100 protein-coding genes (2 of these 100 only partly in view) are annotated in these 115,343 nt (G+C 55.2%); 54 read left to right on the forward strand and 46 right to left on the reverse strand.

Annotated elements, in window-relative coordinates:
- The 5 genes in view from sctR to sctN are tightly spaced (at most 21 nt apart) and all read right to left on the reverse strand, a layout consistent with a single transcriptional unit that may run on beyond the window.
- Positions 1–90, reverse strand: partial view of a type III secretion system export apparatus subunit SctR gene (gene sctR / locus ONV78_RS11680; RefSeq protein ID WP_216734900.1) — the 5' portion only. Its footprint begins 558 nt before the window's first position; 90 of the gene's 648 nt are visible here — the first part of the coding sequence; the start codon lies at positions 88–90; the stop codon falls past the left edge of the window.
- Positions 83–1,078, reverse strand: coding sequence for a FliM/FliN family flagellar motor switch protein (locus ONV78_RS11685; protein ID WP_279503258.1), 996 nt, complete (start codon positions 1,076–1,078; stop codon positions 83–85). The genes sctR and ONV78_RS11685 overlap by 8 nt, the downstream gene beginning before the upstream one ends.
- Positions 1,075–5,265 carry a hypothetical protein gene (locus ONV78_RS11690; protein ID WP_279503259.1) on the reverse strand — a complete coding sequence of 1,397 codons (4,191 nt, stop codon included), beginning with the start codon at positions 5,263–5,265 and terminating at the stop codon, positions 1,075–1,077. Before ONV78_RS11690 ends, ONV78_RS11685 begins: the two co-directional genes overlap by 4 nt.
- Before the next feature lie 21 nt (positions 5,266–5,286).
- Positions 5,287–5,760, reverse strand: coding sequence for a type III secretion protein (locus tag ONV78_RS11695; protein WP_279503260.1), 474 nt, complete (start codon positions 5,758–5,760; stop codon positions 5,287–5,289).
- A 3-nt stretch (positions 5,761–5,763) separates the two neighbouring features.
- Complete coding sequence (gene sctN, locus ONV78_RS11700; RefSeq protein WP_279503261.1) at positions 5,764–7,083, reverse strand: type III secretion system ATPase SctN; 1,320 nt, start codon at positions 7,081–7,083, stop codon at positions 5,764–5,766.
- 159 nt (positions 7,084–7,242) lie between these two features.
- On the opposite strand from sctN, the gene sctW reads away from it, so the two are divergent.
- The 11 genes from sctW (at position 7,243) to ONV78_RS11755 (ending at position 15,411) form a co-directional block, all read left to right on the forward strand.
- On the forward strand, positions 7,243–8,319 hold the full coding sequence (sctW, locus tag ONV78_RS11705; protein ID WP_279503262.1) for a type III secretion system gatekeeper subunit SctW: 1,077 nt from the start codon (positions 7,243–7,245) through the stop codon (positions 8,317–8,319).
- 43 nt (positions 8,320–8,362) lie between these two features.
- Positions 8,363–8,740 carry a hypothetical protein gene (locus ONV78_RS11710; protein WP_279503264.1) on the forward strand — a complete coding sequence of 126 codons (378 nt, stop codon included), beginning with the start codon at positions 8,363–8,365 and terminating at the stop codon, positions 8,738–8,740.
- Positions 8,740–9,036 carry a hypothetical protein gene (locus ONV78_RS11715; RefSeq protein ID WP_127969163.1) on the forward strand — a complete coding sequence of 99 codons (297 nt, stop codon included), beginning with the start codon at positions 8,740–8,742 and terminating at the stop codon, positions 9,034–9,036. Before ONV78_RS11710 ends, ONV78_RS11715 begins: the two co-directional genes overlap by 1 nt.
- The gene (locus tag ONV78_RS11720) at positions 9,033–9,410 is read left to right on the forward strand and encodes a hypothetical protein (protein ID WP_127969164.1); all 378 of its coding nucleotides are present in this window, start codon (positions 9,033–9,035) and stop codon (positions 9,408–9,410) included. The genes ONV78_RS11715 and ONV78_RS11720 overlap by 4 nt, the downstream gene beginning before the upstream one ends.
- 4 nt (positions 9,411–9,414) lie before the next feature.
- Complete coding sequence (locus tag ONV78_RS11725; RefSeq protein ID WP_127969165.1) at positions 9,415–9,771, forward strand: hypothetical protein; 357 nt, start codon at positions 9,415–9,417, stop codon at positions 9,769–9,771.
- Positions 9,768–11,840: a type III secretion system export apparatus subunit SctV gene (gene sctV, locus ONV78_RS11730; protein WP_216734892.1), complete on the forward strand. Its 2,073-nt coding sequence runs from the start codon at positions 9,768–9,770 to the stop codon at positions 11,838–11,840. The genes ONV78_RS11725 and sctV overlap by 4 nt, the downstream gene beginning before the upstream one ends.
- Before the next feature lie 277 nt (positions 11,841–12,117).
- Positions 12,118–12,417, forward strand: a complete 300-nt coding sequence (locus tag ONV78_RS11735; protein ID WP_279503269.1) for a hypothetical protein — start codon at positions 12,118–12,120, stop codon at positions 12,415–12,417.
- 45 nt (positions 12,418–12,462) lie between these two features.
- Positions 12,463–13,011: a hypothetical protein gene (locus ONV78_RS11740; RefSeq protein WP_279503270.1), complete on the forward strand. Its 549-nt coding sequence runs from the start codon at positions 12,463–12,465 to the stop codon at positions 13,009–13,011.
- 53 nt (positions 13,012–13,064) lie between these two features.
- Complete coding sequence (locus ONV78_RS11745) at positions 13,065–13,583, forward strand: SycD/LcrH family type III secretion system chaperone (RefSeq protein ID WP_279503271.1); 519 nt, start codon at positions 13,065–13,067, stop codon at positions 13,581–13,583.
- Positions 13,567–14,589: a type III secretion system translocon subunit SctE gene (gene sctE / locus ONV78_RS11750; protein ID WP_279503273.1), complete on the forward strand. Its 1,023-nt coding sequence runs from the start codon at positions 13,567–13,569 to the stop codon at positions 14,587–14,589. The genes ONV78_RS11745 and sctE overlap by 17 nt, the downstream gene beginning before the upstream one ends.
- 9 nt (positions 14,590–14,598) lie before the next feature.
- Positions 14,599–15,411, forward strand: a complete 813-nt coding sequence (locus tag ONV78_RS11755; protein ID WP_127969171.1) for a hypothetical protein — start codon at positions 14,599–14,601, stop codon at positions 15,409–15,411.
- Between the two features lie 92 nt (positions 15,412–15,503).
- Here the strand turns inward: ONV78_RS11755 and ONV78_RS11760 are convergent, their stop codons facing one another.
- From ONV78_RS11760 to ONV78_RS11780, 5 genes are all read right to left on the reverse strand, one after another.
- Positions 15,504–16,094 (reverse strand): PEP-CTERM sorting domain-containing protein, encoded by a 591-nt coding sequence (locus ONV78_RS11760; RefSeq protein WP_279503275.1) that lies wholly within the window; start codon positions 16,092–16,094, stop codon positions 15,504–15,506.
- Between the two features lie 355 nt (positions 16,095–16,449).
- Positions 16,450–18,078, reverse strand: a complete 1,629-nt coding sequence (locus tag ONV78_RS11765; RefSeq protein ID WP_279503276.1) for a hypothetical protein — start codon at positions 18,076–18,078, stop codon at positions 16,450–16,452.
- 225 nt (positions 18,079–18,303) lie between these two features.
- Positions 18,304–19,332, reverse strand: a complete 1,029-nt coding sequence (locus tag ONV78_RS11770) for a hypothetical protein (protein WP_279503278.1) — start codon at positions 19,330–19,332, stop codon at positions 18,304–18,306.
- Positions 19,333–19,344: 12 nt separating this feature from the next.
- The gene (locus ONV78_RS11775; RefSeq protein WP_279503279.1) at positions 19,345–19,761 is read right to left on the reverse strand and encodes a hypothetical protein; all 417 of its coding nucleotides are present in this window, start codon (positions 19,759–19,761) and stop codon (positions 19,345–19,347) included.
- Between the two features lie 175 nt (positions 19,762–19,936).
- The gene (locus tag ONV78_RS11780; RefSeq protein ID WP_216734883.1) at positions 19,937–20,368 is read right to left on the reverse strand and encodes a GFA family protein; all 432 of its coding nucleotides are present in this window, start codon (positions 20,366–20,368) and stop codon (positions 19,937–19,939) included.
- A 212-nt stretch (positions 20,369–20,580) separates the two neighbouring features.
- Here ONV78_RS11780 and ONV78_RS11785 point away from each other — a divergent pair, with 212 nt between their 5' ends.
- Positions 20,581–21,855, forward strand: coding sequence for a hypothetical protein (locus ONV78_RS11785; protein WP_279503280.1), 1,275 nt, complete (start codon positions 20,581–20,583; stop codon positions 21,853–21,855).
- Positions 21,856–21,876: 21 nt separating this feature from the next.
- Here ONV78_RS11785 and ONV78_RS11790 read toward each other — a convergent pair whose 3' ends face one another.
- On the reverse strand, positions 21,877–22,578 hold the full coding sequence (locus ONV78_RS11790) for an SOS response-associated peptidase (RefSeq protein ID WP_279503281.1): 702 nt from the start codon (positions 22,576–22,578) through the stop codon (positions 21,877–21,879).
- 254 nt (positions 22,579–22,832) lie between these two features.
- On the opposite strand from ONV78_RS11790, the gene ptsP reads away from it, so the two are divergent.
- The 3 genes from ptsP to ONV78_RS11805 all read left to right on the forward strand — a co-directional run bounded on the left by ptsP (position 22,833) and on the right by ONV78_RS11805 (position 27,433).
- A complete protein-coding gene (gene ptsP / locus ONV78_RS11795) occupies positions 22,833–25,118 on the forward strand; it encodes a phosphoenolpyruvate--protein phosphotransferase (protein ID WP_216734881.1) in 2,286 nt (761 codons plus the stop codon).
- 277 nt (positions 25,119–25,395) lie between these two features.
- Positions 25,396–25,599, forward strand: coding sequence for a hypothetical protein (locus ONV78_RS11800; RefSeq protein ID WP_216734880.1), 204 nt, complete (start codon positions 25,396–25,398; stop codon positions 25,597–25,599).
- Between the two features lie 55 nt (positions 25,600–25,654).
- A complete protein-coding gene (locus tag ONV78_RS11805; protein ID WP_279503287.1) occupies positions 25,655–27,433 on the forward strand; it encodes a hybrid sensor histidine kinase/response regulator in 1,779 nt (592 codons plus the stop codon).
- A gap of 6 nt (positions 27,434–27,439) precedes the next feature.
- Here the strand turns inward: ONV78_RS11805 and ONV78_RS11810 are convergent, their stop codons facing one another.
- A complete protein-coding gene (locus ONV78_RS11810) occupies positions 27,440–28,111 on the reverse strand; it encodes a response regulator transcription factor (RefSeq protein ID WP_216734878.1) in 672 nt (223 codons plus the stop codon).
- Positions 28,112–28,351: 240 nt separating this feature from the next.
- Positions 28,352–30,829 carry a glycerol-3-phosphate 1-O-acyltransferase PlsB gene (plsB, locus tag ONV78_RS11815; RefSeq protein ID WP_279503289.1) on the reverse strand — a complete coding sequence of 826 codons (2,478 nt, stop codon included), beginning with the start codon at positions 30,827–30,829 and terminating at the stop codon, positions 28,352–28,354.
- 361 nt (positions 30,830–31,190) lie between these two features.
- Between plsB and ONV78_RS11820 the strand changes: the two genes are divergently transcribed.
- Genes ONV78_RS11820 through murI form a run of 5 tightly spaced genes read left to right on the forward strand, consistent with a single transcriptional unit; the run spans position 31,191 to position 36,478 of the window.
- Positions 31,191–32,111 carry an ATP-binding cassette domain-containing protein gene (locus ONV78_RS11820; protein ID WP_279503291.1) on the forward strand — a complete coding sequence of 307 codons (921 nt, stop codon included), beginning with the start codon at positions 31,191–31,193 and terminating at the stop codon, positions 32,109–32,111.
- Positions 32,108–32,842: an ABC transporter permease gene (locus ONV78_RS11825; RefSeq protein WP_216734875.1), complete on the forward strand. Its 735-nt coding sequence runs from the start codon at positions 32,108–32,110 to the stop codon at positions 32,840–32,842. The genes ONV78_RS11820 and ONV78_RS11825 overlap by 4 nt, the downstream gene beginning before the upstream one ends.
- Positions 32,843–32,851: 9 nt before the next feature.
- Entirely contained in the window at positions 32,852–34,798 is a 1,947-nt protein-coding gene (locus ONV78_RS11830) for a Gldg family protein (RefSeq protein WP_279503294.1), read from the forward strand.
- Positions 34,799–34,828: 30 nt separating this feature from the next.
- Complete coding sequence (gene nudC / locus ONV78_RS11835) at positions 34,829–35,638, forward strand: NAD(+) diphosphatase (RefSeq protein ID WP_279503295.1); 810 nt, start codon at positions 34,829–34,831, stop codon at positions 35,636–35,638.
- A gap of 9 nt (positions 35,639–35,647) precedes the next feature.
- Positions 35,648–36,478 carry a glutamate racemase gene (gene murI / locus ONV78_RS11840; RefSeq protein WP_279503296.1) on the forward strand — a complete coding sequence of 277 codons (831 nt, stop codon included), beginning with the start codon at positions 35,648–35,650 and terminating at the stop codon, positions 36,476–36,478.
- Positions 36,479–36,537: 59 nt separating this feature from the next.
- On the opposite strand, the gene ONV78_RS11845 is transcribed toward murI, so the two are convergent.
- Both ONV78_RS11845 and ONV78_RS11850 read right to left on the reverse strand, forming a co-directional pair.
- On the reverse strand, positions 36,538–37,545 hold the full coding sequence (locus tag ONV78_RS11845) for a DUF2156 domain-containing protein (RefSeq protein ID WP_279503298.1): 1,008 nt from the start codon (positions 37,543–37,545) through the stop codon (positions 36,538–36,540).
- A gap of 66 nt (positions 37,546–37,611) precedes the next feature.
- Entirely contained in the window at positions 37,612–38,298 is a 687-nt protein-coding gene (locus ONV78_RS11850; RefSeq protein WP_279503300.1) for a class I SAM-dependent methyltransferase, read from the reverse strand.
- 498 nt (positions 38,299–38,796) lie between these two features.
- On the opposite strand from ONV78_RS11850, the gene ONV78_RS11855 reads away from it, so the two are divergent.
- The 4 genes from ONV78_RS11855 to ONV78_RS11870 all read left to right on the forward strand — a co-directional run bounded on the left by ONV78_RS11855 (position 38,797) and on the right by ONV78_RS11870 (position 44,445).
- A complete protein-coding gene (locus ONV78_RS11855; RefSeq protein WP_279503301.1) occupies positions 38,797–39,675 on the forward strand; it encodes an alpha/beta fold hydrolase in 879 nt (292 codons plus the stop codon).
- Positions 39,676–39,881: 206 nt separating this feature from the next.
- Entirely contained in the window at positions 39,882–41,399 is a 1,518-nt protein-coding gene (locus ONV78_RS11860; RefSeq protein ID WP_279503302.1) for a fatty acyl-CoA reductase, read from the forward strand.
- 319 nt (positions 41,400–41,718) lie between these two features.
- The gene (gene acs / locus ONV78_RS11865; protein WP_279503304.1) at positions 41,719–43,668 is read left to right on the forward strand and encodes an acetate--CoA ligase; all 1,950 of its coding nucleotides are present in this window, start codon (positions 41,719–41,721) and stop codon (positions 43,666–43,668) included.
- Positions 43,669–43,773: 105 nt separating this feature from the next.
- Positions 43,774–44,445 (forward strand): response regulator transcription factor, encoded by a 672-nt coding sequence (locus ONV78_RS11870; protein WP_216734866.1) that lies wholly within the window; start codon positions 43,774–43,776, stop codon positions 44,443–44,445.
- A gap of 31 nt (positions 44,446–44,476) precedes the next feature.
- Here the strand turns inward: ONV78_RS11870 and ONV78_RS11875 are convergent, their stop codons facing one another.
- Positions 44,477–47,986, reverse strand: coding sequence for a NahK/ErcS family hybrid sensor histidine kinase/response regulator (locus tag ONV78_RS11875; RefSeq protein WP_279503306.1), 3,510 nt, complete (start codon positions 47,984–47,986; stop codon positions 44,477–44,479).
- 347 nt (positions 47,987–48,333) lie between these two features.
- On the opposite strand from ONV78_RS11875, the gene ONV78_RS11880 reads away from it, so the two are divergent.
- Both ONV78_RS11880 and ONV78_RS11885 read left to right on the forward strand, forming a co-directional pair.
- Complete coding sequence (locus tag ONV78_RS11880; RefSeq protein WP_127969193.1) at positions 48,334–48,600, forward strand: DUF4212 domain-containing protein; 267 nt, start codon at positions 48,334–48,336, stop codon at positions 48,598–48,600.
- Between the two features lie 18 nt (positions 48,601–48,618).
- Positions 48,619–50,394, forward strand: a complete 1,776-nt coding sequence (locus ONV78_RS11885) for a cation acetate symporter (RefSeq protein ID WP_279503309.1) — start codon at positions 48,619–48,621, stop codon at positions 50,392–50,394.
- Positions 50,395–50,474: 80 nt separating this feature from the next.
- Here ONV78_RS11885 and ONV78_RS11890 read toward each other — a convergent pair whose 3' ends face one another.
- Both ONV78_RS11890 and ONV78_RS11895 read right to left on the reverse strand, forming a co-directional pair.
- The gene (locus ONV78_RS11890; RefSeq protein WP_216734863.1) at positions 50,475–50,858 is read right to left on the reverse strand and encodes a hypothetical protein; all 384 of its coding nucleotides are present in this window, start codon (positions 50,856–50,858) and stop codon (positions 50,475–50,477) included.
- 174 nt (positions 50,859–51,032) lie between these two features.
- Positions 51,033–51,314, reverse strand: coding sequence for a pyrimidine/purine nucleoside phosphorylase (locus ONV78_RS11895; protein ID WP_127969196.1), 282 nt, complete (start codon positions 51,312–51,314; stop codon positions 51,033–51,035).
- 171 nt (positions 51,315–51,485) lie between these two features.
- Between ONV78_RS11895 and ONV78_RS11900 the strand changes: the two genes are divergently transcribed.
- Complete coding sequence (locus tag ONV78_RS11900; protein ID WP_253938077.1) at positions 51,486–51,974, forward strand: hypothetical protein; 489 nt, start codon at positions 51,486–51,488, stop codon at positions 51,972–51,974.
- Positions 51,975–52,000: 26 nt separating this feature from the next.
- Here ONV78_RS11900 and ONV78_RS11905 read toward each other — a convergent pair whose 3' ends face one another.
- The gene (locus ONV78_RS11905; protein ID WP_127969197.1) at positions 52,001–52,204 is read right to left on the reverse strand and encodes a hypothetical protein; all 204 of its coding nucleotides are present in this window, start codon (positions 52,202–52,204) and stop codon (positions 52,001–52,003) included.
- A 182-nt stretch (positions 52,205–52,386) separates the two neighbouring features.
- Positions 52,387–52,662 (reverse strand): hypothetical protein, encoded by a 276-nt coding sequence (locus tag ONV78_RS11910; protein ID WP_279503314.1) that lies wholly within the window; start codon positions 52,660–52,662, stop codon positions 52,387–52,389.
- A gap of 518 nt (positions 52,663–53,180) precedes the next feature.
- On the opposite strand from ONV78_RS11910, the gene ONV78_RS11915 reads away from it, so the two are divergent.
- From ONV78_RS11915 to ONV78_RS11940, 6 genes are all read left to right on the forward strand, one after another.
- A complete protein-coding gene (locus ONV78_RS11915; RefSeq protein WP_279503315.1) occupies positions 53,181–54,389 on the forward strand; it encodes an RtcB family protein in 1,209 nt (402 codons plus the stop codon).
- Positions 54,390–54,435: 46 nt separating this feature from the next.
- Positions 54,436–54,594 carry a hypothetical protein gene (locus ONV78_RS11920; protein ID WP_216734861.1) on the forward strand — a complete coding sequence of 53 codons (159 nt, stop codon included), beginning with the start codon at positions 54,436–54,438 and terminating at the stop codon, positions 54,592–54,594.
- A 266-nt stretch (positions 54,595–54,860) separates the two neighbouring features.
- Positions 54,861–55,190: a DUF2288 domain-containing protein gene (locus tag ONV78_RS11925; RefSeq protein WP_279503317.1), complete on the forward strand. Its 330-nt coding sequence runs from the start codon at positions 54,861–54,863 to the stop codon at positions 55,188–55,190.
- Positions 55,191–55,261: 71 nt separating this feature from the next.
- Positions 55,262–55,972 carry an alanyl-tRNA editing protein gene (locus tag ONV78_RS11930; protein ID WP_279503321.1) on the forward strand — a complete coding sequence of 237 codons (711 nt, stop codon included), beginning with the start codon at positions 55,262–55,264 and terminating at the stop codon, positions 55,970–55,972.
- Between the two features lie 2 nt (positions 55,973–55,974).
- Positions 55,975–56,943: a WG repeat-containing protein gene (locus ONV78_RS11935; protein WP_279503322.1), complete on the forward strand. Its 969-nt coding sequence runs from the start codon at positions 55,975–55,977 to the stop codon at positions 56,941–56,943.
- Between the two features lie 143 nt (positions 56,944–57,086).
- A complete protein-coding gene (locus ONV78_RS11940; RefSeq protein ID WP_279503323.1) occupies positions 57,087–57,518 on the forward strand; it encodes a hypothetical protein in 432 nt (143 codons plus the stop codon).
- Positions 57,519–57,675: 157 nt separating this feature from the next.
- On the opposite strand, the gene ONV78_RS11945 is transcribed toward ONV78_RS11940, so the two are convergent.
- A complete protein-coding gene (locus tag ONV78_RS11945; RefSeq protein ID WP_279503324.1) occupies positions 57,676–58,089 on the reverse strand; it encodes a hypothetical protein in 414 nt (137 codons plus the stop codon).
- Positions 58,090–58,258: 169 nt separating this feature from the next.
- On the opposite strand from ONV78_RS11945, the gene ONV78_RS11950 reads away from it, so the two are divergent.
- The 3 genes from ONV78_RS11950 (at position 58,259) to ONV78_RS11960 (ending at position 60,974) form a co-directional block, all read left to right on the forward strand.
- Positions 58,259–59,056 (forward strand): helix-turn-helix transcriptional regulator, encoded by a 798-nt coding sequence (locus ONV78_RS11950; RefSeq protein WP_279503326.1) that lies wholly within the window; start codon positions 58,259–58,261, stop codon positions 59,054–59,056.
- 173 nt (positions 59,057–59,229) lie between these two features.
- Positions 59,230–59,778: an SCP2 sterol-binding domain-containing protein gene (locus ONV78_RS11955; protein ID WP_216734855.1), complete on the forward strand. Its 549-nt coding sequence runs from the start codon at positions 59,230–59,232 to the stop codon at positions 59,776–59,778.
- A complete protein-coding gene (locus ONV78_RS11960) occupies positions 59,775–60,974 on the forward strand; it encodes an iron-containing alcohol dehydrogenase (RefSeq protein WP_216734854.1) in 1,200 nt (399 codons plus the stop codon). Before ONV78_RS11955 ends, ONV78_RS11960 begins: the two co-directional genes overlap by 4 nt.
- 64 nt (positions 60,975–61,038) lie before the next feature.
- Here the strand turns inward: ONV78_RS11960 and rapA are convergent, their stop codons facing one another.
- The 3 genes from rapA to ONV78_RS11975 form a co-directional block, all read right to left on the reverse strand.
- On the reverse strand, positions 61,039–63,942 hold the full coding sequence (rapA, locus tag ONV78_RS11965) for an RNA polymerase-associated protein RapA (RefSeq protein WP_279503329.1): 2,904 nt from the start codon (positions 63,940–63,942) through the stop codon (positions 61,039–61,041).
- 169 nt (positions 63,943–64,111) lie between these two features.
- Positions 64,112–64,804 (reverse strand): exonuclease domain-containing protein, encoded by a 693-nt coding sequence (locus ONV78_RS11970; RefSeq protein ID WP_279503331.1) that lies wholly within the window; start codon positions 64,802–64,804, stop codon positions 64,112–64,114.
- Positions 64,801–66,771: a putative nucleotidyltransferase substrate binding domain-containing protein gene (locus ONV78_RS11975; protein WP_279503332.1), complete on the reverse strand. Its 1,971-nt coding sequence runs from the start codon at positions 66,769–66,771 to the stop codon at positions 64,801–64,803. The genes ONV78_RS11970 and ONV78_RS11975 overlap by 4 nt, the downstream gene beginning before the upstream one ends.
- A gap of 544 nt (positions 66,772–67,315) precedes the next feature.
- On the opposite strand from ONV78_RS11975, the gene ONV78_RS11980 reads away from it, so the two are divergent.
- A complete protein-coding gene (locus ONV78_RS11980) occupies positions 67,316–67,705 on the forward strand; it encodes a hypothetical protein (protein ID WP_216734850.1) in 390 nt (129 codons plus the stop codon).
- Between the two features lie 16 nt (positions 67,706–67,721).
- On the opposite strand, the gene ONV78_RS11985 is transcribed toward ONV78_RS11980, so the two are convergent.
- The 4 genes from ONV78_RS11985 to ONV78_RS12000 all read right to left on the reverse strand — a co-directional run bounded on the left by ONV78_RS11985 (position 67,722) and on the right by ONV78_RS12000 (position 71,783).
- Complete coding sequence (locus ONV78_RS11985; protein ID WP_216734849.1) at positions 67,722–67,994, reverse strand: PilZ domain-containing protein; 273 nt, start codon at positions 67,992–67,994, stop codon at positions 67,722–67,724.
- A 173-nt stretch (positions 67,995–68,167) separates the two neighbouring features.
- Positions 68,168–68,953: an enoyl-CoA hydratase-related protein gene (locus ONV78_RS11990; protein ID WP_279503336.1), complete on the reverse strand. Its 786-nt coding sequence runs from the start codon at positions 68,951–68,953 to the stop codon at positions 68,168–68,170.
- An 11-nt stretch (positions 68,954–68,964) separates the two neighbouring features.
- Entirely contained in the window at positions 68,965–70,344 is a 1,380-nt protein-coding gene (locus ONV78_RS11995) for a hypothetical protein (RefSeq protein WP_279503337.1), read from the reverse strand.
- A complete protein-coding gene (locus ONV78_RS12000; protein WP_279503338.1) occupies positions 70,341–71,783 on the reverse strand; it encodes an AMP-binding protein in 1,443 nt (480 codons plus the stop codon). Before ONV78_RS12000 ends, ONV78_RS11995 begins: the two co-directional genes overlap by 4 nt.
- A gap of 723 nt (positions 71,784–72,506) precedes the next feature.
- Between ONV78_RS12000 and ONV78_RS12005 the strand changes: the two genes are divergently transcribed.
- Complete coding sequence (locus ONV78_RS12005) at positions 72,507–73,982, forward strand: methyl-accepting chemotaxis protein (RefSeq protein ID WP_279503341.1); 1,476 nt, start codon at positions 72,507–72,509, stop codon at positions 73,980–73,982.
- A gap of 43 nt (positions 73,983–74,025) precedes the next feature.
- On the opposite strand, the gene ONV78_RS12010 is transcribed toward ONV78_RS12005, so the two are convergent.
- On the reverse strand, positions 74,026–74,763 hold the full coding sequence (locus ONV78_RS12010; RefSeq protein ID WP_279503346.1) for a SprT family zinc-dependent metalloprotease: 738 nt from the start codon (positions 74,761–74,763) through the stop codon (positions 74,026–74,028).
- 192 nt (positions 74,764–74,955) lie between these two features.
- Here ONV78_RS12010 and ONV78_RS12015 point away from each other — a divergent pair, with 192 nt between their 5' ends.
- Both ONV78_RS12015 and smrA read left to right on the forward strand, forming a co-directional pair.
- Positions 74,956–75,345 carry a TM2 domain-containing protein gene (locus ONV78_RS12015; protein ID WP_279503348.1) on the forward strand — a complete coding sequence of 130 codons (390 nt, stop codon included), beginning with the start codon at positions 74,956–74,958 and terminating at the stop codon, positions 75,343–75,345.
- A gap of 167 nt (positions 75,346–75,512) precedes the next feature.
- Positions 75,513–76,094: a DNA endonuclease SmrA gene (gene smrA, locus ONV78_RS12020; protein ID WP_216734842.1), complete on the forward strand. Its 582-nt coding sequence runs from the start codon at positions 75,513–75,515 to the stop codon at positions 76,092–76,094.
- A 73-nt stretch (positions 76,095–76,167) separates the two neighbouring features.
- Here the strand turns inward: smrA and ONV78_RS12025 are convergent, their stop codons facing one another.
- A complete protein-coding gene (locus ONV78_RS12025) occupies positions 76,168–77,193 on the reverse strand; it encodes a DUF2804 domain-containing protein (protein ID WP_216734841.1) in 1,026 nt (341 codons plus the stop codon).
- A 192-nt stretch (positions 77,194–77,385) separates the two neighbouring features.
- On the opposite strand from ONV78_RS12025, the gene ONV78_RS12030 reads away from it, so the two are divergent.
- Complete coding sequence (locus ONV78_RS12030; RefSeq protein ID WP_279503352.1) at positions 77,386–78,723, forward strand: sphingomyelin phosphodiesterase; 1,338 nt, start codon at positions 77,386–77,388, stop codon at positions 78,721–78,723.
- 13 nt (positions 78,724–78,736) lie between these two features.
- On the opposite strand, the gene ONV78_RS12035 is transcribed toward ONV78_RS12030, so the two are convergent.
- Complete coding sequence (locus ONV78_RS12035) at positions 78,737–79,867, reverse strand: hypothetical protein (protein ID WP_279503353.1); 1,131 nt, start codon at positions 79,865–79,867, stop codon at positions 78,737–78,739.
- A gap of 226 nt (positions 79,868–80,093) precedes the next feature.
- Here ONV78_RS12035 and ONV78_RS12040 point away from each other — a divergent pair, with 226 nt between their 5' ends.
- The 3 genes from ONV78_RS12040 to ONV78_RS12050 are packed head-to-tail and all read left to right on the forward strand — an operon-like array spanning position 80,094 to position 83,396.
- Entirely contained in the window at positions 80,094–80,567 is a 474-nt protein-coding gene (locus tag ONV78_RS12040; RefSeq protein ID WP_216734838.1) for a (2Fe-2S)-binding protein, read from the forward strand.
- Between the two features lie 14 nt (positions 80,568–80,581).
- A complete protein-coding gene (locus ONV78_RS12045) occupies positions 80,582–82,780 on the forward strand; it encodes a xanthine dehydrogenase family protein molybdopterin-binding subunit (RefSeq protein ID WP_279503356.1) in 2,199 nt (732 codons plus the stop codon).
- Between the two features lie 25 nt (positions 82,781–82,805).
- Positions 82,806–83,396 carry a nucleotidyltransferase family protein gene (locus ONV78_RS12050; RefSeq protein ID WP_127969222.1) on the forward strand — a complete coding sequence of 197 codons (591 nt, stop codon included), beginning with the start codon at positions 82,806–82,808 and terminating at the stop codon, positions 83,394–83,396.
- A gap of 94 nt (positions 83,397–83,490) precedes the next feature.
- Here ONV78_RS12050 and ONV78_RS12055 read toward each other — a convergent pair whose 3' ends face one another.
- Positions 83,491–84,153: an SDR family oxidoreductase gene (locus ONV78_RS12055; RefSeq protein ID WP_216734836.1), complete on the reverse strand. Its 663-nt coding sequence runs from the start codon at positions 84,151–84,153 to the stop codon at positions 83,491–83,493.
- An 83-nt stretch (positions 84,154–84,236) separates the two neighbouring features.
- Positions 84,237–84,806 carry an NAD(P)H-dependent oxidoreductase gene (locus ONV78_RS12060; RefSeq protein WP_279503360.1) on the reverse strand — a complete coding sequence of 190 codons (570 nt, stop codon included), beginning with the start codon at positions 84,804–84,806 and terminating at the stop codon, positions 84,237–84,239.
- Between the two features lie 347 nt (positions 84,807–85,153).
- Here ONV78_RS12060 and ONV78_RS12065 point away from each other — a divergent pair, with 347 nt between their 5' ends.
- Positions 85,154–85,750: a DUF938 domain-containing protein gene (locus ONV78_RS12065; protein ID WP_279503362.1), complete on the forward strand. Its 597-nt coding sequence runs from the start codon at positions 85,154–85,156 to the stop codon at positions 85,748–85,750.
- Positions 85,751–85,844: 94 nt separating this feature from the next.
- On the opposite strand, the gene ONV78_RS12070 is transcribed toward ONV78_RS12065, so the two are convergent.
- From ONV78_RS12070 to ONV78_RS12080, 3 genes are all read right to left on the reverse strand, one after another.
- Entirely contained in the window at positions 85,845–86,498 is a 654-nt protein-coding gene (locus ONV78_RS12070) for a DUF4291 domain-containing protein (RefSeq protein ID WP_279503364.1), read from the reverse strand.
- 121 nt (positions 86,499–86,619) lie between these two features.
- Positions 86,620–87,996 carry a wax ester/triacylglycerol synthase family O-acyltransferase gene (locus ONV78_RS12075; RefSeq protein ID WP_279503366.1) on the reverse strand — a complete coding sequence of 459 codons (1,377 nt, stop codon included), beginning with the start codon at positions 87,994–87,996 and terminating at the stop codon, positions 86,620–86,622.
- 233 nt (positions 87,997–88,229) lie between these two features.
- Positions 88,230–89,444 (reverse strand): PilT/PilU family type 4a pilus ATPase, encoded by a 1,215-nt coding sequence (locus tag ONV78_RS12080; protein ID WP_216734831.1) that lies wholly within the window; start codon positions 89,442–89,444, stop codon positions 88,230–88,232.
- A gap of 288 nt (positions 89,445–89,732) precedes the next feature.
- Between ONV78_RS12080 and ONV78_RS12085 the strand changes: the two genes are divergently transcribed.
- Positions 89,733–92,279, forward strand: coding sequence for an EAL domain-containing protein (locus ONV78_RS12085; protein WP_279503368.1), 2,547 nt, complete (start codon positions 89,733–89,735; stop codon positions 92,277–92,279).
- 53 nt (positions 92,280–92,332) lie between these two features.
- On the opposite strand, the gene ONV78_RS12090 is transcribed toward ONV78_RS12085, so the two are convergent.
- From ONV78_RS12090 to ONV78_RS12100, 3 genes are all read right to left on the reverse strand, one after another.
- Positions 92,333–93,157 carry an OmpA family protein gene (locus tag ONV78_RS12090; protein ID WP_216734829.1) on the reverse strand — a complete coding sequence of 275 codons (825 nt, stop codon included), beginning with the start codon at positions 93,155–93,157 and terminating at the stop codon, positions 92,333–92,335.
- Positions 93,158–93,279: 122 nt separating this feature from the next.
- On the reverse strand, positions 93,280–94,098 hold the full coding sequence (locus tag ONV78_RS12095; RefSeq protein WP_279503372.1) for an alpha/beta hydrolase: 819 nt from the start codon (positions 94,096–94,098) through the stop codon (positions 93,280–93,282).
- Positions 94,099–94,100: 2 nt separating this feature from the next.
- Positions 94,101–95,123, reverse strand: a complete 1,023-nt coding sequence (locus ONV78_RS12100) for a M14 family zinc carboxypeptidase (protein ID WP_279503373.1) — start codon at positions 95,121–95,123, stop codon at positions 94,101–94,103.
- A gap of 223 nt (positions 95,124–95,346) precedes the next feature.
- Between ONV78_RS12100 and ONV78_RS12105 the strand changes: the two genes are divergently transcribed.
- Positions 95,347–96,165, forward strand: coding sequence for a tetratricopeptide repeat protein (locus ONV78_RS12105; RefSeq protein WP_216734826.1), 819 nt, complete (start codon positions 95,347–95,349; stop codon positions 96,163–96,165).
- A gap of 41 nt (positions 96,166–96,206) precedes the next feature.
- Here ONV78_RS12105 and ONV78_RS12110 read toward each other — a convergent pair whose 3' ends face one another.
- The 4 genes from ONV78_RS12110 to ONV78_RS12125 all read right to left on the reverse strand — a co-directional run bounded on the left by ONV78_RS12110 (position 96,207) and on the right by ONV78_RS12125 (position 101,677).
- Complete coding sequence (locus ONV78_RS12110) at positions 96,207–96,422, reverse strand: hypothetical protein (RefSeq protein WP_279503375.1); 216 nt, start codon at positions 96,420–96,422, stop codon at positions 96,207–96,209.
- Between the two features lie 196 nt (positions 96,423–96,618).
- A complete protein-coding gene (locus ONV78_RS12115) occupies positions 96,619–99,225 on the reverse strand; it encodes a CHASE2 domain-containing protein (protein ID WP_279503376.1) in 2,607 nt (868 codons plus the stop codon).
- 123 nt (positions 99,226–99,348) lie between these two features.
- Positions 99,349–100,929, reverse strand: a complete 1,581-nt coding sequence (locus tag ONV78_RS12120) for a FecR domain-containing protein (RefSeq protein ID WP_279503377.1) — start codon at positions 100,927–100,929, stop codon at positions 99,349–99,351.
- Between the two features lie 61 nt (positions 100,930–100,990).
- Positions 100,991–101,677 (reverse strand): response regulator transcription factor, encoded by a 687-nt coding sequence (locus ONV78_RS12125; protein ID WP_279503379.1) that lies wholly within the window; start codon positions 101,675–101,677, stop codon positions 100,991–100,993.
- A 607-nt stretch (positions 101,678–102,284) separates the two neighbouring features.
- Between ONV78_RS12125 and ONV78_RS12130 the strand changes: the two genes are divergently transcribed.
- From ONV78_RS12130 to ONV78_RS12140, 3 genes are all read left to right on the forward strand, one after another.
- Positions 102,285–104,414 (forward strand): hypothetical protein, encoded by a 2,130-nt coding sequence (locus ONV78_RS12130; protein ID WP_279503381.1) that lies wholly within the window; start codon positions 102,285–102,287, stop codon positions 104,412–104,414.
- A 117-nt stretch (positions 104,415–104,531) separates the two neighbouring features.
- Positions 104,532–104,855, forward strand: coding sequence for a BolA/IbaG family iron-sulfur metabolism protein (locus ONV78_RS12135; protein ID WP_011398756.1), 324 nt, complete (start codon positions 104,532–104,534; stop codon positions 104,853–104,855).
- An 8-nt stretch (positions 104,856–104,863) separates the two neighbouring features.
- Positions 104,864–105,481 carry an L-threonylcarbamoyladenylate synthase gene (locus ONV78_RS12140; protein WP_279503385.1) on the forward strand — a complete coding sequence of 206 codons (618 nt, stop codon included), beginning with the start codon at positions 104,864–104,866 and terminating at the stop codon, positions 105,479–105,481.
- Between the two features lie 36 nt (positions 105,482–105,517).
- Here the strand turns inward: ONV78_RS12140 and ONV78_RS12145 are convergent, their stop codons facing one another.
- Entirely contained in the window at positions 105,518–106,132 is a 615-nt protein-coding gene (locus ONV78_RS12145) for a hypothetical protein (RefSeq protein ID WP_216737305.1), read from the reverse strand.
- Between the two features lie 173 nt (positions 106,133–106,305).
- Between ONV78_RS12145 and sbcB the strand changes: the two genes are divergently transcribed.
- Positions 106,306–107,757, forward strand: coding sequence for an exodeoxyribonuclease I (sbcB, locus tag ONV78_RS12150; RefSeq protein ID WP_279503386.1), 1,452 nt, complete (start codon positions 106,306–106,308; stop codon positions 107,755–107,757).
- Between the two features lie 107 nt (positions 107,758–107,864).
- On the opposite strand, the gene ONV78_RS12155 is transcribed toward sbcB, so the two are convergent.
- On the reverse strand, positions 107,865–110,663 hold the full coding sequence (locus tag ONV78_RS12155) for an insulinase family protein (RefSeq protein ID WP_279503387.1): 2,799 nt from the start codon (positions 110,661–110,663) through the stop codon (positions 107,865–107,867).
- A gap of 221 nt (positions 110,664–110,884) precedes the next feature.
- The gene (locus ONV78_RS12160; RefSeq protein ID WP_011398751.1) at positions 110,885–111,181 is read right to left on the reverse strand and encodes a hypothetical protein; all 297 of its coding nucleotides are present in this window, start codon (positions 111,179–111,181) and stop codon (positions 110,885–110,887) included.
- 338 nt (positions 111,182–111,519) lie between these two features.
- On the opposite strand from ONV78_RS12160, the gene phbB reads away from it, so the two are divergent.
- From phbB to ONV78_RS12175, 3 genes are all read left to right on the forward strand, one after another.
- Positions 111,520–112,266 carry an acetoacetyl-CoA reductase gene (gene phbB / locus ONV78_RS12165; protein WP_279503390.1) on the forward strand — a complete coding sequence of 249 codons (747 nt, stop codon included), beginning with the start codon at positions 111,520–111,522 and terminating at the stop codon, positions 112,264–112,266.
- Between the two features lie 431 nt (positions 112,267–112,697).
- The gene (locus ONV78_RS12170; protein ID WP_279503392.1) at positions 112,698–114,683 is read left to right on the forward strand and encodes an SDR family oxidoreductase; all 1,986 of its coding nucleotides are present in this window, start codon (positions 112,698–112,700) and stop codon (positions 114,681–114,683) included.
- Between the two features lie 404 nt (positions 114,684–115,087).
- A protein-coding gene (locus ONV78_RS12175; protein ID WP_011398748.1) for a peroxiredoxin crosses the window boundary here: on the forward strand, positions 115,088–115,343 show its 5' portion. The gene runs 347 nt beyond the window's last position; 256 of the gene's 603 nt are visible here — the first part of the coding sequence; it begins with the start codon at positions 115,088–115,090; its stop codon lies beyond the right edge, outside the window.

Here is a 115,343-nt window from a genome sequence, read left to right on the forward strand (position 1 = left end):
GATAAAGGAAGTGGTCATGATGGCGATGAACGGGATCAGCGACAGCAGGACCAGTGTCCCGATAAGAGGAATCGCCTGTATATCAGTCATGCCCGCCGACCTCGCTGTCGCCGGTCAACCGTACTACGCGCGCCCCCAGACGCCCATCGATTTCCACCAGCTCGCAGCGGGCTACGGTTTGTCCGTTCACTTTCATCGCCACCGGCGCTTCCAGGCTCAGGCCGAGATCAAAGGCGGCGCCTTCGGTCATTTGCGACAGCTCGGCCAGAGTCAGATTGAGAGAGCCGAGATGAAACTCCAGCTTCAATTCCAGGTTGCCCAGGTCGGATGGGGCGTCGAGAGGTTCGGAAATGTGTTGTGTTTCTGAAGTCATGGGCGTCACCAGTACTAATTTGTGATCATCTAAGCGGGCGCGGCAGGCGCCGTATCCAGGCAGGCGCAGCGTCACCAGATCTGCGGACGCGCCTGGCGGCAGCATCAGCACGTCTCCGGGCTCCAGGCCTTTGAAGTCATTGAGAGACATCCGACGTTCCGCCAGCAGCAATTGCGCCGACGCCGTTGGCGTGATCGGCGCTGGCGCTGGTTCAGCGGGCAGGGTGGCGAGCAATGCGGCGATGCGCTCGGCAAGATGCGGTGGCGGCGTCAGCAGCCCCAGTCCGGTATTGCCGGCGGCGCTTATTTGCATGCCGATGCGGACGCCAGCCAGAACCATGGTGCTGTCCTGGCTGATCTCATCCAGTTCCAGCTCAGTCTGTAAGACAGAGGAAAGCGCCTGCAGAGGGCCATTCAGTTGCGCCGCCAGTAAGGCTGATAGAAGGGCCTCCGGATAGATGGCGGCGTCCTGATGCTCACCCAGCAGCGCGCTGATGGCGCGGATGTCCAAATGCAGATGACCGCGACGCCCCTCGGCGTAAAAGGCGATGCTGGCGTAAGTCTCCAGCATCTCCAGTCGGCGCAGATTGAACTGGGCGGTATGCTCAGGCAATTGCGCCGCAAACGGGCGGCGGCGGGCGCAGATCAGGTTATCCAGATTCACCTGCGTTCGCCCCAGCCGGGGTAGCTTCAGCGACTTAATCATTGCTGCTGGCCTTTGGCGCGGCGCACTGGCGCCTTACCGTACGGGCTGGCTTTTTTGCTTTCTTGAATCCTGACCTCGAATCGTTCATTGGGCAGCTTGCTCCTCAGGGATGTGCTCATCTCTCCTTTTAGTGACACCAGGAAGGCCTGAGTTTCAGGATTAGGAGTATTAAAGCTCAGCTGAATGTCGCCATGTTTGCGCATAATGGCGATCTCCGTGCCTTTCAGCGGTCCGGAACTCAGCATCAAACGCAACTCTTCCGGCTGTCCAGAGCCTGGTTTGCTGACCAGAACGCGACTCACGATCTGATCGACGATCTTCTGCATTTCCGCCACTTTCTCCTGCGTGGAGACCTTGCTGGTCTCCGTTGCGCTGGTGTTGGCGACGGGGTCGCGGGATTGGTTCTGTTGCGCCGGCTGCACCTGGAAGCTTTCCACCTGCCCTTCGCGACGCTCCTGTGGTTGCTCCGTTTTCTCTTTGTTTTTCTGCGGCGTCGAGGGCTTCTCGCGGCGCTCCTGATGATCGGAGGAGGCGGAGCCCTTGCTCGTCACTTTGTTGGCGAGAGGGCTGCCTGGACGCTGAAACTCGCCGGCGTGCAGCTCAGGTTTGCCTGTTTCCACTTTGCTGTTAACGCCGCCTTCCTGTCTCTTCGGCCCCGTTTTGCCATCCGCCTGAAGCGCATTGACGTCGATGGGGGGGGGCTTGGAGTAGGGCGTCGGTTGAGTCTTGCTGGCGTGCTCAGTGGTAAGTCCGGGCTGATCCGTTTTCTGACTTACCTGAGGAGGATCGGACGCTGTCGCTTTATGAGATATAGCGCCCTCTGCGCCCGGGACTGCCGTTTTTATAACGGATGACTGGCGCTCGGATGAATTGGGATCGCCCTGTTGAGCCCCCGACTTCGCGGTGGGTTCAAGCGCTTGGCCTGCTTTATCCACCTTCTTCGGCGTTGACGTCGAGTGCTCAGAGGGACCGTTTACAGGCTGGCGTGTTGAGCTTTTGTTTTGCGGCAGCTCGGATTTGTCATGGGATTGAGGCTTGCTTTGCCCATCCGGATTGGCCTGTGATGACGCCTGTTGTGGACGGATATGATCGACCTTGTCTTGAGTTTCAGCTTTAGATTGAAGATCGCCTTTTGCCGGCGTATCAGTCTTGTTCTCTGACTTCGGTTGAGCAGGCTCTGACTTATTCGTTACTTCTGGCTTGGGCTGGGTATCCGCTTTGTTTTCCGGCTTTGGTTGAGCGGGATCGCGATTAGGCTGTATTGGGTCAGTTTTAGCCTGTGGATCGATTTTAGGCGATGTGTTCTCGGGCTTTGTCTGAGCCGGCTCCGACTTGTTCGTCACTTCAGGCTTAGGCTGAGTGTCTGCTTTGTTTTCCTGCTTCGGTTGAGCAGGATCGCGGTTAGGTTGAGTGGGCTCAGTTTTAGCCTGGACATCCGTTTTAGGCGACGTGTTCTCAGGCTTGGATTGAGCAGGCTCTGACTTATTCGTCACTTCAGGCTTAGGCTGAGTGTCTGCTTTGTTTTCCGGCTTTGGTTGAGCGGGCTCAGTTTTAGCTTGGCCGTCCGTTTTAAGAGGCGTGTTCTCGGGCTTGGTTTGAGACGGCTCTGACTTATTCGTTACTTCTGGCTTGGGCTGGGTATCCGCCTTGTTTTCCTGCTTCGGTTGCGCAGGATCGCGATTAGGCTGTGTTGGGTCAGTTTTAGCCTGTGGATCGGTTTTAGGCGATGTGTTCTCGGGCTTTGTCTGAGCCGGCTCCGACTTGCTCGTCACTTCAGGCTTAGGCTGAGTGTCTGCTTTGTTTTCTGGCTTCGGTTGAGCGGAATCGCGATTAGGCTGAGTAGGCTCTGTTTTAGCTTGGACATCCGTTTTAGGCGACGTGTTCTCAGGTTTTGTATGAGCAGGTTCGGACTTGTTCGTCACCTCAGGTTTGGTCTGGGTGTCTGCTTTGTTTTCCGGCTTCGGTTGAGCTGGATCGCGGTTTGGCTGAGTGGGTTCAGTTTTAGCTTGGACATCCGGTTTTGGTGGCGTGTTCTCAGTCTTGGATTGGGCTGGTTCTGACTTGTTGGTCCCTTCAGGTTTGGGCTGGGTATCCCCTTTGTTTTCCGGCTTCGGTTGAGCAGGATCGCGGTTAGGTTGAGTCGGCTCTGTTTTGGCTTGGCCGTCTGTTCTAGGTGGCGTGTTCTCATTCTTGGGTTGAGCTTGCTCTGACTTGTTCGTCACCTCAGGTTTGGGCTGAGTGTCTGCCTTGTTTTCCGGCTTTGGTTGAGCGGGATCGCGATTAGGTTGAGTGGGCTCAGTTTTAGCCTGGATATCCGATTTAGGTGGCGTGTTTTCAGGCTTGGTTTGAGCTGGCTCCGACTTGTTCGTCACTTCAGGCTTAGGCTGAGTGTCGGCTTTACTTTCCTGCTTCGGTTGAGCGGAATCGCGGTTAGGCTGAGTAGGCTCTGTTTTAGCCTGGACATCCGTTTTTGGTGGCGTGTTCTCAGGTTTGGTTTGAGCAGGTTCGGACTTGTTCGTTACCTCAGGTTTGGGCTGGGTGTCTGCTTTGTTCTCCGGCTTCGGTTGGGCAGGATCGCGATTAGGTTGAGTGGGCTCTGTTTTGGCTTGGCCGTCTGTTTTAGGTGGCGTGTTCTCAGTCTTGGATTGAGCTGGCTCTGACTTGTTCGTCCCTTCAGGTTTGGGCTGAGTATCCGCTTTGTTTTCCTGCTTAGGTTGAGCGGGATCGCGGTTAGGTTGAGTGGGCTCAGTTTTAGCCTGTACATCCGTTTTAGGCGATGTGTTCTCGGGCTTTGTCTGAGCAGGCTCTGACTTATTCGTCACCTCAGTCTTGGGCTGGGTATCCGCTTTGTTTTCAGGCTTTGGTTGAGCGGGATCGCGATTAGGTTGAGTGGGCTCAGTTTTAGCCTGGCCGTCTGTTTTAGGTGGCGTGTTCTCAGTCTTGGATTGAGCTGGCTCTGACTTGTTCGTCACTTCAGGCTTAGGCTGAGTGTCGGCTTTACTTTCCTGCTTCGGTTGAGCGGAATCGCGATTAGGCTGAGTAGGCTCTGTTTTAGCTTGGACATCCGTTTTAGGCGACGTGTTCTCAGGTTTTGTATGAGCAGGTTCGGACTTGTTCGTCACCTCAGGTTTGGTCTGGGTGTCTGCTTTGTTTTCCGGCTTCGGTTGAGCTGGATCGCGGTTTGGCTGAGTGGGTTCAGTTTTAGCTTGGACATCCGGTTTTGGTGGCGTGTTCTCAGTCTTGGATTGGGCTGGTTCTGACTTGTTGGTCGTCTCAGGTTTGGGCTGAGTATCCGCCTTATTGTCCAGTCTGGTTTGTAATGGCTCCTTGGCGATTGGCTTTTGTTCGACCTTGGCGTCCAGTTTGGCTTGTGCGGACTCTGACTTAACAGGCTCTTCCTGCTTGGACTGTGTTTCTGTTTTCGGCTGTAGTTTATCAGTGGCGACTTTGGGGTCTTTGATGGTCTCAAACTTGGCTTGAGACTGATCGTCTTTGAGCTGAACGGGTTTGCGACCGGATGAGTCGGGCTTAGCTTCTTGCAATGGATTTTTCGGGTCCCCTGAGGTTTCCGATGTGGTTTTATCCGGGTTATTTAGAAGGGAGGAGGGTTGTGCGCCAGGGTTCGACTTGGCGTACTCCGGGACGGTGGTTTCCGTCTTGAGCTGACCGAACTGTTCATCGTTTTTGGGTGGAGAAAGCTCCGGCTTGTCTCCGGGCAGCGGCAGCTTGCTCTGTAGCGTGTCGAGCTGGCTGAGTTCAGCGCCGTTGTTGTCTTGGGAGGCGAAAAGGCTGAGTTCCCGCGGCGTTTGCTCTTGTGGCAGTGATTGCTTGGGTTGCGCCAGCTCTGGTTTATCCAGAAGTCCGCCTTTCTCTCCTGCCGGAGATTTTTGGGCGAAAGTCTGCGTCAAAGACGGGATGGAGGTCTTGGGGTCCATCTGGCCGGGCTTGGAGGGCTGCGCCAGGTTTTCCGTCGCTTTGAACGCATTTTTCACCATTTCAATCATGGCGTTGCGAACTTTATCCGGCACCGGTTTTTCCTGTGACTGCTCTTCCGTTTGCCGGAACTTATCCGGGTTGACGGACTTGGTCTCCATTAATTTGCTGAACTGTTGCAGGGAGCTTTCCGAGACCGCTTCCGACTCTTTTTCCCTGTCCGAGGAACCTGATGTGCGATTGGATATTCTCATAATGATTCTGGATTTCTGTGTTTAGTTTTGGGGGCGTGAAAAATTGGTTTCGCTGGCTTCCTCAAGCTCGAGATCTTCGAGTCGCTGGGCCTCCGCGTTGGCTTCGGCAGTCACCTGCGCAATAAGCATCTGACACTTTTCTACGGCTTTGCCGGCTTCCGCCAGGGCCTGTTCCGCCTGACGCAACGCCGCTTCTGCTTGTTTTTGTTCTTGTTTTGCGTTCTCTACCTGCTCCGCCAGTGAGACTTCCTTCAGGCGCAGCATGCCGATCTGATGTTTGACTTTGTCGATTTCCTTGAGGCCGACCTCCGACCCCATGATGCCGTCGTAGAGACGGTGCTCTTCCTGTACTCGCCATATCTCAAACTGTTGCAGGTCGCGTTTGGCTTCCTCGACCTGCGCCTGCTTCTGCGCCAGTACCTGGCGCTTTTTGAGCGCCTCCGCCTGTGCGTTGCGCTCGCGCAGCTTTTTAATGTCGGCCAGTGCGGAGAGCATGGTTTACACCGTCTGCGCCAAAGCGCTCAGCGTGGTTTGGAAGTCGCACTTCTCATCCGTCGGCTGTTTCAGAAAGCCGCGGATACGATCGATCTTGGCGATGGCCTCGTCCGCCAGCGGATCGCTGCCGCGCTGGTATTCACCGATCTTCACCAGCAGCTCCACATCCACGTACTTGGCCATCAGCTCGCGCATCTTGCCCGCCGCCTGACGGTGCTCCGGGCTGGTGATGGCGGTCATTACCCGGCTGGTGCTGGCGAGCACGTCGATAGCGGGATAGTGGTTGGCGGCGGCCAGTTTGCGCGAGAGCACAATGTGACCGTCGAGAATGGAGCGCACCTCGTCGGCGATGGGTTCGGACATGTCATCCCCTTCCACCAGCACGGTGTAGAGCGCGGTAATGGAGCCTTTGTCGTTAAAGCCCACACGTTCCAGGAGCTTGGGCAGGGTGGCGAAGACGGAAGGCGGAAAGCCGCGACGGGTGGGCGGTTCGCCCGCCGCGAGACCTATTTCCCGTTGCGCCCGGGCGAAACGCGTGACTGAATCCATCAGCAACAACACTCTCTGGCCCTGGTCGCGGAAATATTCGGCGATGGTAGTGGCTACATACGCGGCTTTGGCGCGCTCCATGGACGGGCGGTCCGACGTGGAGATCACCAACACTGAACGGGCCAGGCCCTCCGGACCTAGGTTATGCTCGATGAATTCCCGCACCTCGCGGCCCCGTTCCCCGATCAGGGCGATAACGATGACGTCCACGTCCGCCCCCATGACCAGCATGGACAGCAACGTACTCTTACCGCCGCCGGCGGCGGCGAATACGCCCATCCGCTGGCCTTCGCCGCAGGTGAGCAAGCCGTCCAGGGCGCGCACGCCGAGACTGAGCGGTTCGCTGATCATGCGGCGCATCATGGGGGAGGGCGCATCGGCGTAGACCGGATAATGCTGCAGGTCTGACGGAAAATCCGCGTTTTTACCGTCCATCGGATTGCCCATGCCGTCCAGCACGCGTCCCAGCAGATGAGGGCCGACAGCGATGTGATGGGATTGTCCTGTGGTGATCACCTCTGTAGCGGTGGATATGCCCAGCATGTCCCCCATAGGCGTCAGCAGCGCTTCTTTTTCCTGAAACCCCACCACTTCGGCGAGCAATCTCGGGGCGCCTTCGGATTCCAGATAGCAAAGCTCGCCAATTTGTGCGCCGGGAACGATCGCCCGGATGATGGTGCCGACCACGTTGGTCACCCGGCCGCGCAGGCCGACCGGTTGCACCTCGGCGATGGCCGAGCGCAGGTCTGATAACACATGGCTCAACTGGCTCACGTTTGACTCCTTTAAGCGGAAATTAACTTTCGCAGAAAAACTTTCTTCTTATGGGTGTTACCAACAGGGAGAAAGTTGCATGTTCAATTGCCGGAGATCGCAAACTTGAGTGAGCAAATCGTCAACCGGACCAGCGCTCCTGTCCTGCAGAGCGGGTCGATGTCCACGAATGAAGCGGTTACCCGACAGGGCAAGCTGCACGGGGAAAATGTGCAGGTGAAACAGAGCGCGTCCTCTTTATTGGAAGACGCCAAAGAGGAAGTGTCCCTTCTGTTCAAGGAGCGAGCGGAGAAAACGTTGGCGCGGCGGGAAATGTCCACCGGCAAGAAAGAGAACACTCAGCAGATCCTGATCGAGAAAATTCGGGAGATGATGGATCAGGTTCCCGACTTGCTGAAGAACGTCAAAATGAAAGTGCTCATTGAGCGCATGGCCAGTAACTTTCCTTCCACCCCTCAGCAATTGATGCGACGGTTGGAGGAATTCTCCAAAGACCCGACATTGCAGTTCGTGGCCTTGCAGGTGCTGGAGAAAGAGGCCAAGGCCGGCGGCGCGGATAAAGCGGAGCAGTTGAAGCTGATTCAAAACGCCGCCACGGAACTGATGAACACCAAAGGCGAATCGGTGCGGGCGGGACTGAACGTATCGCTGACCGCTTCTGAATTCGCCGATCGTTTGAAGACGGACGTCCAGATGTTGCGGGACGCCTATCGCGATGCAGTGCTGAACTACGGCGGCATTACCCAGACCTATCGCACCATTGTCGAGCGCCATAAAGGGCGTCCTTTTGAAACCGTGCGCAAGTTCCTGATGAAAGCCCTGGGCGCCGATTACAACGCGCAGGGGCCGTCCATTGAACCGTCGCGCCTCAAGGCCATCATGGACGACATGTATGCGCTCAAGCTGCTGGGCGGGGTGCATGAGCAATGCTGCGATATCATGGGAACCATGCGCGATATCTACGAGCAGCGTGACTGCAAAGACGGCCAGGACCTGATGGGCAAAGTGCTGGATATCAAGGACATGGACTGGGTGCAGCCGTCCCAGATCGCTTCCATTCCGATGGAAATGAATGTGCAGGGCATTGAAAACCAGATCTACCTGTTACGGGAAGTGGACACGGTGTTTCGCGAAATTCCCGAAAAAACCTACAACGACCCCGCCGACCGGGAACGCCTGCTGGGCGTTTCCAGAGAAGCCCTTGAGCAGCTGTTTATCAAGGAGCAGGAAGAATGAGAGTGGGGCGACGATCAATTCAGAACAGGAGTAAGTCGACATAATGAATGCGATTCACAACATGTTGAACGCCTATGGTCGCAGCATGGGCGTCAATGGCGTGGGAGAAGGCGTCACCGCACTGAGCTACGAAACCGGCGAGCGCATCACCCTGGACCAGCGCGACGACTGCCTGGCGGTGTCGCTCAGTTATGAATTACCGGAGTTTGAGGTGGACGAAGTCGCCGAAAAACTGCTGCAACTGACCCACTATCAAACCTCCACGGATTATCAGATCCAGCCTGGCCTGATGGGGGAAAGACGTCTGGTAATGACGATTTGCATGAACGTCTCCGAGGCGTCCATTGACTTCCTGGACGGCGCTATCCGCCGACTGCGTTATCGCTATCAGGAACTGACCGGCAAACTGGGTAATCTCTGATGGATGTCATTCTGAGCATGCCCTGGCCCCTGCGCCCAGAAGCGGAGAAAGCGTTTCTGATGCGCTGCCGCGAGTTGGCGGAGCAGGGCGAAGAGCGGGTGCTTATCCGCTGTGATGAGACGCCGCATCCTTCCACCCGGGTGCTGACGCTGCTGCTGAACATCGCCCACCTGGCGCCCTACGGGCCGCCTCAATGGAGGGTGATCGACGCGCAGGAAAATCTGCTGGAGGCGCTCAGACTGACCGGGCTCGACCACTGGTTTAAAAACGGGACGGACGAGGAGGCTGTCGCATGACCAACATCTCTTTGCGCTCCAATATTGAAGGGCTTTCCCTTTATAACGCAGCGGACGAACGTCAGCTGCCGTCGCATAAGAAATTCACCCCCGCCGGTGGTCAGGTGGTGTCGCATCTGCGCCAGTTGTACAGCAAAGGGGAAGAATCCTCTTTACTGGACTCATTCATCCGCCCCCGGGTCAGCTCGGAAAGCCTTTTGTCCCCAGTGGACTTTGAACGTCAGTACGGGGAGGTGCGTGGGCTGTTCCAAAAACTGGCGCAGCAGTCCCCGGAGGATCGTGAATTGTTCAGCAAGGCGGAGAAGATCTTGCGGGATAATCAGGACGATATCCGTTACCTCAACCAGTATCGCAATGCATTAATCGAGGCCTAGACGGATGAGCGAGCCACTCTCCCTCAGTCCCGCCAACCGTGAATGGTTGCTGGCGCTGGCGTTCGTGTATCTCCAGCAGAATCATCACAAAAAGGCGCTGACCCTGTTGCAGGCCACCGCCAAACTTTGTCCTGAGGACGCCTATGTGACGCGCGGACTTGCTTTCGCCTGCCTGAAGGCGGCGCGTTACAAGGATGCGCTGACTCTGAGCGACCGCAGCCTGCGGGAGCTGGGTGTGAAACAGGAGACCGCGCCGTTTCTATTGATACGCAGTCACGCGCTGTGGGCGCTGGAGCGTCCTGAGGAAGCGCGTAAAAGCCTGAAGAAATATCATCAACTAACAAGGAACTCTGTCGTATGAGTAGAGGAGCTTCTGTCCTGAGCGCGCTCAGCCAGCGCAACGACGTGGTGCTGGCGATTTTCCTGGTGGGCATCATCTTTATGATGATCTTGCCCATGCCTACCATGCTGGTGGATGTGATGATCGCCCTCAACATGGGGGTATCGGTGATACTTCTGATGCTGGCGCTGTATATCAAATCGCCGCTGGATTTCTCTGTTTTTCCTTCCATGTTGCTGATCACGACCATGTTCCGGCTGGCGCTGTCGATCACCACCACACGCTTGATTCTGCTGCAGGCGGATGCGGGGCAGATCGTTTACACCTTCGGTAACTTTGTCGTTGGCGGCAACCTGGTAGTGGGCGGCGTTATCTTCCTTATCTTGACCATCGTACAGTTCCTGGTTATCACCAAGGGGTCCGAGCGGGTGGCGGAAGTCAGCGCGCGTTTCTCTCTGGACTCCATGCCGGGTAAACAAATGAGTATCGACGGCGACATGCGCGCCGGGGTTATCGATATGGACGAGGCGCGCATCAGACGCGCTAAAGTGGAGAAGGAAAGCCAGCTATACGGTTCCATGGACGGCGCCATGAAATTCGTTAAAGGCGACGCGATTGCGGGCTTGATCATCACCGCAGTTAACATTCTCGGCGGTATCCTGGTTGGGGTGACGCAAAACGGCCTGAGCGCCGGCGACGCCGCCGCCATCTATTCGGTGTTGACCATCGGCGATGGTCTGGTGGCGCAGATTCCTGCTCTGTTTATCTCGATCACCGCCGGCTTTATCGTCACCCGCGTCTCTACGGATGAGTCGGAAAACCTGGGTCGCGATATCGGTGGACAGATCGGCGCGCAACCGAAGGCGTTATTTATCGGCGGCGCCTTGCTGCTGGGCTTCGCCATGATCCCCGGCTTCCCCACCATGACGTTCCTGGTGCTGGCGGGGCTGATCAGCTCCGTGGGGTTCATCATGAGCCGCAAATCCAAACGCTCCGAGACAGACGATGACGATATCCCAGCCATGGCCGCGGCGGGGCAGACCCGAACTCAGAGCAAGACGCCAGAGAAAGATGACTTTTCTCCGACGGTGCCCTTGTTGCTGGACGTCGCGGCGTCCTGCCAGCAAATGCTGAAACCCTCTGAGCTGAACGCTGAGCTATACCGAGTGAGGCGCGCCCTCTATCTGGATCTTGGCGTCCCGTTTCCTGGCATTCACTTGCGCTTCAACGAGAGCATGAAAGATGGCGATTACACTATTCTGATGCATGAAGTGCCAGTGGCGCAGGGACGTTTGCCGGCGGATAAAGTCGTGGTGCTGCAGGACCAGGAACAGTTGGACATCCTTGGCATCCCTCATCAACAGGGCGAGCTGGCGATGTCCGCCAACCCTTATTGGGTGGAGAAGACTCATGCGCCCGCCATGGAAAACGCCGGCATTGAATACCTGGATGCGCCGCGACTGTTAATTTACCACCTGTCTTTTATTCTGAAGCGCTACGCCAGCGAGTTTATCGGTTTGCAGGAGTGCCGTTATCTGTTGGATCAGATGGAAGGGCAGTATGGCGATTTGGTGAAGGAAGTGCAGCGCGTCGTGCCGATTCAGCGCATTGCGGAGATCCTGCAGCGGTTGGTGTCCGAAGATATCTCCATTCGTAACTTGCGCGCCATCATGGAAGCGCTGGTGGAGTGGGGCCAAAAGGAAAAAGACACGGTGCTGCTGACGGAATACGTACGCAAGAGTCTGAGCCGTTATATCAGCTATAAATTCTGCAATGGCCAGAATGTCTTGCCTGCCTATATGCTGGATCAGGATCTGGAAGAGTCTATTCGCGGCGGCATCAGGCAGACCTCTTCCGGCGCTTATCTGGCCCTCGACCCGGACACCACGCAGAATTTCATCAATGAGCTGCATCGGGAAGTCGGGGACCTGGACGCATTGCCGCATAAACCGGTGTTGCTGGTGTCCATGGATATCCGCCGTTATGTCAGAAAGATGATCGAGCGCGATTTCTTCGAGCTGTGCGTGCTTTCCTATCAAGAACTCACCCAGGACATCACGGTGCAGCCGATCAGCCGTATTTGTCTGTAATCCTCATCGAGCTAATTACCGAGAGCGGTGGAACTCCTCCAGCGCTCTTTTTTCCGCTTTTGTCCCTCTCTCCAAAACCTTTTTCCAAATCCTCTCTCCCCCAACTCGCCCAAACAGCGCCGCAATTCCCAAATTAGACGCAAATATTCCCAAAAACAGCGACTTTTTGCGTCTTTCCGTTACTCAACTAATGATCCTTTCCGTTAGTCGCGACGGTGATCCCCAAGCGGCGTGGCGAGAGGGTTATTCATGACTAAATAAAAGTGAGGTTAAAGCTATGAGCCAGACATTTACGGATGTAGAGGTGGAGAAAACGCTGGCGGAGTCCGAAGCGTTGATCCGTAAAGCGGAAAATATGCGTGAGCAGGGAGACAAGTTGTTTCAATCCCTGGGAATTCCCCGAGGCAGCGCTCAGAAGATATTGAGTCACCCATTGGCTTCCGAAGGGTTCAAGCAGCAGGGAATGGAGCAACTACAGGAATGGCGGGATGAAATTACCGAGATCATGAAGACCGGTAGCCGTACCACGACTCCCATCAAACGCAAAAAGTCCAACCGTAATTATCTGGCGATTTAGCCCTCAGCTTTTTCGGTCTTACAAATTTAATACGAGGAAATTGAGATGAGTACAGTCCCTGTAACCAACAACCAACCCGTCAATCCATACGAGTCTACTTCGGAAACCACGCCTACTGGCGATCCTAAGAATGCGTCCAAATTCGACGACGCCAATATGGACCCGTTTACACGAATCATGCTGCTGCAGGAAGAGCGCGTTGGTTTGCTGGATGGCCAGGTTAAATCCCAAAGCGAACGGATGCAGAGCATCAACACGGAAATCAAGGACTACGGCAAAACCATTTCCATGGTGAATGACAAGGCCGCCGGACTGAAGAAGGGCGAAGACAAGCTCAAGCTGACCGATGCTGAAGTCAACGAGCTGAAGTCCAAGGGCGTTGATGTCAAAGGCAACGAAGTCAGCAAAGACCAGCTCAACTCTTTTGCAGAAACTCTGAAGCAAAAGCGCGACGGCCTCAACAACGACTCTCAGATGGAAATGATTCGCCTGCAGGGCCTGATCAATAAACAGCAGCAGGCTTATCAGTTGATGACCAACATCCAGAAGAAAGAGCACGACACCATCATGGCGACCATCAACAAGATCAACTGATGGCCTGAGTGTGTTCTGAACTCACAGAACTTAATCAGTAAAGGAGACATTCCGTGGCTGAATCAGCACAAACAATACAGCCGGACGCCGAGGCCCGTTTTGAAGCCCTGGTGGAGTCGGTGGTGCATGGTCACGCAACCTTGGGCGAGATCAAGGGGATCACCGACAATGAATTGGAGGCGGTCTACACGGTGGCGTACAACCTGTATCGACAGAATCGCAATGGGGAGTCGGAGAAGCTGTTCCGTTTCCTGTGCCTGTATGGGCATTTAGACAAGCGGTTCTGGATGGGGCTGGGCGCCTGTCTGCAACAACAGCAGAAGTATGAGGAAGCTGTGCAGGCGTATTCATACATGGCCATTCTGGATGTAGAGAATCCTCATCCCCCTATGCATGCGGCGTTTTGCTATCTGGCTCTGAACGACCTGGAGAAGGCGGAAAGCGGTATTGAAGCAGCGTTGCATTGGGCGGGCGATAAGGAGCAATACTCCCAGGTGCGCGCCAAGGCTGAGCTTTTACGCTCGGTACTGCAACAGAAAAAGGAGGGCCTGGCCAATGGTAACGGCGGTTGAAAATCAACATTTCAGTTATCCGATAGGCAGCTCAGAAGATCAGGAGATTCAGGGGCCTGGTCAGAAAAAGGTCGGTTCCCCGCAGGTCTCGTTTAACCTGCAGGACCCGCAGTCCGGCCCAGCGCAAAATACATCGGGCAAGTCTTTTGCTCCCGACCTGGAGCGGCCGCAACCCCGCTCATCCGATGAATTAGTGGCGTTGTTATTAACGATAAAGTCCAAATCCAGCAATGAGCAGATTGAATCCTCCCAGCAGGACATTCAGCTCAACCGGACCAAGCAGAACCAAAAGCATGATGAAATGCTGGATCAAATACAGAAGTCCATCGAAGCCGGTGACAAAGCCAAAAAAGGCGGTTTATTCGGCAAGATTTTCGGATGGATAGCCAACATCGCGACGGCGATCGCCGGCGCGGTCATGATCGCAACTGGGGTGGGAGCCATTGCGGGCGCAGCCATGTTGGCGTTGGCGGTGGATTCAATGGTGGGTGCGGCCACCGGTCACAGCCTGATGGGCGAGATGACCAAAGGTATAGCCAAGGGGTTACAGGCCATGGGAATGGACGAGAGTGTCGCCAACATTGTTGCTGGCGTCGTCACCGCGGCCGTAACGATCGCTGTCTGCGTGGGCGCCAGTATGGCGTCCGCCGCCAAAGCGGGTTCAGGGTTGATCACCAGACTGGCGTCATCGCCGGAGCACATGCAGAAGATTCAAGTGGCTGGGGCTCAGGTGAAGAACATCGCCTCGGCCACCGCTGGAACTTCTGCAATCGGCGGCGGCGCGTCCCAGATAACCACTGGCGTATACAAGAAGCAGGCGACCGATGCGCGAGCCAATCAAATGGACATGAAGAAGGAGCTCGCCAAACTGCAGGCCGCCATGGAGGCGGAGCAGGATCGCTTGAAGGAAGTCATCTCCAAGCTGAATGAGGGAGTCAGTCGCATCCTGCAGATCATGGGGAACGACCACAGCACCCGCATGCAGATCAGCAGGAATATGGTATAGGAGACTTTTATGAGTGTTAACCCGATAAACGAAGCGAATAATACATTCGCTTTTTCTATTGATATGGAGGGCTCCGCTCCGGTCAAAGGCCCCAAGCAGGAAGCTTCTCTGGTGCTCAGCGACGGCAAGCATGATGTGCCGTTGATACGTTTCAGTCGCGAGACCTATCAACCGCAACTGGAGAGTCCTGACAGCAAAGCAGGAACGCCAGGCAAGCAGTTTGACGGGAAGTTGTCGGAAGCCAAAGCGACCCTGGAAGTGGATATTTTCGCCATCATGAGCTTGATCCACGAACTGGCGCAGACGCAGAAGAAAGGCGCCCGCGACATTCGTCACGGCGAGTATCAGCAAAAATGGCAGTCGTTGGAAAGCGCTGGCAAGGAACTGCGTGACTCCGCCGGTAAAGAACTGGCTGCGTCGCTGGTGCAGGGCGCATTGCAGATCGCAGGCGGCGCTGTTTCTGTAAAACTGACGATTAAGTCGACGCAGCAGACGAGTGCGCTGATGAAAGACACCAAGCTTGATTCTGCGCAGTTACAGTTGAAACTGCAGGTGCCACAGAACCTGACTAACCTGGGACAGACCTTCACCCAGATGGCGGGTGGCGCCGGCACGCTCATTTCGGCGCCGTTGACCTATGAGTCCAAGCTGGATCTGGAACAGCAGAAGCAGTACGAAGCTGAATCCGAGAAGCATTCGGCGAATATCGACGAAGCCAAGGATTTTATTCAGACCATGAAAGAAATCATGGACGACGTGAGATCCAAGCTGTCCGCTATCGAGCAATCCAAGCACGAAACGCGGCAGAAGATATTCTCGTAATGTTGGTTGTGATGCAGTAACAAAAACGGCTGATCTTGATGATCAGCCGTTTTTGTCAGGGCGTAATGAAGAAAGCGCTGGAAGGTAAAAGACTAAGATTTGCGTCGCGCTCTTCCTGCGAGTCCCAAGAGGCCCGCGCCGAACAGGGCTAAGGTTGCTGGCTCGGGAACATTCTTAATTTTGATGCTGGAAATATCAAACTTTACTGTGGCATTGACGTCAAGCGTCAAACTGCCTGAGTCAAATAACGCAACTGGGAGTTGGGTCAAGGCAGGCGAGAGCGGCTCTTTGAAATTGAGTTCAAATTCAGCGACATCAAAATAGAAATAAGGAATGTTATCGGAGGGGACCTCGTCAGTGAAACTAAAGGTATTTTTATTTGTGCGCGCCTTCATTTCAAAGGGAGGCATCGTGCTTTCCCCTGAGCTGCCAAAAGAGTAATCGCCGACTCTTGCGCTCCAGGAGCTGATCACAATCTCTCGATCATCCGGCGATCCGACGATATCGTAAGTGAGGCTTCCAAACATTGAGGTTCCAATATTGGGAAAATCCCTTTCAGGAAAGTAGGGGTCAAACACATTACTGACTTCTTTCAGACTTCCTGAAAACTGATAGGTAATGGGAGTAGCGCGAACCGCGGAGGAAAGCGTTAGGACAGTTAAGAAAAATAAAACTTTCTTCATGAGAATTCCTTGTTAAAAGTACCCTTTAATTCAACGTGTTACGCATAATGCGTGCCATCTTCCATAATCCCTGTCGGTATCGGCTTTATCTGTGAGGTCAATCTACATTAGCTTATATTTTTGTAAACTTTGCTGACGTTTGGAGCAGCTCCACGGCGTTTGCGGTTGCCTTTGCTATTTGAACCCATACCGCCGTAGTACATTTTGTCCCGACACTCAAGTAAGCGAACGTCAATTATAAATAAAAGACGCCGCATTATGTATGGATTCGTTGTGGCCTTTCTTGCTTTGAGTTTTGCCTTTGTAAATATTACCGACGTAACGGGAGACTCTCTCCTAAGTTACAAACGCTCAGCTACATCGGAATCCGCTCCACATTGCCTAAACGGCCGTCTTTGAACTCCAGTTGGTAAAATATGTCGCTCCAGTCGCCCGGTACGGTAAATCGGTATGCGCTGAGAATATTTCGCGGGTTTTTCTCAAAGATCTGTTTCCCGTTAATGCTCACGGGCAGGCTGTTTTCGAGCTGGTCGCTGCTGGCGCTATAGCGAATTGTTTGCACGTTCGCCCAAATCACCAGTGGGTCATGGTCTGGCAAGGCGCAGCCGATGACGTCGGCGTTGCGCTGGCAATTCAATTGCGGGCGCCCCAGGTTGGCGGCAGTTTGACGTATGATCTGCTCCAGATCAAAGGTGTAGCTGAACTCCCTGGATTCGCCGTTATGGCTGACTCGCACTTTAATCGCGTCGCCCTGGGGTGGAACGATGGGAAAGACATTTTGCGCCTGTCCTCCCTGGGAGGTATTGATGAAGCCTTTTCCATCGGAATCGTAGGCGATCTCCAGACTGGGCCTGGCGCCATAACAATGGGCGGCGGACGCTCCCAGAAATAGCTGAAACGATCTTCTATATGCTTCGAACTTAAGCGCGGCGAATGGCGCTTTGGCGGCGTCTGCGCCTCGGGCGCGCAGCGGCGTCCAGCTGGGGTCTTGGTGATCGTAACTGTCTGCGTTGTAGCTGACTTTGATATTGAAGGGAATAGGCGCAGCGTCTGCAAAGAGGATATCGCCATACAATTCGGCGCCGGGTTGCAGTCCGATTATGTCAAAAGGCGGTGTGAGACAAAGCTCGCTGGCGCCGCCCGCTTCCACATCACGACAGTCAAGCGAGGTTTGAAATAAGCGCTCCCCCGGAGTGGGCCCAAAAGCCAGCCCGGCCGCCTGGGCATCGCAGAGTTCTCGCGCATCCACCTTGCAGCCGCCAGGGGAACATTCGAATACTCTATCCGGCCTGTGCTCCAGTTTGCTGGCAAGCCCATTGCGGCGCACGTCGGTCTGAAACTGTTGCAGCCTGTCCGTAAACTTCATGGCGTCAGTCTGCGCGCTGTTCACCGTATCGCCGGCCTCGTCGAACATTTTGGTCATATTTTCTCGCAGCGACGCCTGCTGCTGCTCAATGTACTGGCTGGAATTCGGGTCTGGCCTGATCATTAGTTCGTTAACGGCGCTGTAGCGTTTACCGCTGGAACTGGTGGCTTCCACCACAATGCTGACCCGACTGAAGTCGGTCGCTTCACTGATTGATACAAGGGTCAGCTCCATCTGGCAATTATCCGGCGCCTGCTTCAACACAGCGCCTTCTTTGCCGAGCACCTGCCAGTGGCAGGTCATGCCGCTCAGATGCTGTCGGCGCTCTGCGTCCAGTTTCACCAAGACTTTTTCGCCGGGCTTGATCATCTTTTCGCCGATGATGTCGACACGATAGGAAGGCGAGTCCTCCTGGCGGATGCTGATATCTCCTCCTACATTGCCGCCGACCATGACGTTATTGTCGCCGCTGTTGTGCTGACTGGCGGTCGGGTCGCGGCTGATGCTGTAGATGATCGTCACAACGCCGGCGAGGATAGAGACGACGGTGGCGAACAATTTGATGGTTTTTGATCCAGAGAGAAACGAATGTGGTTCCGTGGGCGAGGGCTTCGACATAATCACTCCTTCCTTTTTTAGGTGAGTCGCCAGTCCTGAGTGGGGTTGCAAACGTGATTACAGCGATGAGATCAGAGTTCGATTATAAGGGAAGTGATAGACTGTTTTGTATGCGCAACGACTAAGCTTTGGTTTAGGCTGAGGGTTTAGAAAGGAGCTTATCGTTTAGTTATGCGGCCGACCGCAAAGAGGCGGTCGGCCTGCTTGAAGGGAAAAGGTGGGCGGCTATAGTTGTTGCACGTAACGGATGGCTTCCCGTTCGTTGGAGGTGGTCCAGCCGTCTTCCAATATCGCCGTTAGCAAGTTGCGCAGTGGCGTATGCGCTTTCAGGCTGCTTTTGATGATGGGCGTCGACCGGCGCACTCGGTTGACGTAAAGCAACGCTACGTCGTCCGCATCCGAGTTATACGCCCAGTCCAGTTCTTTGAAGACGCTGTAGACTTTATCCATTTCGTAGCTGCATTTTTCCACCAGATCGCGGGCGATGGCTTCCTCGTCGGTGTTGAACATCTGTGTATGCTTGTCCAGAAAGGTTTTCACGAACGGATCGTTGGAGGCGGCGACTTCAATGTAGGCTTCGTCTGCAACAATGGAACCCAGCACGCCGCCCACCACTGCGCCAATGGCGACGCCCACCGGGCCCGCCCACAATCCCGCCACCGCGCCTCCCGCTGCGCCGCCGGCGAATCCGCCGCCAAGATTGGCTGCTTCTCTGCCTGTCGCGCGGGCTTTGTCCTCGGCGGAGGCGATGTTGTAGATGGCGATGCCGGCGCTTAACAACCAGAGGGCGCGACCGGCTTTACCCAGGCGAATGGCTTTCGCCGAAACCTTGGGGTTCGCTCTGCCGGAACTTTCCACAATCTGTAGAAAGACGTGGTCCTGGTCCGCTTTGCTCAGTTGCGAGAAGGATTTGCTGAACAGACGCTTGGCGTACTTGTCGCACAACACATCTAAATCCAGGCCTTTCGCTTTGAGGGCGCGGGCTTTGGCGCGTCCGATATCGCTGGACTTGGTTCTGGCCCACTCCATGATTTCATTACGCATCTGGTTGGCGGCTTGCGCCGCTTCGCTGGGACTCATCTGACGACTGTTGACGAGGTCTTTCAACGATTCCGCGTAGGCTTTGGTTTTCTCCATGTACATCCGGCGGACGTTGCTGTCTTGAATAAAGCGTTGCCCGAAATTGACCGCCTGGATTTCAAACTGCCTGATGGCTTCATGCGTGCTGTTATAGTTGGATTGATTGTCCGGCATACTAGGTTCCTTTTAGTCGCTTTTAGTAATGATTATCTGCGTGCGTCGGAAAAACTTATCGGAGCGCTGAACTCCAGGAACCGCCTCGGCTTTCCACATAAAACGCGGCTCCAGCAACCATTCCGCCCGGATCTTGAGGCCCGGCCAGAAGATGAAATCGATGTGATTGGCGCGTGCGTCAATAAATTGAAATACGCCCCCAGTGTATTCGGCGGAGAGCGTGACCTCTTCTTTCACCTGACCGCTACCATCGAGGTGTTGTATATGCAGCGTTTCTTCGTAGGGGCAGTCTTCGCTGAAGAAGGCCAGATAGTCCTGGTCCCGGGTGAAATGCGCTTCGTAGACGAGGCCCTCCGGCGTCGGAAAGGGAAAAGTCGCCTTGTCTGCAAGGGCGAGGGCGTTGGTTTCTTCTCTGATTGGGGCAGTCATACGCTTTATGCTCGTGATGTGAGTTCAGTCCTTTAGCTCTTTGCAAAGCGTTCGCCGCTCCACCATAGCGTGGCGGGGAAGTGTTAGGCAAGTTTTTGATGACGCCCATGGGCCCGGCGTTGAAGAGGTATTGAGCGCACGATGAAAACAGGCGGCCATCGTGCGCGAAGGGCGGCTATTTCATGCCAATGGACTTCAAGAACTCGTCTTCCGTCATTCTTGGATGATCCCCCACGAAGGCATAGCCCGCGGGTTTGTGGTCAATATAAATCTCGCCCGCCATTTTGAACTGCGACTGATCATCGAACAGTCCGCTCCAGAGATATTTTTCGCCTGTTGGCTTCAGGTGGTAGTACAGGTTGGTTCCGCAGTGCTTACAGAACGCCCGCTGCGCCCATTCCGATGAATCGTAAGCGGTGATGCTGTCTTCGCCTTCGAATACGGCTTCCTGCGCGGAGATCGCCATGGAAGGTCCGCCATTCCAGCGCCGGCACATGCCGCAGTGGCAGGCATGGTATTCAGGATTGACGTTCTTCGCGGCCACTTTCACTGCGCCACACAGGCATTGGCCGGTTAATGGCCCGGCGATAGTCTTGCTTTCGCTCATGTAGTATCCCTCTGACTTTTTACTTGGTTTTATCGTATGTTTCGCAACGGCTATAGTTTCGTCACAGCTTTAATCTCGACACGACAATACTACCTGTCTGCTACTGACAGCATTGTGTCAGGAGCTGGCGGCCAGATTACAATTTTCCGCCGTGAAGAACAAAAGCGAGCCGCAATCCCTTTTTTAAATCAACCGTAATAAGAGTCCCAGTCATGACTGAGCGTGTGAAATGTCAAAACCTGTCGTGCGACCATATGATCCTGCCCGGCACCGCTGAGCGCACAGGTGGTTTGTGCATGCCCTGCGCCTTAGAGCAGGAGCGGGAAGTGAAGAGAGAGTACATACGCAAACACAGCAAAGTTATTGACCCCTACGCAGGTCTGACTGACAGGATTGATATCATAAAGGCGTATCACCTCCCTGCGCCTGGGGACCCCTTAATTACTTACACCCCATTCCCAGGGGCTATCGATAAGGTTTATCAGGCGTTGACGGGAGATGAAGCGCAACGCTTGGCGGAATATGCCGCCGAGCAGCTTGAGACCGATGAAGACGATAGCGCAATAGAAATCGGCATAACGCTGGCGGCGTTCACGGATGCGGACCTGGCGGCTGTGCAGAAATGTCTCCTGTCTAGCGAGTGTTATGAGCCTGCCATATTATTTCGCGGCGCGAGCGAAGAGGTGGTCAATCTCTTGGTAGAACGCTTGGGAGCGGACCCTGATCTGGACGGCCGTATTCTTGAAGCCCTTGCGTGGAGTGAGGACAGAAGGGGTGCGACCTATATTGCGCAATGGACGCAACAGCCGCCGGATTGGGCGCAGCGTCTGAATGTACCGGTGATTAGTTATATGGCTGAAGCGGGCTGGACATTGGATCGTCATCATCAGTCGCGAAAACTCTATTTGGATGCCTGCTACGCGCTGGGGCCCACGGATACTGAAACGAGCGAAGCCATTCGCGTAGGCGGTATTGATGCGTCAATCTGCCCTTGGTGCGAAGGCGAACTCACGCGTTTATTTGATTTCAATCTTCAAGACCTGAGGTTGGCGCTTTTCCCCTGGCGGGGAAACCGCTTGATCCTGTCGACCTGCCTGCTTTGCGCCTGTTTTGCTGAGGAGATCTACATGCATCATGACCAAGAGGGAGAGCCTGTTTGGTCGTCGCACAGCAAAAAGTCAATCTATTCTCCTGACTACTCTGAGATAGTGGAACCGCTCGCCACGCTCAATTGGAAGCTGTCCTACCAGCCGAGGAAAGCCCGCTTCGCCGCCGTTCCCTTCGTCCCCACAACATTCTCGCAGATCGGCGGTATGCCCACCTGGGAACAACGCGCGGCCTATCCTGACTGTCCCGAATGTCACGAAGTCATGACGTTTATCGGACAGTTGAACATGGCGGAGGTGGCGGAGTTTGGAGAGGGAACCTACTACGCCTTTCTCTGCCCAGGCTGCCGTATCTCGGCGACAAACTATCAGCAGACGTGAGGTAGAGAGGGAAAGGTCTGGTTATTTATCCGCTAGCGTCTTGGGCGAGTCAGTGGGTTCCACTGCCTGGCGAGACTTGTTTCTAACGTTATTAACCGCCGTACTCAACGGATAATACACCCAGTTAGTCAGCTCTCGCGGCGCCAGCATCGGGCGGATATCAACTAATGGCGTGTTCGCATTCAGCCAGGCGTTAAATTGATCTGGCGTCAGTAGCACGGGCATGCGGTGGTGTAATGCTTGTAACGAGGGGGAGGCCTCGGTAGTGATGATGGCGCAGGATTCGAGATAGGCGTCGCCTTTGCTCCAGATATCCCAAATGCCGCCGAAAAAGCAGCGCCCTGACTCTGGCTTGATGTAATAAGGCTGTTTGACTCCGTTTTCCAGCTTCCACTCGATAAAGCCGCTGGCGGGAATAATGGCGCGGCGGCGCTGGAATGAAGTTTTGAAGGCCTTGCTGGTTTCAATGGTCTCCGCTTTGGCGTTGAACATGTTGTACTTGGCGGTTGGCTCCGGCGCCCAGCTTGGCGTCAGCCACCAGCGCATGCCCCTGAAAAAATTCTTCAGCTCTTCCTGCACCGCCACCATCACTTCTTCCGTGGGGGCGATATTGAACAAATCATCCTGGTAAAAATGCGACTTCAATCCGGTGGTGTCGAATCCGAGCGAATCCATCAGGGCGATCACGACAGGGGAGTCGGTGACATTGAATCTTCCACACATAGCAGCCTCGGCGTAATGGCGGAGCCTATGGCAAGTGTAGACTGTAATTCTGTGATGATTGCGTAAGTCTGGATGGAGATGACGTGATCGTAACAAACAACATGCAGGATATAAGCCGATTTATGTCAAATATGCGAAAACAGTGGAAATTCCCTCTTGGTAATATGACGGGCTGGCGCTTATAGTTATCCCTGCCTGTTTACCACTGGTGAGCTAGTTAAGTTTGCCGTAGCTTGATTCTCCAGAGTATTGCCATGCTTGAGCCATTAAAAATTCTTAGGGAAATATTTCAGGAGGCTGCTGATTTACACGCCGCCAAAGACCTGTCTGAACTGATTGTCGACCGTGTGCAGTCCGCCATGAGGGCGGATGTATGCAGTATTTATTTGTTGGATGAAACCTCCCAGGAATTGGTGTTGATGGCGACTCGGGGGTTGGACCCTGAATCCGTGGGGCGCGTGCGTCTGCCTGTCGGGCAGGGGCTGGTTGGTTATATCGCGCAGCATCAGTCATTGATGAACGTGGACAGCGCGGAAAAGCACCCTAACTTCAAATATTTCCCGGAAACCCGCGAAGAACGCTTCTCAGCTTTTCTGGGCGCGCCGATTATCAACTTCCGCAAGAATATCGGCGTGATCGCGGTGCAAAAGAAAGAAGCCGCCTACTTCAGCGATGAGCAGGAAGCGTTCGTCGTGACGATCGCCGCCCAGTTGGCCGGCCCATTGAGTCAATGGGTGCAGCAGGACGGCGTGTTTGACCGCGAAGTATGCCGGGATAAATTCAAGGCGAATCTGAAATTCCGTGGCGTCAAAGGCGCTGCGGGAATGGCGATTGGGCGCGTGCATTGGATCGGCAAAGGTCATGACCTGGCCTCGGCGCCAGATCGGGAGGGCAAAGACGCGGAGCTGGAAATCGCCCGTTTCAGCAAGGCTTTGGAGCTGGCGAAAGAGGAACTGAACGCCAGCGGCGAGCGTATGGCGGGCACGTTGCCAAAAGATGTGCTGGCGCTGTTTGGCGTGTATCGCATGATCCTGGAAGATCAGGAACTGACTACCGAAACCGTCAATCACATCCACTCTGGGTTATGCGCATCTTCCGCTTTGCGTAAGACCGTTGAAGCGCACGCCCGTGTATTCGAGAAAATGGATGACGCCTATTTGCGCGCCAAGGCGGACGATATCCGTCATATCGGCAATCGCATTTACGCTAACCTGCGTGGCGTCGACAGCCCAGACGTCATCGCTGTCAGCGAGCCCACTATCATCGTCGGAAACAACCTCAGCATTACTGATGTCGCCCAGTTTCCGCCGGAATATCTGGCGGGGCTGGTGTGCACCAGCGGCTCCTCCTTGTCGCACATCGCCATATTGGCGAATGCGCTGGGGATTCCCGCCGTCATGGGGATCGGCGACATCAAACCCGCACTGATCGAAAACGCGGAGGCAGTGGTGGACGGCTACCGGGCCGTGGTGGTGTTCAACCCGGTGGATGCCCTGCGTAAAGAATTCAAACGTCTGGCCAAGCAAGAGAAGAAGCTGATCAAAGGGCTGGACGAGCTGCGCGATCTGCCGGCGCAAACCCCCGATGGCTTCCGCGTCAAACTGTTCGCCAATACAGGATTGCTGGCGGATATTTCACCAGGACTGTTACGCGGCGCGGAAGGCGTGGGCCTGTATCGCTCGGAAATACCATTTATGGTGCACGAGTCCTTCCCCTCGGAAGAAGAACAGGTGCAGATCTACCGCAAAGTGTTGGAAGCCTACGCGCCGAGACCTGTGTACATGCGTACCCTGGATATCGGCGGCGATAAAAATCTGCCTTATTTCAGCTTTACGGAAGAGAACCCGTTTCTGGGATGGCGGGGGATACGCTTTACGCTGGATAACACCGGTATTTTTATCAGCCAGATTCGCGCCATGTTGAAAGCCGGGCGTTACCTCGGCAACCTGAAAATCCTGTTGCCGATGGTCAGCCGTCTGGATGAAATCGAAAGCTTCAGAAGCCTGCTGCGAGAGGCGATCGGTCAGCTCAGAGAAGCCGGCGTAGATGTCGATGAGCCGCAAGTCGGCGCGATGATTGAAGTGCCCTCAGCCATGGTGCTGCTAGAAGACCTGACGCAGATGGTGGACTTCTTCTCCATCGGCAGTAACGACTTCACTCAGTACATGTTGGCGGTGGACCGTAACAACGCCAAAGTGTCTGACCTCTACGACTGGTTGAACCCGGCGGTGCTGCGTTCCATTGGCCGTGTGGTGAAAGTGGCGAAGAAGCATGGCGTTCCCGTCAGCGTGTGCGGCGAAATGGCGTCAGACCCTGCGGCGGTATTGCTGCTGCTGGGTATGGGGGTGGAGATGCTCAGCCTGTCCGCTTACAACCTGCCGAAAACCAAGTGGGTCATTCGCTCTGTTTCTCATCAGACGGCGGAGAAACTGTGGAAAAAAGCCTCGCGCATGCGCAATGAGAAAGAGATTCGCGCCATGCTGAACGAAGTGCTGGATCAACATGGACTGGGCGGATTGATTCGCGCAGGGTCGCAGTAACCCGGTCAAATCCGGCGCTAGGCGACATTCCGCCCGATCCCCATGGCGGAGGGCCTCGTTCCAGGGGCTTTCCGCCAAGTATTATTCACCCAAACAGGTGATTTCAAGACACTCCCTTCCTTGCATAATTCCCGAAGTCCGTTGCGGTTTTAGTTTGCGCTTTGCGGAAAACGCAGATAGAACGCAGCGACGCTGAAGCGTTAACGGACTGCGGTAGCCGCTGCGGCGGCGACAATTTCCTCAAACACTTCCATCATGTAAGACATAGTAGAAAAGCATGTTGCGCAAGACTCTATATCGGGCCACGTTGGCGCTTTGTTTTATTATGCTGGCGATGGCTATTTGGTTATGGATGCATCGTTCTATGGAGCTTGAATTCAATCGCCCCGGATTGCTGTCTGGAATCACCCCTAATGCGCCGCCAGCGCTGTATGACGCGCAGGCGGGACAAGGCCCGCAACAAATACGTGACATGGATTAGATAGCGTGAAAGCAAAGCTTGCTTGTTAGGAGGCTGATGTATATATCTAAAGCCCATGGACGAAAAACTGATACAACAAGAATTACAACGCGGTTTTAAGTGGCTTAAGTTCGCCCCTCCTGTGGAGGAGGCTTATCGCGCGTTCCACAATCAGCGAGTGCAGGCGCGTTTGCCGTTGGTGCATGCGACGGCGCTGGCGTTCATCATCATCTATTCTTTGCTGGACTATTATCTGTTCCCTCAGCAGATCGCCAGCTGGACCATTCCCATTCGCCTGTTTCTGGTGTGCCCGATTATCGCCCTGGCGTTATACGCGGGCATGCATTCCTGGCCCCGGCGCTGGTTTATGCCGCTTTATAACGGCACCTATGCGCTGGGCGGTCTGAGTGTGGTGGCGATTATCTGGATTGCGCATTCGCAGAATGTCATGGTGCCCTATGACGGCCTGTTCCTGGTGCTGATCTACGGCTACTTCCTCATGGCGATTCCTTTCTATGTCGCCACAGCGATTTCCACTTTGATCTACGGCGCCTATCTGTTGGTGGAGCTGGATGTCGGCATGGACGCTACGACGCTGGGGTTCAACGCCTTCTTTTTGTTCGGCGCCAACTTGATCGGGGCCGTGGGCTCGTATATCCAGGAGCACGCGCAACGGACGCTGTTTCTGAATCTGCAATTGGTCAAAATCGCCCAGCGTGGGGCGGAGCGCGCCAATCGATCCAAGACCCGTTTTCTGGCCGCGGCCAGCCACGACTTACGTCAGCCCCTGAACGCCATGAGCATGTTGGCGGAAAGTCTGTCCGCAAAGATGGATCGCAATTCGGAAGAGGGGGTTATTGTCGGCAAATTACGCCGCTCTCTCAGTCAATTGAGCGATCTGTTCAAGTCATTGCTGGACATGTCGCAGCTCAGCATGGGCGTGGTTAAACCCAACCCCCGTCACTTCTATCTGCATGAGCTGGTGCGTCGGGTGGCGATGGAGTTTGACGCCATAGACATCCCATCAGCCCGTCCGGAACGTATTGAAACGGACTGTGATGAGGAGCTGGTCGCCTATTCCGATCCTATTTTGCTGGAGCGTATGTTGCGCAACCTGATCACGAATGCGCTGCAGCACGCTGACGCGAAAGCGATCCGGGTGAACTGCCGCCGGCTCAATAATGTGCTTGAAATCCATGTGGTTGACGATGGCGTCGGCATTCCCTCCAGAGACATCAAGCGCATATTTAAAGAGTTTCAACAGGGCGGCGATGAGGAAGGCAGACCGCGCACGGGCATAGGTCTGGGGTTAGCCATAGTGCGGCAACTGGCGGGATTGCTGGGCGGCGCGTTGTCGGTGAAGTCTTCTCCAGGCTCTGGCGCGGATTTCAGTTTCACGATTGCGTGCGGGCGCGCCAACCTGGTGGCGCCGCAACCGGAAGCCTATCCGGAAACCCGCACCCTGGGCGGCATGTCTGTGTGGCTGGTGGAAGACGATCAACCCAGTCGGGAAGCCATGCGGCAGCTATTGGACGCCTGGGGCGTGCAAGTGGCGGCGTTCGCAGACGCCAAAACAGCGATGGGAAGACTGCATGACGAGACGCCGGATATGATTCTGTCGGATTATCGCCTGGGCGGCGCCATTTCCGGGCTGGACGTGGTGCTGTCGTTGCGCCGCCAAAGCGGGCGCGACATTCCCGCGGTGATAATTTCCGCCGATGTGGAAATGCTGCAGGTGGAGGCCGGACGTTATCCCAGCATTATTTTCGTCGCCAAACCGGTCACCCCGGCGCGCTTATATCTGATCCTGAGCAGAGAGTCCGCTCGCGCGGTAGTTGAGAGCGCCGCTGAATAAACCTGGTCAGGCGTCCACCAGATGCAGTCGCGTGGCCACGCTGACGCACTCCGTACGGTTGTGCACATTCAGGTGCATGAACAATGCTTTCAGATGAGACTTCACCGTGTCTTCCGTCAGACTCAGCTCCGAGCAGATTCTCTTGTTCGGCAACCCTTTGGCCAGCAATTGCAGCACTTCCATTTGTCGGGGAGTGATGGAGTCCAGCCGTAGCTGGCTGTCCTGAACCGGCGCCTGATTGCGATGGGTGTAGAAGTCGGGGACGTACTGTTTGCCATTAAGAATCTGGCGAATCGCCAGATTGATCTCCATGGCGCTGGAGGATTTGCTGATAAACCCGATGGCTCCGCTGCGTAGAGACAACTCCACATCTTCGATATCTTCGGAGGCGGACAGAATGGCCACGGGGATATAAATGCGCTTGCACGTCAGGTAGCGGAGAAACTTGAATCCGCGGCCGTCGGGCAAAGAAAGATCCAGTAGTATCAGGTCAAAACTTTGATCGGTATCCAGCAAGGTCTGCGCCGCCTGACAGTTGAAGGCGTTCACCAGATCAATGGGAACCTGTTGGGCGGTGAGGGCGACACGCAGGCCGTCGATAACGAGCTGGTGATCGTCAACCACCAATACCCGTAAATGATTCGGTACAAAAACCGCTGAAGAGGCGCTTATGCTCACGTTGACTCTCCCTGCGCCGTTCGGCGCCGTTTCTTTTTGTTATAAACCAAAAATTATACGCAGATAGAAACGCTGAACAGTGAACGATTGCTAGTTTTTGGGAACAGAATGGGATGCGGAAGGATTGCATTTAAGCGCGTCTATCTGTGAGGCGCTAAATGAGGGCGAGGCAGAGGAGCGACGAGATAGAAGAACAATCCCAGGACGCACTCGGGCGCGCCCCGGGATGGCGAGATTCCGTCAGGCGGTGGGGGCCTGCGTGGGCTGTGTTTCGATGGCGACTTGCAGGATGCTCTGACGCAGCTCCGCATTCAGCACCAAACGCGCGTCTTCCGCGATATTGTCGAGATCTTCGTCGTAAACGATATGTCCTTCTTCATCTACCTGAATGATCTCATTGCTTTTCAGGTTGTTGATAAAGTTGCGGAACAAGGCTTTATCGAAGAACTCCGGTGCGTTGAGGCCATACAGGATGGACATGCGCTCCGCCATGGACGTGCTCTGTTCCTCCAGCGCATTGGCGGTGATCGCGCCTTTGCCGTGACGACGCAGAATAGCGATGGAGATGTAGTAACGCTCCAGAGTCGGGATGATGGTTTTCGCCAGCGCGTTGAGCAGAACGAATTCCCGGGAGCCGGCCATCGGACGGTACAGGTTGTCTTTGTCCTTCAGCAGCAGGTTGCTTTCGCACAATGTCTCGATCCAGCGCTCGATTTCCGGGTCCACATCATCCTTGTGCCAGCGCAGGAACAGCTCTGACTTGATGTAGGGGTAGATCGAACTCACCAGCCACACCAGCTTGGTGCGGTCCATGGTGCTGTTGTTCTGGAATAAACTGGCGACCAGCGCGGGCAGCGCCAGGAAGTGCAGAATATTGTTGCGATAGTAGGTCAGCAAAATAGCGCTGGAGCCTTCCAGGCTGATGATGTCGCCCAGCTTTTGATGCTGACGCAGCGCCAGCCCCATGCTTTCGGTGTATTTGACCCAGTCCGCGCCGCAGCCTTCCGGGAAACTCATTTCATTACTGTAAGGGTGCATGCGCAGTAACGAGACCACTGCGTCGCAATGATCCGCCAGCATTTTTTCGTCCATCGCCTGCTTGGGCGTGGCCAGCAACAGGGTGGCGACGATATTGATGGGGTTAAGCGCTGCTGCGTTATTGATGCGGGTGGCCACCATTTCCGCCAGTTCGTCAATCATGTGCGGCATCCACTTGGGACGCGCTTCCTGATCGTAGGCCTGATCGCGCCAGTGCGGCTGCACTTTGTCGAGCACGTCGGACAACGCGAAGGGCTCGCCGAAGTTAACGCTGACGCGTCCGAAGGAGTTGCGCAGGTTACGCAGGGATTTGAACAGGCCGAAGATGTTTTCGTCTTTTTTCTTCTTGCCGCGCAGCTCGCCGAGATAAGAGCGCGCTTCCAGGATTTTCTCGTAGCCGATATACACCGGCACGAAGGTGATCGGTTTTTTGTAGTTACGCAGATAGCTGCGCACGGTCATCATCAACATGCCCGCTTTCGGCTGCAAAGTGCGCCCGGTGCGGCTGCGGCCGCCTTCCACGAAATACTCCACCGGGTGGCCGCGGGTGAACATGGAGTGCATGTATTCATTGAATACGGCGGTGTACAGCTTGTTGTTCTTGAAGCTGCGACGCATGAAGAAGGCGCCGCCCCGACGCAGAATCGGTCCTACTACCGGCATGTTCAGGTTAATGCCGGCGGCGATATGGGGCACCATCAAACCATTGCGGTACAACACGTAAGAGAGCAATAAGTAGTCGATGTGACTGCGATGACAGGGCACATAGACCACCGCGCTGGACTTGGCGGCCTCTTTCACGGCGTCAATGTTATTGATGTTGACCCCGTTATAAATCTTGTTCCAGACCCAGGTCAGAATGATATCAAGAAAGCGCACTGCAGCAATGGAGACGTTGGAGGCGATTTCGTCCGCGTATTTCCGCGCCCGCTCTTTGGCTTTCTGAGGGGGGATATTTTCTTTCTTGGCGGTTTCCCGAATCGCGTCTTTCACGGCCGGACTGCGAATCAGCGTGGACACCAGGGTGCGACGGTGAGACAGGTCAGGGCCGACCACCGCCTGCCGCATGCGGCGGAAGTGTACGCGCAGCAGACGCGCCAGTTTGCGGTTGGCGCGTTGCGGGTCCTGGGTGTCGTCGACAATATAGCGAAGGGAAATCGGCTTGCTGAACTGAATGAAGGTATTGCGCCCGTGAATCATGATGGTCAGGAATTGGCGCAAGCGGCCGGCGATGGACCAGGTGTCCGCCAGCATCAGCTTGAACAGGGAGCGCTCTTTCTCCGGCGTGCGGCCCCAGAATAGGGAGACCGGCACGATCTGCACGTCCAGTCCCGGGTCTTTTTGCGCGGCGCTCACCAATTGCTTCAGGCGCTCAGTGATAATTGGCGTATGGCGACGTCGAAACATCTGCCCGCGCTTCTCATATAAAAAGAAGTGGCTGCGCGACAGAACCGCGTCCCGCAAGGTCAGCGGCGCCTGGGAAGAGGGCAGGCCGGCGAGGCGGCACTCCTGCTCCAGCACCAGACGACTGCTGAGCGAGCTGTGCTGCAGAACGTAGACGACGGGCTTTTCCGGGTCCAGTCCCAACTGCTTGGCGTCGTTGCCGATAACATCAGTCCTGACCCATAAAAATAAAATTTTGCGGAGCAGGTTAAAGAAAAAAGAAGTGATTCCGAGCATGTAAAATACCGTTTAGCCCTGGCGAAGTGCCCGCTAGTTTAACGGCTCCGCCATAGACAGGCAAAGCTCGGAAATGCTTGATTTTCAGCGGCTATATTCCGCGAGGATTGGGTTTGCGCAAACTTTCTGCAATGTAATGTAGAAGCGAAATGGGAATCTTGCAAAGCGGGATGTGACTCCTTATTCTTCTTTTTCTTTGCGTCCTCCTGTTGCGGCTTAACTTTCAATCATTTCATTTAACTTCAATCTGTTGTGAGGACTGGATTATTGGCGAATGGAATGTTGCAAGGTGTGTTTTAAACAACTTATGCGCCGCCTCTTTGGCGCTCGTTCCTTTATATAGCGAACGCGAGACCCTTCAATGATAAAAATTCAGAATCTGGAAAAGAAATACGGCGATATTCAGGCCGTATCCGGCATTTCTTTTGATGTTGCTCCTGGCGAAGTTTTAGGCTTTTTAGGTCCTAACGGAGCTGGCAAAACCACCACCATGCGTATGATCACCGGTTATGTGCAGCCCAGCGGCGGTTCCGTCAGCGTGATGGGGATTGATGTGGCGCAGGCGCCGCAACAGGCGCAAAAGATCATGGGCTATCTGCCGGAAGGCGCGCCTTTATATGGCGAGATGACGGTGGCGGCCTTTCTGGGTTTCGTCGGACGGGTGCGCGGATTGCGCGGGGCGCAATTGAAGCAGCGCATGGAGCAGGTGGTCGCCCAGGTTTCCCTTCAGCATGTCATGCAACAACCGATTGAAACGCTGTCCAAGGGCTTCAAGCGTCGCGTCGGACTGGCGCAGGCGCTGATTCATGATCCGCAGGTGCTGATTCTGGACGAGCCCACGGATGGACTGGACCCCAACCAGAAGCACGAAGTGCGCAAACTGATTCAGAATCTATCCAAAGACAAGATCGTGGTGATCTCCACACATATATTGGAAGAGGTCGATGCGCTGTGCTCTCGCGTGGTGATCATTTCCAAGGGCCGTATCGTCGCCAACAGCACGCCGGCCGAACTGGCCACGCAGTCCCGTTTCCACAAGGCGATATTCCTGCGCTTCTCCCAGGCCTATGAGGCGCTGCCGTCCCTGGAGGCGTTGCCGGAAGTAGGTGACGTAGAGCAGGTGGACGATGCGAGTTACCTTCTTTTCGCGGCCCCGGATAAAGCGCCGTTGCATGCCGTGAACCAGCTTATTCACTCCCGCAACTGGGACGTGGAGGAGCTTCACGTAGAACGCGGCAGACTGGATGACGTATTCCGTCGCTTGACCATGGAGGCGGCATGAACGGCGTAGGCATTGTTTTCAAACGTGAGCTGCTGAGTTACGTTTCGACCTCATTGGCGTACTTGTTTACTGTCATCTTCCTGGTGCTCAGCGGCATATTCACCTTTTACCTGGGACATTTTTTTGAACGCGGACAGGCGGATCTGGAAGCGTTTTTCAACTATATTCCTTGGCTGTTCGTGGTGCTGGTGCCGGCGTTGACCATGCGCTTATGGGCGGAGGAACGCAGCACGGGCACCATTGAATTGCTGCTGACCTTGCCTGTGCCGCCCTTCGTGTGGGTGCTGGGTAAATTCATGGCGGCCTGGGTATATCTGGCCGGCGCGCTGGCGCTGACCACCCCTTTCTGGTTTACCGTCAACTATCTGGGAGACCCGGATAATGGCGCTATTCTGGCCGGCTATATCGGCAGCTGGTTTATGGCGGGCGGCTTTCTGGCTTTAGGCTCGATGTTCTCCGCCGCCACTAAAAATCAGGTGATCGCCTTCATTCTTACGCTGGTGGTGTGTTTCCTGTTGGTGGCTTCCGGCTTCCCCATGGTGCAGGATTTCTTCTCCGCCTGGGCGCCGAATGGCGTATTGGACCTAGTGGCGGACCTCAGTTTCTTCCGTCATTTCGAAGCCATATCCCGAGGCGTCATTGATCTGCGCGACGTGCTCTATTTCGGCTCGATTATTGTGCTGGGCGTCTGGGCGACGGCGCATCTGGTCAAGCGTACGGCATCAAACTAAGGAGACGTCATGAAGCGAGCGGGTTTTGTCGTAATCGTTGTGATCGCCGCCCTGGCGCTGTTCAATCTGGCGGTGCAGCGGGGCATGAGCGGGTTCCGCTGGGACCTTACTGAAAACAGTCTTTACACGTTGTCTGACGGCGCGCGCTCCATTCTGGGCGGGTTGTCCAAAGACATCGAATTGACAGTGTACTACTCCGAAGGCGCCTCCAAGGATCTGCCAGCGTTGCGCGCTTATGCGCGTCGGGTGCAGGAGCTGCTGGAAGAATTCGAGCAACTCAGCGGTGGCAAAATCACCCTGAAGAAAGTCGATCCGGTTCCCTTCTCGGAAGAAGAAGATGAAGCCACCGCCGCTGGCCTGCAGGCGATTCCCGTCGGCGTGGCGGGCGATAATGTCTTTTTCGGACTGGTGGGTAAGGCCGGCGACAAAGAAGAAATCATTGCATTCTTCCAGCCTAACAAAGAGCAGTTTCTTGAGTATGAACTGAGCAAACTGATCTACAACCTGGATCGCGCGCAACCGCCGGTTGTCGGCGTCATTTCCAGTCTGCAGATCAACGGCGGCTTCGATATGTACCAGCAATCCCAGCAACCGGCCTGGATTGTCATGCAACAGATTGAAGACCTGTTTGACGTGCGCTGGCTGCCGGAGGACTTCGACGCAGTCGATGAGGATGTGGACGTTCTCATGATCGTGCACCCCAAAGACTTGTCCCAGCAGGCGCAGCTGGCCATCGATCAATTTGTGTTGAAGGGCGGTCGCGCTTTGGTGTTCGTCGATCCCAATGCGGAGCAGGATCAACCCGGCATGCCGATGATGGCGGCGAATATGCCTCGTCGCAGTCAGCTGGATTCATTACTGAAAGCCTGGGGCGTCAATTTGAAAGAAAACGCGGTGCTGGCTGACTTTAAAAACAGCATGGTGGTCGGCGTTGGTCAGGCGCGTACGCCGGTGCGTCACTTGGCGTTATTGGGCCTGGCTGAAGACAGCATGACCCGGAGCGACATTATGCTGGCGGGGCTGGAGAGCATTAATGTCTCTACGCCAGGGATACTGGAGAAAGTCGAAGGCGCGACCACCAGCTTCAAGCCTTTGCTGACTTCCAGCGACGAGTCTGCGCCTATTGAAGAAAGCGCGTTCGCCAATATGCAGAACCCTGAGTCGCTATTCGAAAAATTCAAAGCCACTGGCGAACAGTACGCCATGGCCGCGCGGGTGGAAGGGCCTGCCAAGACGGCATTTCCTGACGGTATCGACGTTACTGAAGAAGTAAAAGACGAAGCGGCGCAGGATGATCCGGCGAAAGACGCCGCTGAGGGTGAAGGCGCCGCCCCTGCCGAGCCGAAAACTGTGACCCGGCATGTCGCTCCAGGCGTTACCCAAAGCGATAACATTAATGTGGTCGTCATCGCTGACACGGACATCCTGACGGACCGTCTCTGGGTGCAGGTGCAGGAATTTTTTGGGCAGCGCATCGCCAGCCCCTGGGCGAACAATGGCGACCTGGTGGTGAATGCGCTGGATTATTTGGCCGGCAACCCCAGTTTGATCAATATCCGCTCACGGGGACGTTTTACCCGTCCGTTTGAGAAAGTGGATGAGCTACGCCGTACTGCGGAGGAGAAGTTCGCGGATCAACAGAGGGAACTGCAGGATCGTCTCTCGGAAACGGAAGAACAACTGGCGGAGTTGCAACAGGCGCGGCAGGGCGGCGACGAAGCCGGTAGCGGCGTATTGTTGACGCCGGAACAGGAAAAGGCGCTGCAGGACTTCCAGGAGGAGAAACTGCGTATTCGCAAAGCGCTGCGGGATGTGCAACATAACCTGGATCGAGATATCGATGATCTCGGACGGCAGTTGAAGCTGGTTAATATCCTGATGGCGCCGCTGGCGTTGACGGTTCTCGCGTTGATCGTGATGTTGTGGCGCAGACGCGGCGTCAAAAAAAGCGTTTAATAAAATATCGGAAGTCGAAGGAGACAGTCGGTGGCGGTTTCGTTTAGTTATCATCCTGCGCTGGTGAGCGGTCTGGAAAGCGGCGCCCGTCGTCATATTTATTTTCACGAAGACAAGCTATTGCTGCCCGCGCCGGATGCTCAGCCCTGGGATGCGGAAGAAGTCGATAACCCGGAAGGCCCGGTGTTTCTGTTGGGAGAAGTCGACGGCGTCAGCTGCAGTGTCGGCAGTCTCAAGGAGACGCCGGCTGGATGGACGGAAGTGGGCTTGCGGGATTACCTGCTTGGCTGCGCGGACATTGAAGACTTTCGGGTGATTAACGCCGCCTCACAGTTGCTCTACTGGCTGCGCACCCAGAATTTCTGCAGTCGCTGCGGGGAACGCCTGAGCTTCAACGAAAAAGACCGTGGCCTGCGCTGTCACGGTTGCGGCTACATTTCCTATCCTAAGGTGTCTCCCTGCGTCATCGTGGTGGTGCACCGTGGCGATGAAATTCTGCTGGCGCGGTCTCACCGCTCTTTCAGCAAACTGCCTACGTTCAGTTGTCTGGCGGGTTTCATTGAGGCGGGAGAGAGTGCGGAAGAGGCGGTGGTCAGAGAAGTGATGGAGGAGTCGGGGGTATTGGTGTCCGATATCGAGTACGTCACCTCCCAGGCCTGGCCATTTCCTCATCAGCTGATGCTGGGGTATCACGCCCGTTATGTGTCCGGCGATCTCAATATCGACACGACGGAATTGAAAGAAGCCGCCTGGTTCAAAGTTGATCAATTGCCTGCGGTTTCGCCGATGAAAACCATTGCCGGTCGCCTGATCGACGCCTATGTGGCCAAGTTCCGGTGATCGCCTGAGATGACGGCGAACGCGCATGAGACGACAGGAGCAATCGCGCCGGCGTTGATTATCGACTCCGGCAGCGGCGGCCTTTCCATCTGGGGGCATATTCGTCGCCACACGCCCTGGTTGCCCACCCTGTATCTCGCTGACTTCGGCTTTTATCCCTATGGCGATAAAAGCGAACAGGAGATAGAAACCCGCGTGCGTCATATTGTGGAGCAGATCAGTGAACGCTATCCCGCACAGTTGATTGTCGTCGCTTGTAATACCGCCAGCACGGTCGTGTTGGATCATTTGCGCGCCCGTTTCGAGCAGCCTGTGGTGGGCGTGGTGCCGGCGATCAAGACGGCGGCGACGCACACTAAGAAGCAGGTCATCGGCTTGCTGGCGACCCAGGGAACCGTACGCCGTGCGTATACCGACGAACTGATTCGGGACTTCGCCAGCCATTGCCAGGTCATTAAAGTCGGTGCGCCGGACTTGGTGCAGTGGGGGGAAGACTGGGTTCGCGGACATAGTCCGGACATGACGCGACTGCGCGCAGTCATCCAGCCGTTTCTGGATGCGGAGGCGGATCAGGTAGTGCTTGGCTGCACTCACTTTCCTTTGTTGAAGCCGTTTCTTTGCCAATTGGCGCCGGACATCAACTGGGTGGACTCCGGTGAGGCCATTGCGCGCCGGGTCGCTTACCTTCTTCAGGGGCAACAGAGCGATGATGGAGCAGGGATGAGAGGCGTAGAATCGACGAGCCATCGGGCGTTTTATTCCGGCGCTAAACGGGATGCCGATTGGGAACGGGGCGCGGCAGCGTTAGGCTTTTCTTCCGCAGAACAGATTGTGTTGTAAAAGATTGGCTGAGTAAGGACGACGCGATCCATGCGTCAACGAAGCGAAGTCGATTGGGCTTAAAACAGCCGGGTCAATTTGAACATGCAGAAAAACTCCAACAACGGCGTCGCCTTGTGGTGGCAGCAATAAGTTTTCTCCACCACTCCGCGAAAGCGGGTTTTAGTGAACTCCAGCCCTTTGAAGTTATAGAGAAAGTTGCCTTTGGCGTAGACGAGTCGCAGCATCTTCTTCAGTAATTTGGCTTCCTGAACCTCGTCATCCGCAGATAGCATCAACGGGATCAAGCCCAAATCCAGATAAGGAACGCCTTCCTGTTTAAACACGTCCATGGCGTGGGCCATGATGGTGTAAAAAAGTCCCTGTTTGAAATTCGCGCTGGCGCGGGAAATGTTGGGCACGTAGCTGATGATCTCATTCTTGTAATAGATGGGATCGAAATAGATAAAGCCCACTGCCTCGCCGTTTTGATACGCATAAAAATGGCGTTCATTTTCCTTGTAGCCCATCTCCATCGGGCGGATCAGAAAGCGGATTTCATTACTCTTGCACTTGCGGGTCTTGATCCAGGCTTCGGAAATCTCCCGGGTATGATCGTCGCTGAAGCTTTCCCTTACTGTGACGCCTTGTTTTTCCGCCTGGTTCAGCGCCGTGCGCAGCACCTGTTTCTTTTTGCCGCTCAGGCTCCAGTCTTTCAACGCAATGCGCGATTCGGAGCCAAACTGAGTGCCATACATACCGAAGCGACGATGCAGAATATCCACTACCGTCTTGGTCACCTGAACGTGATTGGCGTGGGGATAACGATTGTGGAAACGGGTCAGCATCAGCTCGAAGTTGTGCGGCGCGCAGACCGGATCGGACAACACGAATATCCGTCCCCACTTGCGCATGTAGGCGATGTAGCCCACGCCGCGGATATCGAAATACTGCATATCCGGTTGCAGAGTGGAGAACGCCTGCGAGTGGGAACCAAACTCTTTGAGGTAATTAACGCGTTCAGAGAAAGTAAAGTTGCCTGCGCCTAACTCGCCGAGCGAGTCCAGCGCTATCGCCTGGTTGCTCATTTCCTGACTCCTTCGTTGTTATTTTGTATTTTTCCGGCGTTGGGGTTTGTAACCCTTACAACCGGGTCAGGCTTGTTTGCGTCCGAGTACGGACCAGTAACAATTCATGTTCAGGAGCTTGAAGAACTTTTTGCTGCGGATATCCAGCCCTTGTCTCTCCATATACTCGGGATAGTTGTAGATGTTGTGCATGGCGTTATTCGCCATCAGCCAGAACAAAGACACCGCGACATACCAGTAGGCCTGTTTGAATACGCGGGATACGATATTACCGGTAGGAAAGGCGAAGTCTCCGACCACAATTGCGGCGCCCGGTTTGGCCAGTTCAATCAGATGACGCAACACTTCTTCCATCATGCTCTCACTGAATACATTGAGGAAAAAGTTGGCGACCACCATGTCGTAGTGCTCCACCTCGTTAAATTTGAAAATGTCGCTGTGGACCTGACGGATTTTCAGGTGCTGCTTGCCGGATGCAGTCAGGCCATCCTGAAACTTGCTGAGCATGGTGGCGGACAGGTCAACGACCGTGACATCCGCGCCCAGCTCAGCGGCGTGGATAGCGTCTTTGCCATGACCGACACCCGCGAACAGGATCTTGTCGCCAGGTTTTACATTGTCTGGCGTGACCATGCCGATTTTGCATTGATGGATGGATTTGCCGCTGTACAGCGCGCTGAGGAAGTCGTAGACCGGACCGATGAGACGATATTTATCCCTGGCGTTCTTTACGCCAACTGCGTTGGTGGTCATGTTGTGTTTCGCCCTTGTTAGTTATTGTTATGGGGGAATACTAAATTAACTTATCGTAACAAGACTGTGCGTCAGGCCTCACTTTTACCTTGCTCGATTTAACGAAATGAGGGCGAAAACCATAAAAATTCAAATGGTTAATTTGGATTGTAAGACAATGTTAACGAGGGTTGTGCGCAAGTTCACATGCATCTAAGTGGGTGCGACTTTTGGCGTATTGCATTTAAGAGTAAGTGCTCTAATTAACTTGTTTAATATTTACCGGCAAGGGCTTAACATAGCCACGCCCGTGTTGGTTTGAAGGCGCAGATGAAGGTCAGCGGCTTGGGAGTCGAACCAGCGGTGCGAACAATCCTATTTGCAGATGATTGAGTCAGGGAATGATGCAGTCTTTTGTTTCCGATGTCGTCGACTCGAGGAAGCGGTTTTCACTGACGACGGTCTCTGCGCATATGTCCGCCAACCGAACAGCCCAGACGGTAAGTTTTAAGCATGGATATGCAGAACCTTCTCCCGATTGTGCAGCAGGAGCCGGTGCAGTTTTCCTCTCAGGGAGATGAGCTGGTCGGCCGCTTATTCCTGCCCGCCAGGGAAGGGCGCTTTCCTGCGGCGATCATTTGTCACGGCGCCTTTGGCTACAAAGAACATTTTTATGAACTGGCTGAAGCGCTTGCGCATCGCGGCGTAGCGGCCTTGGCCCTGGATATGCGCGGGCATGGCGAGTCGGCGGGTCCCCGCTTTCATGTGAGCATGCAGGCATGGCGGGCTGATGTCGTCGCAGCGCTGGAATACCTCCAGTCGCGCCGAGAAATAGAATCTCACCGAATTGGTGCGTTGGGCTTTTCTTCCGGCGGTACGGCTGTATTGGAAGCGGCGGCGCAGGGCGTGTCTCTGCGCGCCTTGGTGACATTGAGCGCCACCGTGCGTAACGTGTTGAATTGGTGGCAGTGGCCGTTTTTTAAAACCGCCAATCTGGTTGGATCATTCAAGCGTCGCTTGGGGTTTGGCGATCTCAGGCTGCCGCTCGCCTTTGCGCTGAAGTCGGTTCCCGCTGCGGTGGACCCGCGCATCAATGACGCCGTCGTCGGCGACCCCTATTTGGTGCAGGCATACTCAGGTTTACCTGTTCCCGGCGCCATTGAATGCTTCATCGTTGACACATTTCGGCGCACAAAGAATGTACAGTGCCCCGTTTGTGTGATTCATGGCGCGGAAGACCGCGTTGATCCGCCCGCCAGCGCCAAGCTTTTATATGACAGTCTGCGGGGAACCAAAGCGCTGCATATTGTCGCTGATAGCGGTCATGTAGGACATATGGACAAGAAGAAAGCGGAGATTATCCGACTGGCTTGTGATTGGTTCGCCGATCGATTGTAAAACAATCAGTGACCAAGTTGTAAAGGTGGTCAGATTTTTGCTGTGAGATATATCACGGGGTACGCTGCGGGGCTCCTTCGTTAGGGAAATTGCGGAGACAGTCACACATACAGATGTAACCTAATGTAAATATCATTATCAAAAGACTCGCATAAGCTAGGACGCCAAGCGGCAATGTGTTTAAGGAGAGAGAGGTCTAAGCGAATATGAAGCAATCACTTACGTTAACTGCTTTTGCAAATAAGAATGTACTGATCACGGGGACAACGGGATTTGTCGGTAAGGTGGTATTGGAGAAGCTGCTGCGCAGCGTTCCGACAGTCGGGAAGATTTATTTGCTGATAAGGGGGAATTCAAAGAACCCTACAGCGCGAAAGCGGTTCCAGAATGAGATCGCGACCTCATCTATTTTCGATACGCTCAAAGCATCGCAGGGAAGTCGTTTCGACGAGTTGTGTGAAACGCGCATCCACTGTGTGACCGGCGAGGTGACGGAGCCTCTGTTTGGTTTGTCGGAGAAGGATTTTACCGATCTGGCGGCGGACATCGACATCATTATCAATTCAGCCGCCAGCGTTAACTTCCGTGAAGCGCTGGATCAGGCTCTCACCATTAACACCCTGTGCCTTAAAAATATCATAGAACTGTCGCGGCGCGCGGCGGACTGCCCTGTCGTACAGGTATCTACCTGCTACGTCAACGGCTTCAATCAGGGCGTGATGGAAGAGGATATCGTCAGTCCGGCGGGAGAGCGCATTGAGCGTTCAGAGCGGGGCTATTATGAAGTGGAGCCGCTGATTGCGCGTTTGCTGCAGGACGTGGAGCAGGTTTCCGCCGCCGCGGCGGATGACCATAGCAGGGAAAAAGACCTGATCGACCTGGGCATCAAAGAAGCCAATAAATACGGCTGGAATGACACTTACACCTTCACTAAATGGATGGGCGAGCAGTTACTGATGAAGGAGCTGCATGGCAAAACCCTCACCATCCTGCGTCCTTCTATCGTTGAAAGTACGCTGCAGGGGCCGGTGCCTGGCTGGATTGAAGGCGTCAAGGTGGCGGACGCGATCATTCTTGCTTACGCCAGAGAAAAGGTGTCTTTGTTTCCCGGCAAGAAGAATGCGGTTATTGATATCATTCCGGCGGACCTTGTGGCCAACAGCATCATACTCAGCGCTACGGAAGCGTTGTTGGACTCCGGCGCGCACCGCATTTACCAGTGCTGCAGCAGTGAGGCTAACCCGATCAAGATCCGTGAGGTGATTGGTCATGTGCAGCAAGAGGCGGAACATAATTACCAGGCCCATGACAAACTGTTTTACCGTAAGCCGAAGAAGCCCTTTGTGATGATTCCAGGGACTGTGTTTCATGCCTTGATGGCGATCAGCTTCCACATGCTGAAATGGAGTTCGCGTCTGCAAGGCTTGTTCGGGCGTAAAGCGTCCGGGCGCAAGCTGAGCAACATGGAAACCACCATGAAACTGTCCAAGGTGTTTTCTTTCTATACCTCTCCCAACTATACCTTCAGCAACCGTCGCCTGCAGGAGCTGTCCACCCGTCTCGGCGAGTACGACCAGAGCGAATTCCCGGTGAACGCCGGGATGTATGACTGGGCGCACTACCTGCGGGAAGTCCATGTGGCGGGGCTGAATAAATACGCATTGCGGCCGAAAGTGGTGAAGATGAATCCGCCCGCCGCGAAACCCCGCAGCCGCGCTGCGTAAAGACGGGCTGCGCGTAAATCGAAATCGATGCGTAGAGCGTCATCGAAAGGGGGAGGCGACTCCCCCGAGATATGGCTGAAATATCGTTGAGTCCGACCGGCTATCTTCTGATCTTTTCCCGCCTGCTGTCTTAAATCATTGCTTAATACTTAGGTCGTAACGGCATCAATCTATTGAATGCCTTTGCTTTTGGCTGTTTATCACAAGCCGATATACCAAGGTCTAATACAGAGGGATGATTCGCGGGAGTAGAAAAAAGAAGGCTTCAGGCCTCAACACATACTGCTTCAACAATAATAAAAGAAGAGAGTGCAAGACTATGAGTGCGTCTACTATCTATCCGTCCAAAGCGGAAATCATCCAACATTCCTTTCTCGACGAACAGAAATACCAGGACCTTTATCGCCAGTCGATTACGGAGCCGGAAAAGTTCTGGGCCGAACATGCGCAGCGTCTGGACTGGTTCAAGCCTTTCAGTAAGGTCAAAGATACCTCCTTTCAAGCGCCGGACGTGCATATACGCTGGTTTGAAGACGGCTATCTGAATGTTTCCCATAACTGCCTTGACCGTCACCTGGAGCAGCGCGGCGACCAGACGGCGATTATCTGGCAGGGAGACGATCCCAACGAGCACAAGCATATCAGCTATCGAGAATTGCATGCGGCGGTGTGCCGGTTCGCTAATGTACTGAAAGCCCAGGGCGTCGCTAAAGGCGACGTGGTGACCTTATACATGCCCATGATCCCGGAAACCGCGGTGGCCATGCTGGCCTGCACCCGTATCGGCGCGGTGCATTCTGTGGTATTTGGCGGCTTTTCTCCGGAAGCGTTGGCGAGTCGTATATTGAATGGCCGCTCTAAACTGGTGATTACGGCGGACGAAGGGTTACGCGGGGGTAAAACTATTCCGCTTAAAGCCAATGTGGACGCAGCGCTGGCGCGTCCTGATCTGGATATGGTGGAAAAGGTCATTGTGGTCAAACGCACTGGCGCCGATGTGGCGTGGCGGGAAGGTCGCGATCTGTGTTACCAAGAGGTCATGGCGCAAGCGTCTGACGATTGCCCGGCGGAAGTGATGAATGCGGAAGATCCTCTGTTTATTCTCTACACCTCCGGCTCGACCGGCGCGCCCAAAGGAGTGTTGCACACCACGGGCGGCTATCTGACCTATGTATCGTTGTCTCACCAGTATGTCTTTAACTACCGGGAAGGCGATGTTTTCTGGTGCACCGCGGACTTTGGCTGGATCACCGGCCACAGCTACGTGTTATACGGACCGTTGAGCAATGGCGCAACGACTCTGGTTTACGAGGGCGTGCCGAACTATCCGGACCTGTCCCGCTTCTGGCGGATTGTCGAGCAACATAAAGTGAACCTGTTCTACACCGCGCCGACGGCGATACGCGCCATCATGGCGGCGGGAGATGAGTTGGCCCAGGCGGCGGATCGCAGCTCTTTGCGGGTGATGGGAAGCTGCGGAGAGCCTATCAATCCAGAAGCCTGGGAGTGGTTCTATCGGGTGGTGGGGGACTCCCGTTGTCCGATCATGGATACCTGGTGGCAGACCGAAACCGGCGGCATCATGATCACGCCTATCGCCGGGGTGAACGATCTTAAACCCGGCTCCGCGACGCGGCCCTTTTTTGGCGTACAGCCAGCGCTGGTGGATAACGAAGGCAATGAGATCTCAGGAGCGGGCGAGGGCAACCTGATCATCAAAGACAGCTGGCCGGCGCAAATGCGCACCGTCTATGGCGATCACGACCGCTTTGTGAAGACCTATTTCTCTACTTTTAACGACGCCTATTTCACCGGAGATGGTGCGCGCAGGGATGAAGACGGGTACTATTGGATAACCGGCAGAGTGGATGACGTTATCAACGTGTCCGGGCACCGGATGGGAACCGCGGAAGTGGAGAGTGCGTTGGTTTCTCACCCCAAAGTGGCGGAGGCGGCCGTAGTCGGATATCCGCACGCCATCAAGGGGCAGGGCATATATGTATACATAACGCTTAATGTAAGCGAAGCGCCAACTGACGCCCTGAAGGAAGAGTTGCGACAGTGGGTGAGAAAAGAAATCGGTCCTGTGGCGTCGCCTGACGTTATACAGTGGGCGCCGGGATTACCGAAAACCCGATCTGGAAAGATCATGCGGCGCATTCTGCGTAAGATCGCCGCGGATGAGCATGACAACCTGGGCGACGTATCGACCCTGGCCGATCCGTCCGTCGTTGACGAGCTGATCGCCAATCGGGTCGGAGCGCCATAGCGTCGTGTCTTCCTGATGATATCGGCGTTGACGTTATCCCTGTTGCAGGACTATGAAAAGCACATAGATCAGAAATTCTTAACTGAGCAATGAAAGAGGGGGCTCATGTTAATGTCGCAACAGATAATCATCGCCGATGATCATCCGCTGTTTCGCGCCGCGCTCAAGCAAGCGGTCACTCAGGCGGTGCGGTTTGTGGACGTGGTGGAGGTGGAATCCATCGCAACCCTGCAGGATGCGGTGGTGGCCAATCCGGATGCGGATCTGGTTCTGCTTGATTTGAATATGCCGGGCGCTCATGGCTTTTCCGGGTTAGTGTTCATGCGTGGACAATATCCGGGACTGCCCGTGGTGATCGTCTCCGGCAGCGAAGAGTTGCAGGTGATTCGCCGCGCTATCGATTACGGCGCCTCCGGCTTTATTCCCAAGTCAGCGCCTTTGGACGAGATTTCCCAGGCGATCCAGGCGGTACTGAATGGCGAAGTCTGGTTGCCGGCGGATGTCGCCGCCAAGATCGATTCCGTCAAGGCGGAGCACTCGGACTTCTCTGAACGTCTGGCTACGCTGACGCCGCAGCAGTTCCGTGTGTTGGGAATGCTGACGGAAGGTATGCTGAACAAACAGATCGCCTATGATTTGGATGTATCGGAAGCCACCGTCAAAGCGCATATCACTGCTTTGTTCCGCAAACTGGGCGTGCGTAACCGTACTCAGGCGGTCATCGCAGTGCAGCAGATGGAAGTGGAGCAGCAGCAACAGGCCGCTCACTCCGGTTAATGCAATTGCCAGTGCGGGTTTGAGTCGAGTCTCAGGCCCGCGCCAGCATCTTGTTGATCATCGCTCTCAACGCGGCCGGCTTCACCGGCTTGTGCAGAATCTGATACCCCCTGTCTTTCGCATCCTGCTTCACTTCATCGGTATTCAGCGCCGTAATTAACACGCCCGGCCGCCGCGTCGGCATGGTTTCCTGCAGCATATCCATGGTATCCAGCCCGTTCTCGCCATCGTCCAACTGATAGTCCGCCAAAAGAATATCCGGTGCCTGTTCGGCGCATAGCGTCTTGGCGGCTTCGGGAGCGCGCGCCGTGCGCACGGTGCATCCCCAGCCCTCCAGTAATGCGCGCATGCCGTCCAGGATCACCTGTTCGTTATCAATGCAGAGAATGTTGACGCCTTTCAGGCTTCCCAGTGCGCGGGGCGTCTTGGCCGCGTCGGCGGGTTTGTCGACAGGTTTGACGCCGAGTGGGATAGTGACGGCGAACTTGCTGCCCTGTCCCACCCAGGACTGGACTTCCACCGGATAATTCAGCATGCGGCAGATACGATCGACGATCGCCAGACCCAGGCCCAGGCCTTTCTTTTCCGTCTGTCCGTGATTCAGCCGTTTGAACTCCTCAAAGATAGACTCCAGCTGGTCTTTCGGAATACCAGGACCGGTATCCCAGACTTCAATCCGCACATGATCCTTGAGGCGGCGACAACCCAGGACGATGCGTCCCTGACGGGTGTAGCGGATCGCGTTGGTCAAGAAGTTCTGAATCACCCGGCGCAGCAACTGGTGGTCGGAATAGACATAACAATTGCTGGGCAGCGTGCGCATAGTCAGGCCGTTCTCCGCCGCAATAACGGTAAATTCAGTATTCAGGTGGCGCAGCAGTTCGTTGATGTTGAACGTGGTGAAGTGCGGCTCCAGTGCGCCTGCGTCCAGTTTGCTGATGTCGAGCAAGGTGCTGAGAATCTCTTCCGCAGCGTTGAGAGAGCTGTCGATATGGCTCACCAACTCACTGTATTCCTCGTTGTTTTTCACTTTATTGGAGAGTGCGGAAGAGAACAGGCGCGCGGCGTTGAGCGGCTGCAGCAAGTCGTGGCTCGCTGACGCCAGGAAGCGGGTTTTACTCAGGTTGGCGTTTTCCGCCACGGATTTCGCTTTCACCAGCTGTTTGTTCAGCTTGGACAGTTCCTCAGTGCGCTCTTTGACGCGTTGCTCCAGGTAGGTGTTGGTTTCTTTTAACGCTAGCTCGGTGCGGCGCATGCCGGTGATGTCGGAGAAGGTGGTGACGAAGCCGCCATCCGGCATGGGGCTGCCCTGGATCAAAATGACCGTGCCGTCTGGACGCGTACGCTCGTACTCATGAGGGCGGCCTTCCGCCATCATTTGCAGACGCCGTTCAACTATTTTCTGCGCTCGCCGAGCGGGTACGTGGTTCATTAACAGGTTATAGCGCAGCAGGTCCGCCACAGGGCGGCCGACGCGCATGAAGCCTTTTGGGTAGTTAAAGATCTCTACATAGCGGCTGTTCCAGGCCACCAGATTGAGCGACTTGTCCGCCACGGATACGCCCAGATTCATGTTCTCGATGGCGGCTTGTAACAACTCCCGGTTGAACTTGATGACCTGTGACGCCTCATCGACGATGCTTACTACGTCTTCAATCTGCATCTCCTGTCCCTTGAGGGCGGAGTTCAGCACCACCCGTGCGGTGGAGGAGCCGATGGCGCTCGCCAGATGCTTTTCGATGTGTTTGATCAGCTCCACGCTGGCGGGTTTGGAGGGGTAGAGTTTGACCCGGTTGCGACGAGAAAAGTCGCGTAACGCTTCCCGCGTGCGTTCCTCGCCAAGAAAGCGTTCAGACAAGGCGCCAATATCTTCGATGGTGGCCTCGCTCAACCAGGTAGTGGGGCTGGCGCCGGCGTCCTGTGCGCTGTCGAAAAACGAAGCCACCTGAATTTTCTCTATGACTCGTTGCGTGGTCGCCAGAGAGACAGTGATATAAAGGAGCAGATTGACGCCCACGCTCCAGAGCGCGCCATGAGTAATGGTATCCATGCCGTCGAGGCCGAACAGCGCGGTGGGACGGGTCCACTCCATGCTGAACAGGCCGGTGTTGATTAGGGCGGAATCGATCTGGTTGACGCTGATCAGCGAGGGGATCAACAGGGTGTAGATCCAGGTGGCGAAGCCGAAAATCAGGCCCACAATGGCGCCCTGGCGGTTGCCGTGTCGCCAGACAATCCCGCCAATCAATGCGGGAGCGAACTGCGCTACCGCAACGAAAGACAGCAAGCCGATAGACGCCAGAGAGAAGTGGCTGCCCATCATGCGGTAATAGCCGAAAGCCGCTAGCAGGGTGACCAAAATCGTGGCGCGGCGAATGTTCAGCAGCCAGAAATGCACATTCTTTTTGCGCGACAGGTCCAGCGCCTGTATTCGTAGCAGCAACGGCACGATGATTTCGTTGCAGAACATGGTGCTGAGCGTGACGGTGGACACAATCACCATACTTGTGGCGGCGGAGCCACCGCCGATGAACGACAGCACCGCCAACCATTCATGACCCGCAACCACGGGTAAGCTGAGCACAAAGATATCTGGGTCGACGGTGCCGTTGGGATAGGTCAGGATGCCCGCCGCCGCGATGGGGATGACAAACAGTATCAGGAAAAACAGATACAGCGGCAGCGCCCAGCGCGCAGTGTAGATATCGCGAGGCTCATAGTTCTCTACAACCGTAACGTGAAACTGGCGCGGCAAACAGATAATCGCGAACGCCGCCAGTAACGTCTGCACTAGAAAGTTACTCGGTGAGATGGCTCCGAAGCTGAAAGCGCCGTCCTGTTTTGACTGCTCAAGTCGCTGAACAAGGTCGTCCAGGCCGTCGAACATCACAAAACACACCAGAATGCCCACGGCGATAAAGGCGATAAACTTGATAATGGATTCAAAAGCGATCGCTTGAATCATTCCCCGGTGATGCTCTGTCGCATCGATATGTCGGGTGCCGAACAGAATCGTGAACAGCCCCATCACTCCGGCTATATATAAAGCAGTGTCCTGAAACAGCGGCAGCGCTTCGCGGTTGGGTTGCAAGGCTCCTTCAGTGAGCACGTTGTATCCCGTGGATACGGCTTTAAGTTGCAGTGCGATGTAGGGGAGGATGCCAACGATGGCGATGATGCTGACCATGACGGCCAGAGTCTGCGACTTGCCATAGCGCGTGGCGATGAAGTCGGCGATGGAAGTGGTGTTGTGGCGTTTGCTGATGCGAATAATGCGAGATAACAGCGGCGCCCCAAAAATTAATACCAGCATGGGGCCGACGTAGATGGGAAGATAGCCAAGCCCCGTCGCCGCTGCTGATCCCACCGCGCCAAAGAATGTCCAGGAAGTGCAATAAACCGCCAAGGAAAGACTATACACCGCCACCCGGGTGCGTTCGTTCACATACATGCGCGGGCTCTGATCTCCCACATAGGCGATGGCGAACAGCAAGCCGATATAAGCAATGGAAACCGTAAAAAGCAAAAAACCGTTAATCATCAGCGGACTTATCTTGGTTGCGGGAATTTAATAGCGCGAGTTTCAATGATAAGCGGGCAAGGGGGATATTTCTAAGTTTTCCTTTCCTTTGTTCTTCTATTTGCATATTGAAATATATTGCGCCGCTTCGTTATTCGTGTAGTTATTTTGATTATGCGCAAGGGTATTTATTTCGGTTTATACCTATGTCTAATTGCGTAGACTTTGGTCGGAAATGTCTTTGACCTTTATACGTAACATCCTGAAATTTATAGGCAAAAATACTTATACCAAGGTCTAGATTTTCTCGCGCGGCGGCAGTGTTATCTTGATTACACCGATAAAAATAACAACGCGGAGGAGTCGGTATGTCGAGTGAAAAAGCTTCGGCCAAGGCCGCTTATTGGCGCGCCAACCTGAAACTACTGTTTACACTATTGACGATTTGGTTCGTCGTCTCCTATGGCTGCGGCATCCTCTTCGTGGATGCTCTGGACACTATCAAAATTGGTGGTTTCCCCTTAGGTTTCTGGTTCGCCCAGCAGGGCTCCATCTACACCTTTGTTGTACTGATATTTGTGTATGTCTGGCGTATGAACAAGCTGGACCGCAAACATGACGTACACGAAGAATAAACGTAGTAGGAGGCCTATATGGATACCCAGGTTCTAGTATATATAATCGTCGGCGCGACCTTTGCTCTCTATATCGGGATAGCAATCTGGTCAAGAGCCGGTTCTACCAGTGAGTATTATGTCGCAAGCAAAGGCGTGCACCCGATTGCGAACGGCATGGCCACTGGCGCCGACTGGATGTCGGCGGCGTCGTTTATCTCCATGGCGGGGATTATTTCGTTTGTTGGTCGCGACGGCTCGGTCTATCTGATGGGATGGACCGGTGGTTACGTGCTGCTGGCGATGTGTCTCGCGCCCTATTTGCGCAAGTTCGGCAAGTTCACCGTGCCTGAGTTCGTGGGAGAGCGTTACTACTCTCAAGCGGCGAGGATGGTGGCGGTCGTCTGCGTTATCTTTATCTCCTTTACTTATGTCGCAGGGCAGATGCGCGGCGTAGGCATTGTGTTCTCCCGTTATCTCGAAGTGGATATCAACCTTGGCGTCATGATCGGCATGGGCATCGTGTTTATCTATGCAGTGCTCGGAGGCATGAAAGGCATCACCTACACCCAGGTGGCGCAATACTGCGTCATGATTCTTGCGTATATGATCCCGGCCATCTTCATTTCCATACTGGTGACTGGCAACCCCATTCCTCAGATTGGATTCGGAGATACTGTGCAGGGAACGGACACTTATTTGCTGGATAAGCTGAACCAGATTTCGATTGATCTCGGGTTTGCGGAATATACCAGCGGGTCCAAGTCCACTATCGATACGTTCGCAATCACCCTGGCTTTGATGGTGGGAACAGCGGGGCTTCCGCACGTTATCGTGCGTTTCTTCACTGTGCCTAAAGTCAGCGATGCGCGCTTGTCTGCAGGTTGGGCGTTGTTGTTCATCGCCATTCTGTACACCACTGCGCCTGCAGTTGCTTCTTTCGCCCGATTGAATCTGGTGCAAACCGTTAACAATGCGGAATATCAGCAGCTGCCTGGGTGGTTCCAGAACTGGGAAAATGCCGGATTGCTGGCGTGGCAGGATAAAAACGGCGACGGCAAGATTCAGTATTCCGCCGGAGCGGCGTTCGCAGGTAAGCCTGACTTCGCCAGCGATCAGCGCGGCGCCAGTGGCGAGCGTGTGCTGACCAATGCTCCGACAGAAGGCGCGAATGAGCTTTATGTCGACCGTGACATCATGGTGCTGGCCAACCCTGAAATTGCGCAATTGCCTGGTTGGGTAGTAGCGCTGATTGCAGCGGGCGGCTTGGCTGCGGCGTTGTCCACTGCGGCGGGTCTGTTGCTGGTTATATCCACTTCAATCTCCCACGACTTGTTGAAGAGTAACCTGATGCCGAATATTTCGGAGAAGCAGGAACTGTTGGCGGCGCGTATCGCGGCGGCGGCGGCCATTGCTGTTGCAGGCTATTTCGGCATTAATCCGCCGGGATTTGTCGCTCAGGTAGTGGCGTTCGCCTTCGGTTTGGCGGCGGCGTCCTTCTTCCCAGCGATCATTATGGGAATCTTCTACAAGCGCATGAACAAAGAGGGCGCGATTGCGGGTATGCTGACAGGTCTGATATTCACCTTCAGCTACATCGTCTACTTCAAGTTCGTAAATCCTGCGGCGAATACGCCGGAGCACTGGTGGTTCGGTATTTCACCAGAAGGCATCGGCACTTTGGGTATGGTCTTCAACTTCGTCGTATCTACGGTGGTTGCGAAGATGACGGCGGAACCGCCCGCACATATTCAGGATCTGGTGGAGGATATTCGCGTGCCCAGAGGCGCTGTGGCGCCAGTGGCTGGTCACTGATTGGCAAGTTAATTAAGCAATAAAAAAGCGCCTTCGGGCGCTTTTTTATTGGGCAAAGTCTGCTGACTTAAAAGTACGGCTTAGCGTAGCTGAATCTTACCGCCGCCGGGCATGCCGCCCATGCCTTCCTGGCCAGGAACAACGATGGATGAGGCGGCTTGTCTGCGCATCTCTTTGAGTTCCTCGATGGTCTGGTGCATCGCTTTGTTTGCTGCTTCGGAGAACATTTTTACGGCGTGTTCCAGGGAGTCCGCTTCCAGCTCGAAGTTCAGAGGCAGGGCGCCGGCTGGAGTCATCATTTGGGTTTGTCCGTAGTACAGTACTTTGCGCGACTCATCTTTGGCGCCGTTGGCGTCAACTGGCGTCAGGCGTCTGATAGCGCCGATTTTCTGATCTGTGATCACTTCTTCCAGATACAGATTATTGACGTCCATAGTCATCTCGGGGGATTGAGATTCATTCATTTTGTCTTGTCCCGAATTGGTTGGTTTTGAATATTAACTTTATTAGATGGCGGCCATATGGACGATTTCAACCCTAATGCATTTTTGCTATGTTGCCGGCTTGGCTAACGACTTGTTTCAAAATGAAAAAAAGGGTGTCCTAGGGCGTATTGGGCGGCTACTGTATATACGCTTTTACCCGTAAGTGCACAGATAAGCGGTGTCAACTGCAACCTTCAGATTAAATGTGGCGTTTGCCGGTATTTCAAACCGGTCCCCTGCATTGAATCGCGTCCAGCTTTCGCTTCCGGGCAGCTTGACGCTCAAGGCTCCGCTTACAACGGTCATCGTCTCGTGTTGACTGGTGGAAAATTCATAGTCTCCAGGAATCATGACGCCGACCGTCGCCGGCAGAGTCGCTGTTTGGAAAGCGATGGATTTTACTCTGCCGTTAAAATACTCATTTACCTTCAGCATGGTTATCTCTCCAAAAATGGAGAGGCAGTATAACACAGGGTTGTAACGTTCTGTTGCGGCATGTTTTGTTTGGTAAAAGTGTGCGCTAATGGGCAGGTTGCGGGGGAGAATGCTCACTCTTTGTCGATGGCCGAATGATTAAAGTAGAGCAATGATGAACAGGAGGTGGGAATGTCTTCGGCGATGCCAAGCAAGTTATTGAAGTTGAAGGTTTTGGCGGACGTGCCTCGTACCGAGTACGTAGATCCGTCAAAACAAAGCAGATCGCTGGACAAAGGCTCGCGGCTTGATTTCGTGCGCATGTTGCGCAAAAGCGCCAAGGCGGAAGCGCCAACGCCAAAACGGGCTCCCAAGGTAAAGAAAACGTTTAACGCCGCCGTATGGTTGCGTTTTTTGACGCCACCAGAACAGCCTGTTTCTCTGTGGATCATGTATCGTGATGATCGTGGCGAGTTTGCAGTAATGGTTGATGAGGCGAAATTGAGCACAAGCACATCAACTATGCTTTCAGGTTGTGTGACGCTGGAAGTGCAGGGTGAGATCACTTATATGAAAGCCTGCTGCGGTGGAACCCGGGACGGTGAAACTTTTGCGGTGGAAGAGCTCTACGTACAACGCCACGCCAGCGAACAGGCGGCGACCAACCAACGCTCCGCCTGATATTCCTCTAAGACATTCCTAATTTGCTACCCGGCTTTCATGGTATTCATGAGGCTGGGTTGCGCCCGATTGGGCTCCTCTTCACATTCCTGTTGCGCTGCTTCCGCAATATCATTTACCAGTGATTTGGGCATTCTGCCCCAGTCCAGGCCTGTAATACGGTTGAGCGCATTCAGCGCCGACGAGGGTCGGGTATTGCTGATGTGGATAACTTTTGTCGATTTAGCCATCTAACGCGCTCCAGAAAAATCCTTGCCATCTAATAAGCTATTTGCGTGCCAATTTTATTTTTTCAATAAAAACAAAATGTTATGCGGTTTGTTGTTAGGGGTGTTAGGTGCGAAGTGACATTTAACGTCAGTTTGTGACAGAAGTACGAGAATCGGCGAAGAAATAGAGGATTACGAATTGACTATAGGTCATTCAGAGCTTTCCAGGCGTCCTCGTAGTTTAATCGGACCCCTTTCCTTCGCTTCAGTTGGCGCAAGCGGCGTATAGCCCAGTATAGCTGGCCCCGATCCCGCAACTGGCGAACGTCATCCCAGTCGGTGTTTTTCAGGGGCTTGAGTTTTCCTCTTTTAATGGTCCATTGTTCTAATATGAACAACAGTAAAAAGTAAACTGAAAAAGCAGTTCCCAGCACCAATAGCAGTTGAACCCAGTGTGCTATGTCAGTGAAATCGATCATGTGGCCATCCTCTTTTTCTTGTTGAACTCTTTATCCATGGAGTATCAGTCTGAGTTTTACACAGATAGATAAGGTATTCATCATAGAGTTCCCCCAGGGGAACTTTGCTGTTGCGTGGGGTGACTCCATACCGTATCATGCCGCGCTTAGTTTTCAGTTAAGCGGCTTTCGCTGGAAACAAAATCCACAGCCTGTTGTGGTTCAAATAGTAGGAAGCCAACTAGAAACCAGAATTTAAGGAGGCATTTGAAAGTGTTGATCAGTCAGAGCAAAAAATCAGACTAGAAGCCTTTCAAGTGCGTTGGCTTGAAAGGCGAATAAATAGAGCCTTTCGAGCCGGGATCCTCCACACGAAAACCCCGGTCGACTGACGTTGATCGGGGTTTTTGCGTTTTAATACCCCTCTCGTTGTGGCTCATTTCCATGAAGAAGGCCTTCATGTCGGCGCGTTGGCGCGGGCAAGTAAGGCCATGTAAGGACGTCGACCCTTAGTTTGTTAGTGTCGGCGCAGGAAATTTATGCCTGTTTTTATTGAGTTAAATAAATCTGGGGACGCAGGTTCCGCACCGGTGAAAATTTTCACCGCGGAAGTGGAATATCAAGCTATGTCCCAATTGAAGAACCTGGCGCGTCTGCCAATCATTCATTCCCACATTGCGGCGATGCCGGACGTGCATGTCGGCATTGGCGCGACAGTCGGCTCGGTGATTCCTACTCGTAGCGCGATTATTCCGTCCGCAGTGGGAGTGGATATTGGATGCGGCATGAATGCCGTCAGGCTGTCGCTGAAAGCGTCGCAGTTGCCGGATGATTTAAGCCGGATTCGTTCAGCGATTGAACGTGCAGTACCTGTCGGGCATCGTGCGCACTCCTCTGTCTCGTCCAGGTTTGCTGCATGCAAATCCCTGGCGTCAGGGGCGGACAGGCTGCTGGAGCAACATCCGAAACTGAGCAAAGTGCTGCCGCGAGCGCAACAGACCTGGGTGCGACAGCTTGGAACCCTGGGGGGCGGCAATCACTTTATAGAAGTGTGTGTTGACCAAAGCCAGGATGTCTGGGTGATGCTGCATTCCGGTAGTCGCGGAATCGGTAACGTGATCGGGCGCTATTTTATCGAGCGGGCCCGTAAAGATATGTCTCGACATATCGCCAACCTGCCCGATCGGGACTTGGCCTACTTTGAAGAAGGCAGTCCTCATTTTGCGGCTTATCTGGATGCTGTCGAGTGGGCCCAGGAATACGCAAGAGTGAATCGGGAGGAAATGCTTGGTTTGACATTGAGAGCCATGCAACCGTTTTTGCCGTCGTTTACGACTACGTGTGAGGCGATTAACTGTCACCATAATTATGTGCAAAAAGAGCGACATTATGGCGCGGACGTGTATGTCACCCGTAAGGGCGCGATCAGTGCGAAGGAAGGACAGCTTGGTATCATTCCAGGAAGTATGGGCGCCAGATCCTTCATTGTGAGAGGCAAAGGAAATCCGGAGTCTTTCTGCTCATGCTCGCATGGCGCAGGCCGCAAAATGAGTCGTATGCAGGCGCGTCAGCGCTTTACCCGCGATGATCTTGAGAGACAGACGGCGGGCGTCGAGTGTAGAAAGGATAAGGGCGTTTTGGATGAAATACCCTCTGCATATAAGGACATTGATGAAGTCATGAAGAATCAATCGGACTTGATTGAAGTGGTTCATGAACTTAAACAGCTTATCTGTATCAAAGGATAAGCGAAAACCATAAAGCCCATGAGGGGCGAATCTGGAGAATGCAATTATGAGTAAAAAAGCGGGCCGCAAGGCTATTGTGAAAGCAAGAAATCCCCACGCAATTAACCCTTTGATGCGAAAAGGGGGAATCCACGAAAAGAGCGCTGGCGCTAAACGCGCTGCGCAAAAACGTCACACCCGGCAGCTTGCCGGGGAGTGGCGTTAACTTATTCCGCTATTTACTCAACACCCTCGATACGCTTCACCCCATCTCGACTATTTCTCTCTTCCTCTTCTCTCTTTCTCATTACGATATTTTCGAGTCCTAAGTCTTATATCCGGCTTCTATTTTCGCGCGTTTGGCCTGTAAACCGTCACTGCTAGCTATTCCCAATGACATGCCCGAACCGTAAGAGTGGATATTGCTCCATGCATTTCTGATAATGTCCGCCAGCCTGACATTCTGAAAGTTAACTGAGTAGAGAATGATTGATGACAGAGATTAATAACGCTGGTGAACCCTTGTCTCCCGCTGAAGAGCTGCGCGCGAAGCTGGTGTCTGATACAGCGAGAATTAATTGGCGCGAGCTGGAGCGTTTTTATGCGAAGGGGCAGGTCGTATTGGTGTCCGCAGAGCTTGATTTGATAGAAACGGCCGCAGCGGTAGCCCAGGACGACAAACAAAAGGTGGAAGCCTGGATCAAATCCGGCGAGCTGGGTGGCGTGACGGCGGAGACCGCGCAGCGCTGGCATGACGAAAGCTATGAACTATGGGCGGTTGTTGTAGCGCCTTGGGTCCTGGTGCAAGATAAGCCCGCCTGAGCGTTATAGAAAAAAGCGCAGGCATTGGTAACGGAAAAGCAAGAAAAGCATATACGTAGCGCAGGGTGATAATGATGACGCAGGAGCTGTTCAGAGAAGACGCATACGCAAAAGAATGTATCGCCAGGGTAGTTGCGATCAAGGAAAACACTGTATTGCTGGATAAGACGATATTTTATCCTCTGGGCGGTGGGCAACCCGGTGATACGGGGGAGCTGGAAAGCCGGGATGCTCGGATCTGGAAAGTGATAGACACCCGCAAAGACCCGGGCGGCGAAGGAATCTTGCACATTCTGGACAGCTCAGAAGGCCTGACGGAAGGCATGGAACTGACGCTTCGCATTGACTGGGAGCGCCGTTATGCGCATATGCGGATGCATACCTGCCTGCATTTATTGTGTTCCCTGATAGAAGCGCCTGTAACCGGAGGCAATATATCCGCGGACAAAGGACGCCTGGACTTCTATCTGGATTATTCTCCCGACAAAGAAGAGTTGGAAAGCCGAATTAACGCATTGGTCGCTGCGGGTCATCCTGTCAGTTATCGTTGGATTACCGATGAAGAGCTAGACGCCCAGCCAGAGCTGGTCCGAACATTGTCCGTGCAGCCGCCAAGAGGCGCAGGCCAAGTCAGGCTGGTGAGCGTGGACGGCGTTGATTTACAGCCCTGCGGCGGTACGCATGTAAAAAACACCGCTGAAATTGGCCCTGTTGTGATCGGGAAAATCGAAAATAAAGGTAAGGGTAATCGTCGGATAAACTTGGCATTAGTGAGCGTGTGATTATGTTGAAGAGGGTCTTGTCCTGCATCGGCTTAGCCGCCTTGTTGGCGATCAGCATATGCTCCCAGGTATGGGCTGCGCCCTCTGTGGTGGATGTTTCCACGTTGCAATGTGAAGTCACAGACAACGCGCCTCGTTGTGACGATAAAATTCAGTTCGATATGGGGTATGAGCAAGAGCTACGCGAAGGTCGCTGCCGGTATCGTTCCCTGGAGGGACTGCCAGTTGGCGACCGTTGGTTTGATCGCTGCGTTGACGGTTTTATTGGCGCCTATGCGCAGGTATGTCTTGTAGGACAAATGGGGCGCTTGGGTTGTGGGGCGATCAACCATAGCGGCGAGATCGTTATTCCCCTGGTGTATGACCACATAGAAATTACTCCTCATAGCGCTATTGTCGCCGTCAATTACAACGGCAAATGGGGTTTTTTTAACCTGGATGAAGACCGTCTGCTGCTGGCGCCTCAGTTCTCACGCATCACCAGTTTTAGCGAAGGCCTAGCCTATGTGGAGACGGAGAGTGAGGACATCACTGAGCCGGGCTGGATCATTAATGAGCAGGGCTTACGCGTGGCTTCCGTACCCCGTAAGATTCAGGTGGCGGGCCGCTTTTCTGATGGGTTGGCTCCCGCTCGCTCGGATACATTGTGGGGATATATCAACAATAAAGGCGAATGGGCCATATCACCGCAGTTTTATTATGCTGGGGAGTTTTCCTCTGGTTACGCGACAGTCTTGGCCATAGACAAGCCACAACAGTGGGCGATTATCGATGTATCCGGCGCTGGCGCCCTCTTTTTTGAAGGCGACCAGCATCGTGTTGGAGAGGTTGTCGGCGCTGCTGTGGCAGTGACCTTTGATTGCGAGAGCGAGCCGGCTGTGGCGACCAGTGTCAGATGTAAACGCATGTGTCTGGAGCTGAACAACCCTGAGCCGAAAGCCGCCTGTACCAAAGTAATTGAAACCCGTTGAAGGAGGCTTCACAGGCTTGTGAGATATCTCCTACACGTAGAGCAGACATATAGTATTTTTTTCGCTTATCGAGATTACTAATATTTAACCCGCAAGATGCACAGACGGACGTAAGGATGCGAGGAAAGGAAGCGACAAGGACGATGAACAGCCATAGGAATCGGCAAGGGAAGCGTTCAAATCTCAAGGCGCAGCAAGGAATGCTGCGCCTTCTTGCGTTTTATGGGCGCAATACGGGGAAAACGGCACCGTCTTACGAGACACGGGCGAATGTCTCACAAACCAGGCAGAGAAAGCTTATTTTGTGGTCCATCGAGAATCCGTATTATGTGAATCGTAAGGAGACGAAAGTGAACACCCAAGGATCGGGAAGCAAGGATGCAACAAGGATGATGTCTTCACCGCAGGAAGCGGTCAGGGAAAATAGGGAAATTCGAAAGGCGCGGCTGGGAGGCTGCGCCTTTTGTTTTTGGGGCGGAGATATTTTTCCTTCGATCTTGGGCGAATGTCTCACAAGCCAAGCAGAGAAAGCTTATTTTGTGGCGCCCCATGAATCCGTAATATGTGAATCGTAAGGAGACGAAAGCGAACACCCAGGGATTGGGAAGCAAGGATGCAACAAGGATGGTGTCTTAACCGTAGGAAGCGGTCAGGGATTATAGGGATATACGAAAGGCGCGGCTGGGAAGCTGCGCCTTTTGTCTTTCTGCGTTTCAATTGTCGCTATCGTCTTTAGACTCCAGCACTTCCTACCGTCTCGTTCCTACCTATTGCGGACTGTTCCAGCAGCGCAAGTATCGTCACCGCTAGCGCGATCGCGACGATCAGAAACAAGCCAAGCCCCGAAAAGCTGCTGCTGAATACCGCAACCACCAGCACGCTGGCCAGCACCCAGGCCCAGTCGAGATAAACAATCCACTTTGAAAACTTGTCCTGCCAGGCGGGAGAGCGCGCAACGAGAAAAACATCCACCGCCCATATCGCCAGCCCTATACCTAATCCTATGTAAACCTCTGTCGCCAGTCCGCCCACCTTGGCCGCGAACCAGGATGGGAACAGTATCAGATCAATCGCCAGAAGCAGTGAAAGGGCTGCATTGACATAAAGTGTTTTAGCCAGCAATTGGCGATTTTTTACTTGGGTCATAAGTCTTCTCCTGATTGAGGTGTCTGCGGGTCTATTTTTGAAGCAGGGACTAACGCCAAACAATTACCTCTGAGGTAATGGCGGGTAGTTGCTTCTGGCGGGCATATTGGCCAAATTGAGGCGAGTGAAAGCGCAGCCATAAAGAAAATTAGAGTCGGGAGTCATAGCTATGAGCGCATTTGGCGTGAGGTTACGGGAGCTGAGAGAAGCGCGACGGCTCAGTCAGCTTGAGCTTTCTTTGGAAGCAGAGGTGTCTTCGCGACATATCAGTTTTATGGAGACGGGTCGCTCCAAGCCCAGTCGAGAGATGGTGCTGCATATGGCGCGAATATTGGGAGTGGACATGACGACGACCAATAGTTTGTTGACGCTGGCTGGATACAGTCAGGTGTTTGGTGAGCGGCGTCTGGATGCGGCTTCCATGGCGCCAGTGCGAAAGGCGCTAGCGCAACTGATGCAGTCGCACATGCCGTATCCCGCTGTGGTGCTGGACCGACATTACAACCTGATTCAGGCGAATGCGGCCCAGCAATTTATGATGCAACGACTTATGGTCGCCGGTATGGCGATCAGTGAGACGCCGAATTTCATGAAGGTCTTTCTGGCTCAGGATGGACTGAGGTCTTTTGTTGATGACTGGGAATTGCTGGCCTGTCATATGCTCCAGCGTATTTGGCGAGAGCATTCCTTGGAGGCGGGGGCTACGGAGGATGAAGCGTTTATAGAGGAGTTGTTGAGTATCGAAGGCATTCCTTCTGATTGGAAAAAGCGCAACCTGGAGAGTCTGGATAGTCCTGTCATCAACTTTAATATCAATCTGGACGGTGTGAAGCTGAGAATGTTCAGCTCGATCTCCAGCTTTGGCGCGCCCTTGGATATCACGGTCAGGGACATTCGCATTGAACATTTCTTTCCGCTGGATGACGCCACTGAAGCCTATTGGCGCGGTCATTGCGGAGGGCTTTAGGTTGGCTTTACTGCGCTTCGCAGCCTTCTATTGACGGAAACGGGCTTTCTGTCTAGAGTAAAAGCTCTAACTCGTTTGTTACGTTATGGCTTGCCCGGAAAGTGAAATTTTTTCGGTTGTAGCGATACACGTAATCAAGCAGCGGTATAACAACAACTCAGGGTGGGTGGAGCGTGAGAATTCAGCAACTCAAGAGTCAGGCGATCAGCCGCGCCAAACGGCTGTATGTGGCGACCATGATGCAGGTGGTTGGCCGCGCGTTGCAGGCGATTTCCCAAGAAGATAATGAAATTCAGCGGGAATTGTCGGCTTTTCCGGAAAACTTCACCTTCGCTATGAAGGTATTGCCCGCGGGGCCGGGGCTGATGCTGCGCAAAGCGGCGGATGGCTCATTTATTTTCTTGTCCGACTCCGATGGTGAGGCGGATTTAACCATCTATATCAAGCACATCGAACATGCCTTCCGCATGCTTTCATTCCAGGAAAGCACAGCGACCGCGTTCGCCAATGACCGTATGGTGGTGGATGGCGATATTTCCAGCGCGGTGCGGATGGTGCGAGCCTTGAACCGGCTGGAGGCCTTTATCCTGCCGAAACTGGTGGCGGAGATGGCGATCAAAGAGTATCCCTCTATAACACTCCCGGAGAAACTTATTCAGGGCGCGCGGATATATCTGCGTGTGGCGACCAACTTTTTGTCTGAGCAGAGGAAAGCAGCATGAGCAAAGGGTATTACGAATTTTTTTGCCCGGTCAAAGTGATCGCAGGCGAGGCTGCGCTGGAGCATATTCCTTTTGAACTCAGCGCATTGGGCGTATCGAATCCATTAATGATTACTGACAAAGGCGTGCGTGGCGCGGGACTGTCGGATTATGTGATTACCGCCTGCAGCGAAGGCGGTGTGGAGATGGCGTCCATTTTTGATGATGTGCCGCCGGACTCGTCGACTGAAGTGGTGCGCAATATCGCTGCTGTGTACCGGGAGCAGGGGGCGGATTCCATCATCGCCGTGGGCGGCGGATCGGTGATCGATACCGCGAAAGCCGTTAATATTCTGGTTTCCGAAGGGGGCGACAATCTGGCCAAGTACTCTGGCGCCGGTGTGCTGAAGCGTCCGCTCAAGCCCTTCTTTGTCATCCCCACGACGGCAGGCACTGGGTCGGAAGTCACCTCGGTCGCAGTGATCGCCGATCGGAAAAAAGGCGTTAAGCTGCCTTTCGGCTCACCTTTCCTGTTGCCAAATGCGGCGATTATCGATCCGCGCATGACGCTGACATTGCCCGCGCACATCACTGCGGCCACGGCGATGGACGCGCTTACCCATGCAGTTGAAGCATATACCTGCATGGCCAAGAATCCGCTCAGCGACGCCTATGCTTTTTCCGCCGTCAAGAAAATCAGCGAGCACTTGTTGGAAGTGATGGAGAATCCGAAAGATCCGCAAGGTCGTCTGGAGCTGGCGCAAGCTTCAACTATGGCGGGCATCGCGTTCTCCAATTCCATGGTCGGATTAGTGCATGCGCTGGGGCATGCGCTGGGAGTTATTTGTCATCTACCTCATGGGATGTGCATGAGTTTGTTCCTGCCTTATGTGCTGGAATACAACCTGCGTAAAGGCAAAATTCGCGAGCCGTTGGCGGAGTTGTTGTTGCCATTGGCGGGAGCGCGGGTATACGCGAATACGCCGCCGGAACAGCGTGCGAGACGGGCGGTCGCTGCGATAAGAGAACTGCGCGATGAGCTGTTCGAGCGTTGTAAGCTGCCACGAACGTTGAAGGAAACAGGCAAAGTGAGTCTGGATCTGCTGCCGAAAATCGCAGATGTGGCGATGGACGATGGGTCTATTATCTTCAATCCGGCGGAAGCGGACTTTGAGGAAGTGCTGGAAGTGCTGAAGAGCGCTTGGGACGATATGTAAAGTAAACAGCAAGAGCCCGGCTGCGGAATGATCCGACAGCCGGGTATTTTTGTGAATCGCCGCCTTAGGTGGCGATCACTACGCGCACGGCGTCCAGCGTCAGCTGCGCGCCTTTCAGGTATTTCTCCAAGGTTTCCGTTTGCTGGATGAGGAAATCAATCTCATCCTGACGGATATTCGGATTCACCTCCGCCAACGCTTTCAAACGCTCAATTTCCGTTTGCTGGGATTGCAGCATCAGGGCGATAGAACGCTCCACCAGCTCGCTTTTCTGCGTCGCCGCGGTTTTTTCCGCTTTGGTGATCAGTGGTTCTATTTGCGGGCGGGCATGACGCACCAGATCCTGAGCGGTGCGCTTGGGCACATTTTCCCCCAGCTGCTGCAAGTGAGCGGCAGTCAGGATTTTGCCTAGCTCTTTGCCGCTGCTGTCGATCAGCAGGCGCACCGGTTCTTTCGGCAGGAAGCGGTAAAGCTGCAATGCCTTCGGCGCAGGGCAGTTGAGGCGGAAAATAGTCTCCACCATCAGGGCTCCTGGTTGCAACGGCGGCAGTTTAATGGTGCAGAGCCCGGTGTTGCCGAACTCGCCGCACAGGATCATATCCATAGCGCCGGTTATGATTGGGTGCTCCCAGGTGAGGAACTGCATGTCGTCACGGCTTAACGCCAGATCGCGATGGAAAGTCGCGGTGACGCCATCCTCCGGCAATCCGGGGAAGTGGCTGCACTGCATATGATCTCCAGGGCGGAAGATATACGCGCGTTCGCTGTGCTGCTCCTGGTCCACGCCATATTGGCTGAAGACACGCTCGATGTAGTCTTCCAGCTCTTTGCGGCGCTCGTCTTCTGCAATTTGCTCAACCAGATCGTTCGCTTTCAGCGGGTCGCAGGAATTGAGTTCCAGCAGTGGATCGCGGCCTTGTTGCAGCTCCTGCAGCGTTTCTTCTGTGAACTGGTGGGTGTCAGCGATCAGTTGATTGAATTCATCCCGATCATCCGTTTGCTCCAGCTCGCTTTCCAGGCGCTCGGCGAAGCGTTGGTAAATCGCCGCGCCAGCGGGGCAAGGGCGACTGAAGGCGTTGATGCCTTCGTTATGCCAGCGTAGCAGGCGTTCCTGGGCGGAGTTTTCGAAGAACGGAACGTGAATATTCACATCGTGGCGTTGTCCGATACGGTCCAGTCGGCCAATGCGCTGTTCCAATAAGTCCGGATTTTGCGGCAAGTCGAACAACACCAAGCGTCTGGCGAACTGGAAGTTACGGCCTTCGCTGCCAATCTCTGAACAGATCAGCGCCTGAGCGCCGTATTCATCGTCCGCGAAATAAGCGCCAGCGCGATCACGCTCCAGCAAAGACAAACCTTCATGGAATACTGCTGTGCGGTAGCCGCCGCGTAAACGCAGGAAGTCTTCCAGATCCAGAGCGGTTTCCGCGTGAGCGCAGATCACCAATACTTTTTCCAGACGATTTTGTTTTAGCCACTGCGCCAACCACTCCACGCGGGCGTCGGTTTTAACCCATTCCGCGCCCAGCAGGCGCTCGGGGTGCAGCCGTTGCTCCAGGTTGGCGGAGGCGGTCAGAGTGGCGAGTTCTTCCGGTTGGGGTAGAGGATGTAAATGCAGGACGCGCTGTGGGAACCCTTTGATGGCGGAACGGGTGTTGCGGAACAACACTCGGCCTACGCCGTGTTGATCCAACAGCTTGCGCACGGCGCGTTCGACCCGGTGCAGGGCTTCTTCCCGGCTGTCCTCGTCGGCGTCGACCTCGAATTGCTGTAGTTCCGTCAGCAGCGTGTCCACCGCATCCTGTCCCAGGTAGCCGGCCAGCTTCGCCTGCACATCCTTGGAGTCCAGCAGACGCTTTGGACCGCTTTCACCCAGCAACTCTTTGACTAGATCGTTGACTGGCTGATACTGGCTTTCCTCTTCCCGGAACCGCTCCAGATCATGATAGCGGGCGGGGTCCAGCAAGCGCAGACGCGCAAAGTGGCTTTCCAGACCCAGCTGTTCTGGCGTCGCAGTCAGCAGCAACAGGCCGGGCGCTTTCTGCGCCAATGCTTCGATGTGGCTGTAGGCGGGACTCTGTTGTTCAGGCGACCACTTCAGATGGTGCGCCTCATCCACGACCAGCATATCCCACTGGGCGTTCAGGGCGTGTTCGCGCCATTGTTCGTTGTCAGTGATGAAGTTCAGGCTGCAGAGCACCAACTGAGAACATTCAAACGGGTTTTCCTCGCCGGACTCGGTCAGCGCTTCGCAACGCTCATTGTCGAGGATAGAGAACTGCAGATTGAAGCGGCGAAGCATTTCCACCAGCCACTGGTGCAGCAAGCTTTCCGGCACCACGATCAGCACGCGCTGGGCGCGTCCGCTCAATAGCTGGTGATGCAGGATCAGGCCCGCTTCAATGGTTTTACCCAGGCCGACTTCGTCCGCCAGCAACACTCGTGGAGCGTGACGGTGCGCTACTTCGTTGGCGATGTACATCTGGTGGGGCAGAAGTTGCACCCGCGCGCCCATCAGGCCGTAGCCCTGGGTCGCCTGCTGGCGGGTTTGGTAGCCGAGGGTTTCCTGGCGCAGCAGATAACTGCTCAGTTTGTCGACCTGACCGGAGAACAGACGATCTTTCGGGCTGACGAAGTGGACGAAGCTGCTTAACTCCAGCTCCGGCAGTTCGACTTTGCGGCCTTTTTCGTCAAGCGCCTCATAGATCAGATAGCCTTGTTGCTCCATCACCCCGGCTACAGTGTATTTCTTCTCGTCATTATCGCTGACGTTATCGCCTACCTGATACTGCACGCGGCTCAAGGGTGCGTTGGCGGCGGAATAGGTGCGCTGCTCGGTGGCGGCGGGAAAGCTGATGGTGATTCTGCGATTATCGTTTTCGGTGATGATGCCGAGGCCTAGTTCAGGCTCAGTGTTACTGATCCAGCGCTGGCCGATCACAAAATTCGGGGTACTCAATTTACTCATTCTCGCTGTATTTAACGGTGTGCTTCCGTCGTGGCGGGAGAGGGCGCGTAGGCTCTCCCATGACGCAACGGACACTGATTGCGGGCGGTGCGCGGTGACGAACAGGCGCAGTCCGGCGCAAGGGCGTTATGGTATCACTGCTGGGGATCTGTTTCCTGTTCGCTTTTTGTCAATGAGCACGCATTTTTTCCAGTTTGATCCGCGCGGCGACTTTATCCTGCAGTCCTTTCCAGGTCGTCACGCCCTGGCTGCGGGCTTTTTGCAGGCAGATTAACGCCAGTTCAGCGGCGGCCATGGCGTCGCAGGCGGCATGATGGCGTTGATCGTTATAGAGGCCGAAATAGTGGGACCAGTCATCCAGGCTGCGCAGATGGGAGGGCGCTTCCGGACAAAGCGCTTTCAGCCATTCCGCCACGTCGTAGAATGGTAGCCGGCAACTGACGCCCAGATGCGCGCGGACTTCTTTTTCTAGCATGGCCTTGTCGAAGGGCGCATGAAAGGCGAGCAGGACGGCGCCGTGCGCATAGCTAAGAAAGGAATGAATCGCTTCTTTGGGCTGTACGCCCTGGCTGAGGGCTTGGTGGGACAGGCCGTGAATCAGAATATTGTCGTTTTCCAGGCGCGCGTCAGCGTTGATCACCAGTTCGAATGTCTGTTCCAGGCAGATGCTCAGGCCGTCGATTTCCACTGCGCCGATAGCGATCACCACATCCTTTTTTGTGTTAAGGCCGGTTGTCTCCACATCCGCCGTTACCCAGCGTATGTCTTCAAGCGCCTGCCCCGGCGGAGGCGGCGACCAGCGCGTGAGGGCTTTGACGTCTGCGTCCATGGAAAAAAAGTCCGTTAATTGATCCAAGGTCATAATTGATAACTCCAGGCGAGCTTCCTTTGTAGTCGTTGGGCCTGGCGACACGCTTCCTTCAGAATGCGCTGGTCGAGATCGTTGAGCGCATTGGGCGCCACCAGGTTGGTCAGTTCCTTGCCTTCCCGCTTGCAGTGCAAGTGATGTCGCAGGCGCAGCAGTTGAATGAAGTCGAACGCTTCTTCCCAGGCGCGCGCATCCCGGGTTTCCAGAACATTGGCTTCGCTGAGCTGGCGCAGCCGATAAATGGTGTTGGAGGCTTCCACTCCGTGTGCGAGTGACAGGACTCGGGCGGCGTCGACAAAGGGCGTCAGCCCCTGCTTTTTCAGGTCCACGCCTTCCAGGCCATGCTCCTTGCGGGTAACGAATCCTTTGAATAGTCCCAGTGGCGGCCGGTGCTCCAGCGCCGCTGTCGCCAGCATGCGTTGAAACAGTGTGTGCTGTTGGATGCGACGACGGATAGGAGCGAACATACGGCTCGCCAGCGTCGCGTCGCCCCACTGCGTTCTCAGGTCGAAGAAGATGCAGGAGTTGAGTACGTTCTGCGGCGTCGCGGCGTCAATAAAGCCATTGAAACGCTGCTCCCACTCCTGCGCGCTCAGACACAGTTTGGGGTTGCCCGCCATGATGTTGCCCTTGCAGAGCGTAAATCCACACTGGTCCAGAGCCGCGTTGATGCGCGAGGCCAGGGGTAATAAACGCTGACGAGCCGACTCCCAAAGGCGCGAATCCTCCAGCTCGAAGATGATGCCGTTATCCTGGTCCGTCAGCAGGGTTTGCTCGCGCCTGCCAGCGCTGCCGAACGTAATCCAGCTAAACGGCACGCCTGGGTCGCCTTGTTCTTTGATTATCAGCCGGATGACCTGACGGGTGCTGTAATCGTTCAGCAGGGTCACAATATGGTTGAGCTGCTCGGCGCTGGCGCCGTGGGCGATCATGGTTTCCGCCAGACGCGCCACATCGCTCTGCAACGCCGCCAAAGCGTCTACAGAGGGCGCTTTCGCCAGCGTGCGGGCGACATGCACCAGATTGACCCGCTGCAGGGAAAACAGGTCGCGCTCGGAAACAACGCCCAGCAGTTTGTCATTCTCCGCGATAAGAACATGGGCGAAATGATGTTTCGCCATGATCAACGCTGCTTCAAAGGCGGTAGCGTCCGGCGACAGGGAAATCGGGTCCGCGTTCATGCGACTGGATATGGTCGCATCCAGATCCGCGCCGGGATCGGCGATAAAACGACGCAAGTCCCTTAACGTAAATATGCCGATGGGCTTACGGTTGGCGTCCGTCACCACCATGGAGCCGACGCCTCGTTCATCCATGATCCTGACCGCTTTGCGAATGCTCAGCGTCGGCTCGCAATGTACGGCCTGACGTTCAATAAACTGGCTCAGCGGCGTATTGAGAGAATAGTCTTCTCCCAGGGTGGACTGCGCTTGCGCCTGTATCTGCCGGTTGACCTGGTCCAGTAGGCTGCTGACCCCTCGCAGACAGAAATCGCGGAATACCGGGCAGACCGCCAGCATGCGGGAAAAGTGCTCTTTGCTGCAGGTAATGCAGAACGTGTCTTCCTGAGCTTTGTGTAACGTGCGGGTAGGGCGTTCGCCAAGTAGCGCCGCTACCGGGAAACAGGCGCCGGGACCGATGTCGAATGTGGGGAGTTCGTTGGCGTGGCGGTAGCTGTCGCGTTCGCCGACGATATACCCCTGCTTTACGATATAGAACTTCTCCGGCGCGCCATCTTCCGGTCCGATGATCGGCGCGCCGGCGGGGAAAAACTCGATGCTGGATTTTTCCAGCAGCGTCGCCAGTGGGCCGTCGTCCATGTGTTTGAAAGGAACGAAGGCGCGCAGAAAATTCATCAGGGAGCGGATATTCTGAGGGATGGCGCTGTCTGCGCCAGAGGCTTCCGCCAGCGACATCCGGGAAACTCCGTTTGGCGTGTTGTCAGGGGATGAATCGGACATAGGGGCGACCTTTTTTAAACTTATTTATAAATAGGCGCGTGTTCCTAAACTATACGTCTTTAGTTGTACTGCGTCCCGCCGCCAGACTTGGCGTAGATCAATTTGCATGAGAAAAACGGCGAGGGCGCATCGCCACTGGATCGAAACGCCGGGCTGGCCAAGGTTTAGACTAAGGTCGGGGTTTTACGGTATGGGGCCTTTGCTACTATAACGACGGGACTAGCTGGGCTATTCCCGCGAGCATAGGGAGGGCCCCTGAGTTTTCAGAGGTTCTTTTTGTGCCCCGGTCGTATAGACACTACCGGGAACGACCTTCAATGGTGTGTGAACGCTGAGTGATGGACGTTATTGTCCATGTTAAACCGGGATAGGCAGGTGGAATCTCCGCTGGCCGCCCGGTATTTTTTTTCGGTATGCTTCCCTTCCGTTGTTCTATCATCCCCTGTCATTCTGGAATCAGCACGGGTTCAACCCCATGTGCGCCTTGGTGTTGTATTATCACACTCAAAGCCTCGAATTTTTGTAAGTGAAGGAGCCTCATTGTATGAGCAAAAAATTTCATCTGGCCATTGCCGTCATCGATATCGAGCAGTCGGTGGAGGAGTACAACGAAAGGCTGGGGCGTCCCGCTGATGTTGTGGTGCCGGGTGAATATGCGCTATGGCGCACCAAGGAGCTGAACTTTTCTATTCGTAAGACTGCGCCTGGCGAAGGCGGACGTTTACGTCATCTGGGCTGGGAAGACTCTGAAGCCAAATTCTTCACCTGCGATAAAGACTGCAACGGCATTTTGTGGGAGGAGTTCTCCGCTTCGCAGCAAGCGGCGGAAATAAAGTCCGCATGGCCGGAGACGGACTACAAGCCAGGCAAGAACAAAGACAAGAAGAGCAAAAAGAACAAGCTGGACGAACCGCCTGAAGAGCCCGCCTCGTAACCGAGAGGCTGCAAAATCAGTCTTTCGGAATGAATCGCAATCCTACCCCTTCATTCTCAATTCTCACTACTTCGCTTTCCACCGATTGACCGGGTTCTCCGGGCAGATCCAGTACGCGAATCTGCACTTTCATGTGTAGTTCAGGCGTGGTTTCTTCTGCGATGATGACGAAGGCCCCGCCATCGGAAACATCCCGGGTCCGGGTTTCGATAACGCCCAATTGCGGGCTGGATAGCTCAACCCGGAAATTAGCTTTGATGCGGGGGGAGTTACGCTTTTCTCTACTCATAACAACATTGGGCTCGCTTCGAATTAATGTCAGGCGGACGCGGACTTCTTATCAGTGTAGACCACAAAATGAGCGAGAGGGAGAGAGAAGAGGCGTGCTGGGACTGCGCACGCCTCGTTAGATCAGCTGGTTTTCACTAGCAGGTTAATCCGCCGTTACTCCTCTCTTTTCTTTCACCTGCCAGGAAAAACGGCGGGACGCTTTTCAACAAACGCCTGCACGCCTTCCTGCTTGTCAGCGCTTTCGAAAGTGCGCCGAAAAGCGTTTTTCTCCACTTCCAGCGCTTCATCAGTAGTGCGCCCATAGCTGGCGTTAATGGTGTGTTTACACAGGGAAATAGCCACGGGAGACTGACTTTTACATTGCAGCAGGATATCCCGGGCGGCGGCCAGCATGGCGTCGGCGTCGGCGAACACGCGGTTGACCAGGCCGATTCGCAGCGCCTCGCCTGCGTCGATGCGACGGCCGGTGTAGATCAGTTCGCGGGCGCGTCCGGCGCCGACGAAACGGCTCAGCCGCACGCAGCCGCCAAAGCAGGGCGTCAGGCCTAATGAGACTTCCGGCTGGCCAAACTGGGCGCGCTCGGTGCAATAGATGAAGTCGCAGGCCATCGCCAGCTCACAGCCGCCGCCAAGGGCGTAGCCGTTCACGCAGGCGATGACCGGAATGGGCAACGCCTCCAGTAAGGCGGTAATCTCCTGTCCCTGGGCGGCGAATCGTTCGCCTTCTTCAGGAGACATTTGCTGCATGGCGGCGATATCCGCGCCAGCGATGAACGCTTTTTCGCCTGCGCCGGTCAGAATCACGCCGCGGACAGGGAAACCCGGCTCCTGCAGGCGCAACAGAATGGCTTTTAACTCGACAAAAAGCTCGGGCGATAAGGCGTTCAGTTTATCCGGGCGGTTGATCGTCAAGGTCGTGACGCCGTTGACGCTGGTTTGTTGTATTAGTGCAGTCATGATCAATCTCCTCAAGAATCCCAAATGGCGCCAAAGGCGGGAATGCCGCGGCTTTCCAGTTCATAAACAACGTTCCAGGTGACCTTTTTGTTTGAGATGCAGATAACCGCTTCAGCGCCGGTATCGCGATAAGCCAGATAGGCCAGTCTGGCGAGGTCGGGTTTGCCATGAGTGTCGGTGTCCCAGATCAAGGCGTCCGGGTGAGCGGCTTTAATGTCGTTTACCAACTCATCGCCGTAGGTTTTGCGGGGATTGCGCGTCGCCCACACCAGCTTTGCCGGCACGCCTTGCGCAACCAGATGCGGCAGGCAGGGACCGATGCCGCTGCCCGTGGCGATCCATACCACCTTTTTGAACAGGGTTTCGATATTGCCGACCCCCGCGGTGGGAATACCCTTGACCCACACTTTTCGGGGCTGGTTATCGATGAACGCCCCCGTCCAGTCGCCAGCCCGGGATATGGCCAACTGAAAACCTTCCCGACCCGGCAACGGAATATTGGCGAACGCATGCCACTCAAACAGCGGGTTCAAACTGAGATCCGTCGATGAGCCGGCGAAGGGCGTCACACCATAGTTGAAGTCGGCGATGACGGCGTGGTTCGAAGGTTTGTGGATGGTCACTTCCACTTTGCGCAGGCGCAGCCAGGGCGCCAGGATGCTGAGGGTCACCGCCGCCAGCGCCCACACCTGAGGCGAGGTCGCCAACGCAGACGGCAACTCGCTGACCGGGTGCGCCGCCGCGCTTAGAATAAGCGTCTGCGCCCAAAACAAGAGGACGGACGCCCAACTGCCGAAGCGTGCGGAGAACTCGAACTGATCGTGATATTTGGCGCGCAGGTCGGGCAACGCGAGAATGATCATCAGAGTCAGTATGCTCAGATGAACAGACGCCAATATCGGTATCGACGAGGGCAGGGCGGCATAGCTTCCGAGCAGGCTGAAAACCGTGAACGCGGCGTACCACAGCGTACCGCAAAAGAACCCTCCCACATGAATTCCGCCAAAGTGATACACCTTTCCCATGGCCCAGCGCCATTTCAGCGGCCAGTGGGTGGGCATGCTGGTGGCGATGGCGAACAGCGCATTAACGACATACTGCTGTCGAATCAGAATGGCGATGGTGAAATTGACAAGGGTGCCGTTCAGCACGGTTTCCATCGGCAGTTGGTCTATGCGCCAGCCGCCATTTGTCAGCCAGTACAGCGCGCCGATATTGAAGGCGGTCATCAGTACGGCGAGACGGTTATAAGGCATCACCTTCGGATGACGGGCCCATTTGTGCCAAGGATGTTGCTGCGGCATCTTGATGCGGGAAAGGTCAATGTGCTTTTTCTGCGGCGGCGCCTTGGGCGCATATTGCAACGCCGTCTTGGATAAGGATGCCGTCATGCCGGAACCTCCTGCGAGGCGGGGATATTCGCCAGCATTTCCTCCAGGCGTTTCTTATCGACCTTGCCCCGCGGGGTCATGGGGAACTCGTCCAGAGCCAGGACTTTATCGGGGATGCAGTAATAAGGGAGCTTTGCCGCGACGGCCTGCTTTACCAGAGCAGGATTGACGCTGGCGGGTTTGACGAAGGCGGCGAGGTCGCGGCTGGTATGTTTGATCACCACCGCCTGCTGACATCCCGGCAGGGCTTCTATGGCGCAGGAAACTGAGTTCAGCTCGACCCGGAAACCCCGTACCTTGACCTGATCGTCAGTACGTCCCAAATGTTCCAGTTCGCCATTTTCCAGCCAGCGCCCCAGGTCGCGGGTGCGGAACATTTTGCCGCCGTTATCCAGAAAGGGGTCGTGGCGATAGCGGTCTTCATTGAGTACATCGTTGTTGATATAACCCGCTGTGACGCAGGCGCCGCCAGCCCACATTTCACCTACTTCTCCGATGGCGCAGGGTTTTAGTGAATCGTTTAAGATGTAGACCGTATTGTTCGGCGTGGGGGCTCCGATGCTCAGCGGGCCCTGATCCGGCAGGTAGCGTCCCATGGTGTTCACAATGGTCACTTCAGTGGGACCGCAGCAGTTATAGAACTCACAATAGGCGGCCCATTTTCTCGCCAGCGGCTCGGGGCAGGCTTCCCCCGCGACTGCGACTGCACGGAGGTTGGGGCTGGCGGCGGGATCGAGTTTGCTCAAAATACTGGGGGTGGCGATCACCACATTGGCGCGGCTGACCGTTTCCTGAAAATCGCAGCCGCGGATAATCAATTCTCCACCGTGGGCGAGGGTGGTCAGGATCTCCCAGGCGGCCATGTCGAAGGCGATATTCAAGATCTGCGCGACTTTTTCTCCGGGTTGAATGCCCAGATCGCCCGGCGCGGTCAGCAGCAGGTTGCAGACATTGCCATGCGTGACTTTGACGCCGTTGGGCGCTCCGGTTGTGCCGGAGGTGAACAGCACGAAGCAGGCGTCATCTTCCTCTACGGTCGGAAAAGATGGGGGAATTGGGGCGCTATCGGCGCATGCACGGCGGCTCAGGATTTCATCGATACACAGGCGCTCGCAGTCTGGAGGAACCGGCACGCTGTCATAGTATTCAGAAAGGGTAAGCATCACCCTGGCGGCGGAGGATTGCGCGACGAGCTTTAACTGTTCCTGCGGGCAGATCTTCACGTCCTGCGGCACATAGGCGGCCCCGACCTTGAGCGTCGCCAGAACGCCAACCACCATGGGGATGGATCGACGTACAAACAGAGCGACATGGTCTCCTTTTTTTACACCCGCCGAAATCAAAATGCCTGCGAGAAAATCCACTTGCTTTTGCAGTTCGCCATAACTGATCTTTTCGCCCAGATGCTCGACGGCGGTTTGATGTGCAAAGGTCTTCATACTTTGTTCTATGGCTAAATATATATTGCTAAAGGGCGGCGTCTTATATTCGCCCTGGCCATATTGGATAAATTTTATTTGATCTTTGGGAGATAAACCTTGCAGAGGTTCTAAACGAAACTTCTGTATAGATTGGGAAAGTTCTGATTTTTGAATGACGGAAGCGGTGAAGTTCATAAGTCTCTCCTTCTATTTATCTTTTGACAAGGCGAAAGCAACCCTTCAAGCCTCGGTTCGCCTGATGTCAATGGACTATGATCGTTGTAAAACAAATGGATTAGGTGAAGCGGCGAATATTCTCCGTTTCTTTATATATTTAACTTTTTGTTTAACTTTTATCTTTGAGATTAGTTCCCGTCGAAATGGGGAATTAATACTTTGATTACGACTTTTGTTGCTGGGAAAAGTTCATAATAAATTGATGAAAAAGTATAAATAAATGAATTTTAAATAAGGTTATATCCAAGGGCTGATAATATATCTCGTAAATACAAGTAAACTTATCTGCAAGGGCGACGGGATTAGTCTGGGGTTGGAATGAGGCTGGTAAGAAGGAGCGAAAGTGTTTGTTCTATCTATGGCGTTGCGCTAGGTAAACTGATTAACGGCTTGAATCAAAAAAATTTTTTACCTTTGTACTACACTTGCTACGAGGTCGTTGTTTTTGCCTCAGGCGGAGGCGTGGGCGGCCGATTGTAAACCTGATAACCAAGTGTGGTACGAATGTCCTGGCTCACAAATGTCGGTCTTAGATATAAATTTTGGCTGGTCAATGCAGTTTCGTTTGGCATCATGCTGGCGTTGGTATTGGCCTCCATGCGCTTGTCTCATAACGGTGGTATTGAGCTGTTGGCGTCCGAGTTGAAGGTGGCGGTGCGCGCTCCCGCTGGGCAGACAGCCGGTCCCTTGCGCGTGTATGAACTGGATAAAGTGCCGGCTAATACGCTGCAGCGGGACGTCTTGCGCACGATTTCCAGCGACGCTGCGGCGCAACCGCGAATGCTGGTGCAGTCTGCGGAGAGTTTAATGTCGGACGAACCAGATAAGGTGGTGGCCTATCTGCGTGATGGCGGCAAGGTAAAAGTGGCGCTGGGCGCCGCGCCCAGTTTATGGAAAGTATTTAAGGAGCAGGCGCCCGCGTTTGCCGGGATAGTTTTTGTTCTGATGTGCCTGCTGCTGGTGGCGTCGCAATTACTGATCGCCTTTGTGGAGCGTCACGTCAATCGACTCAAATCCATCATGTTGCAGGCGCAGAGCCAGAGCGACCTGACGCTGCGGGTGCCGATCGAATGTGAGGATGAAGTGGGGCAAATGGCTTCAGCCTTCAATCAGATGCAGCAGACCTATCAAGAGGCGGTGCTGCAGATTCATAACGCTGTCGCTACGCTGCAGCAGGAAGTGGGATTGCTGGCGCAGTATTCCACAAAGACCCGCGATCAGATGTCCCGTCAGGCCAACCAAACCGAAAGCGTGGCGGATTCCATGCAGCAGATGCTGGATGCGGCGCAGCAGGTGGCGCAGTACGCGGATGAGACGCGGGAAATGTCAGGCAACGCCGATGCGAAAACTGAATCTGGACTAAAAGAGGCGCAGGATTCCAAAGTCGCCATCGCTAAGCTGGCCAAATCAGTGGACTCGCTGGTCGATCTGACCAACCAGCTCAACGAGGACACACAGAAAATCCAGTCTTCCACCGGGGAAATCACCAGTATCTCCGAGCAAACCAACCTGTTGGCGCTGAACGCCGCTATTGAAGCGGCCAGAGCAGGCGAACAGGGAAGAGGCTTCGCCGTGGTGGCGGACGAAGTGAGAACCCTGGCCACTCGCGCCTACACCGCCAGCGAGGGCATCGACTCCATCGTCAACGCCATTCAGGATCTGGAGAAGAAAGTGGAGAAGGGCATTCTGGAGGGGCGGGAAGATGCGGAGCGCTGCCTCGCCGGCGCACAAAATACAGTTGGATTGCTGACCGGCGTGAAAGAGCTGGTGCGGGACATTCTGGAAAAGAACACTTTGATCGCCACCGCGGTCGAACAGCAGGGCGCGACGGTCGGCGCCATGAATGACAACCTGCAGGAAATGCGCAACCTCACCCGGGACACTTCGCAGATCGCCGGAGAAGTCGCGGCCAGCAGCAAATCCATCCACACTCAGGCCAATACGCTGGATCGTCTGGTGAAGGCGATGAAGGTGAAATAGGGACTGGGGCGGCGTAAGTCGATAGTCGCGCAGAGGATATGCGTCAGGGCAAAACCCGCTGTTCCCAAAGACGGATTTCCTTGCGCAGGCTGCGCCAATCCGGCAATAACTGCTCCTGTAGCGCATAGAAACGAGGGCTGTGGTTCATTTCCCGCAGATGGCACAGCTCATGGGTCACCACATAATCCACCAATGACAGCGGAATCTTCACCAGATTCACATTCAGCGTGATCATGCCTTTGCGATTACAGCTGCCCCAATAACGCCGCATGAAGCGCAGGCGCAGGGTGGGTTGAACCACATTCCAGGCGGCGATGCGCTCATTCCATAAAGCCAGGCGCTCTTCTAACAGCGCCTGCGCCTGATTGCGATACCAGGTATTCAGGTACTTTTCCGCCTGGGCCGGGTTCTCTTGATAGCGACCGGGCAGACAAATACGTCCGTCCTCTGTCAACGCCAGGGAGCGTAAATTGGGCTGGTACGCCAGCCTGAACTCCGCGCCCATGAAATAATGGAGACTGTCTGTGGCGTAACCCGGGGCTTGCTGAGGCTGCGGCAGCAGCGCCTGTTTGTGCTGCTGCATGCGAATCCAGTGAATTTTTTCCCCGAGCAGGCGGTGAATGTCCCGTTGGCTGACGCGCAATGGCGCGCGGACTTTGACGCTCTGGTCCCGGTGCACTTCAATCACTACAGATTTGCGGCGGGAGGAGCGCAGCAGTTGATACTGCAGGTCCAGCGCCGGGTGCATGCACAGGTTGGTGGCGGAGGCGTTTTCTGTCATCGGGAATGGGGTCTCTCAAAGCTGCTGCCGGCATTGTAACCGCTAACGCCGTGGGACGGGATTACAATGCGCTTGGCGGTCTCGCCGCCGGGTATGTAAAAATACGGTGGTCCGGTTGATATATGGGCTTCCGACCCCATTAACCAGTCTCATTAACATGGAAATCCACTTTACAGCGGAAATATGACGCATATGCAAAATGACACGCATTCCAAAGCCATGGGATACATCCTGTGGATTTTCGGGTTTACCGGCTCTCATCGTTTTTACTATGGCAAACCCGTTACCGGCACTATCTGGTTTTTCACTCTTGGCCTGTTGGGCATTGGCTGGATTATTGACCTTTTCCTGATCCCCTCTATGGACCGCGAAGCGGATCGTCGTTTTAAAGACGGCTCCACCAGCTACACGGCGAGCTGGATTCTTTTGACCTTTTTGGGCTTTTTCGGCGTACATCGTTTTTACATGGGCAAATGGCTGACTGGCCTGTTGTATTTGGTCACGGGCGGTGTGTTTGGCCTGGGTATTCTCTACGACTTCTGGACGCTGAACGACCAGATTTCCGAAGTGAACGCTGCCTAAGCTGACGACGATCAGCCGTTTCTTGAATCAGTGGGCGGCTTGGGTCCGTCCACTGATGGCTACGCATTGTGGACGGCTTGCGCTGGCGCGGGCGAAGATGTTAGAACGAAACAAGATGGCGCCGAAGGGATGCGGGCGCAGGCTTAACAGTAGAAGAGGGTAGTACCATGCAAGAAGATAAAGATGATCTTTTTGCCGAAGAGATGTCAGGGGTCAAGCCGTTGCCCCGCCATAATCAGGCGGACGTCAAGAAAACCAAGGAAGAAACCCCGGGACAGGAGGTTCGCCGTAAGGCCGCCGTCAGGCATAAGCTATTGGATCTCAACTTTCTCAGCTCTGACGATCATGTCGAGATACTGAAAAGCAATGACCTGCTGGAATACAAAAAAGATGGCGTGCAGCATGGAGTGTATAAAAAGCTCCGGCTCGGCCAGTACCAGATCGAAGCGCGTCTTGATCTGCATCGCAAGACGGTGGAGGAAGCGCGGGTAGAGGTGTTCCAGTTTGTGCGCGATTGTCTGCGTTACGACTTGCGCACGGTGATCATCCTGCATGGCAAGGGCGACCGTAATCAGAATCAGGAAGCGATCATCAAGAGTTACGTCAATCGCTGGTTGCGGGAATTCGACGAAGTCCTGGCGTTTCACAGCGCGCAAAAACAGCATGGCGGTTCCGGCGCAGTCTATGTTCTGCTGCGCAAAAGCGACCGTGAAAAGCAGAACAATCGGGAACGTTTTGGCTCCCGCTAATCTTTGAGAAAACGCAGCCGGCCAGAAGCCGGCGTCGTGTTTTCCGTCTACCTCTTACCGATCCGGCTTATTCTCACCACTTCGCATAGTGATCTTCAGCAAATCCGGGCTGATCGATAATATCGATAGCTTCGCCCTGGGCGGTGATAATGCGGCCGTTGTAGCTGCCGAACATTTGCCGGAAATTAGAGGCCAGCAGCCACAGATTGATTTTGTCGCGGCGACATCCTCGCGGGGTGAACGTGAGGTCGATTTTTTTGCTCTCCGAGTAAACCCGCCAGGGCTGGAAAGGCTCGCGGCGGTTGAAGCGGAAACGCACCGGCTCCAGTGGGTGCATCATGCCGTTCAACCACATGGCGTTCTCCGTCATGCCGGTTTCGTTGACGCCGTTGGCCAGATTCAGACCCAGACGGCGGCCGGTGGAGTCCACGCCGCTGACGCAGGCCCACTTCCATACGGTTTCTCTGCGCATGAAGCCGCAGGACCAGTCAGAAGAGCCCATCATGCCCATGTGCTCCAGCAGGTACTTGTGGCCTTTCCAGATCAGATGGCCGCTGACCGGCAGGCCAGCGCTTTTCTGGGTGTAGACCCAGCCGTTGTATCCAGCGGGGCAGCACAGGCGCAGCGGGTCCTGGCGCACGCCGAAATCCAGATAGGCGGAGAGCTGCAGCCCGCTTTGCAGTACGACGTCGAGTTTGTGTCCGGAAGGGAAGTTATTGAAATCGAACTCGCTTTTGCCGTTGCTGAAACTCACGTCGCCGTTGTCCGGGGTGACGCTAAACTGAGTTTTACGAGCAAGCGGCTGCAGGAAGCTGAATTCCTCATATTCGCCAGTCGCGCCGTTAAAGCAGTAGAGAAAGGCGTTGGAGACCCATTTCAGGTCAACGATGGCGACGCCGATAATCAAATCCTGACTGAGCAGGCCGAAGAACTGAAACTGGTTGAACTTCTTTTCCTTGAAGAAGGGGCTGACGGCCTGGTCCATGGGGGTGCGCAGATCATAATCCCAATAGTTGATCTGCCCGACGGGTTGGGAAAAGCGGCCCCATGCAGGTTGGCCGTCCTCGCCAATAAGAATGGGGGTGTGGAAGCTGGTCATATTGTCTCACATGGTTTTTTTTATGTTTTCAGGTGTTGTACGCCATGACAGAGGCTATTCCGTTTTCATTTTAATGTTAATTTAACGGGGTTAAATCTGTGATTCAGGTCCGATTATGTTAATGACGTTCTGTTACATTCCGCTCACTGACTTCTTAGAGACGATAAAAATAACAATCTTGGGAGGACGGAGATGCGGCGATTATATAAATGGCTGGCGGGAGCGGCGATGTTTTTACTGCTGACGCGATGGTCCTGGGCGGAGACTTATATCTACCTGACCAACAGCACGATGGAGACAGTCACTCTGAGCACCGCGCAAAGCGGTTACGACAACATCCGGGAGGGTGTGGAATGGGACCGGCTGGAGACGGAGATTCCGCCCCTGGCCACGGTAAAAATTCTGCGCTTCAACCGTGACCAGGGCATCAAGTGGGGTAAAACCTACTTCTTCGACACCACCGTAATGGGGCGCAATAGTACGGCGCTGCTGCGGCAGAAACTCGAAGGAACCTGGAATTTCAGCAAAATGTGGATTGCGGCGGACGACGACCCCTGGCGTTATGATCGCGACATTCACGCCATCCCCAGAGAGTTTGACGGGGTGGACAGCCACTTGGCGTATCGCTCGCAATACGCCAGACCTGGCGGAGATGATGTGTACTATGTCATCAATAACGATTGGACCCTCAGCGAGCGCACTCCCCAAAGCAATCACTTCAAAGTACTCACCTATAACGCCTGGGCTCTGTTGCCGGGCCTGATGTCAAAGAACACCTCCAACCGACTCGCCACCATGGCGGAAGCCGTGAAAGGCTACGACGCCGTGGTGTTTCAGGAAGTGTTCGACCCAATACTTACCGCGCGTTTTCGCAGCGATCTGCAGGCGGAATATCCGTACCTGACGGAGATTCCCTTCAAATTGGGGCGCATTCTGACGGGAGGCAGTTTTATCGCCAGCCGTTGGCCGATCCTGGAGCAGGACACGATGGTCTACGAAGGCTGCCGCAATGACGGATGCTTCGCCTCGAAAGGGGCCAATTACGCCAAAATCGATAAGGGCGGACAGATTTACCATCTGTTCGGCACGCATACCCACGCCTATACCGGGGAAGAAGATGTCGCTCTGCGGCGCTGGCATTTGCAGCAGTACAAAGCCTTTGTCGACAGCAAAGGGGCGGCGGCGGATGAGCCGGTCATCATCGCAGGCGATCTCAATGTGGATAAGCTCAACTTTCCGACGGAGCATCAGGATATGCTGGCGATTTTGGACGTCGCTGATCCGCCGTCACAGAGCCAGTATCCGCATACCTATGATGGCGGCGTGAATACCTTCGCGGACTCCAAGTACACCGAATATCTGGATTACGTGTTGACCTCGAACGCGCACGTCGCCCCGGTGTACTCCCACAATCGAGTGCGCATTCCCCGTTTCATCGAATGGGAGCACTGGACGACCTGGGATTTATCGGATCACTTCCCTGTGGAAGGCGAGTTCGTCTTTCCGTTGCCAGCCTATCCGGTGGAATAGGGGCGGAGGCCAGTCATGGCGCCGGCAGATCTTCGGTGAAGCGGCGCATGAAGGCCGTTTTGACATGGTCGGGCAGCTTGCCGTAACCGCTGTCCCGCCAGTCCTGCAGTAGCTGGAGGTAGTCCTGATCATCTTCGCGGCGGTATCCCGCGGCCATGGCGATGGACTTGGGCTTCAGGGCGGGCGCGGTGCTGTAGTCGGCGCCGGAAGGCGCGTCGCGGTTCCATAACATGTGGGATTCGCCCAGCTCGCCTTTGAATTGATAGAAGGCGTCGTCCGGCGGCAGCGCCGTCAGCGTGTATTCGATCTCTATTTGGCCGTGGGTCACATCCATGCCGCCAAGAAAGGGGCGATCTGCGCCATAGATCAGGTATTCCGCGTCGTCCGGCGTCAATGCAGTGGCGGCGCGGCGTCTCTGTTCGGAGGGCGAATGGGGATACAGTTCGTTGGATGACTTGGCGATATCCAGCCTGATGCGGCCATCCTCCGGCAGCTCAAGATCCCGGTTCAGAATGTACGTGGTCAGATAGTCATGCTGCTGCAAGGTGATGGCGATAGGGCGTTGCTGGTCATTCAGCGCAATGGTGGCGGAGACGTACTGATCCGGGCTGCGCCAGTGACGGGTATCTCCCAGCAGGTTCAACATGATCGACTTCCAGCCCGGCATGCCCACCGGCAGCCCGGAATAAGCGAATGTCAGGTTGTAGGTGAGAAAGGTCCAGGTTTTGGCGTCTTCCAGCCCGACATTGTCGTAGTCGACCCGGCCGTAGGCGACCTGTCGACTCGTGTCGCCATCGCCGTCATAAAAAAAGCAGACGTCTGGATTGTAGGTGAATTTGTTGAGGGTTTCCGGACTGACGTCCTCGCTGATCAGCGCGCCGTGTTTGTCATACAGACGGCCGTTGGCGATGTAGTCGCGATAAAAATCGATAAATAACGTCTGTCCTTCCGCCGCAAAAAAACGAGGCTTATAGCGCTCCAGCAGCTCTCTTTCCGGTGCGGAAGGCAGCGTGGTGCGTGGAGGATTGACGGAAAAATAGTCCAGAAAATCCGGCGTCATGGACAGGCGCTCGGCGAAGGCGAGGCCTGGGGATAATGTGATACAGACAAAGACAAACCGCTTGATTGCCAACGTCGGCTTCATGCTCAGCGAACTCCCTTAGCGCAAAGGTCTACCTGACAAAACATTATGTTTTAACTACGCGAACTATAAGGAAAAGTTTTGTGTGGCGCCACGGTTATAAGCGCGCAGAGCGAAAGTAAGCGCCTACATGTGAACTCCAGCGCTTTCGGTTACTACATAGACAAATGACCGTGGGTCATTTAGTCTTTCGAGCATCATAACAACAAAATGCGAACAGGGCGTCTTTATGAAATTAACCGTGAACGGCGAACCAAGAGAAGTGGATGTGACGCCGGATACTCCATTGCTTTGGGTGATCCGCGATGAGTTGCGACTGACGGGAACCAAATTCGGCTGTGGCATGGGGTTGTGCGGCGCCTGTACCGTGCATCTGGATGGAGAGCCCATTCGCTCCTGCATTACTCCGGCGAGCGTGGCCCAGGAACGCAAGATCACCACTATCGAAGGCATTGGCGATCCAGACCAGCCCCATCCGTTGCAGCAGGCCTGGGTGGAGTTGAATACACCCCAGTGCGGGTACTGCCAATCCGGGCAGCTCATGTCCGCCTGCGCCTTGCTGACGAAAAATCCCCAGCCTTCCGATGCGGATATCGACAACGCCATGTCCGGCAACATTTGCCGCTGCGGAACCTATCCCCGCATTCGCGCCGCCATCCATCAAGCGGCGGCGCAAATCAATCAGAACTCAAACCAGAAATAGAGGGGGAAGGGGTTATGGAGACCATTGCATTATCCCGTAGAGACTTGCTTCGGGCTTCCCTCAGCACTGGCGGCGGTCTGATGGTCGCTTTGCAGTTGCCTGGTTGCGCGTCCTTGCCGCAAGGGATGGAGACGAATTCGCTGCGACCCAACGCCTGGTTGGAGGTCACGCCGGACAATCGCGTTATTCTGACTCTGGACCGGGTGGAGATGGGGCAGGGAACCTACACGGGCATGTGTACGTTGCTGGCGGAAGAGCTGGATGTCGATCCTGCCTCCATCGAAGTCGTGTTTGCGCCGGTGGATTCCGCCTACGAACAGCCTGATTTCGGTCTGCAAATCACCGGCGGCAGCACCAGTTTGAGCAGCAACTGGGTGCGATTGCGGGAGGCGGGGGCCATGGGGCGAGCCATGCTGGTCGCCGCCGCGGCGCAGGTCTGGAATGCGCCGGCGTCATCAATCATCACCGAGCATGGCGTCTGTCGCTTGCGCGAAGGCGGTCCATCGCTGAGTTATGGCGAGCTGGCGGAACTGGCGGCGCGGCAGTCCACGCCGACTGACATTACCTTGAAGTCGCCAGTGGATTACCGCTACATCGGCAAGTTCAATCAACGACTGGACGCTTCCTTGAAAAGCTTCGGCCGCGCAGACTTCGGCATCGACGTGCAATTGCCGGATATGTTGTATGCGGTGATGGCGCGGCCTCCCGCGGCGGGGGGCGCTTTGCGCGCGCTGGACGATCAGGCGGCGCGGAATATGCCCGGCGTGGTGGCGGTCATACAGGTTCCCCGTGGCGTCGCCGTTGTGGCGGATAAATACTGGCGCGCCCGTCAGGCCCGGGACAAGCTGAAGATTGAATGGGACGCCGGAGAATTGGGAGCGCTGGATACCGCGTTGGTCTTTGATCTCTACCGGCAAACGCTGGACACGGAAAGCGGAGATGCCGTTCGCAGCGAAGGCGATGTCGAGAGCGCATTGGCGTCAACTTCAGAGAGAGTGACGGCGGAGTATCGCGCTCCGTTTCTCGCCCACGCCACTATGGAGCCGCAAAATTGCACGGTCTGGTTTCGGGACGGGCGTTGCGACGTCTGGGCGCCGACTCAGGGGCCTGACGTGGCGCGGGCGGTGGCGCGAAGAGAATGCGGCCTATCCGCCGCCGACATTCATATTCACACCACGTTTATCGGTGGTGGGTTCGGGCGTCGCCTGAGCCAGGATTTCGTTGGCGAAGCCGTTTCCATCGCGCAACATTTCGATCGCCCGGTGAAATTAATCTGGTCGCGAGAGGAAGATATTCAGCATGACTTATTTAGGCCCGCGTCGCTGCACCGACTGACTGCGGCGTTGTCGCCAGGGGGCGAAGCGCTCGCCTGGACTCATGACATCGCCGCGCCGCGGGTGATTGATCATTACGCGAAAGAAGCCGCGGGAGCGGTCGCTCCGACATGGGCGCCGCAAGCCATGGTGCGCATGGCCGCAGGCGTGGCGAAAATGGTCACGCCGGATCAGAGCGCGTATGAGGGCGCGGAGGATGTCCCTTACGCGATTCCTCACATCCGCGTGCGCCATATGAAGGCCGACTCTGGCGTACCTATCAGTTATTGGCGCTCGGTCGGGCATTCTTTCAACGCCTTCGTGGTGGAGAGTTTTATCGATGAGCTGGCGCATCATGCCCGTCAGGACCCGTTGGCCTATCGGGAACAACTACTGCGTGATCATCCACGCCATTTAAGAGTGCTGCGCGCGGCGGCGCAGAAGGCGGACTGGCAGGGTGCGCTGGCGCCAGGCAGAGCGCGCGGCGTAGCCTGCCATAAAAGCTTTGGAACCTATGTCGCGCAGGTGGCGGAAGTGTCTGTGGAAAACGACGCTATCCGGGTGCATCGAGTCGTATGCGCCGTCGACTGCGGATTGGCGGTGAATCCTGATACGGTGATCGCACAAATGCAAGGCGGCGTCATTTTCGGCTTGACAGCGGCTCTGTATGGGGAGATAACCCATACTCAGGGTGCGGTGAGACAGTCAAACTTTCACGATTATCCGGTATTGCGCATGAATGAAACCCCGGAAATCGATGTGGTTCTGGTTGGTGGTGACGCCGCTCCCACCGGAGTAGGAGAGCCGGGAACGCCGCCCATAGCGCCGGCGGTGGCCAACGCCGTATTCAGGCTGACCGGACGACGCTTGCGCGACCTGCCGTTGCGGCTGAAAACATGAATATAGCCGGGAGATTATAATAATTATGGGATGGTTGGTGCTGGCCGCAGGACAGAGCCGCCGCTTCGGCGCGGACAAACTGACGGCTAAAATGAGAGACGGACGTGCGCTGCTGGCGCACACTCTGGCGGCGTTGACGGCGACGGAGCAACCGGTGCTGGTAGTGGTCAGACCCGGACACAACGCCGTCACTGCATTGTTGGATCGCCTTGACGTTCCCTATACGGTTTGTCCCCACGCGGAGGCGGGTATGGGCGCCTCATTGGCCTGGGGGGTGTCGCAAGTACGGGACTGGATGTTTTGCGGCGTGGCGTTGGCGGATATGCCTTACATTCGCGCGAGCACGCTGGCTGCGCTGCATGAGCGTGGAGAGGAAGAGCGCATCGTCGCGCCTTTCTACCACGAGCGGCAGGGACATCCGGTAATTTTCGGACGCCGCTTTTACCCGCAATTGATGGCCCTGGGCGGCGACGCCGGAGCGAAGTCGGTGTTGCAGCGTTACAGCGATGCGTTATTGCGTTTGGACGTGGAGGATCGCGGGGTGCTGTGCGATGTGGATACCCCGGATGATATCCATGAAGCGCGGCAGGAAGGGGTGGCGTACTCTTTGCCCTGAACCCGCTTTCGCTGTCTGAGCCCTGTCTCGCGCATTCCGCGGGACAGGGCAAGCTCATCGGGCGATGGTCGCCCGGCCTACATTTTTGTCCGACTTACCAGGGCAACAATTCCCCATTCGCATGCCAGAACTTCCCTGAGTTCTCCAACGTCAGTTCGTCTATGCGTGCGGCCAGTCCCTTCGCTGATACGTCGGGAGTGATATCGCCGGAATGCCCGGTCATGTCCGTAATAACATAGCCCGGGTGCAGCAACGCCACCGCCACGCCGCGACTTTTCAGGTCCAGCGCCAGAGATTTACCAATTGCGTTGAGGCCAGCCTTGGACATGCGGTAACCGTAGTACGCGCCGGAGCTATTGTCTGCCACTGACCCCATGCGACTGGTGATCAGTCCTACCTTGGCGCCTTTATGCAGGTTCTCCATCAGTGCGCTGGTTACGCGCAGGGGGCCCAGCGTGTTGATTTCGAATTGCGCGCGCATGGTGTCCCAGTTGGGGCTGGGCAGGGTTTCATGGTGCAGCAGGCCGGCGTTATTGATGAGAATATCGACGGCTTGTCCCGCCAGGGCCTGGCGAATCTGTTCCACGCATGCGTCCTGGCTGATGTCGATATCGGTCAAAACGGTCACGTTCAGTTGTTGTAACTCGTCGGAAGCGCGTCGGCAGATGGCGGTGACTTTATCGCCCCGTTGGCTGAAAAGGCGCGCCAGTTCCAAACCGATGCCGCGATTGGCGCCGGTAATGACGACGTGAGCCATGATGTGCTCCTTGTATCCTTGATGAATGGAGGGTTCCCCAGGGAGATGGGGACGCCCCGCAAAGGATACAAGGCGCGATGCGGTTATTTGGCGGCGAAGCGGACCAGGCGTTCGCTGAGACGTTGCACCCGTGAGGCGGCGGCTTCGTCCGTGATGGCGCCTTCCGCGTCGATGACTTTGTTGGCCTGCCCAAGCGCCACTTGCTCAGGCATCATCACGCAACCAATGCCGGACAATATGGTTCTGACCATCGGCAGAGCGCGAATGCCGCCCAGGGCGCCGGGAGACGCCGCCAGTAACGCCACCCATTTATCTTTAAACGCCGCCATGGAGGGCTCGCCTTCCAGTGGACGCGACACCCAGTCGATCATGTTCTTTAGAACGCCGCTGATGCCGCCATTGTATTCGGGGGAAGACAGAATGAATCCGTCGTGAGCTGCGAGAATCTGCTTAAGCTTGAGCGCGTTCTTCGGCAGGCCGGATGCGCTTTCTATGTCTCCGTCGTAAATGGGCAGGGGATAATCCGCCAGATCCAGAAAGGTCACCTCGGCGCCTGCGGCTTCCGCATAGCGACCCGCCGCGCGCGCCAGTTTCTTGTTCAGAGAGTCTTTACGCAGACTGCCGGCAAAGACGAGAATTTTGGGTTTACTCACATCGACCTCCTTAGTTGAGTAGATTTCTCGAAGAATACCGACGCTGACGGCTTCTCTCCACCTCTAAATTTCGCCGCCCGGCGATCAGGAGTCTGATCGCATTACGATAAATTTGATTGATTTGTAATCTGAGAATGCGATTCAGATATCCACACATCCTGTGGATATCTCTTTGGAAAACGATGGGAGCCCTTTATTTCGTAGGGATTGCGGAGATTTTGGTAATTTATGATCAGTGTATTTTTTAGACTGACTGCTTGCCGCTTTTCTATCCAACGGCATAGGTTGCAATATCCGGAGGATTTGGAAATGATTCAACCCGGATAAAACATTAAGGAGACCCAGTTGTGAAACCTGTCGCTGAAGCCTGCTTGCGGAATCAGGCCCCGATCGCCGAGGCGGTGCGAGAGCCGTTCGCCAATGTGAAAACAGTATTGGAAATCGGCGCCGGCACCGGGCAGCACGCGGTGTATATCGCTGAGCGCATGCCTCATCTGCAATGGTTGCCGACGGATCTGGCGGAGGCCTTGCCGGGTATTTGCGCCTGGGTGGAGGAGGCGGGTCTGGATAATCTTTTACCGCCCAAAGCGCTGGATGTGACGGCTGGGGATTGGGGGCTGACTGAAATCTTTGATGCGGCTTATACCTCGAACACGTTGCATTTTATCGGATGGACGCCTGTGGAAGCGTTGTTTGCGGGCGTCGCCAAGCGCTTACACGTGGAGTCTCCCTTTTGCGTTTATGGTCCGTTTAATGAAAACGGAGCATTCACCAGTCTAGGCAATCAGGGTTTGGATGAGTGGGTGAAAACCCGCGATCCTGACGCAGGACTGAAAGATCTGGCGGACATTGAAGCGCTGGCGTTGCGCTATGGTTTCAAGCTGGAAAATCTCAAGCGGCTGCCAGCGAACAATCTGTTGCTGGTATTTTGCTTTGAAGGGTGAAGGGTGAAGGGTGAAGGGTGAAGGGAGGAAGAGAAAGAGGAAGGGAGGAGGAGAAAGAGAGTGCGCTTGCGGCGGAAATGCCCGCAAGCGTTGGTCAGTCTGGAGAGTCCAGACGCAAACGGGCGCTGACTTTGGCGTCAGAGGGGATAAACACCTGCTCCTGTGGCGTCATCAGCTCCGCATAGCGTTCCGGGGTGGCGTGAGCGCGTTGCTCAGCGATGAACTCTCTGAAGTCGATCACTTCCAGAATTTCTTCTTTGCCATAGCGGGCGAGCATGTCTCCACGTAGTCCCAACTGAATGGCGCGGCGCTCGCATTTGGCTCCGTTCGGCGTATGATCCGGGTCCCATTGCAGACGCACGTTGGAGTTTTGCACGGCTTCCTTCCAGGCTTCCTGAGTTGGGAACTCTTCCGGATTGTAGGAAGAGGGAACCGCCTGGCTCAGGATGTCTTCGAAGAACTGTCTGCGTATTCTCAGGCCCAGCACTACCTCCTGGCCTTCCTTCATGCCCCAGCCGCAACGATACATCATCCACAGAAAGTTGGGTTTAATCCAACTCATGCGGGAGTAGCTGTACGCGCCGCCGAAGCGACCGTGTTTGATGGCGTACTCGCCGATTTCAGGTCGATAAGCCTGATAAACGATGAGTGTGTCTTGATTCTGATGCGCCAGAATATGTCTGCCGCTGGCGGGCCAGAGAGTGGTCTGTTCGAGGTAGGGTGTGGTTTTAATATCTTTGATTTTCATTTTTCACTTCCTTAGTGATGTAGTTATTTCTCCTATTGCCGAATTTAACCGGCGGTGAGAGCGCTTAGGTTAACCGAAGCGAAGGCGCGCGCCAACTGCGGCGCCTTCGCTTGATCGCGGCTCAGACTCCCGCTGCTTTCTCCAGCTCGGCGATGCCTTGCTCGATATAGTCCAGTAACCGCTGCATGGACGGCAGGGTTCTGCGGCAGGCGGTGAAGCCGAACTCCAGTTGGTCGCGATAGCTTACCAGCGTGATGTTTAATGCGGCGTAATCCACCGGGATTGATACCGGATACATGCCTTCCAGACGCGCGCCATTCCAGTACAGCGGCTTGTCCGGGCCGGGCACGTTGGATATCACCACATTGAACGCCTGCCATTTGGGCGCGAGGCCTGTCAGCAGATTCAAGCCCGAAGGCGCCAGGGTGAGGGCCGTGTAATTGACTGCTTCTTCCGGCGTCATCTGACGAAAGCGTTCTTTGGACTCCCGCGCAGAAGCCTGGGTCACCGCCAATCGACGCACCGGGTCGGCGATGTGGGTGCCGAGGTTGGCCAGAATCATGGCGATTTGATTGCCGCTGTCGCTGTCATCTTGGCGGATGGACATGGGCGCCATCGCGATCAAGGGCTGATCGGGCAACGCCTGGCGACTGAGCAAATAGTTACGCAAAGCGCTGCCGCACACCGCCAGCACCACATCGTTGACCGTGGCCTGGAACGCCTTGCCGATCGCCTTAAAGCGCTCCAGCGCGTAGGACTGGGCGGCGAATCGGCGTGAGCCGGTAATGCGTTGATTGAGAATGCTTTGCGGCGCGCGGAAGATCAGGCCAGCGTCGCTGTCATCGCGGGCTTTCAGCAGGTTCTTGCCCAGCTCTCTGACCAGTGTGGGGACCGTGGCGATTTGTTTGCTGGCGCCTTCCACCAGTTGCGACAGGCTGTGAACCAGATCGCCGGCGGTGGGAGCGTGCGCCTCGCGCGCTGGTCTGGCGTCTTTTGATATCGCCCAGATCGGCGGCATCTCCGTCGCGGCGGGATCGAAAGAATACGATTTCACGCACATGCGCATGGCGGCGACGCCGTCCAGCATACAGTGATGCGCTTTGTAGTACACCGCGAAACGGCGTCCGCGAATGCCTTCAATCAGATGGCATTCCCACATGGGGCGCTCACGGTCCATCAGGTTGCTGTGTTCTGCGGAAACATGCGCGAGCAGCTCCCGGATACGGCCGGGCTTGGGCAGCGCCTCATGGCGGAAATGGTGCTCAAGATCAAACTGGGCGTCAGTATCCCAATAGTAACGCCCCCAGCGCTGGCGCAGGCGGCGGTTGAACGGCGGCTGCGGCGTGGCGTAGGCGCGCAGTTGCTGCGCCAGCTCCGTCATGTATTTGGCGTCGGCGTCGTCGGGGAAACTGAAAATATGGAGACCGCCGACATGCATAGGCTGTTGGCGCTTTTCCAGCCAGAGGAATATCTGGTCGACTGGACTGAGTGGGGTCATAACGTCTACTTCCTGGTGTGATGTGCTTTTTAGTTGTTATGCAAATTCGTTGTTATTGAATTTAATCGTCACGGCAAATTAATTGCCGCTACAAAGCCTGTAGCCAACCCTGGAGTTAAAGCTAAGTCTTTGAGGCGGTTCAGTTTGGCGGAAGCCGGAACGGCTGACAACTGCTATCGCAGCCCGCAAGCGGCTGTATCTCGCTTGCGGGAAAACAGGAGACTGGCTGGGGGTCAATTTTTAGGTTTGAAGGGGTCGTTATCCTCCTCGTCGTCCTCTTCAATTTCCTGCAGGCTGAGAGAAAAGCCGCTGCTGGGCTTCTTGGCCGCCAGTTCTTCGGGGCCGGCGTCCTCAACTTTTTCATCGCCCAGGCTGGTGGGAACTTCCACCCCGGCGTGCAGTTTGATGCGCAGACGCAGGTTGTTGGCGGAGTCGGCGTTTTTCAGGGCTTCCTCCACGCTGATTTTTTCCTGTTGCACCAGCTTGAACAGCGCTGCGTCAAAGGTTTGCATGCCTATGTTTTCCGACTTTTGCATGATCTCTTTGATGCCGTCGATATCGCCGCGCAGAATCAGTTCACTGACTGTGGGCGTACCCAGCAGAATCTCGATGGCGGCGGTGCGCTTGCCGTCAATCGTTGGCACCAGACGTTGAGAGACGAAGGCTCTTAGGTTCAGCGACAAGTCCATCAGCAACTGATTACGCCGCTCTTCCGGAAAGAAGTTGATGATGCGGTCCAGCGCCTGGTTGGAGTTGTTGGCGTGCAGGGTGGAAATACACAGGTGCCCGGTTTCCGCGAAAGCCAGCGCGTGCTCCATGGTTTCCCGGTCGCGGATCTCGCCGATCAGAATCACGTCCGGCGCCTGCCGCAGGGTGTTTTTCAGCGCGTTATGGTAGCTGCGCGTATCGACGCCCACTTCCCGCTGGTTGATGATGCTTTTCTTGTGCTTGTGAATGAACTCCACCGGGTCTTCGATAGTAATGATATGGCCGCCGCTATTGCTGTTGCGGTGATCGATCAGCGCCGCCAGAGAGGTGGACTTGCCGGAGCCGGTGGCGCCAACGAACAGAATCAGACCCCGTTTCGACATCAATACTTCTTTCAGGATAGGGGGCAGCCCCAGGCTGTCAGCGTTGGGAATATCGGTCACGATATTACGGGCGACGATGGAGACTTCATTGCGCTGTTTAAAGATGTTGACCCGGAAACGGCCAACCTGGGGAATGCTGTACGCCAGGTTCATTTCCAGCTCATGGGCGAACTGCTCACGCTGCTCTTCATCCATGATGGAGTTGGCGATTTCCATGATTCTGCCCGGCGGAATAGGGGTTTTATCGATGGGTTTCAATTTACCGTGAAACTTGGCGCAGGGCGGCGCGCCGGTGCTCAGGTAGAGGTCGGACCCGTCATTCTTGGCCAGAACGGTCAGATACTGGTTGAATTCCATGCAGAAGTCTCCCGAAGTGATGTCCGGTTGGTTTGGAGCATTGTCGACTTTTTGATTTTTTTCAAAGGGCGCGTCTTTAACAGATAGACGAAAATTATCCTTCCCGCCACCACAAAATGGCCTATTGAGCGGCGCTTGCCGCTATGTAAATCTACGGCCTGTTGCGGCTGAGCTTGCAATGATTTTTCGCAGACTGCAGAAACAGGGAGCGTAAAGTTAGAAAAGTTGGCTGTATGACATATAGTTTTTATAACGCATGATTTTCCCGGGGAAAGAAATCAACGGCTCATGCAGCTAATTCGCTACTCCATCAACTTCGTCCTGTTGCTTGCGCTGTATTACCTGGGTGGTCGCCTGGGGTTGCTGCTGGATGTGTATTACGGCGGCGTGACGCCATTGTGGCCGCCCTCAGGGCTGGCGCTGGCCATGATCTGGTTCAGCGGCTGGCGTTGGGCGCCGGTCATCATCGTGGGCGAATTGCTGTCGGCGATGACCTTGCATCAGTCGATTCTCAACGGCGTTATCGGCGGCATTGGCCAGCTCAGCGAAGTCGCCTGCGCGATGCTGATGATCCGTTACTTTGGCATTACCCCTTATCTCAGCAGCGTCGGCGACAGCCTGCGCTTCATCGGCCTGGCCGCCTTGCTGGCGCCGCTGTTCGGCGCGGGATTAGGCGTGGCGGGACAACTCTCCAGTGGACTGATCACTCCGGGACAGGCCGGAGCTACCTGGATGACCTGGTGGCTGGGCGACTCCATCGGCATCATGATTGTCACTCCGCTGATTCGATTCTGGTGGATAGAGCCGCCGTCCGGCTATCGTCTGGTGTTGCGCTGGCTGACTCAGACTTCCTGGGTGGCCATGTTCTTCACCGCCGCCTTTGTGATTACTCCCGACAAGGCGTGGACCCTGTTTTTTCTGTTGCTGCCTTATGTCGTCTATACCTCCATCACCTTGGGTAAGCAGGGCGCCAGCCTGAGTCTGGTCGCGCTGGCGGCGCTGGTGTTGGGCGAGGGTGCGCAAGGCGTCTCCAGCGACTTTATGATCAGTGTGAAAATGGCGTTCGTTGGAACCTGCACCTTGCTGGCTTATGTGGTGACCGCCAACTTTGAAACCAATCGCACCATCCGCAGCATGCTGGCCACCGAACGCAACCGGCTGCGGACCACGCTGATGTCGATCAGTGACGGCGTGATCAAAGTCGATGAACGCGCCCATGTAGTGTTTATGAATCCCATGGCGGAGCAGCTGACTGGATGGAGCGAACGCGCGGCCATGGAGAAGCCCTTTGTGGTGATCTGTCCTCTCAAAACGTTGAAAGCGCCTGGGCATCCTGCAAATCCGGTGGAGTTTTTCCTGGCGCAGACGCAACGCGATGCGCAGATAGAGAGTTATGCCTTTGAGTCCGCTGAAGATGGTTCCCGAACCCTGGAAACCCGCATTCGCCGGGTCGTCGGCGGTGGAGGACGGGGCGACCGACTCAGTAACGGCGCGGTGATCGTGTTGCGGGATATCAGCGATGAAGTGCGGTTGCGTCGGCAATTGGAGCATCAGGCGCTGCATGATCCGCTGACCGATCTACCCAACCGCCGCGCTTTGGACAATTATCTGCACCGGCTGTTAAGCGAGAACACCAACCATCTGGTGTCGGGCCTGCTCTATATCGATCTGGACCAATTCAAACTGATTAATGACACCTGCGGCCATGAGGTGGGCGATCTGTTGCTGAAAAAACTGTCGTCCCTGTTGCGCAAGAATACGCCGGAGCGCGGCATGCTGGCGCGCATCAGTGGCGATGAATTCGCGCTGGTGATTGAGGGCGTCACCGAAGCGCAAACGCTGGCGGTGGCGGAGCAGGTGCGACAGACCATTTCACACTGTCAGTTGGCCTACGAGGATCTGGTGTTTTCCGTGGGCGCCAGCATTGGCGTCACCTTTATCACGGACCAGGACAATAGCCGTCAGGCGGTGCTGTCCCGCGCCGATATCGCCTGTTATCAGGCCAAGGAAAGCGGGCGCGACCGAGTCAGAGTCTACCATGCCGGCGATACCGTCATGATGCGTTATCACGGCGAACTGGAGTGGTTGTCGCAGTTGAAAAACGCTATCCAGATGGGACAGTTCGAGCTGTACCAGCAGGGCATTTTCTGTGTGGATGAAAACGGCGATGCGGTGGACATGCCGGGATGTGAAGTGCTGATTCGCCTGCGGCGACAGGATGAGATGGTCAGTCCTGGCAGCTTCATTCCTGTGGCGGAGCGTTTTGGATTTATGCCCATCATCGACCGCTGGGTGACGGAAACCCTGTTCCGGCGCATGTCCAGTAGCGTGGGATTGGAGTTTATCTATAACGTTAATTTAAGTGGCGCCACATTTAACGATCATGGCTTCTTCAAAGAGGTGGAAGGCTGGGCGGAGAAGTATCGCATTGATCGCTCCCGTGTCTGCTTTGAAGTAACGGAGAGTGTGGCGCTCGCTGATATCGCCCAGACGCGGGAGATTATCCGCAGCATGGCGCAGAAGGGATATCGTTTCGCCTTGGATGATTTTGGCAGTGGTTCCGCCAGCTATGGTTATCTGAGCGAATTACCGGTGAATTACGTCAAGCTGGACGGTGGTTTCGTACGTCGGGTGCTGGAAGATCCGTCTGCGGAAATCGTGATTGAATCTCTGGTTAAAATCGCCCGCTTACGCAGCATGCATTGTATTGCAGAGTGTGTGGAAAGCCGGGATATCGCCTGCCGCATGGTGAAGTTGGGGATTCCGGTCTTGCAGGGCTTTTTCTATGACCGACCTCAACCCATGGGGCCGGTCACAAAAAGCGAGGAGAAGTGAAGGGCGTGGATCTTGGCGGCCAATGATGGCCGCCAGTTTCCGTCAATCAGCACTTAGAATGTTTCGCTGACTTCCGCAGAGTTATGCTCCATGATCTGGGGCGCGCCGTACACCGCCACCTGATCGTTCAGGTAAATCAACTCGACGCGACGGTTCTTCTCATGGTGAGAGGAGGTCAGCAACGGCTCGCGGCTTCCCCAGCCGAAAACTTCCACCTGCTCGGGGCGAGCGCCGTTGTTCAACAGGTAATCCGCTACACGCTGCGCACGCTCTGCAGACAGTCGCTCGTTGTAAGAGGCCTGGCCGGATGCGTCAGTATGTCCGTGTATTTGGATTTGGTAGTTAGGGTGCACGCTAAGAAAATCCGCATGCTGTTTCAGCGCCGACATATCTTCCTGGTTCAGATTGGATTTCTCCAATGGGTAGAAGATAACGCGGGGTTGAGGTGGTTCGACGCCTGCGAACTGGTTCGCGCCGCCATACTCTTTTTCCAGGGCTGCGGCTGTTGCGTCGTCAAGTACTAGAACAGTCATATCATTTCCCTCCGTGGTCGAGGCGCTTGTTACTTCGGTTGTTGTGCTGTCAGAAGTTGTTCCTGCAGCGTTTATTGTTTCAGCGGCGTTCGATGTCGTTATTTCTGGGTTGTCATCGGCCTGGGATAAACCGTAGCTATACAGCTCATCGGCTTCCGAAGTTGACACATCCCTATTATTGTCGGCGACTTCCACGTTATGGGCCGCTGACTTTACAGCAAAGTCTTCGGAAGGTGAAGACTCCGGCGTTAGATTTTGCGAGCTGCACGCTGCGATCATGGCCACGGAAAACAGAGTGGCGCTGATGCGGGTGAATTTATTTGGGTTCAGTACGGGGTGTTTCATGTCTCTGTCCTGTTCTGTTGTTGCCTTGTGATTGTCATTACAACAACGAAATCAGGCGCGACGATGGGGGCTCCCGGGGCAATGCGCTGACGAATCATGGCCAAATGTGGCGGAGGCCCTGATCAGGTGAGAAGGCGCTTAGCCTCCGCCTGTGCGCATAGCGGTATGAGCCAATTGAGCAATTGCAGCCGCAACCAGTGCGGGTCTTCCACCGGCAGATCGTGCCCGGCTGTAGGATGCGTGACGCAACGGGTTTGCCAGGCCTGCGCCATGGCGATAGAGCATTCCGGGTCCACCAGTTTGTCGCCAAGACTGCACAAAATCAGGCAGGGCCGGTTCGGCGCGAAATCAAACGGGCAACTAAAACGCGCCGCCGCCGCCAGCTGACGCAGAGCATTAACCGTGCGCACCGGGCGCTCACGGCTCCAACCGGTCCAGAGACGCAGGCGCTCACGGGTGCGCAATAAATGAGACAATGTGAGCTGCATAATAAGCTTTTCCCGACGGGCGGTGGTGACGCCGACGCCTTTCAGCACCTTGGGCCATACACGCAGCCGCAGGCGACTCCAGGGCGCGCCATAGGGACGCATGCTGGCGTTGATCAGCGCTAGTCCCGCGACGTCTTCAGGATGATCATAGGTCCATTGCGTGGCTAACATGCCGCCCATGGATAAACCCACCAGCACCAGAGGGCGCTGCGTTTGCCAGTGTTCTCGCAGTCCGGAGATCATACTGGCGATAGTGGCGGGGGTGGTTTCCTGGTTGCGAACGCCGTTGCCGGGGATATCCAGGGTGTGTACGCGAACGTCCAGCCCCTTTGCGTCCAGGGCCTCCTGCAATTGGGCGTCGAAGCCTTCCCAGTGGCGCCCGTCCCGCATCCATCCCCGCAGCAGGATCAAATCATATTGATCCCGCGCTGGAAACTCATGGGCCTGGTTCATAATCAGGACTCATACCACAGTGATAACGCCGCCAGTTCATAGTGCTTGCGCTGGCGTTTGTCCGGCAGCCAGTTGCCGTAAGAACGCACGGCGTTTTTCAGAAAGTCGATGAAGATAAGGTGGCGGCGCAGAACGCGGCGCAATCGATGGGGAAGCACGGGATGGAAGAAGCCCAGTAACTGGATAAGCTGGCGCGGATTCTTTTTGATCCAGAGCCAGGAGCCCATTTCCATGGTGATAGGCAGGAACAGGCGGTTGGCGGCTTTCGCCTCCATGTACAGGTAGTCCCATAAATCGCCATGGGAGGTGTAGACCCGGGACTGCGGTTCGAAGGTGTAGACATGGTTGGGATAGGTTTCGAACAGCAGGTTGCGCAGCGCGAAGATCTCCGGCAGGTGATAAATTGGCTCTTTACTGTAGGCGTAAGGAAACCAGATCTGATCGTTGAAACCGAAGCCGGAGTGACAGTCCAGCGCCATGCTGAACGGCGCCGGAAACAGGCGTTCCCGAATAAAATCACAGAGAGCCACTGCCTCTTTTTGCATTGGCTGTCCCTTCTGACCGCGATACCAGGGAATGCGAGTGGTCAGGCGGTGGCCGCCCAGCAGGGGCGGGACGCGGGCTTCGGCGTCCACTGGGGCGTTACGCATCAGGTCTATGCCATTGCCGTTGGCGCGGGTCTTGCGCATCATGCCGGCAGGGTTAAGGGCGGGAAGAAAATAAAGTTGCAGGTGGTTCAGCTCTTCCTTCAGTCCCTCATCCCAGATCAACTGCTTCAACAGGGACTCCATGAAGGCCAGGATAACCTGCGTGCCTATTTTTTCCAGACCGTGCACGCCGCCAGTGAGAGCCAGTGCTGGCTTGTCGGGGCCAGCGGAGCCGACTTTGATCAGGTACAGCGGCAGTCGGTAGCCGCGGAATTCAACGGTATCCAGAATTTCGTGCTGGACATTGCCGCCGCCGAGTTCAATTAACTGCTGGATTTTATTCAGTTCATTAACCGGAAAATGAATTTTCGGATACATAAAGCTGAGGGGTCCCATTCAGTCAGACGTCCGCCGAGCGTCGCAACGCTGTCGTCAGGTGGAGAGCGGCGTCGCATCCTTTCAATAAAGGGTAGAGCCTATGCTGTAATCATGAAAGTACTGTGACGTAATCGTCCGATAGAATGAAAATTGCGTTAAACCTTAGCCGCCGATCTGTAACTATGCTTATAATTCGGTAGTAAGTGTGTATGAGGTGTATAGAATGTTTCGTCGGACGTTATTGATTTTAGCGCTCAGCTTCGCCTGTCAGGCTAACGCGGACTCCCTGGCGCCGGAGCATGAAATGCGCAGATTGTTATTTGTCGCCGAAGAGAGCATCGAAGCGGAAAGGTTCGCCCAGGCGCAGGAGGCGCTGGATAAAGTTGCCGAGCTCAACATTACGCCAACGGTCCAATACTATTTCTACCGGGGACGGGTGGCGATGAAATCGGGCGAGTACGAGAAAGCGCGGGAAGCCTTTGTTCGTTACGTCAATCTCGCTGGCAGTGAAGGCGAGTACTACGAGGAGAGCCTGCGCTCCATCACGCGTCTGGATGACCAGCTCAAGCCGCCCAAGCAGACGGCGGAGTCCACCTCCATCGATTGGAGCAAAGTGGTGGAGAACGGCAGCGGCGAATACCTGCAGAAGCTGCGAGGACTATACCTGGCGGGATCGGATCAGAGCGCGTTGGTGCAACACATCAACAGCCTGTTGGCCGCCAATGTCTACATCCCCTCCCGCATACGCAAGCTGAATGAAGAAGAAGGCATCGTTTACCGCGTCAGCGTTAACTCACGGAACGAAATCGTCCTGCAGGAAACCAATTACCTGAGCGCGAACGTCAGCCACAATGTCTCCCGCTTTAAGGTGTTTGGCGTCGATCCCTATGTGCGCACCGGCTGCGATTTGAATCAGCGCGCCTGTTGGCTGTGGAATCCTGAAAATCAGGATGAAAAATGGCTGATGATCACGGAAAACAAAAGTGCGGTGGATGAGTTGAGTCGCGCTATGACGGAACTGATAAAACTGCTGCAAAGCTGATAATGGCGCGGTGCGGGGTTAACAGACGCCGCGCCGCATTTCTAACGGACTGGGTTGTTGGCTTTGATGGGTTGGACGGGCGTTGATTGGGCGACCATCGGCGCGCGCGACCACTTCACTTCTTCACTACAGGTTTCAGAATACGCGCATACCGAAGAGACGGCGCTGACCGGCGTCGCTTTTTCCAGGTTCGCCTGAGGCAGGCTGAAATCGTATCTCTTTTCCTTGGTCGGCGGCGTTCCTTGCAATTTGGACACGATGGCGCTCGTCAGTATGAAGCACAGACCGATCAGGGCCGCTTTGCAAAATGAAAATCGAATCATAAAAAGGGCTTTCTGGCGCTGACACTTTATGTATCTAAGCGCTGTTTACAGGAGAGTTACCTCAAGTATCTCCTAAAACGCCCAATGCGAAAGCGGGCTCCTGTGAAACACTGTCAAATGTACGCTGACGTCACTCCGCGTCAGGCAACTCGATCACGAATTCCGTCCCTTCACCCAGTGCGCTGTTTACTTGGATCGCGCCGCCGTGGCGGTCGATAACCAGTTTGACGAAGCGCAAGCCCAGGCCGCTGCCTTGTACGCCCTGCTGCTCTGAGGCATGGGTGCGGCGAAAACGTTCGAACAGGTAGGGGATTTCTGAGGCGGCGATGCCCGGTCCCTGATCGCGTAAGTGAATCAGGGTACTGGCGTCGGCTTTTTCCAGCTTCAACTCGATGCTGTGATTCTGCGGCGTGAATTTGACTGCGTTATGTAAGAGGTTGACCAAGGCTCGCTCCAACAGGTCCGCATTGGCTTTGATGGGCAATGAATCCTCTTCGCAGTACACCTGCACCGCAATGCCCCGGGTGAGGGCGCTGGGGGAGATGGAGTCCACCGCGTTATCCACGATATCCAACAGCTCGCAGTCGTAAAAGTGAATGTGGTCCGCCGCTTCCACCCGCGCCAGTTGCAGGAAGGCTTCCGCCATGCCCAGGCTCTTTTGCGTCAGTTCTCGGGCGGCGTCGATCTTGGACGCCAGTTTGGCGTCGGGCAGCGCCGCGCTGAGGGTGTCCAGCAATGCTAACTGCGAGGCCAGCGGCGCGCGCAGGTCGTGAGAAATGAAGTGAATGGTCTCCAGACGTTTTTGCTGGGCTTCGTGTATCGGTGTGATATCGGAGAAGTTGACGATAATGCCGTTGGCGTTCAAATGGGTGAAGCGCATAGGCGCCAGGGAGATCAGGACCGCGGTGTTGCGGGTGTGTAATTCCATGGACTGCGCTTCGCCCGCCACCAGCACTTTGCGCACTACGGAATCCCACAACGCCGGCGTGAACTTATTGGCGATAGGCATGCATTCGGCGATATAGGCGTTGGCGGTCGCGTTAGCGCTTAGCCAGCGGCTGGCGTGTTCGTTCAGATACAGAATACGGCCGACCTCATCGCCCACCAGCACGCCGTCGGGCATGTTGGCGATGGTTTCGGATACAAACTTGCGCATGTCGCGGATAGCGGCGATAGCGAAGCGCACCTGGGAGATACGGCGGTCAATAAGTTCGCTGGAAGGCTGACGGAGAGTGGTTTTCTGCATCAGCCGGGGATACAGGCGCTGCAGGTAGTCGGCGGTCTGCTGGAGCTGGTCAGGATGATCTTCGAAGCGCATGTATAACGCCATTTTGCCGACCGCGTCGGATACAGGCAGAAGGATCTCCATCATGCCCGCATCGGCGTTCAAATCGATACGCTTCTGTCCTCCTGGGGCGATTTCACGAAACTCCCACAGTGCAGGTTTAAGCAGGCGGGTGACTTGTTGCGCCCACTGTTGGGGTGAGTCATAGATGCCGCCCTGTTGCAGGCGCGGCTCCTCCTCCAGTCGCTTCAACTCCTGATTCAGAAACTGGTTGAGGCGACTCAGGCGTCGCCAGCTCCAGAAAGGGTAGGCGAATATCAGGGAGAGCACGACCGCCGCCGGCGGATACCATTGGTGGTCCACCCTCAGCAGCAAATAACTGAACACCAGCACTGACAGCGCCAAGGCGAGGGTCAATGGCAGATTTTTCTCTGGCGACACCCGCGGATACACCAGAGCGGCGATCAGCACCAGACTGAGTGACAGCAGATATTGCCAGGTGGGAGAAATCAGGCGGTGCATATTTTTGCGCACCAGTCCCTCGAATACGTTGGCGTGCACTTCCACCCCCGCCATGCTGGTGGAGGCGCCGGATACCGGCGTCGGCAGGAAGTCTCCCAGACCGGCGGCGGTGGCGCCGACAAATACGACCCGGTTCTGGAAATAGTCAGGAGGAAGCTCGCCATGCATAACCTCGCTGTAAGACAGCGTGGGGAAGCTGCCCGGCGGCCCGATGAAGGGGATCAGGCGATACTGCTCGCGGACATTGAAGGCGCCGCCGTTATCCAGCTCCTCTTTCTTCTGGTGTTCGTCGGGATACAGGTTCTGATATACCGAGAGCGCCAGACTCGGCCAATGACTGTCTCCCAGGCCCTGATACAGATATAACCCCCGCGCGATGCCGTCAGCGTCCAGTTCCATCTGGGCGTGTCCCAGGCCTTCTGCGGTGTCGATGAACTGCGCGATGGGCAGAATCTCGGTGAGGTGGCCGGTATTGCCGACATGATCGATATGCAGAGGCAGAAACACCTTGCCGGATTCCGCCATGGCTTGAGCGAAGTCCTTATCAGCCTCTGGAGAACTGCGTTCTGACAGCAGCAGGTCGAAGGCCACGGCGCGGGCGCCGGAATTGCGCAGGCGTTTGATCAGGGCGGCGTGGCGATCCCGCGACCAAGGCCAGCGGCCGTATTCCAACAGGCTCTTCTCATCGATGGCGACGATGACGCTGGTCGTGCTGGTGCTGACTGGGCGCACCTTGAGGCAGAAATCATAAAACAGGTAATCCAGTCGCTGCATCCAGCCGCTGGATATCAACAGGAAGCAGAGTCCCACCAGAATGGCGGCGAATAGATAGCGCTCGGTGACGGGGAAGCCGCGGCTATGGCGGACTTGGGAAGCGTTGTCCCGCTGGGGCGGCGGGTTGGGCTGCGCATCAGGTTTGCCTGGGATCATCCCATAAAGGCCCTTTTTGTTGTGAGCGAAACAGTGTTGTTAGTGAAATACTGCTGTGAGTGAACTAGCCCTGACGTTGCTTGCGCCCGATACGCCTTATGGGAATAACGGGTCTGGCGGAGTCTACGGCTCTATTCTGACCGCCTGGATCGCGCCGAAGTTCGACGAATAGAGTGGCCCTGCAACAGGTCTGATGCGAATCCAATATGTCTTTTCCGGAGTCAAACGGAGATTGGCGGAGGTTTTCTCCACTTGCTGCTCTTCAATGACCCGGCTGAAAAATTCGTCTTCCGCCAACTGAAGTATATACCGGTCTGCATTGGCCACGCTTTTCCAGAACACTTTCGCTTTTTCGTCAAAATAATTCACCGCAATGACGTGGGTGTCGTCAAGCTTTCCCAGAATGGTGAATCTCCGCGGCTCGCTATAGGAAAAATCGTCGCCGCCAGCCAATGTGGCGATACGCCAGAAATATTCGCCTGCATTCAGGTCGCGTTCGGCTTGGGCGCTGGAAATGGAAGAGAAGGGGGTGCGGGTGTAGAGGGCGGAGAACTGGGGATCGGCGGAGATTTCAAGGCTGGACATCTGGGTTGGCGTGTCCAGTCGCCAGCGGAAGACGGGGCGGGGCTCTCGCAGCAACGCCCCCGTCAGCGGGGTAATCAGCTGCGCCGGCTCCGCCTTTTGCTCCACCCTGAAGCGCACTTCCGTATCCACGCCCTCCAATCCTCCCAGGTCCACCGCCCGTAGCAGTAAACGGTAGTCGCCGTTACCCAGGTCAGGCAACTCAACCAGCGGGGCGTCAATCTGCTGGGAAAAAACCGGCAGCTCCTTCCCATCGCCTTTAAATACTTCGATCACGTACGCCGTCGCATTGGTCACCGGGGCCCAGCTCAAAGTCACCGGAGCGGCGTTATACACTGCCGAGGCGGAGACCTCCGGCGCTTCCGGCAATTGAATTTCAGAAAATACGGAACCGGAGCCAACCGTGGCGCCCTGGCCTTTATAGAGTTTGCGGGAGGCGGTGGCGTTGGAGACTTCAACCACGCCCTCGGTAACTTCCGCCACGGTGACGTCGGCGGTCGCCCGCAGTCGGAAAGCCGTACCGCGCACCGCCGCCACGGCGGAGGGCGTGGAGACTTCGTAACGTGAAGCGGGGCCTCTGCGCGGCGTCACCTTCTGCTGCATTTTGCCGCGCAGCAGACGCAACCGCGTATCCACCATGCCGGTATCGCCGTAGTGGGTCAGTGTATTGAAGATCACGATGGATTGACGGGAGACTGTCAATTCGCTGCCATCTGCGAATCCAACCAGCGCGGAGCCCTCATCGGTTTTGATCTCATCGCCGATTTCGAGTTTGGCTTCCTGCGTCGCCAGTACGTAATGAGAGGAATGCGCTTTACGCAGCCACACTTTGCCGCGCAGATTGAGGAAAGAGGCGGATTGTGGATAGTGGCGCAGCCAGGCGACAGGAATTCTTAACTGCGTGCCAGGCGTCAGCGACCAGGCGTCGTTGAGGCTGTTATAGCGCATGAGCGCGTCCCAGCCGCGATTGGGCGCCAGGAAGCGCTCACCGATGCTTTGCAGGCTGTCGTTGGGCCGGGTGGTGTAGGTCCACTCCATCTTGTCGGGTTCTTGGGCGAACCCGGCGCAGGAGAACCAACACAGGAACCAGAACCACAACAGGTGGCGTTTGCTCTGTTTCAATCAGACTCCCAATATTCACAGTGTCGTCAATCGTTGGCCGCAATACCCGGACAATGCTGGCCTATTCCACTTCTTCCAGCCGATAACCGTGCTGGTAGATGGTCTTAATGCGAAATCCGTTTTCCGGTTTGATTCCCAGTTTTCGCCGCAGACGGCTCATGTGAGTGTCCACGGTGCGGGTATTGATGTCGCTGCTGACGCCCCAGACCCGTTCCAGCAGGTACTTGCGCGACAGCAGGCGGCCTTTGTTTTCGAACAGAAACGTCGTCAGGTCGAAGTCTTTGTCCGTCAACGTCAGCGGCTCGCCGTTCAGTTGAATGGTCCGTTTCTTGTGGTTGATGCTGAAAGCGCCATAGCTGGCTTCTTCGGCATCCGTCTCCTCCGTGCGGTTTCTCCGACTCAGCGCTTTTAGCCGGGCGATGAGTTCGCCGGGCCGCGCCGGCTTCACCATGTAATCGTCGGCGCCGGCCTCCAGCGCCTCAATAATGTCTTCTTCCGCTTCGCGCTGAGTCAGGAACAGCACCGGTATCGGCCATTCCTGCTGCTGCCGCACCTTGCGGAGGATATCGATGCCGTCCATATCCGGCAGTTGCCAGTCCATGATGAGCAAATCGAAGCTGTCATGGGTGACGGCGAATAAAAAATCTTTCCCCGTATTGTAGTGGCGGCATTGAAAATCTGAGTTCCGCAGATTTAGCAATAGCTGGTCCGCCAGATTCTGGTCGTCTTCTAGAAGTCCGATTTTCATAGTCTGCGTTCGTCTAACTGTTTGATGTATATCTAAGTTTGGCAGTAAACCGCCAATCTCGCTAACTTTTGCCGAAAAATGTGCGGACGGGGTTGAACCGCACCTGATTCAGCGACTTTTTCGACAGACAGCAAACCTTGCGAAAAGCCGGACTAGGGCAAGGTCTACTTCAACTTAAATGATTTTTGTGAGCAATTTAAAAATGTAACAACAAGCTACTTTTTGCATCGCACGGGGCCTTTCAACGCATTCTGGCGGCTCAAATTTCACTTCGATAATGCGTGTTCGCAAACATCTGTTGGACTTAGCCATGGTCCTGGCGGCGGGGTTGGTTATATGATGGCGCTGCGGCTCTCCCGAAACTCCCGCCAAGGCGTGGGCCAATCAACGGGATGAGCGCAGCGCTCCGCGCCGGAGCGGTGTCAGGCGTTCAAGCAGGAAATGGAACCGTCCAAATGCGAGGGGCTGTGGTCGCAGGGATCGGGAGTCAGGATCTTATGCGGGTAAGCGAAGCGTGCAGTGCTCCCTTCGCGACGCCCTGATAAAGGGATGGACGGCGAATATAAGGAAATAGCGGCGATCGCAATGATCGCTGTGGAGAAGGAAAATGAAATTAATAAGGACTTTTAAGCGAGAAACAGGATGTAAACTTCATTTAGGTGTGGCCCTTTTTGCGCTGTTGACGGCCTTTGCTCTTCCAACTCTGGCGGAGATCAATTTTTACCCGCCTGTAAATCTGTCCTACTCAGAAGGTCTGAGTTTTAACCCCAGTCTGGTGACTCAAGGCGATAATCTCTTTGTGACCTGGGACGATAACAGTTCCGGTGTGAAGGAAGTGATGTTCGCGCGCTCTCGTGATAAAGGCGAAAACTACACGCAGGCGAAGCAGCTGTCGTCGCCTTCAGGGCAGTCCAGCGCGCCGGATGTGGCGGTGGACTCCCGTGGTCGCGTGCATGTGGTGTGGCAGGATACCTTGTACGGCGCCTCTACGATCCTTTACGTGCGTTCGGAAGACGGCGGCAAGACCTTTACTCCGGCTGTCAGCCTGTCTGGGGATGACAGCGCGTCCGTGCGAGCGGATATTCTGGTGGACTCGGCGAACGTGATCTACGTGGCCTGGACCGACACCGGTACGGAAGAAGTGATATTGACCCAGAGCGTGGACGGCGGCGACAGCTTTCAACAGGTCGCCAAAATCAAAGCCAACTTTGTCTCCAGCGTGCGCATGGCGGCGGGCGGAGATCGGCGTATTCACGTGGCCTGGACCAATGCGCAGAATGTCTATCACATGTATTCCAGGAACGGCGGGCGCAGTTTCTCTCAGCCGGTGAGCATTTCCGCTAGCAGTGCGGTGTCGTCTTCTGTATCGCTGGCGGCGGACGCGGGCAGCAATGTCTACATCGGCTGGAGCGAGCAGATCAACGATGAGGCGGAGATCTATGTGGCGCGCTCCGAAGACGGCGGACAGCACTTTGCGCCGCCCGGCAACATCAGCCGCAACCCGGGGGCCTCGATCGGTCCGGACTTGACCACAGATGCGGAGGGCGTGCTGTATGTCGTTTGGCAGGATACGACGCCTGGCAATTACGAAGCGATGTTCGCGTATTCCTCCGACAGAGCGCTGACCTTCTCGTCGGCCGCCAACATCTCTCCCAGCGAACTGGGGTCTCTGGTGACCAAGGTGGCGGTCAATGAGTCCGGCGGCATATTCGTCGCCTGGGACGATAATCGCAGTGGCAATTTTGAGATTATCGTGGCGCGAGGGATGCAGGGCTTGGCGGCGATCAAGAACGCCACCGCCAAGCCCTCTCCCTTCAGTCCGAACGGGGACGGAGCCAACGATACGTTGAGGGTGCGCGCTGATTTCACCGCCCCGCTGCAATGGGAAGCCTCCGTTCTCACGTCTGAGAATGAACCTGTGAACGTGTTTCGCGGTAATGGGGAACTTTTCGATTTAACTTGGGATGGGCTCGACCATAATGGCGCAGTAACCCCGGACGGCTCCTATCGTTTCCTGATTACAGGCGTGGACGTGGATGGCGTGGCGGCGGCGCCGGCGGAAGTGTATTTCAGCGTGAATACCGTATCGGATTCGGAACCCCCGCAGCTGTTGAGCTACGAGTCCAACTATGCGGAGTTTGGCCCGGACGGCGACGGACGACGCGATAGCGTCGCGCTAAAAGCGAGCTTCAATAAAAGTCTCGATTGGACGCTCAGTTATCAAAACCGGGATGGCGTGGAGCTGTTCAGCCAACAAGGCAGCGGCGTTTCCTTGGACAAGCAGTGGGACGGCCGTGATTTTAGTGGAATCACCGTTGCGGATGACCGTTATGTGATTGCGCTGTCGGCCACAGACACCCAGGGAATCAGTGTGGGCGGCGAATTGCGGGTGATTGTGGACACGGTGGCCCCGCAATGGGCCAATATCAGTGTGACGCCGGAGGTGATCACTCCCAACGGCGATCAATCCAATGATAAGGCGCGGCTGGAGTTCGACCTCAATGAAGGCGCTTTGACGACGGTGTACGTCTATGAGGCGCGGGGTGGTTCTCTGGTGCGGGAGTTGTATCGGGAGCCGTTGATTGGCGAGCCTCATGTTGTGATTGACTGGGATGGACGCTCCGGCACTGGGAGCGTCGTAGCGCCGGGAAAGTATATCTTTAAGGTATGGATGCGGGATTACGCGGCCAATCGCGCGGAGCCCTATCCGGTCGTGGCGGGGGTCACAGTGAGATAAGCGCTGGCCGCTCCGCTCGTCGAATGCGGCGGAGTGGTTTATAGTGTAGTCATTATCTACGCCGCGGCGAGGCCCGTCGCGGCGGCTTGCTGTCTAATCCTATCTGCTGAATAAAATATGAAAATCCAAATCTCTGTTGAGAATAAATTAAAAGAGGCTTTCACTCCGACGCACCTGGAGGTGATCAATGAAAGCCATATGCACAGCGTCCCTCCCAATTCAGAAACCCACTTCAAAGTGGTGTTGGTGACGCCGCAGTTTACGGACATGCGTTCCGTACAACGGCACCAGAAGGTGTATGCGGTGCTGGGAGAGTTGATGCAACAGGGCATTCACGCGCTGGCGTTGCACACCTTCACCCCGCAGGAATGGCTGGAAAAAGGCCAGGCCCCGGACTCGCCCAACTGTATGGGCGGCAGCAAAAAAGCTAAAACGGAGTAGGGCGGTCAATGAGCCAGTTTTTCCAGATTCACCAAGATAACCCACAGTCCCGTCTGGTTCGTCAGGCGGTGGAAATTATCCACAACGGCGGCGTTATCGTTTACCCCACGGATTCCGGCTATGCGCTTGGGTGCGCCATCGGCGATAAAAGCGCCGCCGACCGCATCAAGAGCATTCGTCGCCTGGACGATAAGCATAACTTTACCCTGGTGTGCCGGGATTTGAGCGACATCTCCACTTACGCCAAGGTGGATAACAGCACCTATCGCCTACTGAAAAATCACACTCCCGGCGCTTATACTTTCATTTTGCCGGCGACCTCGGAAGTGCCGCGCAGGTTGCTGCATCCGAAGCGGCGGCAGATCGGCATCAGGGTGCCTGATAACCGCATTGCGCAGGCGCTGCTTGAGGAGCTGGGCGAGCCGCTGATGAGTTCTACGCTGATTATGCCTGGCGAAGAAATGCCGATGACCGATCCTTATGAGATCCGCCAGATGCTGGAGCATGCGGTGGATTTGATCATCGACGGCGGTTTCTGCGGTATGGAGCCCACTTCGGTGGTCGACCTGACCGACGATGCGCCGGTAATCCTAAGGGAAGGCGCGGGCGATATCTCCGGCTTCTGAATGAGTGCGCCGCCGGAATCCCGGCGGCGCTTCGCATCAACTGATCGAGATAGAGAAGGCGGCGCCGGAATTTGCAGTCATTTCCGCTGCGGCGGACCCCATCTTGTGAAAGCGCTGCACGATGTCCTGCAGGGAATTGTTCTGCGGATTGGAGGAAAGCAGCGAACTGAACAGCGAATTGTCGCCGCCGTAGGCATTCTGCAGACGCATGACGTTCTGAACGTAGTCCAGTGCGGGCTTCTGATTGCTCAGACGCACGAACGTTTGCTTGATATCCGGGTTGCGGTTGATATCCGCTTCTATCTTCTGCTTGGCTTCGGTCGGAATGGCGCCTGAAATTTCCAGCGCGCCGGTCTCATTGCGACCCAGGCGAACCTGTCCGCGCACGCTGGTGACGCCATACTCGGCAAGCTTTTGCCTGAGCGTCTGCTGTACAAAGGCAGTATCTTGCCCGACGCCTTGTTGAAACTCTTTGATCATGACCCGGGGACGGGAGCTTTGTTCCTGCTGCTGACCCGACAGGGTGACGGTTCCTGGCTCGGGAAGATTGTCCATGGCCGCGTCGGCCTTTGTCTGCTGGGCGGCGGTGGGCTGTTTCAGGCCTTCGTACGCCTGATTTCCGTATTCAAATAAAGTGCGAATTAAACCCATGACGGCTACCTTGTTATCTCTGAGTGCGTTGTTTCCGACATTGGAAAGCACGTATTCCTGACATATTCAGAACTTATTCAAATGCTGTGCCAGCATTGCTCCGGGAATCCAACATGACGAACGGAGCGCTATTGGCTAACATGGGCGCCTGATTGACGACTCAGAGTAGTTAAATGGCTGACACCTTTTATTGGTACGATTTCGAGACCTGGGGCGCAGATCCCCGCAGAGACAGACCTTCTCAGTTTGCGGGCGTGCGCACGGACTTGGATCTCAACCCCATCGAAGAGCCGCTGGTGATGTATTGCAAGCCGGCGGAAGACGTATTGCCGCAACCGGAAGCCTGTCTGATTACCGGCATCACGCCGCAGAAGGCGCTGTCCGAGGGCGTGAGCGAAGCGGAGTTTATCCGTCTGATCCACGAGCAGTTTTCGCGCCCTGGAACCTGTGTGGTTGGCTACAACAGCATCCGCTTCGACGATGAAGTCACCCGCAATACGCTATATCGCAACTTCTACGATCCATATAGCCGGGAGTGGCGAAACGGCAATTCCCGTTGGGACGTTATCGACATGGTGCGGCTTACCTACGCCATGCGGCCCGAGGGCATAAACTGGCCCATGAACGCGGAAGGCGTCCCCAGTTTTCGCCTGGAAGAACTCACCAAGGCCAATGGCGTGACGCATGAAGCGGCGCATGACGCCATGTCTGACGTGTACGCCACCATTGCCGTAGCGCGCCTGATCAAAACGGCGCAACCCAAGCTATATGACTACGTGCTTGGCCATCGCAATAAGAAAGTTCTGGAAGGGCTGGTGGATATCGAACGCATGAAACCCCTGTTTCATGTGTCCTCCAAATTCCCGGCGGCAATGGGCTGTTGCGCCATGGTGGCGCCGATAGCGCGTCATCCAACGAATCCTAACGGTGTGATCGTCTATGATCTGCGCGCTGATCCTTCCACCTGGACGCACCTGCCGGTAGAGAAGATTCGAGAGCGTATCTTCACTTCAAATGAAGACCTCCCTGAAGGCGCGGAACGTATCCCGCTGAAAGTCGTGCATCTGAATAAATGCCCGATTCTGGTGGAGAGTAAAATTCTCAAAACCATGGACCCGGAAAGATTGCGCGGTTTCCAGCTGGATGGCGACAAGTTGAGATCGCACCTGCAGGCGTTGCGTCAGGTAGCGAATATTCAGCAACGGGTGGCGGAAGTGTTCAACGAGCCCATGGACGACAGCGAGACCGATCCGGACCTGATGCTCTACAGCGGCGGCTTTTTCAGCAACAACGACCGGGAGCTGATGACTTTTATTCACGAGCAGTCACCGGAAGTGCTGGGGGAGCTGGAGCTGCCCTTTGAAGATCCACGGCTGCAGGAGATGCTGTTCCGTTATCGGGCGAGAAACTTTCCTGGCACGTTGAATGAAGAAGAAATGGAGAAGTGGGAGCGCTATCGTTATCACCGTTTGGCGGGGGAATCCAGCGGAGCCTCAATCGGCTTTCAGGCGTATTTCAAAAAGTTGGAGCAGCTCGCCGCTAACCCGGATATCACGCCGTTTCACTTATCCATTCTTCAGGATCTGCACTTATACGGCGAGTCCATTATTCCCATGGACTTCTGATCTCTGACGGCGCCATAGCGTCTAACTCATGCTGATGGACAGCGTAACGGAAAAGACCCGCATGATGCGGGTCTTTTTTATTGGAGCAGGTTTCGCAGGAGCGCCTGTCAGTATTTGACTCGCAGCGGAAACAGCTTGTTCGCGTTGAGCCAGCTCTCTTTGTCCTTCAACGGCTCCGCTTTTCCAGGACGCCAGTGCGCACCGCTTTTATCGCCATCGGTGACCACCAGCAGCGCGCTCTTATCTGTCACAAACTGCTTGTCGAAGTAATCCGCCAGTTGGTCGAGATTGAGTTTGTCTACTTCGCTGGCGATCTGGTTCAGGGTGTCAAACTGCTCGTTGCCAACGTCAATTTCCGTCCAGAACCGGTCGGAACGCTGCTCCAGGGTTTGATCTTTCTCCATCAGGCGCGCCTTCAGCGCAGCTTTGTGTTTCTCAAACTCCGCTTCAGGCAGCAGACGCAACTCTTTCGCAAAACGAGCGATGAAGTTCTCGGTGGCGGTGTGGATTTGCTTCGGCGTGTGCGACGGAGATTGCACGATAAAGGCCAGGGCGGGCGTATCCAGCAGCGTATAGGGCGTCGCGAACACCACATAGCCCATTTGCGCTTCTGTGCGGATGTCGTTGTAGTATTCCGGCGAAATGATCTGCGCGATCAAACCGAACGCTGCACGGTCCGCATAGGTTTTTCCGGGGCCCTGAACATAATAAAGATAGGCGGAGTCCTGATGTGGCGTGCTGATTTCTTTAAACCAGTCGCCCCCTTGAATATCCACCACCGCGCTTTTCTGCACATTGACGATATTGGCGCCGGCCATCAGTTGCGTTTCCACAACTTTGGCGGCGTGCAGCGCCTGCTCACGCGAGATATTGCCGTGGGCGAGTGCGACCAGATTGATATCCTTGAGCGCAGTGGGCGCGAATGCGCGTACGTCATCCAGCGTGATCTTCTTCAACGCTTCAATCTGTTGCTGTTCCGTCCAGTAAGGTTGCAATAACCAAGTTCGCGCTTCTGAGGCAAGGCGCTCGAACGGCTTGTCCTGAATCGCATTTTTCAGGTCGCGTAACATATCTTTCTTGAACTGATTGAAGCGGTCTTCGCGCAGCTCAGGATGCTTCAATGTGGTGAGAATACGCTCTAACAGCACGGGCTGTTTGTCGCTGAAGCCGTCTATGCGAAGCGTTATGCCGCGCAAATGCTTGTAGAGCTTGAAATCCAACCCGGCGAGATAGGCGGGATAGGAATATTCGCTTAATTCGTCACGGGCCAGGGAGATAAACAGCTCCGTCAGCGCCTGATCTCTCGGGCTCTTGTTAGCCAGCGGCGAGCGAATGCTCAAGTAGAAGCTGGATTTGGGGGAGTCGAAAGACAGGTCTTTGGCGAACCAGACTTCATATCCTGGGTGCTCATAGATCTTCTCGGGAACCGGCATGTCTGGGCCGGCCAGCAAATCGAGATCGTCTGGTATGAATTCGTTGGGGCCTGGCAGATGAATGGCGGCCTGTTGATCCGGTGAACGGATCTCGGCGTCTTCTTCTGTGGTGAAGGCGCGCACGCTGTAGGGCGTTTCGTACCAGCGTTCAGTTTTATCGGTGGCGACTTCAGGCGCGGACAGCACCGCCAGCATATTTTCCGGACTCAAGCGGTCGGCGAATTCTTTCAACACCTTGGCGTCATAGTCGTCCATGGCGTAAGGTGCGCGCAACACTTGCTCAGGAGAGTGATCCTGCAGGCGACCCGCCAGACTGCTTACATAGTGAATGGGCGCGGCCTGATCCTGGAAGCGATAGGCGATGTCCAGCATCTTCGCCTGTTCCTGAAAGCGCCATTCCTCAATGCCCTGCTGCTTGATCAGATTGATGTAAGTGAATACGTCACGGACAACCTTAATCCAGTTCTTCTGGCCTTTCTCCGTCAGCGTGATGGAGACGCTGACCACGGAGCTGTCTTCTTCGCTGGTGAACAGACCGGAAGACAGTCCCTCCGCCAGATTCTGCTGTTTCAACCAGGAAAGCAGACTGCCTTCGCCTTCGTGGCCGATAAGGTTGGTCAGGTAATACACCGGTTTGGCGTGGTAGTAAGGCTCAATCGGCGGCGCTTCAAACATCAGGTGTAAGGAGCGCTTTTCCTTGATCGGTTTGACGGACAACAGCGTCGGCGCCGCGCCGGGTTTGAACAGCGGAGGCCGTTTCTGGTTGTGTTCAATGTCGCGCTTTTTCACGCCGCTGAACTTTTCCTTCACCCAGGTTTCCATCGTGTCCAACGGCTCTTTGCCATAGACGGTCAGCTTCATGATGTCTGCGGAGTAGTGTTGCTCGTAAAACTTGAGCAGGGCGTCGCGGACGTCTTCGCCAGGACGGTCAGCCAGGGTTTCCAGGTTGCCGACGGCGAACTTGGCCATGGGGTGGTCCGGATTGATGGCCTGTTTCACCGCAGCGAAAAAGCGGCGACTGTCTTCCCGCAGTTTCGAAGTATATTCCGAATGCACGGCATTCTTCTCACGCTCGACATAGGCTTCGGAAAACAACGGCGCGACAAACTGCTGGCTGAAACGGTCCAGCGCTGGCTCCAGCGCGTCGGCGTCCACATCGAAGAAATAGTTGGTGTGATCAAAAGCGGTGAAGGCGTTGTGAGAGCCGCCATGCTGGTTGATAAAAGACTGGTATTCGTCAGGCTGGGGATATTTTTCCGTTCCCAGAAACAGCATGTGCTCCAGGAAGTGCGCCAGCCCCTCCCGACCGACTGGATCGGCTCCGCTGCCCACGTCCACATCTATCGCGGCGGCGGCTTTATCGGTTTCCGGGTCGGATATCAACAGCGCCTGTAAACCGTTGTCCAGCGTGACAGCCCGATATAGTCGCTTGTCATTCGGGCTTTTGGCTATGTTGTTGTTCACTGAGGGCATAGTGTTAGGACTTTTATTGAGAACGCTGCAAGCGGAAATAAAACTAAAAACCAGGATCAAAGTGCCGGCGGCTGCAACGCTAAGGGTTCTTGATCGCATAACTTAAGGCCATTTACTGAGTATAGGTGTTTTGCGGGATAAATTGGCGGGCCGTTGCAGTCTTTTGCTGTGCCGGCGAAGCCAATATCCGGTTAGCTGAGACACGTCCGCCAAGACTTGGTTCAATGATGTTTTGCGGGTTGGTTGGCTTGCTGCAGGGCTTCCAGCGCTGATGAGGCGATGGTTTTGGCCTCGCTCACGGATTCCCTGGCGCTGAGTTCGCTGATTTTTTTCAGCGCGCTTTCAGCGATGCCTGCGTTTTGTTCAATGATCAGAAACTCTTTTTTAAACGCTATATCGATGGCTTCATAAACTTTGCGGATGTTTTCCTGCAGAGCGTCCTTGTCGGTGGAGGTTTCGTTGATGGCGCGCAAACAGGCTTGCGCGATGCGGATGTATCTCTGGTCTTTATTGGTCATGGCGGCCACATCAGGTTAAACATGGGCCGAGTATATCACAATGGTTCTTGAGTCCGACCTGCTTAAGGAATCTTAATGTGAGACTTCATCCGCTTGCTGAAATCTCTCCCGTACGACGTTATTGCCCGGTTTAGCGGGCTATTTGAGGCGCGAAAATAGTGATCATTATTGCGACGGGAAAAATCGAATGCAGGCAGTAGGACATCTCTTGACGTTGGTCAAGACGGGCCCCCTCGGCGAAGGTCTAATTTAAGCTGTCACATAGAATAAATAGTATCCAAAATGCGACTTTTCGCACTGGACAGAAACTCGCATTGGAAAGAAATAAGGAGATTGACATGGAACAGCACATTGCATTGGTTACTGGCGGCACAGGGGGTATCGGGACCGCCATCTCTCAGCGTTTGGCGGAGGACGGCTTTCGGGTGATCGCCACCTGCAGCTCGCCGGCCAGACGCGCTCATGCGGAAGCCTGGCGGGCTGAGCAGAGGGAGCGTGGGTTTGATATCGCCATCGAACTCATGGATGTCTCCAGTTTCGAAAGTTGCGCCGCGGCCGCCGCGGATATTCGTGAAAAATACGGGGTGGTCGATGTGCTGGTGAATAACGCCGGCATCACCCGCGACGCAGTTATGAAAAAGATGCAGATGGAGCAGTGGAAGGATGTCATCGACACCAACCTCAGCAGCGTCTTCAATGTCACCAAGCAGTTTCTCGACGATATGCTGGAAAGGCAGTACGGCCGGATCGTCAATATTTCCTCCATCAATGGCCAGAAAGGGCAGTTCGGCCAAGTGAATTACTCCGCCGCCAAAGCAGGCATTCATGGTTTCACCAAAGCGCTGGCGCAGGAAGTGGCGCGCAAAGGCGTGACGGTGAACACCATCTCCCCCGGCTATGTCGCCACGGCAATGGTGATGGCGGTGGCGGAAGAAGTCAGAGAGAAGATCAAGGCGCAGATTCCCGTGGGGCGCTTCGCTGAACCGGAAGAAATCGCCCGTGCAGTATCTTTTTTGACAGCGAAAGAGGCGGGTTATATCACCGGCTCCAACCTGTCTATCAATGGCGGCCAGCATATGTACTGACGCCTCCGATGGAACCGGCCGCTGCGGCGGCCGGAGCCTCATTGTCGGTCAAACACTCTAATCCCTTGTGATTTTCTTGCACGAAATCCGTTGATTTCGCCTCCGTTGTTTTTACGCTCCGCAATGCCTCATCATCCCGCTTACAATGCGGGTTAGGGCGCATCGGAAGAGTCTCTTCCGTCAGTGTCGCCTTTATCAAATTGTAGTTATTTTGATCTAATCCATATTTCGAGCCATTGCTCTAACACAAACAATGAGTTGCGGAATAAAAATAAGTACACTCGTAAAGGTTTATAGCCTAGGCATTCGACAATAAAAACCTTTGCCATACTTAAAGGCTATACAACTGGAAAACAGGAAAGCTTTGCACTGAATCGGTGGAGCTGGGTTCATTAATAAAGTTAAAAAACATCAACCGGAATGGAGTGGATATGAACTACTTCGTGACAGGAGGCACCGGATTTATCGGTCGTTTCCTGGTTCCCAAATTATTAAAACGCGGCGGAACCGTATATTTATTGGTGCGGGAGGCGTCTCTCCCCAAGCTTGATGAGCTGCGTGAACGCTGGGGTGCGTCGGATGAGCAGGTAGTCGGCGTTGTCGGCGATTTGGCGGAACCGATGCTCGGCGTCAGTGAAAAAGATGTCGCGATGCTGCAGGGCAAAGTGGATCACTTATTCCATTTGGCGGCCATCTACGACATGCAGGCCTCTGCGGAAAGTCAGGAGCAGGCGAATATTGAAGGCACTCGGAATGCGGTTAAGCTGGCCGATAGCCTCAAGGCCGGCTGCTTCCATCATGTCAGCTCCATCGCGGCGGCGGGTCTCTACCGGGGCATCTTCCGCGAAGACATGTTCGAAGAAGCGGAAAAACTGAATAACCCCTATCTGCGCACCAAGCATGAATCCGAAAAACTGGTGCGGGAAGAGTGCCAGACACCTTGGCGCGTCTATCGTCCGGGCATGGTTGTCGGTCACTCTAAAACCGGTGAGATCGATAAGATCGACGGTCCTTACTATTTCTTCAAGCTGATCCAGAAGCTGCGTAGCGCATTGCCGCAGTGGATGCCCACCATCGGCCTGGAAGGCGGGCGCATCAATATTGTGCCTGTGGACTTCGTCGTGGACGCGATGGATCACATCGCGCATGCGGAAGGCGAAGACGGCAAATGCTTCCACCTGACTGATCCTGATCCCCATAAAGTGGGCGAAATTCTCAATATCTTTGCGGAAGCCGGCCATGCTCCCAAGATGGCCATGCGTATTGACGCGCGCATGTTCGGGTTTATTCCGCCAATGATCCGTCAGGGGATTGCGCGCCTGCCCCCGGTGCAGCGGATGAAAACCGCCGTGCTTAACGACCTTGGGATTCCGGATGAGGTAATGAGCTTTATCAATTACCCAACCCGCTTTGATAATCGCGAGACTGAGCGTCTGCTTAAAGGAACCGACATCTCTGTGCCCCACTTGCAGGACTATGCGCCGGCGATTTGGGATTACTGGGAGCGTCACCTCGACCCGGATCTATACAAGGACCGCACTTTGCGTGGGGCGGTGGAAGGGCGCGTCTGCGTGATCACTGGCGCTACCTCCGGCATTGGTTTGAGCGCCGCCCGCAAACTGGCGGAGGCGGGCGCTAAAGTCGTGATCGCTGCGCGCACCCCGGAAAAGCTGCAGGAAGTGAAGAAAGAACTGGAAGCGCTGGGCGGCGAAATTTATGAATACTCCGTCGACCTCTCTGATCTGGAAGACTGCGATCGCTTTGTCGCCAATGTCCTCAAGGATCTGGGACATGTCGACGTACTTGTGAATAACGCTGGCCGCTCCATTCGTCGCTCCATTCAGCATGCGTTTGATCGTTTTCATGATTTTGAGCGCACGATGCAACTCAACTACTTTGGCTCATTGCGGCTGATTATGGGGTTTGCGCCCAGCATGCTGGAGCGGAGACGGGGGCATATTGTGAATATCTCCTCTATTGGCGTATTGACCAATGCCCCGCGTTTCTCCGCCTATGTGGCTTCCAAAGCGGCGTTAGATGCTTTCTCCCGTTGTGCGGCGGCGGAGTTTTCCGATAAGAACGTCACCTTCACCACCATTAATATGCCGTTAGTGCGGACGCCGATGATCAGCCCCACCAAGATCTATGACTCGGTGCCAACGCTGACGCCAGAGGAAGCGGCGGATCTGATTGCGGAGGCGATTATTCATCGTCCGAAGCGCATTGCTACACGTCTGGGCGTATTTGCGCAGGTGCTGCACTCCATGGCGCCGAAGTTTAGTGAGATCATCATGAACACCGGCTTCAAGATGTTCCCTGACTCCAGCGCCGCCACGGGCGGTAAAGATGGCGAGAAGCCCAAGGTTTCCACCGAGCAGGTCGCTTTTGCAGCGATCATGCGGGGAATTCACTGGTAACGTCTATCGCTGTCGGAAAACGGGTTCCGGTCTTGGCGCCGGGGCCCGGCTTATTATTATCAAGTATCCCCGTAGTCTGCCTGAATCAAGCCGTTGCGCATTAGAAAATTGGCGGCAAAACACCTACACTTGCTGGCTCAGGCTGCGTAACCCGAAAATTTTTAGGCATTATTTCGGTTCGTAGGGGCTCCGTGATTTTATAGGGCGGACCTATGCTCGCCATTAATAAATTAAATGGCGCGACAATAGGCTTGGTTCAGTGGAAAAGGTATGATTACGCCACTTTTGTGTGGTGCCTTTCACCCTCTGAACGCAGCAACATATCGCTGCAATAATTTGTTGAAATAACAAGCGTATTTTGATGCTTGCATCAAAACAGAAAATGTAATTTAGGAGAAACAACGATGGGCGTTCTAGTAGGAAAACCTGCTCCCGACTTTACCGTTCCCGCTGTTCTGGCTGACGGTCAGATCGTAGACGAATACAAGCTGTCTGAAGCAATCAAAGGCAAATATGCCCTGATTTTCTTCTACCCTCTGGACTTCACCTTCGTATGTCCTTCTGAGCTGATTGCACTGGATCACCGTGTAGAGCAGTTCAAAGAGCGCGGCGTAGAAGTGATCGGCGTTTCCATCGACTCACACTTCACTCACAACGCAT

Source organism: Hahella sp. CR1, from assembly GCF_029813005.1.
In the GTDB taxonomy this organism is placed as follows: Bacteria; Pseudomonadota; Gammaproteobacteria; order Pseudomonadales; family Oleiphilaceae; genus Hahella.

Excerpts from the sequence above, each read along its gene's own strand:
- ONV78_RS11685 (WP_279503258.1), bottom strand. The coding sequence starts at position 1,078 with ATGATTAAGTCGCTGAAGCTACCCCGGCTGGGGCGAACGCAGGTGAAT.
- ONV78_RS11690 (WP_279503259.1), bottom strand. The coding sequence starts at position 5,265 with ATGAGAATATCCAATCGCACATCAGGTTCCTCGGACAGGGAAAAAGAG.
- ONV78_RS11695 (WP_279503260.1), bottom strand. The coding sequence starts at position 5,760 with ATGCTCTCCGCACTGGCCGACATTAAAAAGCTGCGCGAGCGCAACGCA.
- sctW (WP_279503262.1), top strand. The coding sequence starts at position 7,243 with ATGTCCACGAATGAAGCGGTTACCCGACAGGGCAAGCTGCACGGGGAA.
- ONV78_RS11710 (WP_279503264.1), top strand. The coding sequence starts at position 8,363 with ATGAATGCGATTCACAACATGTTGAACGCCTATGGTCGCAGCATGGGC.
- ONV78_RS11715 (WP_127969163.1), top strand. The coding sequence starts at position 8,740 with ATGGATGTCATTCTGAGCATGCCCTGGCCCCTGCGCCCAGAAGCGGAG.
- ONV78_RS11720 (WP_127969164.1), top strand. The coding sequence starts at position 9,033 with ATGACCAACATCTCTTTGCGCTCCAATATTGAAGGGCTTTCCCTTTAT.
- ONV78_RS11725 (WP_127969165.1), top strand. The coding sequence starts at position 9,415 with ATGAGCGAGCCACTCTCCCTCAGTCCCGCCAACCGTGAATGGTTGCTG.
- sctV (WP_216734892.1), top strand. The coding sequence starts at position 9,768 with ATGAGTAGAGGAGCTTCTGTCCTGAGCGCGCTCAGCCAGCGCAACGAC.
- ONV78_RS11735 (WP_279503269.1), top strand. The coding sequence starts at position 12,118 with ATGAGCCAGACATTTACGGATGTAGAGGTGGAGAAAACGCTGGCGGAG.
- ONV78_RS11740 (WP_279503270.1), top strand. The coding sequence starts at position 12,463 with ATGAGTACAGTCCCTGTAACCAACAACCAACCCGTCAATCCATACGAG.
- sctE (WP_279503273.1), top strand. The coding sequence starts at position 13,567 with ATGGTAACGGCGGTTGAAAATCAACATTTCAGTTATCCGATAGGCAGC.
- ONV78_RS11755 (WP_127969171.1), top strand. The coding sequence starts at position 14,599 with ATGAGTGTTAACCCGATAAACGAAGCGAATAATACATTCGCTTTTTCT.
- ONV78_RS11760 (WP_279503275.1), bottom strand. The coding sequence starts at position 16,094 with ATGAAGAAAGTTTTATTTTTCTTAACTGTCCTAACGCTTTCCTCCGCG.
- ONV78_RS11765 (WP_279503276.1), bottom strand. The coding sequence starts at position 18,078 with ATGTCGAAGCCCTCGCCCACGGAACCACATTCGTTTCTCTCTGGATCA.
- ONV78_RS11770 (WP_279503278.1), bottom strand. The coding sequence starts at position 19,332 with ATGCCGGACAATCAATCCAACTATAACAGCACGCATGAAGCCATCAGG.
- ONV78_RS11775 (WP_279503279.1), bottom strand. The coding sequence starts at position 19,761 with ATGACTGCCCCAATCAGAGAAGAAACCAACGCCCTCGCCCTTGCAGAC.
- ONV78_RS11780 (WP_216734883.1), bottom strand. The coding sequence starts at position 20,368 with ATGAGCGAAAGCAAGACTATCGCCGGGCCATTAACCGGCCAATGCCTG.
- ONV78_RS11785 (WP_279503280.1), top strand. The coding sequence starts at position 20,581 with ATGACTGAGCGTGTGAAATGTCAAAACCTGTCGTGCGACCATATGATC.
- ONV78_RS11790 (WP_279503281.1), bottom strand. The coding sequence starts at position 22,578 with ATGTGTGGAAGATTCAATGTCACCGACTCCCCTGTCGTGATCGCCCTG.
- ptsP (WP_216734881.1), top strand. The coding sequence starts at position 22,833 with ATGCTTGAGCCATTAAAAATTCTTAGGGAAATATTTCAGGAGGCTGCT.
- ONV78_RS11800 (WP_216734880.1), top strand. The coding sequence starts at position 25,396 with ATGTTGCGCAAGACTCTATATCGGGCCACGTTGGCGCTTTGTTTTATT.
- ONV78_RS11805 (WP_279503287.1), top strand. The coding sequence starts at position 25,655 with ATGGACGAAAAACTGATACAACAAGAATTACAACGCGGTTTTAAGTGG.
- plsB (WP_279503289.1), bottom strand. The coding sequence starts at position 30,829 with ATGCTCGGAATCACTTCTTTTTTCTTTAACCTGCTCCGCAAAATTTTA.
- ONV78_RS11820 (WP_279503291.1), top strand. The coding sequence starts at position 31,191 with ATGATAAAAATTCAGAATCTGGAAAAGAAATACGGCGATATTCAGGCC.
- ONV78_RS11825 (WP_216734875.1), top strand. The coding sequence starts at position 32,108 with ATGAACGGCGTAGGCATTGTTTTCAAACGTGAGCTGCTGAGTTACGTT.
- ONV78_RS11830 (WP_279503294.1), top strand. The coding sequence starts at position 32,852 with ATGAAGCGAGCGGGTTTTGTCGTAATCGTTGTGATCGCCGCCCTGGCG.
- murI (WP_279503296.1), top strand. The coding sequence starts at position 35,648 with ATGACGGCGAACGCGCATGAGACGACAGGAGCAATCGCGCCGGCGTTG.
- ONV78_RS11845 (WP_279503298.1), bottom strand. The coding sequence starts at position 37,545 with ATGAGCAACCAGGCGATAGCGCTGGACTCGCTCGGCGAGTTAGGCGCA.
- ONV78_RS11850 (WP_279503300.1), bottom strand. The coding sequence starts at position 38,298 with ATGACCACCAACGCAGTTGGCGTAAAGAACGCCAGGGATAAATATCGT.
- ONV78_RS11855 (WP_279503301.1), top strand. The coding sequence starts at position 38,797 with ATGCAGAACCTTCTCCCGATTGTGCAGCAGGAGCCGGTGCAGTTTTCC.
- ONV78_RS11860 (WP_279503302.1), top strand. The coding sequence starts at position 39,882 with ATGAAGCAATCACTTACGTTAACTGCTTTTGCAAATAAGAATGTACTG.
- acs (WP_279503304.1), top strand. The coding sequence starts at position 41,719 with ATGAGTGCGTCTACTATCTATCCGTCCAAAGCGGAAATCATCCAACAT.
- ONV78_RS11870 (WP_216734866.1), top strand. The coding sequence starts at position 43,774 with ATGTTAATGTCGCAACAGATAATCATCGCCGATGATCATCCGCTGTTT.
- ONV78_RS11875 (WP_279503306.1), bottom strand. The coding sequence starts at position 47,986 with ATGATTAACGGTTTTTTGCTTTTTACGGTTTCCATTGCTTATATCGGC.
- ONV78_RS11880 (WP_127969193.1), top strand. The coding sequence starts at position 48,334 with ATGTCGAGTGAAAAAGCTTCGGCCAAGGCCGCTTATTGGCGCGCCAAC.
- ONV78_RS11885 (WP_279503309.1), top strand. The coding sequence starts at position 48,619 with ATGGATACCCAGGTTCTAGTATATATAATCGTCGGCGCGACCTTTGCT.
- ONV78_RS11890 (WP_216734863.1), bottom strand. The coding sequence starts at position 50,858 with ATGAATGAATCTCAATCCCCCGAGATGACTATGGACGTCAATAATCTG.
- ONV78_RS11895 (WP_127969196.1), bottom strand. The coding sequence starts at position 51,314 with ATGCTGAAGGTAAATGAGTATTTTAACGGCAGAGTAAAATCCATCGCT.
- ONV78_RS11900 (WP_253938077.1), top strand. The coding sequence starts at position 51,486 with ATGTCTTCGGCGATGCCAAGCAAGTTATTGAAGTTGAAGGTTTTGGCG.
- ONV78_RS11905 (WP_127969197.1), bottom strand. The coding sequence starts at position 52,204 with ATGGCTAAATCGACAAAAGTTATCCACATCAGCAATACCCGACCCTCG.
- ONV78_RS11910 (WP_279503314.1), bottom strand. The coding sequence starts at position 52,662 with ATGATCGATTTCACTGACATAGCACACTGGGTTCAACTGCTATTGGTG.
- ONV78_RS11915 (WP_279503315.1), top strand. The coding sequence starts at position 53,181 with ATGCCTGTTTTTATTGAGTTAAATAAATCTGGGGACGCAGGTTCCGCA.
- ONV78_RS11920 (WP_216734861.1), top strand. The coding sequence starts at position 54,436 with ATGAGTAAAAAAGCGGGCCGCAAGGCTATTGTGAAAGCAAGAAATCCC.
- ONV78_RS11925 (WP_279503317.1), top strand. The coding sequence starts at position 54,861 with ATGACAGAGATTAATAACGCTGGTGAACCCTTGTCTCCCGCTGAAGAG.
- ONV78_RS11930 (WP_279503321.1), top strand. The coding sequence starts at position 55,262 with ATGATGACGCAGGAGCTGTTCAGAGAAGACGCATACGCAAAAGAATGT.
- ONV78_RS11935 (WP_279503322.1), top strand. The coding sequence starts at position 55,975 with ATGTTGAAGAGGGTCTTGTCCTGCATCGGCTTAGCCGCCTTGTTGGCG.
- ONV78_RS11940 (WP_279503323.1), top strand. The coding sequence starts at position 57,087 with ATGAACAGCCATAGGAATCGGCAAGGGAAGCGTTCAAATCTCAAGGCG.
- ONV78_RS11945 (WP_279503324.1), bottom strand. The coding sequence starts at position 58,089 with ATGACCCAAGTAAAAAATCGCCAATTGCTGGCTAAAACACTTTATGTC.
- ONV78_RS11950 (WP_279503326.1), top strand. The coding sequence starts at position 58,259 with ATGAGCGCATTTGGCGTGAGGTTACGGGAGCTGAGAGAAGCGCGACGG.
- ONV78_RS11960 (WP_216734854.1), top strand. The coding sequence starts at position 59,775 with ATGAGCAAAGGGTATTACGAATTTTTTTGCCCGGTCAAAGTGATCGCA.
- rapA (WP_279503329.1), bottom strand. The coding sequence starts at position 63,942 with ATGAGTAAATTGAGTACCCCGAATTTTGTGATCGGCCAGCGCTGGATC.
- ONV78_RS11970 (WP_279503331.1), bottom strand. The coding sequence starts at position 64,804 with ATGACCTTGGATCAATTAACGGACTTTTTTTCCATGGACGCAGACGTC.
- ONV78_RS11975 (WP_279503332.1), bottom strand. The coding sequence starts at position 66,771 with ATGTCCGATTCATCCCCTGACAACACGCCAAACGGAGTTTCCCGGATG.
- ONV78_RS11980 (WP_216734850.1), top strand. The coding sequence starts at position 67,316 with ATGAGCAAAAAATTTCATCTGGCCATTGCCGTCATCGATATCGAGCAG.
- ONV78_RS11985 (WP_216734849.1), bottom strand. The coding sequence starts at position 67,994 with ATGAGTAGAGAAAAGCGTAACTCCCCCCGCATCAAAGCTAATTTCCGG.
- ONV78_RS11990 (WP_279503336.1), bottom strand. The coding sequence starts at position 68,953 with ATGACTGCACTAATACAACAAACCAGCGTCAACGGCGTCACGACCTTG.
- ONV78_RS11995 (WP_279503337.1), bottom strand. The coding sequence starts at position 70,344 with ATGACGGCATCCTTATCCAAGACGGCGTTGCAATATGCGCCCAAGGCG.
- ONV78_RS12000 (WP_279503338.1), bottom strand. The coding sequence starts at position 71,783 with ATGAAGACCTTTGCACATCAAACCGCCGTCGAGCATCTGGGCGAAAAG.
- ONV78_RS12005 (WP_279503341.1), top strand. The coding sequence starts at position 72,507 with ATGTCCTGGCTCACAAATGTCGGTCTTAGATATAAATTTTGGCTGGTC.
- ONV78_RS12010 (WP_279503346.1), bottom strand. The coding sequence starts at position 74,763 with ATGACAGAAAACGCCTCCGCCACCAACCTGTGCATGCACCCGGCGCTG.
- ONV78_RS12015 (WP_279503348.1), top strand. The coding sequence starts at position 74,956 with ATGCAAAATGACACGCATTCCAAAGCCATGGGATACATCCTGTGGATT.
- smrA (WP_216734842.1), top strand. The coding sequence starts at position 75,513 with ATGCAAGAAGATAAAGATGATCTTTTTGCCGAAGAGATGTCAGGGGTC.
- ONV78_RS12025 (WP_216734841.1), bottom strand. The coding sequence starts at position 77,193 with ATGACCAGCTTCCACACCCCCATTCTTATTGGCGAGGACGGCCAACCT.
- ONV78_RS12030 (WP_279503352.1), top strand. The coding sequence starts at position 77,386 with ATGCGGCGATTATATAAATGGCTGGCGGGAGCGGCGATGTTTTTACTG.
- ONV78_RS12035 (WP_279503353.1), bottom strand. The coding sequence starts at position 79,867 with ATGAAGCCGACGTTGGCAATCAAGCGGTTTGTCTTTGTCTGTATCACA.
- ONV78_RS12040 (WP_216734838.1), top strand. The coding sequence starts at position 80,094 with ATGAAATTAACCGTGAACGGCGAACCAAGAGAAGTGGATGTGACGCCG.
- ONV78_RS12045 (WP_279503356.1), top strand. The coding sequence starts at position 80,582 with ATGGAGACCATTGCATTATCCCGTAGAGACTTGCTTCGGGCTTCCCTC.
- ONV78_RS12050 (WP_127969222.1), top strand. The coding sequence starts at position 82,806 with ATGGGATGGTTGGTGCTGGCCGCAGGACAGAGCCGCCGCTTCGGCGCG.
- ONV78_RS12055 (WP_216734836.1), bottom strand. The coding sequence starts at position 84,153 with ATGGCTCACGTCGTCATTACCGGCGCCAATCGCGGCATCGGTTTGGAA.
- ONV78_RS12070 (WP_279503364.1), bottom strand. The coding sequence starts at position 86,498 with ATGAAAATCAAAGATATTAAAACCACACCCTACCTCGAACAGACCACT.
- ONV78_RS12075 (WP_279503366.1), bottom strand. The coding sequence starts at position 87,996 with ATGACCCCACTCAGTCCAGTCGACCAGATATTCCTCTGGCTGGAAAAG.
- ONV78_RS12080 (WP_216734831.1), bottom strand. The coding sequence starts at position 89,444 with ATGGAATTCAACCAGTATCTGACCGTTCTGGCCAAGAATGACGGGTCC.
- ONV78_RS12085 (WP_279503368.1), top strand. The coding sequence starts at position 89,733 with ATGCAGCTAATTCGCTACTCCATCAACTTCGTCCTGTTGCTTGCGCTG.
- ONV78_RS12090 (WP_216734829.1), bottom strand. The coding sequence starts at position 93,157 with ATGAAACACCCCGTACTGAACCCAAATAAATTCACCCGCATCAGCGCC.
- ONV78_RS12095 (WP_279503372.1), bottom strand. The coding sequence starts at position 94,098 with ATGAACCAGGCCCATGAGTTTCCAGCGCGGGATCAATATGATTTGATC.
- ONV78_RS12100 (WP_279503373.1), bottom strand. The coding sequence starts at position 95,123 with ATGTATCCGAAAATTCATTTTCCGGTTAATGAACTGAATAAAATCCAG.
- ONV78_RS12105 (WP_216734826.1), top strand. The coding sequence starts at position 95,347 with ATGTTTCGTCGGACGTTATTGATTTTAGCGCTCAGCTTCGCCTGTCAG.
- ONV78_RS12115 (WP_279503376.1), bottom strand. The coding sequence starts at position 99,225 with ATGATCCCAGGCAAACCTGATGCGCAGCCCAACCCGCCGCCCCAGCGG.
- ONV78_RS12125 (WP_279503379.1), bottom strand. The coding sequence starts at position 101,677 with ATGAAAATCGGACTTCTAGAAGACGACCAGAATCTGGCGGACCAGCTA.
- ONV78_RS12130 (WP_279503381.1), top strand. The coding sequence starts at position 102,285 with ATGAAATTAATAAGGACTTTTAAGCGAGAAACAGGATGTAAACTTCAT.
- ONV78_RS12135 (WP_011398756.1), top strand. The coding sequence starts at position 104,532 with ATGAAAATCCAAATCTCTGTTGAGAATAAATTAAAAGAGGCTTTCACT.
- ONV78_RS12140 (WP_279503385.1), top strand. The coding sequence starts at position 104,864 with ATGAGCCAGTTTTTCCAGATTCACCAAGATAACCCACAGTCCCGTCTG.
- ONV78_RS12145 (WP_216737305.1), bottom strand. The coding sequence starts at position 106,132 with ATGGGTTTAATTCGCACTTTATTTGAATACGGAAATCAGGCGTACGAA.
- sbcB (WP_279503386.1), top strand. The coding sequence starts at position 106,306 with ATGGCTGACACCTTTTATTGGTACGATTTCGAGACCTGGGGCGCAGAT.
- ONV78_RS12155 (WP_279503387.1), bottom strand. The coding sequence starts at position 110,663 with ATGCCCTCAGTGAACAACAACATAGCCAAAAGCCCGAATGACAAGCGA.
- ONV78_RS12160 (WP_011398751.1), bottom strand. The coding sequence starts at position 111,181 with ATGACCAATAAAGACCAGAGATACATCCGCATCGCGCAAGCCTGTTTG.
- phbB (WP_279503390.1), top strand. The coding sequence starts at position 111,520 with ATGGAACAGCACATTGCATTGGTTACTGGCGGCACAGGGGGTATCGGG.
- ONV78_RS12170 (WP_279503392.1), top strand. The coding sequence starts at position 112,698 with ATGAACTACTTCGTGACAGGAGGCACCGGATTTATCGGTCGTTTCCTG.